General features: G+C 72.7%; 104 protein-coding genes and 2 pseudogenes (1 of these 106 running past the window's edge). 67 read left to right on the top strand and 39 right to left on the bottom strand.

Annotation, left to right across the window (positions count from 1 at the left end; translation table 11 throughout):
* Nucleotides 1-412: the 5' portion of a hypothetical protein gene (locus tag DEU31_RS00805; protein ID WP_133675077.1), read on the bottom strand. Its footprint begins 122 nt before the window's first position; the window shows 412 of its 534 coding nt (coding positions 1-412); its start codon is at nt 410-412; its stop codon lies off the left edge, out of view.
* A 144-nt stretch (nt 413-556) separates the two neighbouring features.
* On the opposite strand from DEU31_RS00805, the gene DEU31_RS00810 reads away from it, so the two are divergent.
* Together DEU31_RS00810 and DEU31_RS00815 are read left to right on the top strand one after the other, a co-directional pair.
* Nucleotides 557-817, top strand: a complete 261-nt coding sequence (locus DEU31_RS00810; RefSeq protein WP_133675079.1) for a hypothetical protein — start codon at nt 557-559, stop codon at nt 815-817.
* Nucleotides 810-2,135: a type IV secretory system conjugative DNA transfer family protein gene (locus DEU31_RS00815; RefSeq protein ID WP_166649337.1), complete on the top strand. Its 1,326-nt coding sequence runs from the start codon at nt 810-812 to the stop codon at nt 2,133-2,135. Before DEU31_RS00810 ends, DEU31_RS00815 begins: the two co-directional genes overlap by 8 nt.
* Before the next feature lie 56 nt (nt 2,136-2,191).
* On the opposite strand, the gene DEU31_RS00820 is transcribed toward DEU31_RS00815, so the two are convergent.
* The 6 genes from DEU31_RS00820 to DEU31_RS00845 all read right to left on the bottom strand — a co-directional run bounded on the left by DEU31_RS00820 (nt 2,192) and on the right by DEU31_RS00845 (nt 6,722).
* Nucleotides 2,192-2,665 (bottom strand): hypothetical protein, encoded by a 474-nt coding sequence (locus tag DEU31_RS00820; RefSeq protein ID WP_133675082.1) that lies wholly within the window; start codon nt 2,663-2,665, stop codon nt 2,192-2,194.
* A 5-nt stretch (nt 2,666-2,670) separates the two neighbouring features.
* Entirely contained in the window at nt 2,671-2,931 is a 261-nt protein-coding gene (locus tag DEU31_RS00825) for a hypothetical protein (RefSeq protein ID WP_133675084.1), read from the bottom strand.
* 11 nt (nt 2,932-2,942) lie between these two features.
* On the bottom strand, nt 2,943-4,823 hold the full coding sequence (locus DEU31_RS00830) for a relaxase/mobilization nuclease domain-containing protein (protein ID WP_133675086.1): 1,881 nt from the start codon (nt 4,821-4,823) through the stop codon (nt 2,943-2,945).
* The gene (gene mobC, locus DEU31_RS00835) at nt 4,810-5,289 is read right to left on the bottom strand and encodes a plasmid mobilization relaxosome protein MobC (RefSeq protein ID WP_133675088.1); all 480 of its coding nucleotides are present in this window, start codon (nt 5,287-5,289) and stop codon (nt 4,810-4,812) included. The genes DEU31_RS00830 and mobC overlap by 14 nt, the downstream gene beginning before the upstream one ends.
* A gap of 268 nt (nt 5,290-5,557) precedes the next feature.
* Nucleotides 5,558-5,893 (bottom strand): hypothetical protein, encoded by a 336-nt coding sequence (locus DEU31_RS00840; RefSeq protein ID WP_133675090.1) that lies wholly within the window; start codon nt 5,891-5,893, stop codon nt 5,558-5,560.
* Nucleotides 5,894-6,026: 133 nt separating this feature from the next.
* Complete coding sequence (locus tag DEU31_RS00845; RefSeq protein ID WP_133675092.1) at nt 6,027-6,722, bottom strand: hypothetical protein; 696 nt, start codon at nt 6,720-6,722, stop codon at nt 6,027-6,029.
* Nucleotides 6,723-6,858: 136 nt separating this feature from the next.
* Here DEU31_RS00845 and DEU31_RS00850 point away from each other — a divergent pair, with 136 nt between their 5' ends.
* The gene (locus DEU31_RS00850) at nt 6,859-7,131 is read left to right on the top strand and encodes a helix-turn-helix transcriptional regulator (RefSeq protein WP_069600038.1); all 273 of its coding nucleotides are present in this window, start codon (nt 6,859-6,861) and stop codon (nt 7,129-7,131) included.
* Nucleotides 7,132-7,139: 8 nt separating this feature from the next.
* Here DEU31_RS00850 and DEU31_RS00855 read toward each other — a convergent pair whose 3' ends face one another.
* The 8 genes and pseudogenes from DEU31_RS00855 to DEU31_RS00885 all read right to left on the bottom strand — a co-directional run bounded on the left by DEU31_RS00855 (nt 7,140) and on the right by DEU31_RS00885 (nt 14,863).
* On the bottom strand, nt 7,140-9,527 hold the full coding sequence (locus DEU31_RS00855) for an RNA helicase (RefSeq protein WP_133675094.1): 2,388 nt from the start codon (nt 9,525-9,527) through the stop codon (nt 7,140-7,142).
* Nucleotides 9,527-9,685, bottom strand: coding sequence for a hypothetical protein (locus DEU31_RS16660; protein ID WP_166649338.1), 159 nt, complete (start codon nt 9,683-9,685; stop codon nt 9,527-9,529). Before DEU31_RS16660 ends, DEU31_RS00855 begins: the two co-directional genes overlap by 1 nt.
* Complete coding sequence (locus DEU31_RS00860) at nt 9,682-9,969, bottom strand: helix-turn-helix domain-containing protein (RefSeq protein ID WP_133675096.1); 288 nt, start codon at nt 9,967-9,969, stop codon at nt 9,682-9,684. Before DEU31_RS00860 ends, DEU31_RS16660 begins: the two co-directional genes overlap by 4 nt.
* 533 nt (nt 9,970-10,502) lie before the next feature.
* Nucleotides 10,503-11,924 carry a recombinase family protein gene (locus tag DEU31_RS00865; RefSeq protein WP_133675098.1) on the bottom strand — a complete coding sequence of 474 codons (1,422 nt, stop codon included), beginning with the start codon at nt 11,922-11,924 and terminating at the stop codon, nt 10,503-10,505.
* 28 nt (nt 11,925-11,952) lie between these two features.
* Nucleotides 11,953-12,204, bottom strand: a pseudogene (locus tag DEU31_RS00870) (LLM class flavin-dependent oxidoreductase); the annotation flags it as partial.
* A gap of 289 nt (nt 12,205-12,493) precedes the next feature.
* Nucleotides 12,494-12,940 (bottom strand): glyoxalase/bleomycin resistance/extradiol dioxygenase family protein, encoded by a 447-nt coding sequence (locus DEU31_RS00875; protein ID WP_133675103.1) that lies wholly within the window; start codon nt 12,938-12,940, stop codon nt 12,494-12,496.
* Between the two features lie 241 nt (nt 12,941-13,181).
* Nucleotides 13,182-13,703, bottom strand: coding sequence for a ferritin (locus DEU31_RS00880; protein WP_010552129.1), 522 nt, complete (start codon nt 13,701-13,703; stop codon nt 13,182-13,184).
* A gap of 110 nt (nt 13,704-13,813) precedes the next feature.
* Entirely contained in the window at nt 13,814-14,863 is a 1,050-nt protein-coding gene (locus DEU31_RS00885) for a LacI family DNA-binding transcriptional regulator (protein WP_133675105.1), read from the bottom strand.
* Between the two features lie 568 nt (nt 14,864-15,431).
* On the opposite strand from DEU31_RS00885, the gene DEU31_RS00890 reads away from it, so the two are divergent.
* The 10 genes from DEU31_RS00890 (at nt 15,432) to DEU31_RS00935 (ending at nt 28,400) form a co-directional block, all read left to right on the top strand.
* Nucleotides 15,432-16,460: a sugar ABC transporter permease gene (locus DEU31_RS00890; protein ID WP_133675107.1), complete on the top strand. Its 1,029-nt coding sequence runs from the start codon at nt 15,432-15,434 to the stop codon at nt 16,458-16,460.
* Nucleotides 16,457-17,380, top strand: coding sequence for a carbohydrate ABC transporter permease (locus tag DEU31_RS00895; RefSeq protein WP_010552132.1), 924 nt, complete (start codon nt 16,457-16,459; stop codon nt 17,378-17,380). The genes DEU31_RS00890 and DEU31_RS00895 overlap by 4 nt, the downstream gene beginning before the upstream one ends.
* 168 nt (nt 17,381-17,548) lie before the next feature.
* Entirely contained in the window at nt 17,549-18,949 is a 1,401-nt protein-coding gene (locus DEU31_RS00900) for an ABC transporter substrate-binding protein (RefSeq protein ID WP_010552133.1), read from the top strand.
* Between the two features lie 186 nt (nt 18,950-19,135).
* Nucleotides 19,136-19,903 (top strand): glycerophosphodiester phosphodiesterase family protein, encoded by a 768-nt coding sequence (locus tag DEU31_RS00905; protein ID WP_133675109.1) that lies wholly within the window; start codon nt 19,136-19,138, stop codon nt 19,901-19,903.
* A gap of 222 nt (nt 19,904-20,125) precedes the next feature.
* Nucleotides 20,126-20,854 carry a glycerophosphodiester phosphodiesterase family protein gene (locus DEU31_RS00910; protein WP_126985796.1) on the top strand — a complete coding sequence of 243 codons (729 nt, stop codon included), beginning with the start codon at nt 20,126-20,128 and terminating at the stop codon, nt 20,852-20,854.
* A 178-nt stretch (nt 20,855-21,032) separates the two neighbouring features.
* Nucleotides 21,033-21,953 (top strand): NADP-dependent oxidoreductase, encoded by a 921-nt coding sequence (locus DEU31_RS00915; RefSeq protein WP_133675111.1) that lies wholly within the window; start codon nt 21,033-21,035, stop codon nt 21,951-21,953.
* 168 nt (nt 21,954-22,121) lie between these two features.
* Nucleotides 22,122-24,548 carry a beta-N-acetylglucosaminidase domain-containing protein gene (locus DEU31_RS00920; protein ID WP_133675113.1) on the top strand — a complete coding sequence of 809 codons (2,427 nt, stop codon included), beginning with the start codon at nt 22,122-22,124 and terminating at the stop codon, nt 24,546-24,548.
* Nucleotides 24,549-24,719: 171 nt separating this feature from the next.
* Nucleotides 24,720-25,283 carry an O-acetyl-ADP-ribose deacetylase gene (locus tag DEU31_RS00925; protein ID WP_133675115.1) on the top strand — a complete coding sequence of 188 codons (564 nt, stop codon included), beginning with the start codon at nt 24,720-24,722 and terminating at the stop codon, nt 25,281-25,283.
* A gap of 159 nt (nt 25,284-25,442) precedes the next feature.
* Nucleotides 25,443-26,786, top strand: coding sequence for an NADP-specific glutamate dehydrogenase (gene gdhA / locus DEU31_RS00930; protein ID WP_010552138.1), 1,344 nt, complete (start codon nt 25,443-25,445; stop codon nt 26,784-26,786).
* Nucleotides 26,787-26,960: 174 nt separating this feature from the next.
* Nucleotides 26,961-28,400: a hypothetical protein gene (locus DEU31_RS00935; protein WP_243733659.1), complete on the top strand. Its 1,440-nt coding sequence runs from the start codon at nt 26,961-26,963 to the stop codon at nt 28,398-28,400.
* Between the two features lie 261 nt (nt 28,401-28,661).
* On the opposite strand, the gene DEU31_RS00940 is transcribed toward DEU31_RS00935, so the two are convergent.
* A complete protein-coding gene (locus DEU31_RS00940; protein ID WP_133675117.1) occupies nt 28,662-29,276 on the bottom strand; it encodes a TIGR03086 family metal-binding protein in 615 nt (204 codons plus the stop codon).
* A gap of 203 nt (nt 29,277-29,479) precedes the next feature.
* Between DEU31_RS00940 and DEU31_RS00945 the strand changes: the two genes are divergently transcribed.
* Nucleotides 29,480-30,298 (top strand): helix-turn-helix domain-containing protein, encoded by an 819-nt coding sequence (locus DEU31_RS00945; RefSeq protein ID WP_010552141.1) that lies wholly within the window; start codon nt 29,480-29,482, stop codon nt 30,296-30,298.
* Between the two features lie 3 nt (nt 30,299-30,301).
* Here DEU31_RS00945 and DEU31_RS00950 read toward each other — a convergent pair whose 3' ends face one another.
* A complete protein-coding gene (locus tag DEU31_RS00950; RefSeq protein ID WP_347876450.1) occupies nt 30,302-31,222 on the bottom strand; it encodes a fructosamine kinase family protein in 921 nt (306 codons plus the stop codon).
* A complete protein-coding gene (locus DEU31_RS00955) occupies nt 31,161-32,312 on the bottom strand; it encodes an aminoglycoside phosphotransferase family protein (protein WP_133675119.1) in 1,152 nt (383 codons plus the stop codon). The genes DEU31_RS00950 and DEU31_RS00955 overlap by 62 nt, the downstream gene beginning before the upstream one ends.
* A 110-nt stretch (nt 32,313-32,422) precedes the next feature.
* Here DEU31_RS00955 and DEU31_RS00960 point away from each other — a divergent pair, with 110 nt between their 5' ends.
* Both DEU31_RS00960 and DEU31_RS16665 read left to right on the top strand, forming a co-directional pair.
* A complete protein-coding gene (locus DEU31_RS00960; protein ID WP_010552144.1) occupies nt 32,423-33,346 on the top strand; it encodes a sulfite exporter TauE/SafE family protein in 924 nt (307 codons plus the stop codon).
* Between the two features lie 94 nt (nt 33,347-33,440).
* Nucleotides 33,441-33,614 (top strand): hypothetical protein, encoded by a 174-nt coding sequence (locus DEU31_RS16665; RefSeq protein WP_157998677.1) that lies wholly within the window; start codon nt 33,441-33,443, stop codon nt 33,612-33,614.
* A gap of 134 nt (nt 33,615-33,748) precedes the next feature.
* Here the strand turns inward: DEU31_RS16665 and hutG are convergent, their stop codons facing one another.
* Nucleotides 33,749-34,792 (bottom strand): formimidoylglutamase, encoded by a 1,044-nt coding sequence (gene hutG / locus DEU31_RS00965; protein WP_133675121.1) that lies wholly within the window; start codon nt 34,790-34,792, stop codon nt 33,749-33,751.
* 220 nt (nt 34,793-35,012) lie between these two features.
* Between hutG and DEU31_RS00970 the strand changes: the two genes are divergently transcribed.
* The 8 genes from DEU31_RS00970 (at nt 35,013) to DEU31_RS01005 (ending at nt 44,943) form a co-directional block, all read left to right on the top strand.
* On the top strand, nt 35,013-35,891 hold the full coding sequence (locus DEU31_RS00970) for a formate/nitrite transporter family protein (RefSeq protein ID WP_133675123.1): 879 nt from the start codon (nt 35,013-35,015) through the stop codon (nt 35,889-35,891).
* A gap of 51 nt (nt 35,892-35,942) precedes the next feature.
* Nucleotides 35,943-36,743: an IclR family transcriptional regulator gene (locus tag DEU31_RS00975; RefSeq protein WP_010552147.1), complete on the top strand. Its 801-nt coding sequence runs from the start codon at nt 35,943-35,945 to the stop codon at nt 36,741-36,743.
* A 31-nt stretch (nt 36,744-36,774) separates the two neighbouring features.
* Nucleotides 36,775-37,653, top strand: coding sequence for an alpha/beta hydrolase (locus DEU31_RS00980; protein WP_133675125.1), 879 nt, complete (start codon nt 36,775-36,777; stop codon nt 37,651-37,653).
* A 119-nt stretch (nt 37,654-37,772) separates the two neighbouring features.
* Nucleotides 37,773-39,455, top strand: coding sequence for a urocanate hydratase (gene hutU, locus DEU31_RS00985; protein WP_133675127.1), 1,683 nt, complete (start codon nt 37,773-37,775; stop codon nt 39,453-39,455).
* A gap of 11 nt (nt 39,456-39,466) precedes the next feature.
* Nucleotides 39,467-40,744: an amidohydrolase family protein gene (locus tag DEU31_RS00990; RefSeq protein ID WP_133675129.1), complete on the top strand. Its 1,278-nt coding sequence runs from the start codon at nt 39,467-39,469 to the stop codon at nt 40,742-40,744.
* Between the two features lie 35 nt (nt 40,745-40,779).
* Nucleotides 40,780-42,321: a histidine ammonia-lyase gene (gene hutH / locus DEU31_RS00995; protein ID WP_133675131.1), complete on the top strand. Its 1,542-nt coding sequence runs from the start codon at nt 40,780-40,782 to the stop codon at nt 42,319-42,321.
* Between the two features lie 152 nt (nt 42,322-42,473).
* Nucleotides 42,474-43,460 carry a TerC family protein gene (locus DEU31_RS01000; protein ID WP_010552152.1) on the top strand — a complete coding sequence of 329 codons (987 nt, stop codon included), beginning with the start codon at nt 42,474-42,476 and terminating at the stop codon, nt 43,458-43,460.
* A gap of 244 nt (nt 43,461-43,704) precedes the next feature.
* A complete protein-coding gene (locus tag DEU31_RS01005; protein WP_133675133.1) occupies nt 43,705-44,943 on the top strand; it encodes a M4 family metallopeptidase in 1,239 nt (412 codons plus the stop codon).
* Nucleotides 44,944-45,304: 361 nt separating this feature from the next.
* Here DEU31_RS01005 and DEU31_RS01010 read toward each other — a convergent pair whose 3' ends face one another.
* The 3 genes from DEU31_RS01010 to DEU31_RS01020 form a co-directional block, all read right to left on the bottom strand.
* Entirely contained in the window at nt 45,305-46,087 is a 783-nt protein-coding gene (locus DEU31_RS01010; RefSeq protein ID WP_010552155.1) for an SDR family oxidoreductase, read from the bottom strand.
* Nucleotides 46,088-46,235: 148 nt separating this feature from the next.
* Nucleotides 46,236-46,808, bottom strand: coding sequence for an isochorismatase family protein (locus DEU31_RS01015; protein WP_133675135.1), 573 nt, complete (start codon nt 46,806-46,808; stop codon nt 46,236-46,238).
* Nucleotides 46,805-48,304 (bottom strand): cytosine permease, encoded by a 1,500-nt coding sequence (locus DEU31_RS01020; RefSeq protein ID WP_133675137.1) that lies wholly within the window; start codon nt 48,302-48,304, stop codon nt 46,805-46,807. Before DEU31_RS01020 ends, DEU31_RS01015 begins: the two co-directional genes overlap by 4 nt.
* A gap of 214 nt (nt 48,305-48,518) precedes the next feature.
* Between DEU31_RS01020 and DEU31_RS01025 the strand changes: the two genes are divergently transcribed.
* Nucleotides 48,519-49,574, top strand: coding sequence for an FUSC family protein (locus tag DEU31_RS01025; RefSeq protein WP_010552158.1), 1,056 nt, complete (start codon nt 48,519-48,521; stop codon nt 49,572-49,574).
* Between the two features lie 31 nt (nt 49,575-49,605).
* Here the strand turns inward: DEU31_RS01025 and DEU31_RS01030 are convergent, their stop codons facing one another.
* On the bottom strand, nt 49,606-50,496 hold the full coding sequence (locus DEU31_RS01030) for a hypothetical protein (protein WP_010552159.1): 891 nt from the start codon (nt 50,494-50,496) through the stop codon (nt 49,606-49,608).
* A gap of 103 nt (nt 50,497-50,599) precedes the next feature.
* Complete coding sequence (locus tag DEU31_RS01035) at nt 50,600-51,700, bottom strand: hypothetical protein (protein ID WP_010552160.1); 1,101 nt, start codon at nt 51,698-51,700, stop codon at nt 50,600-50,602.
* 217 nt (nt 51,701-51,917) lie between these two features.
* On the opposite strand from DEU31_RS01035, the gene DEU31_RS01040 reads away from it, so the two are divergent.
* The 5 genes from DEU31_RS01040 to DEU31_RS01060 all read left to right on the top strand — a co-directional run bounded on the left by DEU31_RS01040 (nt 51,918) and on the right by DEU31_RS01060 (nt 56,880).
* Entirely contained in the window at nt 51,918-52,439 is a 522-nt protein-coding gene (locus DEU31_RS01040) for a PH domain-containing protein (RefSeq protein ID WP_010552161.1), read from the top strand.
* 128 nt (nt 52,440-52,567) lie between these two features.
* Nucleotides 52,568-53,401: a methyltransferase domain-containing protein gene (locus DEU31_RS01045; RefSeq protein WP_010552162.1), complete on the top strand. Its 834-nt coding sequence runs from the start codon at nt 52,568-52,570 to the stop codon at nt 53,399-53,401.
* Nucleotides 53,402-53,468: 67 nt separating this feature from the next.
* Complete coding sequence (locus DEU31_RS01050; protein WP_133675138.1) at nt 53,469-53,954, top strand: DoxX family membrane protein; 486 nt, start codon at nt 53,469-53,471, stop codon at nt 53,952-53,954.
* 483 nt (nt 53,955-54,437) lie between these two features.
* Nucleotides 54,438-56,237: a carbohydrate-binding module family 20 domain-containing protein gene (locus tag DEU31_RS01055; RefSeq protein WP_133675140.1), complete on the top strand. Its 1,800-nt coding sequence runs from the start codon at nt 54,438-54,440 to the stop codon at nt 56,235-56,237.
* A 202-nt stretch (nt 56,238-56,439) separates the two neighbouring features.
* Nucleotides 56,440-56,880 carry a hypothetical protein gene (locus DEU31_RS01060; protein WP_010552165.1) on the top strand — a complete coding sequence of 147 codons (441 nt, stop codon included), beginning with the start codon at nt 56,440-56,442 and terminating at the stop codon, nt 56,878-56,880.
* A 221-nt stretch (nt 56,881-57,101) separates the two neighbouring features.
* On the opposite strand, the gene DEU31_RS16670 is transcribed toward DEU31_RS01060, so the two are convergent.
* On the bottom strand, nt 57,102-58,208 hold the full coding sequence (locus DEU31_RS16670) for a hypothetical protein (RefSeq protein WP_166649339.1): 1,107 nt from the start codon (nt 58,206-58,208) through the stop codon (nt 57,102-57,104).
* Nucleotides 58,209-58,673: 465 nt separating this feature from the next.
* On the opposite strand from DEU31_RS16670, the gene DEU31_RS01070 reads away from it, so the two are divergent.
* From DEU31_RS01070 to DEU31_RS01085, 4 genes are all read left to right on the top strand, one after another.
* Nucleotides 58,674-59,687, top strand: coding sequence for an ABC transporter substrate-binding protein (locus DEU31_RS01070; RefSeq protein WP_133675143.1), 1,014 nt, complete (start codon nt 58,674-58,676; stop codon nt 59,685-59,687).
* Nucleotides 59,688-59,843: 156 nt separating this feature from the next.
* The gene (locus tag DEU31_RS01075) at nt 59,844-60,845 is read left to right on the top strand and encodes an iron chelate uptake ABC transporter family permease subunit (protein WP_133675145.1); all 1,002 of its coding nucleotides are present in this window, start codon (nt 59,844-59,846) and stop codon (nt 60,843-60,845) included.
* Nucleotides 60,838-61,974, top strand: a complete 1,137-nt coding sequence (locus DEU31_RS01080) for an iron chelate uptake ABC transporter family permease subunit (RefSeq protein ID WP_082358582.1) — start codon at nt 60,838-60,840, stop codon at nt 61,972-61,974. The genes DEU31_RS01075 and DEU31_RS01080 overlap by 8 nt, the downstream gene beginning before the upstream one ends.
* On the top strand, nt 61,971-62,735 hold the full coding sequence (locus tag DEU31_RS01085; protein ID WP_133675147.1) for an ATP-binding cassette domain-containing protein: 765 nt from the start codon (nt 61,971-61,973) through the stop codon (nt 62,733-62,735). Before DEU31_RS01080 ends, DEU31_RS01085 begins: the two co-directional genes overlap by 4 nt.
* A gap of 323 nt (nt 62,736-63,058) precedes the next feature.
* Here DEU31_RS01085 and DEU31_RS01090 read toward each other — a convergent pair whose 3' ends face one another.
* Nucleotides 63,059-63,901 carry an aldo/keto reductase gene (locus DEU31_RS01090; RefSeq protein ID WP_133675148.1) on the bottom strand — a complete coding sequence of 281 codons (843 nt, stop codon included), beginning with the start codon at nt 63,899-63,901 and terminating at the stop codon, nt 63,059-63,061.
* A 244-nt stretch (nt 63,902-64,145) separates the two neighbouring features.
* Here DEU31_RS01090 and DEU31_RS01095 point away from each other — a divergent pair, with 244 nt between their 5' ends.
* The 15 genes from DEU31_RS01095 to DEU31_RS01165 all read left to right on the top strand — a co-directional run bounded on the left by DEU31_RS01095 (nt 64,146) and on the right by DEU31_RS01165 (nt 83,549).
* Complete coding sequence (locus DEU31_RS01095) at nt 64,146-65,867, top strand: LssY C-terminal domain-containing protein (RefSeq protein ID WP_133675150.1); 1,722 nt, start codon at nt 64,146-64,148, stop codon at nt 65,865-65,867.
* Between the two features lie 128 nt (nt 65,868-65,995).
* Nucleotides 65,996-67,468: an APC family permease gene (locus DEU31_RS01100; protein WP_133675152.1), complete on the top strand. Its 1,473-nt coding sequence runs from the start codon at nt 65,996-65,998 to the stop codon at nt 67,466-67,468.
* A 61-nt stretch (nt 67,469-67,529) separates the two neighbouring features.
* Entirely contained in the window at nt 67,530-67,943 is a 414-nt protein-coding gene (locus DEU31_RS01105; RefSeq protein WP_010552326.1) for a universal stress protein, read from the top strand.
* Nucleotides 67,944-68,207: 264 nt separating this feature from the next.
* Nucleotides 68,208-70,259 (top strand): PhoX family phosphatase, encoded by a 2,052-nt coding sequence (locus DEU31_RS01110; RefSeq protein WP_133675154.1) that lies wholly within the window; start codon nt 68,208-68,210, stop codon nt 70,257-70,259.
* A 467-nt stretch (nt 70,260-70,726) separates the two neighbouring features.
* A complete protein-coding gene (locus tag DEU31_RS01115) occupies nt 70,727-73,780 on the top strand; it encodes a DUF4040 family protein (protein WP_050815788.1) in 3,054 nt (1,017 codons plus the stop codon).
* Entirely contained in the window at nt 73,777-74,106 is a 330-nt protein-coding gene (locus DEU31_RS01120; protein WP_010552323.1) for a cation:proton antiporter subunit C, read from the top strand. The genes DEU31_RS01115 and DEU31_RS01120 overlap by 4 nt, the downstream gene beginning before the upstream one ends.
* Complete coding sequence (locus tag DEU31_RS01125; protein WP_010552322.1) at nt 74,106-75,644, top strand: proton-conducting transporter membrane subunit; 1,539 nt, start codon at nt 74,106-74,108, stop codon at nt 75,642-75,644. Before DEU31_RS01120 ends, DEU31_RS01125 begins: the two co-directional genes overlap by 1 nt.
* Nucleotides 75,644-76,162 (top strand): Na+/H+ antiporter subunit E, encoded by a 519-nt coding sequence (locus tag DEU31_RS01130; RefSeq protein ID WP_010552321.1) that lies wholly within the window; start codon nt 75,644-75,646, stop codon nt 76,160-76,162. Before DEU31_RS01125 ends, DEU31_RS01130 begins: the two co-directional genes overlap by 1 nt.
* A complete protein-coding gene (locus DEU31_RS01135; protein WP_010552320.1) occupies nt 76,159-76,419 on the top strand; it encodes a monovalent cation/H+ antiporter complex subunit F in 261 nt (86 codons plus the stop codon). Before DEU31_RS01130 ends, DEU31_RS01135 begins: the two co-directional genes overlap by 4 nt.
* Complete coding sequence (locus DEU31_RS01140; protein WP_010552319.1) at nt 76,416-76,811, top strand: monovalent cation/H(+) antiporter subunit G; 396 nt, start codon at nt 76,416-76,418, stop codon at nt 76,809-76,811. The genes DEU31_RS01135 and DEU31_RS01140 overlap by 4 nt, the downstream gene beginning before the upstream one ends.
* 101 nt (nt 76,812-76,912) lie before the next feature.
* Complete coding sequence (locus DEU31_RS01145) at nt 76,913-77,833, top strand: hypothetical protein (RefSeq protein WP_133675156.1); 921 nt, start codon at nt 76,913-76,915, stop codon at nt 77,831-77,833.
* On the top strand, nt 77,830-78,177 hold the full coding sequence (locus DEU31_RS01150) for a GntR family transcriptional regulator (RefSeq protein WP_010552317.1): 348 nt from the start codon (nt 77,830-77,832) through the stop codon (nt 78,175-78,177). Before DEU31_RS01145 ends, DEU31_RS01150 begins: the two co-directional genes overlap by 4 nt.
* Before the next feature lie 207 nt (nt 78,178-78,384).
* Entirely contained in the window at nt 78,385-80,673 is a 2,289-nt protein-coding gene (locus DEU31_RS01155; RefSeq protein WP_133675158.1) for a prolyl oligopeptidase family serine peptidase, read from the top strand.
* A 324-nt stretch (nt 80,674-80,997) separates the two neighbouring features.
* The gene (locus tag DEU31_RS01160) at nt 80,998-81,456 is read left to right on the top strand and encodes a hypothetical protein (protein ID WP_133675160.1); all 459 of its coding nucleotides are present in this window, start codon (nt 80,998-81,000) and stop codon (nt 81,454-81,456) included.
* A gap of 212 nt (nt 81,457-81,668) precedes the next feature.
* On the top strand, nt 81,669-83,549 hold the full coding sequence (locus DEU31_RS01165; RefSeq protein WP_133675162.1) for a serine hydrolase: 1,881 nt from the start codon (nt 81,669-81,671) through the stop codon (nt 83,547-83,549).
* 138 nt (nt 83,550-83,687) lie between these two features.
* On the opposite strand, the gene DEU31_RS01170 is transcribed toward DEU31_RS01165, so the two are convergent.
* On the bottom strand, nt 83,688-84,185 hold the full coding sequence (locus tag DEU31_RS01170; RefSeq protein WP_133675164.1) for a glutathione peroxidase: 498 nt from the start codon (nt 84,183-84,185) through the stop codon (nt 83,688-83,690).
* 189 nt (nt 84,186-84,374) lie between these two features.
* On the opposite strand from DEU31_RS01170, the gene DEU31_RS01175 reads away from it, so the two are divergent.
* Nucleotides 84,375-85,727 carry an HNH endonuclease signature motif containing protein gene (locus tag DEU31_RS01175; protein WP_243733661.1) on the top strand — a complete coding sequence of 451 codons (1,353 nt, stop codon included), beginning with the start codon at nt 84,375-84,377 and terminating at the stop codon, nt 85,725-85,727.
* Between the two features lie 319 nt (nt 85,728-86,046).
* On the opposite strand, the gene DEU31_RS01180 is transcribed toward DEU31_RS01175, so the two are convergent.
* Nucleotides 86,047-87,006: an aminoglycoside phosphotransferase family protein gene (locus DEU31_RS01180; protein WP_133675166.1), complete on the bottom strand. Its 960-nt coding sequence runs from the start codon at nt 87,004-87,006 to the stop codon at nt 86,047-86,049.
* Nucleotides 87,007-87,326: 320 nt separating this feature from the next.
* Here DEU31_RS01180 and DEU31_RS01185 point away from each other — a divergent pair, with 320 nt between their 5' ends.
* Complete coding sequence (locus DEU31_RS01185) at nt 87,327-88,064, top strand: glutamine amidotransferase (protein WP_010549138.1); 738 nt, start codon at nt 87,327-87,329, stop codon at nt 88,062-88,064.
* Between the two features lie 177 nt (nt 88,065-88,241).
* The gene (locus DEU31_RS01190; protein WP_133675168.1) at nt 88,242-89,126 is read left to right on the top strand and encodes a GH25 family lysozyme; all 885 of its coding nucleotides are present in this window, start codon (nt 88,242-88,244) and stop codon (nt 89,124-89,126) included.
* Between the two features lie 27 nt (nt 89,127-89,153).
* On the opposite strand, the gene DEU31_RS01195 is transcribed toward DEU31_RS01190, so the two are convergent.
* Together DEU31_RS01195 and DEU31_RS01200 are read right to left on the bottom strand one after the other, a co-directional pair.
* Entirely contained in the window at nt 89,154-89,618 is a 465-nt protein-coding gene (locus tag DEU31_RS01195; protein ID WP_133675170.1) for an SRPBCC domain-containing protein, read from the bottom strand.
* Nucleotides 89,619-89,787: 169 nt separating this feature from the next.
* On the bottom strand, nt 89,788-90,537 hold the full coding sequence (locus tag DEU31_RS01200) for a thioredoxin domain-containing protein (RefSeq protein ID WP_010549141.1): 750 nt from the start codon (nt 90,535-90,537) through the stop codon (nt 89,788-89,790).
* Between the two features lie 92 nt (nt 90,538-90,629).
* On the opposite strand from DEU31_RS01200, the gene DEU31_RS01205 reads away from it, so the two are divergent.
* On the top strand, nt 90,630-91,178 hold the full coding sequence (locus tag DEU31_RS01205; RefSeq protein ID WP_133675175.1) for an N-acetyltransferase: 549 nt from the start codon (nt 90,630-90,632) through the stop codon (nt 91,176-91,178).
* 82 nt (nt 91,179-91,260) lie between these two features.
* A complete protein-coding gene (locus DEU31_RS01210; RefSeq protein WP_133675177.1) occupies nt 91,261-92,022 on the top strand; it encodes an AAA family ATPase in 762 nt (253 codons plus the stop codon).
* Between the two features lie 84 nt (nt 92,023-92,106).
* Here the strand turns inward: DEU31_RS01210 and pdxH are convergent, their stop codons facing one another.
* The 3 genes from pdxH to DEU31_RS17240 form a co-directional block, all read right to left on the bottom strand.
* A complete protein-coding gene (gene pdxH / locus DEU31_RS01215; protein WP_010549144.1) occupies nt 92,107-92,796 on the bottom strand; it encodes a pyridoxamine 5'-phosphate oxidase in 690 nt (229 codons plus the stop codon).
* Nucleotides 92,797-92,906: 110 nt separating this feature from the next.
* Nucleotides 92,907-93,242: a hypothetical protein gene (locus tag DEU31_RS01220; protein ID WP_010549145.1), complete on the bottom strand. Its 336-nt coding sequence runs from the start codon at nt 93,240-93,242 to the stop codon at nt 92,907-92,909.
* A gap of 214 nt (nt 93,243-93,456) precedes the next feature.
* Nucleotides 93,457-93,582, bottom strand: a complete 126-nt coding sequence (locus DEU31_RS17240) for a hypothetical protein (RefSeq protein ID WP_275039368.1) — start codon at nt 93,580-93,582, stop codon at nt 93,457-93,459.
* Nucleotides 93,583-93,602: 20 nt separating this feature from the next.
* Here DEU31_RS17240 and DEU31_RS01225 point away from each other — a divergent pair.
* A pseudogene (locus DEU31_RS01225) lies at nt 93,603-94,370 on the top strand (mandelate racemase/muconate lactonizing enzyme family protein); the annotation flags it as partial.
* Between the two features lie 13 nt (nt 94,371-94,383).
* Here DEU31_RS01225 and DEU31_RS01230 read toward each other — a convergent pair.
* Together DEU31_RS01230 and DEU31_RS01235 are read right to left on the bottom strand one after the other, a co-directional pair.
* Complete coding sequence (locus DEU31_RS01230; RefSeq protein WP_133675179.1) at nt 94,384-95,106, bottom strand: hypothetical protein; 723 nt, start codon at nt 95,104-95,106, stop codon at nt 94,384-94,386.
* 235 nt (nt 95,107-95,341) lie between these two features.
* Nucleotides 95,342-95,890 carry a GNAT family N-acetyltransferase gene (locus DEU31_RS01235; RefSeq protein WP_010549148.1) on the bottom strand — a complete coding sequence of 183 codons (549 nt, stop codon included), beginning with the start codon at nt 95,888-95,890 and terminating at the stop codon, nt 95,342-95,344.
* Between the two features lie 239 nt (nt 95,891-96,129).
* On the opposite strand from DEU31_RS01235, the gene DEU31_RS01240 reads away from it, so the two are divergent.
* The 10 genes from DEU31_RS01240 to DEU31_RS01285 all read left to right on the top strand — a co-directional run bounded on the left by DEU31_RS01240 (nt 96,130) and on the right by DEU31_RS01285 (nt 107,337).
* Nucleotides 96,130-98,346: a glucose PTS transporter subunit IIA gene (locus DEU31_RS01240; RefSeq protein ID WP_133675181.1), complete on the top strand. Its 2,217-nt coding sequence runs from the start codon at nt 96,130-96,132 to the stop codon at nt 98,344-98,346.
* A gap of 111 nt (nt 98,347-98,457) precedes the next feature.
* Complete coding sequence (locus tag DEU31_RS01245; protein WP_239639316.1) at nt 98,458-99,336, top strand: PRD domain-containing protein; 879 nt, start codon at nt 98,458-98,460, stop codon at nt 99,334-99,336.
* 119 nt (nt 99,337-99,455) lie between these two features.
* The gene (locus DEU31_RS01250; protein ID WP_133675183.1) at nt 99,456-100,010 is read left to right on the top strand and encodes a DUF4242 domain-containing protein; all 555 of its coding nucleotides are present in this window, start codon (nt 99,456-99,458) and stop codon (nt 100,008-100,010) included.
* Nucleotides 100,010-101,146, top strand: a complete 1,137-nt coding sequence (locus tag DEU31_RS01255; RefSeq protein WP_133675185.1) for an acyl-CoA dehydrogenase family protein — start codon at nt 100,010-100,012, stop codon at nt 101,144-101,146. The genes DEU31_RS01250 and DEU31_RS01255 overlap by 1 nt, the downstream gene beginning before the upstream one ends.
* Nucleotides 101,143-101,856, top strand: a complete 714-nt coding sequence (locus DEU31_RS01260) for an ATP-binding cassette domain-containing protein (RefSeq protein ID WP_010549153.1) — start codon at nt 101,143-101,145, stop codon at nt 101,854-101,856. The genes DEU31_RS01255 and DEU31_RS01260 overlap by 4 nt, the downstream gene beginning before the upstream one ends.
* Nucleotides 101,853-103,091: an ABC transporter substrate-binding protein gene (locus DEU31_RS01265; protein ID WP_010549154.1), complete on the top strand. Its 1,239-nt coding sequence runs from the start codon at nt 101,853-101,855 to the stop codon at nt 103,089-103,091. Before DEU31_RS01260 ends, DEU31_RS01265 begins: the two co-directional genes overlap by 4 nt.
* Entirely contained in the window at nt 103,088-103,987 is a 900-nt protein-coding gene (locus DEU31_RS01270; protein ID WP_133675187.1) for an ABC transporter permease, read from the top strand. Before DEU31_RS01265 ends, DEU31_RS01270 begins: the two co-directional genes overlap by 4 nt.
* Nucleotides 103,988-104,169: 182 nt before the next feature.
* Complete coding sequence (locus tag DEU31_RS01275) at nt 104,170-105,387, top strand: acetyl-CoA C-acetyltransferase (RefSeq protein WP_133675189.1); 1,218 nt, start codon at nt 104,170-104,172, stop codon at nt 105,385-105,387.
* Nucleotides 105,387-106,751 carry an acyl-CoA dehydrogenase family protein gene (locus DEU31_RS01280; protein ID WP_133675191.1) on the top strand — a complete coding sequence of 455 codons (1,365 nt, stop codon included), beginning with the start codon at nt 105,387-105,389 and terminating at the stop codon, nt 106,749-106,751. Before DEU31_RS01275 ends, DEU31_RS01280 begins: the two co-directional genes overlap by 1 nt.
* A gap of 193 nt (nt 106,752-106,944) precedes the next feature.
* A complete protein-coding gene (locus tag DEU31_RS01285; protein WP_243733662.1) occupies nt 106,945-107,337 on the top strand; it encodes a hypothetical protein in 393 nt (130 codons plus the stop codon).
* A gap of 178 nt (nt 107,338-107,515) precedes the next feature.
* Here DEU31_RS01285 and DEU31_RS01290 read toward each other — a convergent pair whose 3' ends face one another.
* Nucleotides 107,516-108,265: a CDP-alcohol phosphatidyltransferase family protein gene (locus DEU31_RS01290; protein WP_083839969.1), complete on the bottom strand. Its 750-nt coding sequence runs from the start codon at nt 108,263-108,265 to the stop codon at nt 107,516-107,518.
* 170 nt (nt 108,266-108,435) lie between these two features.
* On the opposite strand from DEU31_RS01290, the gene DEU31_RS01295 reads away from it, so the two are divergent.
* Nucleotides 108,436-109,332 (top strand): hypothetical protein, encoded by an 897-nt coding sequence (locus DEU31_RS01295; RefSeq protein ID WP_010549160.1) that lies wholly within the window; start codon nt 108,436-108,438, stop codon nt 109,330-109,332.
* A 164-nt stretch (nt 109,333-109,496) separates the two neighbouring features.
* On the top strand, nt 109,497-109,880 hold the full coding sequence (locus DEU31_RS01300) for a hypothetical protein (protein ID WP_010549161.1): 384 nt from the start codon (nt 109,497-109,499) through the stop codon (nt 109,878-109,880).
* A 24-nt stretch (nt 109,881-109,904) separates the two neighbouring features.
* Here DEU31_RS01300 and DEU31_RS01305 read toward each other — a convergent pair whose 3' ends face one another.
* From DEU31_RS01305 to DEU31_RS01315, 3 genes are all read right to left on the bottom strand, one after another.
* Entirely contained in the window at nt 109,905-111,389 is a 1,485-nt protein-coding gene (locus tag DEU31_RS01305; protein WP_010549162.1) for a WXG100 family type VII secretion target, read from the bottom strand.
* Complete coding sequence (locus DEU31_RS01310) at nt 111,386-112,162, bottom strand: hypothetical protein (RefSeq protein WP_133675195.1); 777 nt, start codon at nt 112,160-112,162, stop codon at nt 111,386-111,388. Before DEU31_RS01310 ends, DEU31_RS01305 begins: the two co-directional genes overlap by 4 nt.
* A gap of 150 nt (nt 112,163-112,312) precedes the next feature.
* Nucleotides 112,313-112,597, bottom strand: a complete 285-nt coding sequence (locus tag DEU31_RS01315; protein ID WP_133675197.1) for an antibiotic biosynthesis monooxygenase — start codon at nt 112,595-112,597, stop codon at nt 112,313-112,315.
* Between the last annotated feature and the right edge of the window lie 137 nt (nt 112,598-112,734).

The raw sequence follows: 112,734 nt of genomic DNA on the forward strand, positions 1-112,734 counted from the left end.
ACTCCCACTCCTCGTGCTTCTCGTTGTAGACCCACTCACCGCGGGGCTCCCACAGAACGTTGGACATCGCCTCCTCCATCTCCTCGCGGGCCTCGTCCTCGCTGAGCGTCTCCTCTTCCTCAGCAGGCTCCTGGGCGCCCTCAGACGGCTCAGTGGCCGCCGAGGTCTGCTCGCCCCCGTCGCTGGGCTCCGTGGCCTGCTCAGAGGGCTCCTGGCCCTCCTTCGCGGCCGACTCGCCGTTGACGCACGCCTGCAGCGCGTCGATGTCCTGCGCCGGGAGGCAGTCGGCGATCTTGTCGCTCTCCACCATCCCGTTCGAGGTCACCATGCCGCCTGCGGTGAAGCCGGCCATGAAGATCGCCAGGAAGACCACCAGCCCGACGACCAGCTTGATCACGCTACCGATCCGCATCGCGTTCTCCTTTCTGTCGCTATCGCTCGATGGGGTATGTCTGGTACCCTACTGGGGAACCAGAGAAACCGCAACAGCTGAGGTCGGCTGGGCAGATGGGTACCCTAGTGGGGAACCAGAAGCACATCGACAAGGAGAGAGCACATGGCTATGAGCGCGAAGCAGTACGTCCCCCTCAGCGAGGACGAGCTGGCGACGATGCGGGCAGCGGCACGTGAGCACAAGATCGGGGCCGGCCTGTTCTTCAGAGCCCTGGCCATGCACGCCTACACGACCCTCACACCCGACGAGCTGAAGAAGGTCGTCGACGCGGAGAGGGAGGCCAGCAAGCAGCGGCTCTCGGACGGTGCCCGTGAGGCACGCAGTCACCGATGGACCGACAAGAAGGATGATGACGATGGCTAAGAAGACCAGCACCGACCACAGCCAGCAGACGCCCTACGGCGGCGTGATCGGCAAGAACGAGCAGGTGAGGACCGGGCCGCACCTGCTCGTCAGCGGCCCCACCGGCACGATGAAGACCACCGGTGTCCTCGCACCGGCAGCGATCCTGTGGAGGGGACCGCGCGTCATCGTCTCCTCCAAGACCGACTTCCTGGGATGGCTCGTCAAGAAGGGCGTCGCCAACCGCGGGCCGCTGTACGTCCTCGACCTGGCAGGCGAGCTGCACGACGACATCTCGTGGCTCAAGGGCCGGTCGTACACGCGGGTGACCGCTGATCCGACCGCGCTCATCGAGAACAGCGACGATGCCATCGCCATGGCGGACACGCTCATGAAGGTCGGTGCCCTGGGTGCCTCCGACCAGGCTGGCGGCGGAGGCGGGAACGACGCCTTCTGGCAGACGCTCGCCTCGGACTCCCTGGCTGCACTGCTCGAAGCCGGCAAGGCATCCGGCGAGGGCATCGGCTGGACTGTGAAGGCCCTGCGGACCCTGGAGCCGCCCGAAGACTCCGAGCCCGGCTCGGTGCCCTCCTTGGCGGAGGCGTACTCCCTTGTCGAGCAGACCAGCTTCCACGCCGAGGCGCTGCGGGCTCTGAAGGCCCAGGATCCGAAGATGCGGGACTCGGTCACCGCGACCATGAAGGCCGGCCTGGCCCCTTGGCTCCTGTCCACCGTGCGCGGTGACAGGCGAGCAGTGCCGTTCAAGCCCAGCATGCTCGAGGGGCCGGGCGAGCCGACCCTGGCGATCATCGCCCCGGCCGACGGCGTCGCGGCCGGCGCGGCCGCCGCGGCCATCGAGACGATCATCCGGCACTGGCGTCGCGGCATCGACCGCGGCCTCGACCGTGTCCTGCTGGCGATCGACGAGCTGGTCAACACGGCCCCGCTGCCGAAGCTGGCCACCTACATCACCGAGGCGCGCGGCCTCGGTGTCGCCGTCGTCGCCGCCGTCCAGTCGACCAACCAGATGAAGCTCCGGTGGGGTGCTGACGGCGCTGAGGTGCTCCGTGAGGTCTTCCCCGCCGTGCTCGTGCTCCCTGGCGCTCCCGAGCGCGACCTGCTCGAGGCTGCCGCCTGGCAGGACGGCGAGGAAGACGTGCAGCGTGAGTCCATCGACCACAACAACCGCAGGTCGATCTCGACCGAGCGCGTACAGCGCACGACGCCCACCAGCCTGCTGCCGACCGAGGTCGGCACCGCCCGCCTGATCATCGGCGGCAGGAAGGGGCATCTTGTTCAGCTGCCCGGCGTGTGGCTCTGGCCCGACAAGGCCGCCTGAGCCGACATGCAGAAACCCCCGTCACCGATGTGGTGACGGGGGTTTCTTCGTGGCCCTCAGAGGTCCCTGCCGCGGTCGGCATCCCGGCCCTGCCCCGGGGGCCTGGTCGCCTTGAAGCGCTCACGCGCCGCCTGACGGCGCTTCTCGCGCTCGGCGTCCTCACGGTCCTGGGAGGGCTCGTCGTCGCGCTCAGAGGCGTCCTGGCCCTGCTGAGCGGCGTCCCGCTCCTCGGCCTGGTCCCGGTCCTCCGCAGAGCCCCGGTCCGAGCCGGCCTGCTCGGCCTGAGCTGCCCGTGCCTGCTCCCGGCGCTCACGCTCAGCCGCCTCGCGCTCGGCCTGCTCGACTGCCTCACGGCGCATCTGGGCCTGGCGAGCACGGGCAGCCCGCAGCTCCTCCTGCGCCCGCTGGTACTCCTCGGTCGCGGTCACGTCCTCGCCGTAGCGCTGCTTGACCTGCTCCTCGGTGCCCTCGGCGAGCATCGTGCGGATCTGCTTGGTCTTGTCCCTGTCGATGGTCTGGCTGGTGGCCATGATGATCAACTCCTCTTCTTGCTGTTCCTGATCCTGCGCGCCTCGGCCTCATGACGAAGCGCCTCGTCCTCGAGCTGCTTGCCCAACGCCCGCAGCTTGTCGACCCGCTCCATCCGCTCGTCGTAGAACTGGCGGAAGGTCCCACCGCCGCCCGACCGGATCAAGTACGCACCTGCCTCGGCCTCGGCATCATCGGCCTCGTGCAGAACCTGACGGGCGCGATCGCGCATGTCGGCGATCTCGATCGGTCCCAGTGCCATGTCCATCACCCCCTCTCCTAGCCGCCCAGCCCGTAGCCACGGTCGTGGTCACGGGAGATCTCGGGCATCTGGTGCCTCTGCGCGTTCATGTCGAGCTTCTTCTGGCGCGACCGGGACACCAGGCCCCGCATGCGGGCATCGCGCTGGGCCTCGACCTGCTGGCGCATGGTGTCCGGCGTGACTGGCTCGAGCTGCGACTTCTCGAAGCGCTCCGGCAGCCAGAGCTTGTGCTGGTCGTTGTACTTCACGTCGGCGCGGAAGCCGAGCACATGCCCACCCTCGACCTCAGCCCGGTTGCTACCAGCCGCCCGCTCGATCTGAGCGAGCTTGTGCTCGGCGTAGGTCCGGAATCGGCTCGGGTGCTGAGCCGTCTTGCCCAGGCTGAGCACCTGGTGACCCGCGGCATCAGCAGTCCCTGCACGCAGCTGGATGTCGAGCTTCTGAGGATTCCGAGCGCTCTGCAGCGCGATCATCTCGAGCCCCGTCCTGTTGACCCCGAAGAGCCCGTCGAACTCGAACGCCTTCTTCGGAGCCGGCTTCTCCGCCTCGACCTTCTTCGGCTGCTCCGGTTCACGCGGCCGGGTGTACGCCCGCGGCTCCTGACGGGCCTCGGACGGCTCAGCAGCCTCATGGGCGGCAGGAGGTGCCACAACGGGCTCCTGAGCCGTCTGCGGGGCCTGCGCGGGCTCCGAGACGGTCGGGGCCGTCTCGTCGCGGTCACGGTCCTCGTCGGTCGTCGCCCGGCGCCGACGGCGTGGTGCGACCTCGAGGTCCTCGTCCTCGACCTGAGCCCCCTGCGCCGCGGGAGGCTCCGGCTCCGACAGCATGACGTCATCGAGCGCAGCCTCATGCGCCGGCGCGTCGGCCATGATTGCGTCCAGCCGGGACGCGACCGGGTCGACCGGCAACTCGCGCTCGGGCACCTTGGGGGCCTTGGCGCGCTGCTTCTCGGCCTCGATGTTGCGCTCGATCGCAGCCTCGATCGCGGTCTTCTCGAAGTCACGTCCGAGCTTCGAGGCCCGGCGCTTGTCCGACGTCGCGATGGGCATGTAGTCCGCCCCGTCGGGACCAAGACGGAGCATCGCATAGCTGACACCCTTGCCGCGTTCCTCGGCGTCCACACCGTTGGCCCGCGCCGCCCGAGCAAAGGACTCGAAGTCAGTGAAGTCGTCCTGCTCGAGCGTCGCGCTGATGCGGTCCTTGAGCACCGCCACGGAGAACGGCTCCGCACCTTCGCGCCCGTCGGCCTCCCACACCTTGTGCTTCTGCAGACCGCGCAGCTCTGACTTCTCGAGCTTCACGGCTGTCTTGGTGACACCGGGCTCCGGGTACTCGTTGACCTGCTCGTACCCAAGCTCCCGCAGCATGCCGTCATGGGTCTTCACCAGCTCGGCATGCTTGACGTGCGAGGAGTCGAACGAGCGTCCGGTCTGCCGGTCGATCGAGTCGATCACGAGGTGGTTGTGGATGCAGCCGGTCTTGCCGTCGATCTGCGTGTGGACCGTCGCGTAGCGAGACTCACCGGCCACCCGCTTGGCCAGCTCCCGGCCGAGGTCGTGCGCCTTCTCCCAGTCGTCCGTGTCCTCAGGGTTCAGTGCGCCCTCGCCGTCACGGGCGAAGCTCTGGATGACGTGGTAGGCGTGCACATACTCGCCCTCGAAGATCTGCTTGCCGTCCTTGTCGGTGACGACCCGCTGGCCGTCCTTAGCCCAGCGCTTGCGGTTGTCCCGCATCTGCTGATCGGCGTAGCGCGTGCTGCACCCGTTGATGCCGGACGCCGCGACGAAGCGGTCGTCCGTCTGCCCTTCCTTCTGCTGCCGGACGTAGCGATTGAGCCGCGACACATTGCGCGTCGGGCTCGCCATCACCACGGCCGCGACCCGCTCAGCCATCGTCATCACCAGACAGCCTGACCGCGTCCTCGATGCCGCTCAGACGCTCCTGCAGAGCGTCCAGCTGCGCACGCACCTCGCGGAGATCCGCCGGCACCTCACCCGTGGTGTGTGCGACCTTCGTCATCGCGTTGACGTTGTGCCCGATGCGACGCACCTGAGTGCGCGTCTCCTCGATCTCGTCGGTGAACCGGGCGAGCACCTCGTCGCTGACTGCACCGCCAGCCACGGGGCTCGTCGCGTTGTCACCTCGCGCTGCAGCGGAGAGTTTCGCGCACCCGTCTTCCACCGCGTTGCGCACGATGTCCGAAAGGGAGACCTTGCGGCCCGTCGCCCTGAGGGAGACCTCCTGGGCCTCGGTCACCATCTCGAGCTGCTTGTCCGTGAGCTTCACCTCGAACCGATTCGGGTACGTGCTCCGACGCCGACGCCGCTTCTTCGGCTGCGCCCCATCGTTGGTCGTCATCGCCATCACCCGTCCGCTCGGTTCTGCTATAGCACCCTGCCATCATACCCCATGATCGCTGCTATAACAGAACGGCGAGCAGTTTATCCGTACGGGACTATAACGCTGGCGCGTCATAGCCCGTACGGACTGCTCGCCCTCGCTGCGCTCGGGAACGGGGCTGCGCCCCGCCCCAGCTACGGCCTTCGGCCTGCGCTGGGGCCCCACCCTGCCAAGACAGACAACGGCCCCGATACCTGTTGGTATCGGGGCCGTCTCGGCCTTCGCACGTGCCTCAGGCATACGCCTCCGAGCGCTCGACGTCGGGCACCGAGGCGACACGGGCAGGAGCCTGCTCGGTGCTCTCCGTGCTGTCCTGCTGTGCCACCAGATCGACGAGCTTGCCGACGGCTTCGACGAGCTTCTCCGCCCGCTTGGTCTCATCCTTGTCGTTGCGGGTCTTCTTCACTTCGAGCAGCTCGTACAGCTCCTCGACCGCCTTGCAGCGTGCGAACGCAGCGTGCTCCTGAGCCTCGATCACCGCCTTGTCGTACTGCTCCTGCTCGGCCTGCAGCTGCGCCAGCTGAGCCGCCCTGCGCTGTGCACTCGTCATCGCCATGATGTCCACCATCCCTCATGTCTCGGGTTCTCTCGTCGTGCCTTCCAGTGTATGGAGCCGACCTCGTTATAGCCAGGGAAGGCCCTGCTTAGCACACAAAAACAGCCCCGCACCGATGCTGATGCGGGGCTGCCCTCGAGGATGCTCACTTGCTGTACTCGTACCCGCTGCCGTCCTCGTTGACCGCGACAAGTTCGTTCTCGCCCAGCAGACCGCCGTTGCGCTCCTCGGCCGTCAGCGACGCCTCGACGTACTCGTCGTAGCGCTCGAGGCCGGCCCACTTCTCGTCGTTGTCGGCGACGCCTGCGTAGAGGTTGATGAGCCCCATCGCAACGTCGTCGCTGTCACTGCCGGAGATGCTCTGAGCACTCGTTCCGGTCGAGTCGACGTAGCGCAGCAAGGCACCGTCCTCGGTCGTGTCCTCCGGCGACGCGGGGTCCTCGATGAGGGTGAGCTGCTCGCCGCCCACGATCTTGTCGAGCCACTCCTGAGCCTCGTCGTAACGAGTCTGCGGGAGCCACGCCGTGTCGGTCATGCCCTTGGCCTTGATGTCGGCCATGCCGAGCAGCTGGACCTCGACCTGCTCGCCGTCGGGCGAGGTCGCGGTGAACCGCACCGGGCTGATCGCCTCGCCTCCCGTGTACGTCTCAGCCCCCTCCTCGGCGTCGCCGCCGCTGTCGGAGACGGAGGACGACGCGGTCTGCTCCGACTGCCCCTCAGGGGCCGGAGGAGCCGCCTCGTCGCTGTCGGAGCCGCAGGCGCTCGTCAGCAGCAGGGCGGCGGCCACGACACCTCCCAGAGCAGCTCGACGGGTGGTCGTACGGGAAGCGGTCGTGCGCATGGTCATCTCCTCGATGAGGGTGGGGAGCCGGACACCCACCGTGCCGGCCAGGGACGATTTGTCACGACCCACATTACCTCGAATAGGCGCGTTTAGGTGACTGTGCAAAATAAGCGCCGGACGCAGGCTGGAGGGTATGCCTGCTCCCACTCCTGACCTCCGCGCCCTCGGCGTCGAGGTCGCCCACCAGCGCAAGGAGCGAGGCTGGTCCATCGACCGCCTCGCTGAGGCCACGGGCGTCCACCGCAAGACGATCATCGAGATCGAGGCCGGGCGCGTCGCCGCCAGGATCTCGACGCTGCATGGCATCGCACACGCGCTCGGCGTGCCCCTGCCAGACCTCGTCGCCCCGGTGTGCGCCAGGCACCCGAAGGCCGTCGGCCGCCCCACCCCGCTGGTCGAGAAGTAGGGCGGCCGTCACTTCAGCAGGAAGCCGTTGGCCCGCAGACGCTGCGCCTTCTCGTCGAGCGTCTTCCGTGCGGTCTCACGGCGCTTCTCGCGCTCGGCGTCCGAGAGCGCCGCGCAGGCGTCGGCGTGAGGCGTCGCCCAGTTGCGTACATCCGCGCCACACGTACACAGATCCCGTTCGCGCTCCTCCTCGAGGCGGCGCATCCTCGCCTGACGCTCGTGTTCGGCGCGCTCCTCGCGCTCGCGTTCGGCAGCCTCCTCAGTGGCCCTGCGCGCCCGCTCCTGCTCCTCTGCCGCGGCTGCCTCGACCGCCGCCTTCTGAGCCAGGTACGAGGCGATCTCGGTCTCGGGGATGCGGGCTACGACATCGGGGCTGCCCTCGAGCAGCATCGAGACGGCGAGGAACCGCGCCGCGGACTCGACGCCCCTCACGACCGCGACCGGCTCCATCTCGTGAGTCGTCGTAATCCGCCCCAGCTGCTCACCACTGCGACTCGTCACCGGCTCCACGCGACGGTCACCACCCATCCGAGGCCGCTGGACGCTTACGAGCATCTGCTCGCGGATCACCGGATAGTCGCGTCGACCGTCTCCGGTCAGCTCCACGTCGTCCGGGATGGACACCTCGACGACCCAGCCGATCCGGCGCAGGTACTCGTCGATGTCCACCGGCGCGTAGCGCCGCGCGCTATCGCGCTCATTGAGCGCCAGCACGTCGCTGGACCGGCGCGCCTTCATCGTGAGCCCGAGCGACGTCGCAGTCTCCGTGCTCGACATCATGATCACTCGCGGAGCCACCACCTGACGACTGCGCGTGTGGCGCTGGTACGGCTCCGTCGCCCGGTGATTATCGAGGTACCGCAGACCCTCGTCGTAGCCGGGGACCATCTCGTAGCGGGCGTCATCGTGATGAACGATCTCGGCGCCACCGACTGCCTCAAGCGCATTACGACCAGGCGGCTGCACGTAGCTGCAGACCATGCCGCCCAGTGCAGCGAGGCGCTGGTACTGCCGTTGTGTCTCGTCGACCAGCACCCCCTTGCCAGCTCCCTTTTCGCCGAGGATGAGCGCGGTCGACTTGCTCCACTCTTTGCCGAGCCCAGCCGCCGCAGAATCGCTCCGCTGGACCTGGTACTCGTGGTGGACTGCCTGCAGCCGAGGCAGGTCGTCCCAGAAAGCATCCACGTCGGCAGCCTTCGCCTCCTCCAGGGTCATCGTCCCGTCACCGACGAGACGGCGCAGTTTGCGCTTACGAGCACCGAGGCTCCTCGTGCCCTCGGCAGCGCTGCGACGAGTGGCCATGTGCGCGTCGAGCTCCTGACCGAAGGCGAAGTTGGCCATGACCCGACCCCGGCCGTACTGATACTTCCCGGGCTTGCCGTCCTGGTGCTTGTCGACGAGATACGACCGCTCCGTCTGGTAGACACCAGCGATCGCATCGGCCCGACGCGACTCATGGGGCAGGTACTCGCAGAGGTCGAAGAAGCTCTTCTCGGCCGCGCCACGGCCGCTGTGGCCCTCGCCGTCACCGACCGCCTCACGAGGCGTCTTCACGCGGGCCGACGGGACCTTGAGGGCATCGGAGACGGTGCGGATCGTCGACCGGGCGCTGTCAGTGACCCACAGGACCATATGGACGTGTGCGCCCTTGAGCCCGACGCACACGGTCTCCCCGGTACCCTCATCGACCTCGACGAGACGATCGGCGTCATGCCAGACATACGCCCACTTGTGCAGCCGCCCGTGCAGCTTCTCGAGGCCCTCGTCGATCTGCTCCTGCGTAAGCATGACCTCACCGGTCTTAGGGTGAGCGCGGTACTGCATCACCGAGAAGACGCGGGAGGTGCCCGACGCCCGCTTCTTCTGCTCCTGCGTCTCCTCGCCCTTGGCGCGATCGAAGAACGCGACCGCCTCGACGACCTCCTCCGGTGTTGACTCGATGACGACCGGCTCCACGTTATCGGAGCGATCTGCGCCAGGGACATCGAGCTGCGAGTAATCGACATCGTCGTCCGGCAGGCCCTGAGCAGCCTCAGGAGCGACGATCTCGCCCTCGAGCACCTCCTGGGCCTCGGTGTCGTCCTCGGCCGGCAGAGAGGCGTCCAGCGCCTCGTCGGAGCCGGCGGCCGACGGCCGGACGACGTCCTCTGCCGAATCGACTGAAACCTTTGCCGTTTCCGAAACGGCAGCGGGGGCACCCAAGGAAGCCCCCGCGCGCTCAGAGGGCTGTTCTCCCTGGTCAGCTGTGGTACCGACGGTCCCACCGGACTCGTCAGCGATGGTGTCCTTTGCCGTTTTGCCATTTTCTGCCAGAACTTTTCCTCGCGCGCGCGAGGGACTCTCGTCTCGATCAGGCTTCTCCGTGTCGCGGGGGCACATGGGGGTGGAGGCATCCATCACCGACCACCTCCCAGCACGCGCACCACGACGGCGCGCTGCTCCACGCTCAGCGGGGTCTGCGCCAGACGGGCACCGACCTCACGCCCGGCCGCCTCGGCGGCCTTGATGTCGTCCAGCCGCCTCTGGGCGGCCCTGTCGATCGTGGCGACGCTCATGCAGCATCACCGCCCAGCAGGGCGCTCAGACGGGCACGATGGGCCTCGTCGAGGTCATCGACGTGATCAGCGATCACGCTGATGGCGCTGTCGACCGGGCTGACGCCAGCAGCGTCGACGTGAGCGTCGAGGTCAGCCACGCGCAGCTTGATGCGATGACCGATACGGATGGCCGGGAGGCGACCCGCGCGGATGTGCCGGCGCAGCGTGGCCTCACTGGCATAACCCCGGGCAGCAGCCTCGGGGATCGAGATGATCGGGGGACTCTGGGTGAAAGCAGGCATGATGGCCCGCTCCTCTCTGTGAGGAACGAGCACCGTGTCGAGTTCGCTGGGGGCCTACCGGCCTGAGTCCCGCTAGAACCTGTTTCGGCGGTCCGCCCTAGTCAGCCGGCCTGCATCACGAGTCGCGGGGCGCTGACTGCCCTACCCGTGAAGGTGGATCTTCATCTGATCGAGCGGGCGGAAGTCCACATCTGTGGCACCGCTCCGGGAGTCCATTTCCGTGACACCTCTCGGGGTGCCACCGCTCGGGTGCACCGAGCTTGTTACTCGGTACCCCTACTCTACCAGCCGTGACCACCTGTGACCAGGTAAAACACCGCGCCCATTGGTCGCCCACCAGTGACCACCTACTGGCCACTGAGAGACCACTTGAGGTCCGCTGGGAGACCTCCTGCACGCCTGGTCACCCACAGGCCACTGAGAGACCACCAGAAGACCATCGAGCGGCCACCTGATGACCCGTGACCGACCACGAGGCCGCCTGGCCTCTCAGAGGCCACGGAGAGACCACCGGCTGCCCACTGGCGACCCACTCACGCCCGACGGCGCTCGATGACGATCAGCGACGGATCGAACCGCACATGGCCGCGCTGGATCGGCTTGATCGTCACCTCGACCAGCTCGGTGACGATGATCCGCTGCTCCTCGACGCTCAGCGCCTCCCAGAGCCTCTCGACCAGCTCGCGGCGGGCCTGGTCGTCCTCGACCCCGGCAGCGCGCTCAGCAAGCCTGCGGGCCTCCGAGGGGCTCGGCTCAGCCAGCTGCTCGTCGATGGCGGTGATCTCGACCTCGAGCTCCTTCATGGACGAGCGGATCATGTCCATCGAGACCGTCGTGTCCGTCAGCATCGGTGCGAGGTCATCGAGGCGGGCACGCAGCTCGCCACTCCGGGACAGCATCGCCTGACGGTCCATCTGCTCTGAACCCCCTTCGGGCTCGAGCATGTCCGTGACCTCCCGGCTCGCCAGCATCGTCTGCACCGTGGCGGCGACCATCGCGTCCACCGGCTCGCGCTGCCGGCTCACATGGAAGTTCTGCCCGCACCTGTAGTTCGGCACCCGGTGCTCGTTCTGGCCGGCGACCATCGCCGCCCCGCACCGACCGCACCGTGCGACCCCTGAGAGCAGGTAGCGCGGCTGATTGCCGCGACGATCGACCTTCGCCTTGTTGTCGCGCAGCTTGGCCGCTGAGCGGCGCCACAGTGCCTCGGGGACGATCGGCTGCCACTGATCACCCTCGGCGACCGGGAACAGCTCACCCGTGGCGTTGTACCTGATGAACCCCGCGTACAGCGAGTTGTTCAGCAGGTACCGGGCCGCGTAGGTCGACCACGGCCTGCCTCTCGAGGTGACGAACCCTTTCGCGTTCAGATCCTCGGCGATGCCGCGGATCGACTTGGGCCTGCTCGCGGTGAAGTCGGAGAACGCCCGTTGGATGGCCTCAGCCTGCTCCGGGATCTGCGCCCCGTCCTTCGTGTAGCCGAACGGCGTCCAGCCCGAGAGCACCGGCATCCCCTCAGCGCGACGGCGCTCGTTCGAGCGGATCGTCCGCTCCGCCTTGCGCCGGGCCTCGAAGCGGGCGATGGCCGCCAGCATCGTCCCCCTGAATTCGCCGTCGGCCGAGGAGAGGTCGATCTCGCCGTCGACCGTGACGACCTGCAGCCCATGGTCGATCAGCGTGTTCAGATCCTTGGTGCTGCGCAGGAGCCGGTCGATGTCGACGGCGACCACGATGTCGAACCGCCCGGCGTCGGCGCCCTTGAGCATCCTCGCCCAGTCCGTGCCTGCACCACGTGGCTTGGAGGCCGAGACGGAGGAGTCTTCGTACTCGGCGACGACCCGCCAGCCCCTCAGCTTGGCCAGGTCGCTGATCTTGCGGCGCTGGGTGTCGATGGCCCATCCGTCGCCCGTGCGGTCCTGGGAGATCCGCATGTACGCGGCTACGCGACTCGTCATGAATCCAATGTTACGGGTGAATGTTGGGATAACGCATGTCGATCACGCCCGTGCCCACCTCGACCCGCTGCGTGCGCGCGGCGACCGCGGACAGCAGCGGCATCGGTGCGGCGGACTGGCGGGCGTAGTGGTGGACGCGGAAGTAGGCGCCGTTCACGCCGAGTTCGTCGGCGCCGACGGAGATGTCGATCGCGTCGTGGAGCATCTGGCGGGCGGTAATCCCGCCCCGGGCGGGATTGCCGCCGTAGTGGCCGAAGCTGAGGAATCCGAAGGCACGCATGACCGCACCCTATCAACTAGTTGAAAACGGGATCAGCGGTGAGGGAAGGGTGCCGCCATGACCGCGAGCACCCCGAGAAGCCCCTCGTGCTGGCCGACGCGTCTGCTTGGCACGACCGGCTCCTCGCGCACGAGGGCCGTGGCGACGGCGAATGGCTCCTGCGCGCGCTGAGGCGGCACCGCGAGGTGCCGACACGCGTCGTGTTCGGCGCGCCCGCGGTGCGCCGCGACCGCCGTGCGGGCGCGACGCGCACTCGGCTCCGCATCGAGCTGTCGGCGACGACCTGCGGTCAGCTCTGCGTCGAGCTCCCGCCCACGACCAGCGCGAACATCACGCCGAGGCGGTCGACGACCTGGCCGTAGTGGTCGCCCCAGGGAGCGAGCTCGAAGGGCATCGCGACCTTCCCGCCGCCCTCGGCGATCCGCGCGAAGAGGTCCTTCGCCGACGCCACGTCCTCGAGCCCGATGAGGAAGGAGTAGACGTCCGAGCCCAGCGGCGGCAACTCGTCACCGGGCCCGCCGATCGCGTCGCCGCCCGAGACGGTGAAGAGGCCGCCGGTGAGCGTGCCGTGGGCGACCGCGCCGCGGGGCGGGGTGAAGGGGAAGCCCGAGAGATCCGGGATCTCGTCGTAGGTCATCATCTCCAGCTCGCCGCCGAACAGCTCCTGCCAGTGGGTGAGGACCTCCTGGCCGTTGCCGGGGAAGGCGACGTAGGGCGAGTTCTGCGGCTGCGGCATGGCGTGGCTCCCTGGTCGGCGGCGGGCGGCGTCCTCGCGGCCCGGGCGTCAGTCTTCCACGGCGCGCACCGTCCCGGAACACCCCCGGAGTCGGACCCGCCGGTCTCCGCACCGATGCGAAAGAGCCCCCTCGCCGACAGAAAGGGGACGCGAGCAGCACGCTGCGCAGAATATCTGCGCGGCATGCCGCTCGCGTCCCCTTTGTGCAGGGCCGGCCGGGAGGGTGCCCCCTGGCGGAGGCTCAGTCCTCGTCGGCCTCGGTGGACTCGGTGGGACGGGAGCCCAGCTCGGCGTCCAGGCGCAGCAGGCCGGAGCCGTCCTCGCCGATCAGCTTCACGCGGCCGATGATCTCGGAGACGGTGGCCTCCTCCTCGAGCTGCTCGTCGACGAACCAGTTCAGCAGCGGGCGGGCATCGTAGTCGCCCTCCTTGTCCGCGCTGCGGTAGAGCTCGCGGATCGACTCCGAGACCTTCTCCTCGTGGGCGAGGGCGGCCTCGAAGATCTCCAGCACCGAGAGGCCGGGCTTGACTCCGGGCTCGACGATCGTGCCGATCGCGGCGTGGTTCCCGCGGTCCGAGACGTGCTGGATGAACTTGTTGGCGTGGACGATCTCCTCGTCGGCCTGGTGGCGCAGCCACGCGGCGATGCCGGGGAGGTCCTGCTCATCGGCCTCGATGGCGAGCTGGCGGTAGGTGATCGAAGCGGCGAACTCCAGGGTGATCTGGTCCTGGAACTTCTTCTCGAGATCGTTGCTCATCTTCATGGGGACGACGGTAGTCCTCCGACCGGTCGTTGTCACCCCTGTGAGCCTTCCCTGACCTGCAGTGATGTGCTCCGGGCAGGCTTGCCTGACCCCGCGCGGCCGAGCGCGGCTCAGCTCCGCAGGTGAGCGGGCACGGGCCCGAGCGTGCGCCCGGGCACGAGCTCCCCCTCGACGAGCGTGTGCTGTGCCGGCTGCGGGGCGGCGGCGAGCGGGCCCTCGGGGTCCTCCTGCGCGTCGACGAGCAGCTCCTCCATCCGCTCGACCGCCCGGGCGGCCACCTCCTCGACGGGCAGGCGCACCGTCGCGAGCCCCACCAGGTCCAGGCCGTCGCCGAGTCCGTCGAAGCCGAGCGTGCTGACGTCCTCGGGGATGCGCACGCCGCGTGCGGCGGCGGCCCGCAGCAGATCGAGCGCGACGTAGTCCACGGGGCAGACGATGCAGCTCGCGCCCTCCTCCTTCGTGGTGTCCAGGGCGCGCACCACGCCCTGCTCCACCGGCAGCAGGTCGACGGGGAGGATGGAGATGCCGAGCTCCGCGCACCGCTCGACGAGGCTGCGGATCCGCAGGTCGAACACGCGCGAGTAGAGCAGCGGCGCGGTGAGCACGACGACGCGTCGGTGCCCGTGCGCGGAGATCTCGTCGGCGACGGCGCGGCCGTGGGCGCGCTCGTCGTAGCTGATGGACTCGATGCGGGGATGCTCGTTGGGGCGGCCGACGATCATCAGCGGCACCGACGTCACGGTCTCCACGAGGTCCTCGGCGGCGGTCACGCCGGTGCCGACGAACACCCCGGCGACACGCTGGCCGAGCAGGCGCCGCAGCCCGGCCACCTCGGCGGTGCCGTAGTCGTGGCGGGAGGCGGTCACGGAGATGAGGGTGCGCCCCGCCCGCTCGACCGCCCGGTTCGTCTCGGAGAGCAGATGCCCGTAGGCGGGGTTCGTGCCGTCGCGGATCAGCAGGCCGAGCTGACGGCCGTGGCGCATGGCGAGCCCGCTGGCGACGAGGTTGTGCACGTAGCCCAGGCGTGTGGCGGCCTCGTGCACGGCGATGAGGGTGTCGGGGGAGACCCGCTCCCCGTCGTTCTGGAAGACCCGCGAGACCGTGGAGCGCGAGACCCCGGCCGCACGGGCGACGTCCTCCATGGTGGGCTGGCGCGGCATGGCGGCTCCTCCCGTCCCGGATGCCTCGGGGTGCTGCACGAGCGCTCTGGTGCGCGTCGCGTCGGCGGCTGGTCCGGGGCAGGATAGCCCGGCCGGAAAGGCGCCGCGGACCGCCCAGGTGACCTGCAGGTGAAGACCGGGGGAGGGGGTCCGGAGCGCGTCCGGGCCGACGACGAACAGTCGGCACCGGGACGGTGAACTTCCGGTGGACGTGCGGCGGACCGACGGTGCCCAGGGGTGCTCGGAGACCGGCCCGGAAGGTCATGGGAGCGCTCCCACCTGCGAGGTCAGGCGCTGTTCACGGTCGGTTCACCGAGCTCGACGGCTCCTTGGCGGATCGTCCCGCGGCTTTCTACGGTGGCCTCGTCGAGAACGCCGGCGCCCGCCCCGCGGCCGCCCGGGTCCTCGATGTGCCCGCTCCCGGATCCCGATCCTGCGCAGCGGGCGAGGCGGACCCTCCGGTCCGCCGACGGCCGCCCGCCCCCGGGCAGGGCGCGTCCGTCGCGCAGCCCGTCGTCCCCCGACAGCCCCTCGGAGCTGTCCCGACCAGGAAGCTGGGAGCGCTCCCATGACTACCCCCGTCCGCACCCACGGCCCGGACCGCACGGCCCCCGCCGCTGCCGGTGCGCCGCCGAGCGAGTCGACCGTCGAGTCCGCGCCGGCCGGCGCGACCCCCGCCGCGCAGCGGCCCGCGCGTCGGCGCTCTCCCCAGCGTCGCCGCCGCGCCCGTCGCGACGCGCTGCTCTTCCTCGCGCTGATCGCCCCGAACTTCCTCGCGATCATCGTCTTCTCGTACTACCCGGCGCTGTACAACATCGGGCTGAGCTTCTTCGAGTGGGACTTCGTCGAGCCGGTCCCCGAGTGGGTGGGCGCGGCGAACTACGTCGATCTGTTCACCTCGGCGAGCTTCGGCCAGGTCCTGATGAACACGCTGATCTTCACCGGGGTCAGCGTGGTCGGCTCCCTCGTGCTCGGCCTGCTGCTGGGCAGCCTGCTGGCCACGAAGGTCCCGTTCACGGGCTTCGCGCAGACCATGGCGTTCGCGCCGCACATGCTGCCCGGCGCCGCCGTCGGCATCCTGTGGCTGTTCATGTTCGACCCGAACTACGGCCTCTCCCGCTGGGCGTTCTCGCTGTTCGGTGCGGACTCCCCGGCCTGGACCACGACCTCGGACTGGTCGCTGTGGTCGATCACCATCGCCTACACCTGGCAGCGCCTCGGCTTCGTCACGGTCATCTGCTACACGGCGATCCTCGACCTGCCGAAGGACCTCTACGAGGCCGCGGCCCTCGACGGCGCGCACGGCTGGAAGCTCTTCCGCCACCTGACCCTGCCGCTGCTGAGCCCGATCACGTTCTTCCTCTCGATCACGGGCATCATCTCCGCCGCGCAGGCCTTCGACATCATCTCGATCATGACGGGCGGCGGCCCCGGGACCTCCTCCAGCACGCTGAGCTGGATGGTCTACGAGCAGGCCTTCCAGAAGTTCGACATCGGCAGCGCCTCGGCCGCCGCGACCGTGCTGCTCGCGATCCTCCTGGTCATCACCTACGTGCAGGTCCGCTACGGCGAGAAGAAGGTGAACTACGACTCATGAGCACCCTGAGCTCCGCCCCCTCCGCCCAGCTCCCCGACGGGACGGCCGCCCCCGAGGGCACCTCCGTGCCCCGCAACACCGGGCGCCGCCGCGGCCCCCGCCGCCCGGCCTGGGCGACCGCGCTGCTGGTCCTCGGCGTCCTCGCCACGATCGCGGTGTTCCTGGTGCCGCTGTACTGGCTGTTCTCCTCGGCACTGAAGCCGCACCAGGACATCTACACCTGGCCCCTGCAGTGGATCCCCACCGAGCTGACGTTCTCGAACTTCGTCGGCGCCTGGGAGGCCGCCGCGTTCGATCGTTTCTTCCTGAACTCGATCATCACCACCGGCGTCGGCACCGTGCTCGAGATCGTGCTCGCGATCCTGTGCGCCTACGCCTTCGTGTTCGTCGAGTTCCGGTTCAAGAAGGTCGTGTTCGGCCTGATCGTCGCCTCGCTGATGCTGCCGGGCCACGTGACGCTGATCGTCAACTACATCACCGTGGCGAACCTCGGCTGGCTGAACACCTACGCCGGGATCATCCTGCCCGGCATCGCCAGCGCCTTCGCGATGTTCCTGATCTACCAGTACATGCGCACGATCGACAAGGACATCCTGCAGGCCGCGGAGATCGACGGCGCCGGCCACATCCGCCGCATGCTCACCATCGTGGTGCCGCTGTCGAGCCCCATGATCCTCACCGCCACCCTGATCGTCATGGTCGGGAAGTGGAACGAGTACGTGTGGCCGCTGATCGTCACCTCGACCGAGGACATGCGCACCCTCCCCATCGGGCTGCTGTTCCTGCGCAGCCAGGAGGGCTACAGCAACTGGGGCGTGATCATGGCCGGCGCCGTGTTCGTCTCCCTGCCGATGCTGATCCTCTTCTTCCTCGCCCAGAAGCGCATCATCGGCGGCCTCGCCGCCGGCGCCATGAAGTGAGGCCGACGGGACGAGCTCCGCTCCGTCCCGACCGTCCCGGGCCCGAGCGCCCCCCGAACCCGCCGGACCGGGCGCACGAGCGCTCGGCCCCGGTCCCGCACGACCCGACGACCCCGCCCGACCGCACCGGAGCCCTCCGGTCCGGCCCGTCTCCAAGGAGCGATGCACATGTCCCGCAGCCCCCTGAACCTCTCCCGCCGCACCATGATGGCGGCTCTCGGCCTGGGTGCCGGCGCCGCCGGCCTCGCCGCCTGCGGCGCCCCGAACGGCGGGGGCGGCGGCAGCGCCGACGGCTCCGTCCGTGACGGCTTCTCGCAGGCCGACCTCACCGTCCCCTCCGAGTACGAGGGCCGCACCCCGATCCTGTTCTGGGCGCCCTTCACCGGGGTGAACTACGAGGTCCTCGCCAAGCAGTTCGCGGCCTTCAACGAGTCCCAGGACGAGATCGTCGCGATCGCCGAGTCCGTCGGCGGCTATGCCGACCTCAACCAGAAGTTCACCGCAGCCCTTCAGGCCCGCACGGTCCCGGACATCGTCTGCTTCCCCGAGATGCAGTGGCTCCAGTTCTACAACTCCGACGCGCTCGCACCGCTGGACAGCTATTTCGACGACGAGTGGAGCCTCGACGTCTACATCGACAACTACGTCGCCGAGGGCAAGGCCGCCGGCGAGACCTTCGTGGTGCCCTTCGCCCGCTCCACCCCGCTCTTCTACTACAACAAGACCCGCTACATCGAGGCGGGCCTGCCCGAGGAGGGCCCCGAGACCTGGGAGGACCTCGCCGAGTTCGCGCCCGAGCTGGCGAAGATCGAGGTCGAGGGACGTCCGCTGGCCGCGCTCGCCGTGGGCGCGGACGACGCCTGGCACGCGCAGGCCGACATCTGGGGATTCGGCGGGGCGAACGCGAACGAGGACTTCGCGGTCACGATCAACGAGGACGCGGGCGTGGAGTGGCTGGAGTGGCAGCGCAAGTTCATCCACGAGGACAAGTTCGGCTACATGGCGCAGGCCGCGGGCACCGACTTCGCCTCCGGCATCACCGCCGGGATGCGCGGCTCGACCGCCGGGCTGACCGGCACCACCGCCGCCACCGAGGGCGTCTTCGAGGTGGGCACCGCGTTCATGCTCTCCAAGGAGGGCCAGGAGAAGCAGGTCCCGACCGGCGGCTCCGGCCTCTCGATCGTGCGCAGCGACTCCCAGGACCGCCAGGACGCCTGCGCGGAGCTGTTCCGCTTCCTCGCCCAGCCGGAGAAGTCCGCCGAGTGGCACGCAGGCACCGGCTACGTCCCGATCGTGAAGGCCGCGGCCGACACCCAGGCGGTCAAGGACCTCGTCGCGGAGAACCCGAACTACGGCGTCGCGCTCGCCCAGCTCGAGAACGCCCGCACCGCGGACTACACCAACTGGGATCAGGGCTCCGTCACCGAGATCGGCGCCGCGCAGGCGCAGGTCTACGGCGACGGCGCCGATCCGAAGAAGGTGCTCGACGCGCTCGCGGCCACCCTCCAGGAGACCCTCGACGACAACCGCGAGGACTACGAGGCCGTGGAGTTCGAGGGCTGGAACTGAGCCTCCTGCCCTGAGCGGGTCCCGGTCGCCGCGGCGACCGGGACCCGCCGTCCCCGGGGGCGAGCCGTGGCGGCCCGCCCCGGGGCCACCCGGCCCGCACGACCCGTCGGCCCACCCGGCCGCCTGCACGCGACGGCCCCCGGCCGCTCGCCCTGCCGACCATCCCACCCAGGAGAACCACCCCTCATGACCCCCACGCAGCCCGCCCTCGTCGGACACCGGGGCGCCGCCGCCCTCGACCCCGAGAACACCGTGCGCTCCTTCCGGCGCGGCGTCGCCGAGGGCTCGACGCTGCTCGAGTGCGACGTCCATCTCAGCGCCGACGGCCTGGACGTGATCCTCCACGACGCGACCCTGGACCGCACTGCGCAGGCCGACTCCCCGCTGCGCACCGGCGCGGTCGCCGACCTGACCCGCGCCCAGCTGGACCGGGTGCTGGTGGGGGAGGGCGAGCACATCCCGACCCTCGCCCAGGTGCTCGAGGCGGCCGTGCGCGAGGACGGCACCCGGGCGCCGCTGCTGGTGGAGATCAAGGCGCCGGGCGCCGTGGAGCGGGTGCTCGAGATCCTCGCCGAGGAGTTCGGCGACGGCGGCGCGGAGGCCTGGGCGGATCCGTCGGCCGCCCCGGCCGTGCTGCTCTCCTTCCACCAGGAGCCGCTGCAGCACGCGCAGCAGGTCGCGCCGTGGATCCCGCGGATGCTGACCACCACCGCGACGAGCCCCGAGTGGTGGCAGGCATGCCGAGACCTCGGGGTCGTCCACGCCGGCGTGCGGATCGCCGACGCCCGCCAGGCCGACGTCGAGCGCGCGGCCGAGCTCGGCGCCGCCCTGAACCTGTGGACCGCACGCACCGAGGAGGAGCTCGAGCGGGCCCTCGAGCTCGGCTGCGACACCCTCACCGTCGACGACCCGGTCTGGGCGGCGTCGCTGATGGAGCGCCACGCCCTGGTCTGAGCGTGTGAGGGACGGGGCGATGGACGGGGGAGCCCCTGGCCGCCGCTCGGCCGGTCCCGCACCTGTGTCGAGCACGGGGCGAAGGCGTGACCCGCGGCATGCTGGGGGTCGGGACGGGAGGGCCTCGTCCCGAGCGCCCCGCCGCGCCGGGCGACCGGACCGCCCCCGACCCGCACGAGCTCGCCCCCCGATCACTGCACGCCCGACCGCTCAAGGAGCACCATGACCCCGAAGCGCCCCGCCCGCCCCGCGATCGTCGGCCACCGCGGCGCCAGCGCGCACGCCCCCGAGAACACGCTCGCCGCGTTCCGCCGCGCGATCGAGGACGGCGCCCAGCTGCTCGAGTGCGACGTCCATCTCAGCGCAGACGACGAGGTGGTCGTGATGCACGACGAGACCATCGACCGCACTGCCGCGGCGGACTCGCCCCGGCGCAGCGGCGCCATCGGCGAGCTGACCCGTGCCGAGCTCGACACGGTGCTGCTCGAGGACGGTGAGAAGGTCCCCTCGCTCGCCGAGCTGCTGGAGACGACCACCGTGCCCCTGTTCATCGAGGTCAAGGTCGCCGGTGCCGGCGAGGCCGTCGCCGGGCAGCTCGCCGCGCTCCCGGAGGACTCCCCGGCGAAGGTCTCCACCGTCATCTCCTTCCACGCCGAGGCGCTCGAGGCGATCCGTCGCGGCAGCCCTGGCACGCCGGTCTCGTATCTCGTCGAGCAGATCACCGCGCAGACGATCCGGACAGCGAAGGACCTCGGCGCCGCGGGGATCGGCCCGGCGATCGACGGGCTCGCCCTCCGCGCCGCCCGCGCCGTGCACGAGGCCGGTCTGCGCCTGAACCCGTGGACCGTGAACACCGCGGCCCAGCTCGAGGTGGCCCTCGCCTGCGGCGTCGACACGATCACCACCGACGACCCGGCCTGGGTGCAGCGCGAGCTCGACGTGCGGAGCTGACGTCCGGGGCGCCTCCTGTGCCGCCCCGGCCTCGCTGCCTGAGGCATCGCCCTGCCCGGCTCCGCCAGCCTGGTGGAGCTCCTGCGGCCGGCGGAGGTCGTGATCGCGCGCGCGAGGAGCCCGCAGCCGCGCGCGTCCCACGGGAATGCGGGGAGAGCGCCGCGCGTTGCACACCCTCATGAAGGCCATCACCTACAGCAGCTACGGGGGCCCCGAGGTCCTCACCCTCTCCGAGCTCGAGGACCCGAAGGTCGGCCCTGGCGAGATCCTCGTCGACGTGCGCGCCGCGGGAGTGAACCCCGTGGACTGGAAGGTCCTCTCCGGCGGCCTCGATCCGCTGATGACCACCATCTTCCCCGTGATCCCCGGCTGGGACGTCGCGGGCGTCGTCGCGGCGGTGGGCCTGGACGTCCCGGAGTTCTCCGTCGGCGACGCGGTCATGGCCTACGCCCGCAAGGACTGGGTCCAGGCCGGCTCCTTCGCCGAGAAGATGACGGTCCCGGTGCGCGCCGCCGCTCGCAAGCCCGACTCCCTCTCCTTCGCCCAGGCCGCGGCGCTGCCGCTCGCCGGGCTCACCGCCCACCAGTCCCTCCACCGCCTCGGCCTCGAGAGCGGGCAGACCGTGCTGGTCCACGGCGCGAACGGCGGCGTCGGCTCCTTCGCCGTGCAGATCGCGGCGGCGGCCGGTGCCCGCGTGATCGGCACCGCCTCGGAGCGCAACCATGAGCGGCTGCGCGGGCTCGGCGCCGAGCCCGTCGAGTACGGGGAGGGGCTCGTCGGGCGGGTCCGGGAGCACGCCCCGGAGGGCGTCGACCTCGTCGTCGACTACGTCGGCGGGGTGCTCGAGCAGACCCTCGCCGTGCTCAAGGACGGCGGGCGCCACGCCTCGATCGCCGACGGCTCCGTCGTCGGCTCCGGCGGCGAGTACCTGTGGGTGCGGCCCGACGCCGCGGACCTCGCCGCGCTCGGCGAGCTCGCCGAGGCCGGAGACCTCCGCATCGACGTCGAACGCGCCTTCCCCCTCGCCGAGGCGGCCGACGCCTTCCGCGCGAGCATGGAGGGGCACGCTCGCGGGAAGATCGTCCTGACCGTCGGCTGACGCCGCGGCGCGCCCGTCGATCGCCGGGTCGGACCCGCTGACGCCGCCGCACCCGCTTGATACGGTGTCGTCGCCCTGTGGGGCGCCTCACATCGCAGTGCCCGTCGGCGCCCCGCGCATCCCCACACCGCCACGCCCGCCGCGTGCGCGGATCGGAAGGCTCTCGCTGTGAATCGTTCTGCGGACGTTCCTCCTCCCACCCCCGCCCGCGCCGCCACCCCGTCGCTGCGCCACCTCTCCCGCCGCTCCGCGCTCGGCCTCGGCCTCGCCGCCGGCGGTGCGGCCCTTCTGCCGCTGGGTGCCGCGCACGCCGAGGGCGGCACCCGCGACGCCGTCCCCGCCCTCCACCCCGCCCCGCAGTCCCTCACCGGCTCCGGGAAGCTGCTGCCCCTGACCCGGCGCGTGCAGCTGCAGGCGGGCGACGGCGTCGACGAGCGGGCCCGCGAACTCCTGGTCGAGGTGCTCGAGGCGGCCGGCTGCGCCGTCGAGACGCTCCCCGCGGACGCCGACCCCGCCGCCGGCGGCACCCGTGTCCACCTCGGGACCCCCGAGGAGACACCGAGCCTCACCCCGGTGCTCGAGGTGCTCGGCGTCGGGGGCCCCGAGGACCTCGCCGCCGACGGCTACGTGCTCGCCGCCGGCCGCGACCGCGGCACCGTCCTCGCCCTCGCCGGGCGCGACGCCCGCGGCACCTTCTACGCCGTCCAGACCCTGCGCCGCCTCCTCGCCGGCCGCTCCCTGGTCCCCGAGGTCACGGTGCGCGACGAGCCGCTGATGGAGATCCGCGGCGCGATCGAGGGCTTCTACGGCATCCCCTGGTCCCATCAGGCCCGGCAGGACCTCTTCGCCTTCTCCGGTGAGCACAAGCTCAACACCTACATCTACACGCCCAAGGACGACCTGTTGCTGCGCTCGAAGTGGCGCGAGCTCTACGCGGGGGAGGACCTCGAGAAGCTCGCCGAGCTGGTCGAGACCGCGAACGCCCACCACGTCGACTTCACCTACGCCCTCTCGCCCGGCAACGACATCGTCTACGGCTCCGACGCCGACTTCGAGGCGACTGTGGCGAAGTTCGAGCAGCTGCGCGAACTGGGCGTGACCAGCTTCTACATCGCACTGGACGACATCCCGTGGGAGCTCGGCGAGGAGGACGCCGCACAGTTCGACTCCCTGCCCGCGGCGCAGGTCCACTACCTGAACCGGGTCCAGGAGGAGTACGTGCGGGCGCACGACCTGTCCCCGCTGCAGACCGTGCCCACCGGGTACACCGGCTCCGGACCCACCGACTACAAGACCGCCTTCGGCACCGGCCTGGACCCGGAGGTGCGCGTGCAGTGGACCGGCGAGGGCGTGTTCTCCCCCTCGATCACCGAGGAGTCCGTGGTCAAGGCCGTCGAGTCGTACCACACCGAGCACCTCTACATCTGGGACAACTTCCCGGTCAACGACGGCCGCCGCGAGCGACTCTTCCTCAACCCCCTCGAGGGCCGCGCCCCGACCCTCCACGAGCACCTCGCCGGCTTCACCGCGAACCCGATGATCCAGCCCTACGCCTCCCTGATCTCGCTCGGGAACTACGCCGACTACTGCTGGAACCCGCCCGTCTACGACGCGGCCGAGTCCTGGGACGCGGTCGTCGACGAGCTCGCCGGTCGCCAGGAACAGACCCGCTCCGACCTGCGCATCCTCGCGGACCTCCACCAGAACTGGCCCTACCGCTCGGGCTCCCCGCTCGCCCCCGCGCTCGAGGCAGACCTCGAGGCGTACTGGGAGGCCGACGCCGACGGCGGGGCCGAGGGCACGGCGCTCGTCGACCGCCTGACCCGGATCGCAGGGCTCGAGAGCTCCCTCGCCGACATGGCCTCAGACGGCTTCTACCAGGACACGCTCCCCTGGATCGTCGCGGGCGCCCAGTGGGCCGAGGGCCTCCTCGCCCAGCACGAGATGATGGCCGCGCTCCATGCCGGCGAGCACGAGGCCGCCTCCGAGGCGGCGGCCCGTGCGGTCGAGAAGTTCGCGCTCGCCGGACGCGCCACCGTCCCCGACCAGCGCGAGGGCGGCGTCTACCGGGAGGACCAGATCGTCCCCGTCGTCGCCGCCGGACTGTTCGAGACCTTCGCCTCCCGCGCCTGGGAGGTGCTGCGCGCGGTCCTGCCCGAGGACCCGTCGCTGCCCTTCCGCGGCCTGCCCGCCACTGCCACCACGACCCTCGGCACCTACCGCGACCACGCACCCGAGCGCATGGCCGACGGCGACCTCTCGACCTTCTTCTGGTCCGACGGCGCGCCCGAGGTCGGCGACGAGATCCGCATCGACCTCGAGGAGAGCCACGCGATCACCTTCGCGCGCATCCAGATGGCGCGCAGCGACGACACGGCCGGCGACCAGATCCAGCACGGCGTGCTCGAGCTGTCGGCCGACGGGGCCAGCTGGACCGAGGTGGCGAGCGCCGATGGTTCCCCGCTGCTGGAGGTCACGCTCGACGCCCCCGTCGCGACCCGGGTCGCGCGCCTGCGCGTGACCGCGAAGAACGAGGGCGGGAAGTGGGTGCAGGTGCGGGAATTCGCCCTGGGCGAGGAGCCGCCGAAGGCCTGAGCGTCCCGCCCGACGGCGCACGCCCGTCGGCCCGCCGGGTCTCCCGGCCGGGCCGACGGACCGCGCGATCACCCTCTGGGCCCTGGAGTCTCGCCTGCCGAGCCCTCGGTGGGCGAGACTCGGGGCGAGGGCGTCGGCACCGCCGAGCCCGACGTGCTGAGGAGGAGCACCATGACGACCGCCGAAGGACCCCCGCTGATCACCCTGCGACGCGGCGACATCACCCAGGTGGACGACGTCGACGCGATCGTCAACGCCGCGAACTCCACCCTGCTCGGCGGCGGCGGGGTCGACGGCGCGATCCACCGCGCCGCCGGCCCCGGCCTGCTCGCCGACTGCCGCACCCTGGGCGGCTGCGAGACCGGAGACGCGAAGCTCACCGGCGGGCACGACCTGCCCGTCCCGCACGTCCTGCACACCGTCGGCCCCGTCTGGTCCGCCCACGCCGACGAGGCCGGTCGGGCCCGCCGCGACGCCGAGCTCGCCTCCTGCTACCGACGCTGCCTCGAGGTCGCGCACGAGCACGATCTGCACCGCCTCGCCTTCCCCTCGATCTCGACCGGCGCCTACCGCTTCCCCCTCGACCGCGCCGCGCGCATCGCGATCGCGAGCCTGCGCGAGAGCGCGGCGCGGCTCGGCGGGCGCTGGGAGCTGCGCCTGGTGCTCTTCGACGACGAGACCCTCGCCGCCTACGAGAAGGCTCTTAAGGGTCGTCGCGACGACGCTCGGCTGTGACCCCCGTCTCGCTGGTGCATGGCGAGACAGGCACGTGCATGTTCACTCACTGAACGTCCCGTGACCGCCCGACTCCGTACGCGTACGCTGGCCCCGCTCCGCCCTCCCGACCCCGAGGGCCCCGCGATATCGGGCCCCCGGGCCCCTGAAAGGACTGCGATGCTCGACTCGACGCTCCAGGACACCTTCGACCGCGTGCTCCGCCGCAACCCCGGCGAGCCCGAGTTCCACCAGGCCGTCCGGGAGGTGTTCGAGTCTCTCGAGGTCGTCCAGTCCCGGCACCCGGAGTACCAGGACCACGGGATCCTCATGCGCCTGTGCGAGCCCGAGCGCCAGATCATCTTCCGCGTCCCGTGGGTGGACGACGAGGGGACCGTGCAGGTCAACCGCGGCTTCCGCGTCGAGTACAACTCCGCGCTCGGCCCGTACAAGGGCGGTCTGCGGTTCCATCCGAGCGTCAACCTCGGCATCGTGAAGTTCCTCGGCTTCGAGCAGATCTTCAAGAACTCCCTGACCGGCCTGCCCATCGGCGGCGGCAAGGGCGGCTCCGACTTCGACCCGCACGGCCGCAGCGACGGCGAGGTCATGCGCTTCTGCCAGTCCTTCATGACCGAGCTGCACCGCCACATGGGCGAGTACACCGACGTCCCCGCCGGCGACATCGGCGTGGGCGCCCGCGAGATCGGCTACCTCTTCGGCCAGTACAAGCGCCTGACCAACCGGTACGAGGCCGGCGTGCTCACCGGCAAGGGCCTGGACTGGGGCGGCTCGCTCGTGCGCAAGGAGGCCACCGGCTACGGCGCGGCCATCTTCGCCGACGAGATGCTCAAGGCCCGCGGCAAGTCCTTCGAGGGCCGCCGCGTCGCCGTCTCCGGCTCCGGCAACGTCGCGCTCTACGCGATCGAGAAGTCCCGCCAGCTCGGCGGCACCCCGATCACCGCCTCGGACTCCTCCGGCTACGTCGTCGACGAGAACGGCATCGACCTCGACCTGCTCCAGCAGATCAAGGAGGTCGAGCGCGGCCGCATCCACGAGTACGCCGAGCGCCGCGGCGAGGGCGCCCGCTTCGTCAAGGGCGGCAGCGTCTGGGACGTCCCGGCCGACATCGCGATCCCGTCCGCGACGCAGAACGAGCTCGGCGCCGGCGACGCCCGCACCCTGGTCAAGAACGGCGTGCTCGCCGTGTCCGAGGGCGCGAACATGCCCTGCACCCCCGAGGCCGTGGCCGTGTTCCGCGAGGCCGAGGTCGCCTACGGGCCCGGCAAGGCCGCGAACGCCGGCGGCGTCGCGACCAGCGCGCTCGAGATGCAGCAGAACGCGAGCCGTGATGCGTGGAGCTTCGAGCACACCGAGGAGCGCCTCACGCAGATCATGAGGAACATCCACACCACCTGCCTCGAGACCGCCGAGGACATGGGCCGCCCCGGCGACTACGTGCTCGGCGCGAACGTCGCCGGCTTCCGCAAGGTGGCCGACGCGATGATCGCCTTCGGTGTCATCTGAGCCGAGCCCGCTCCGGCCACGACGCCCGTCCCGCATCCCGCGGGGCGGGCGTCGTCGTGCGGGGGCCTCCCGGCTCCATGCAGCACTCGATACTGTCGGCCCCTCACGACTGTCGTGATTCAGGTCACCGCTCCCCAATTGCGAAAGATTCTCATTCGCTGGTAGCTTCCTGGCATGCACCTGATGAGAAACATTGTCATGAAGCGGCGTGCCGTCGCGCTCCTCGGCGCGGGCGTGCTCGCGCTCTCCGCCTGCGGCTCCGGCGCCGACGGCGGAGCCTCCGACGGCGGGGGCGAGGAGGCCGGGGCCGCCGAGTCCCCGTCCTCGGACCGCACCGAGGTCGGCGCGCTCAGCCCCCGTATCGTCCTCGCCCACGAGGGCGGTGTCGTCACCCTCGACTCGGCCGACGGCTCCGTGCTGAACGAGACCCCCGTCGAGGGGTACGTGCGGCTGAACCCGGCCGGCGACGGCCGCCACGTCGCGGTCAGCGCCTCCGACGCCGTGACCATGTACGACACCGGCCTGCTCGCCCAGGGCCACGGCGACCACTTCCACTACTACGTCCAGGACCCGGCGCTCACCGACCTCTCCCTCGAGGCCCCGATGCCCGGCCACGTCGTCCCCCACGGCGACCGCACCGCGATCTTCGCCGACGGCACCGGCGACATCACCCTGATCGACCCGACCGCCCTCGGCGACGGCCAGCTCGACGTGCTCGAGGAGACCGCGACCGAGGACCCGCACCACGGCGTCGCCGTGCCGCTGTCCGACGGCGGGCTGCTCACCACCCAGGGCACCGAGGACGCGCGCAGCACCGTCCAGGTCCTCGACGCCGACGGGCAGGTCGTCGCCGAGACCGACGACTGCCCCGGCGTGCACGGCGAGGCCGCCGCGCAGCCCACCGAGTCCGGCGACGTCATCTCGCTGGGCTGCGAGAACGGCTCGGTGATCTACCGCGACGGCGAGTTCCACAAGGTCGCGATCGACGGCGACTACCAGCGCTCCGGCAACCAGAAGGGCCACGAGGACTCCCCGATCGTGCTCGCGGACCACAAGGTCGAGGCAGAGCCCGCCGGCGGCATCGAGCGCCCCACCGAGATCGCGCTGATCGACACCCGAGACGCGACCCAGCAGATCGTCGACCTCGGCTCCCCGTACTGGTTCCGCAGCCTCGACCGCGGCCCCGACGGCGAGGCGCTCGTGCTCACCTACGACGGTGAGCTGAACATCCTGGACCCCGACAGCGGCGAGATCCTCCACGAGGTCCCGGTGACCGGTGAGTGGGAGGAGGGCGAGAACTGGCAGGAGGCCGGCCCGATGCTCTCGGTCGCCGACGGCACCGCCTTCGTCGTCGACCCCGAGGCGAAGAAGCTCAGCATGGTCGACGTCGCCAGCGGCGAGGTCTACCGCGAGCTCGACCTGCCCGTCGTTCCGCACGAGATCCAGGTGACCACCGGCACCGCCTCCGGCGAGTACGAGGTCTCCCCGGGCGCGAGCGAGTCGGAGGGCGAGGAGGGCCACGAGGGCCACGACCACGCCGACGAGGACGGCCACGACCACGGCGCCAGCGATGCCGGCGGCGCCGAGGACGACCACGAGGGCCACGACCACTGAGCCCACGCCGCTGAACAGCGACCACGGGGCCGGGGCCGCCCCCGGACCATCATCGAGACGTGGCCCTGTGCGGGAATGACGACTCATTCCGACACAGGGCCACGTCTCGATCGCGTCGGTGCACGCCTCCCGAATGCGTCGGCGCCCTTCACCGACGCCGAGTGGTGCATGTGGACCGCTATGTGCAGGTCATGGCAGTCCACATGCACCACTCGGCGTGAGTGCAGACGTGGCGGCCGGGGCCGGCGGAGGGGGTGTGCCTCAGCCGCGGCGGCCGGTCCTCGCGAGCACCCGGGTCTGGGCATCGGCCCCGCCGGGCACGTCCACGGGCGCGCCGAAGATGCCGGGGGCGTAGGCATGCTCGCCCCAGCCGTCCACCGCGGCGTCGACCAGCGCGAGCTCGGCCTCGGTGAGGCGGGCGTCGCGGCCCTGTGACCTGGCCAGGTCCCAGCGATGGACGATCAGGTCGAAGCCGTAGAAGTCCAGCAGCACGTCACCGACGGTCGTCGGACCGAAGGCCCCGCCGTGGGGGCGGGAGGCCGCGGCGGGGTCGGCCAGGAGCGCCTCGACCACGTCGAGGTGCGCGGCCCAGCGCGCGGCCGGGTCCGCAACCGCCTCGCCGGTCTCCCCTGCAGGGTTCTCGTCCGCAGGGCTCTCTTCGGCGGGGCGCTCGTCGGCGATGAGGCCGACGCCCACCAGGAACTCCCGCTCGGTGTCGATGACGTGGATGAGCACGTCACGAGCGGTCCAGCCCTCGCAGGGGCTCGGCGCGTCCCAGTCGGCGACCGCCTCCACCTCCGCGGTGAACGGCGCGGACCGCTCGCGCCAGCGGGTCGCGGCGTCGGGGCCGGCGGCGGGTCGTGCAGTGGTGCTCATGTCTCCTCCTTCGTCGCCGTCCCGGACGTCCCGGGCGGGCGAGGTCGACGCTACGGAGCACCCGTCGGGCGGTCTTGTGGATTCCCGACACCGCCGCCGACGGGCCGGATCCGAGGCGAAGGGTCGGCGGTCCCGACGCCGGTGACTCGTGTCCGCGGGGTCGTCACCGGGGCGGCACCGCCGGACACGGCTACTGTGCGGCCATGGCCTCACGCGCGTCGGACGACATCGAGCGGGCGCATCTGCGCGACCCGGCCGACCGCAGCTTCACCATCCACCGCCGGCTCCCGCCCGCCTCGCTGCGCCCCTGGCTGCGCCGCTACTGGATCCCGGTCTGGGACGTGCCGGAGGGGGAGCGGGCCGAGCAGCGGGTGCTGCAGTTCCCCGTCTGCCTCATGATCACGACCCCCGCCTACTCGCGATTCGTCGGCCCGAATCCCGGGCTCTCCACCACGGTGCTCGAGGGCTGCTCCTGGGGCTTCGGCGTCATGTTCGCCCCGGCCGCGGGCGCCGTGCTGCACGGGGGAGGGCTCCGCGAGCTCGCCGGCGGCCATCGCGAGCTCGAAGGGGTCGCGGCGCTCGCCGGCCTCACGGCGCCGCTGCGGGAGCTGATGGCGCAGGGGCCCGACGAGGACGAGGTCCATGCGGCGTGCTGCGCGCTCGTGGAGGAGCGCATCGCCGGTCTCGGTCCACCCCGGGAGGAGGACCTCCTGATCGACGCGATCGTCGAGGAGGTCGAGAACGACCCGGCGCTGTGCGAGGTCGGGCAGCTGTGCAGCCGCTTCGGGCTCGGGGAGCGTGCGCTGCAGCGGCTCACCGGCAGGCGGCTCGGCCTCACGCCCGCGTGGCTGATCCGGCGGCGGCGGCTGCACGAGGCGGCCGACGGGCTGCGCGGCGACGAGGACCTCGCCGCGCTCGCGGCACGGCTCGGCTATGCCGACCAGTCCCACTTCACCCACGACGTCCGCACCGCGACGGGGTCGACGCCCGGAGAGCTCGCCCGGCGGTGGCGCGAGGGGTGAGGCTCAGAAGCCCAGCTCGTCCGCCCGCGCGATGATCGCCTCGGCGGTGGAGATCGTCTGGTCCACGTACGCCTCGCCGAAGAGGTGCACGTGGGCGAGCAGGCCGAAGAAGAGGTGCGCGGGCAGGTCCTGCTCCCAGTCGCCGGGCAGCGGGTGCTCCTCGGTGTAGCCCTCGAAGATCTCCTCGAGGTGCGGGGCGTCGAAGAGGGAGAGCATCGCGAGGTCCTCGAGGCGGTGGCCGCCGTGCGCGGAGGGGTCGATGAGGGTCACCCCGTCGGCCGTCCACATCAGGTTCCCGGACCACAGGTCGCCGTGCACGCGGCTCGGCTCCTCCGTGCCCTGGCCGCTGATGCCGTCGTAGGCGCCGTCGGCGATCACGTCGATCGCCTCGTCGACGGTGTCGTGCCCGTCGGCGCCGAGGGTGCGGGTGACCTTGTCGGCCAGGGGGCGCAGCCGCTCCTCGGCCCAGTACACCGCGAACTCCTCCTCGACGCGGGTCGAGACGGGGAAGGGGTTCTCGAGCGGGCCGAAGAAGGCGGGGTCGGCGGGGGACCAGCCGAAGCCGGGTGCGCCGGCGTCGTGCAGGCGTGCGAGGCGTCGGCCGAACTCGCGGGCCGCCTCGGGGGTCGGGACGACGGGCTCCAGGCGTGCCAGGCGCAGCGAGTCCGGCTCCTCCTCGAGCACCTCGACCACGGGGACGGCACCGGGCTCGGCGAGCCAGCGCAGGCCCGCGGCCTCGGCCGCGATGTGCCCCTTGGGGGCGTTCGATGCGTTCTTCACGAAGTCGCTCATGGGCCCACCGTAAACAGAGGGTGACCGGATCGCGCCACTGTGCAGGTGGGCGATGTGGTGGGGAGGACAGTCAGCCGTCCAGGCCGAGCTCCGCGGCGAGGGTGCCCCGCAGCACCGGCAGCACCTGACGATGGGAGGCGCGGGTCGCGGCGCGCGAGGCGACGTGGACGAGCATCGCGGTGCGCTCGTAGGCGGTCCATGCCCGCATCCGCTCGCGCAGCGCGCCGACGTCGGCGATCCCCGCGGGCACCTCGCCGAGCTCGCCGCGCGCCCGCACGTACTCGTCGACGAAGGCCGCGACCTGCTCCTCCCCGAGCGGGACGTACCAGGGCCCGCCGTGCACGGGACCGCCGATGATCGCGAGATCGCGGGCGGGGTCGTCGCCCTGCGCCCACTCGTAGTCGATGTACTGCACGCGCGGCAGGCCGGTCGACGGGTCGATGCCGTCCCACAGGATGTTCGTCGAGCACAGGTCGCCGTGGCAGAGCGCGAAGCCGTCCAGCTGCGCGATCAGGTCCTCGATGCCGGCGACCCGGGCGAGCGCCGCCTCGAGGAAGGGCTCGAGCCCGTGCTCGGCGAGCAGCGCGCCGTGCCGGGCGCGCCAGGACTCGACCTCGGCCTCCACCTCGGGCAGCAGCGCCTGGGGGCCGACGGGGACCGCCGCCCACGGGTCCTCCCCGAAGCTCACCGGTCCGCGGCCCGGGGCGGGCACGGCGTGGAGGCGGGCGAGGAGCCGGGCATGGGAGCGCAGGTGCGCGCCCGTCCAGGCCTCGGGCGCTGCGGCCACGCCCGGGATCTCGGTGGTGACGACGCAGGGGTGGCCGAGCGGGCTGGTCGCGGCGTCGTCGTGCACGGCGATCGGATCGGGGCCGGCCTCCGGCGCGATCAGGGTCAGCGCCGCGATCTCGTGGCCCAGGTCCTGGTGCAGCTCCTCGGGGGCGACATGCGCGATCCGCACGATGACCGGCGCGTTCTCCTGCGGGGTCACGCGCCAGGCGGCGAAGCGCTCGCCCACCCCGGCCAGCGACACCCGCGCCTGGCCCGAGAGGGAGGGCGGCAGGGCAGACTTGTGCAGGCCGGGCAGGCGCAGGGGAGTGGCGTCGTCCTCGCCGAGCGGGAGCACGAGCGCGCCGCGCCGCCACGCCTCCACGATCCGCTCGCCCATCGCGGGCGAGGCGGGGTCCAGCGGCGCCGGGGTGCCGGTGCGCGGATCCGGGATCATGTCCGCTCCTCTCCGAGGGGTGGTGCGAGTCTATCGCCGCAGGCCCGCGCCCTGCCCCTCCCCGCGGATACGATGAGCTGGCCCGCGCCCCCGCCCGAAGGAGACCCCCGATGGAGCTCGTCCTGCTCGCGATCGGCGTCGGCCTCGGGGTCGGGATCGTGGTCGGGGCGCTCGGTGCGGGCGGGGGGATCCTCGCGGTGCCGGTGCTGGTGTTCCTGCTGGGCATGCCGCCGCATGCCGCGACCGCCTCGAGCCTCGTGATCGTGCTGATCACGGCGCTGGCGAGCCTGCCCCATCATGCACGGCAGCGGAACGTGGAGTGGCGGGCGGGGCTCGTGTTCGCGGGGGTGTCGGTGGTCGGCGCCGTCCTCGGCTCGCGGCTGTCCGCCCTGGTCCCTCCCGATGTGCTGCTGACCCTGTTCGGGGTCATGCTCGCCGTCGTCGCCGCGGCGATGCTGCGCCGCGGTCTGCGCACCCGTCGGACGGAGGACGCGGAGGCCGCCGCGCTCGGCACCGCCCCGCTCGCCGACGGGGACGCCCCCATCGCCTCCCACGACGACCCGGTGCTGGACCAGCCCGGCCCCGACACGGTCGAGACGGCCGACGGGCTGCAGCACCATCACGGCGAGCCCGACCTGCCGTTCGCCCCGGCCGCGCCGCCCTCCCCGCGGCTGGGATCCGTGATCGCCGCCGCCTCGCTCACCGGCTTCCTCACCGGCTTCTTCGGCGTGGGCGGCGGGTTCATCGTCGTGCCCATGCTGGTGATCGCGCTGGGGCTCGCGATGCGTCGCGCCTCCGGCACGAGCCTGTTGGTCATGATCATCGCGACCGCCACCAGCCTCCTCGCCCGCCTCGGCACCGACGTGCAGGTCGACTGGGCGACCACGCTGGTCTTCGCGGCCGGCTCCGCCGTCGGCGGCGTGATCGGCGGGCCGCTGTCGGCGAAGGCGCGCCCCTCGACGCTGACCCTGCTGTTCGCGGCGCTGCTCGCGGGCGTCGCCGCGGTGACGCTGGTCGAGACGCTGCTGCTCTGAGGCCGCGCCGGCGGTGCCGCTGCGCCGCCGCGACGTCCCTGCACCGCCGGCCCTCGCGCCCCTTCCCACCGACCCCGCCACGAGAGGACCCTCCATGACGAGCCCCGCCCGCCGTGCTGCGCACCGGCACGAGGACGAGATCGGCCACGTGCTCGCGATCCACCACGACCGGCCGGGCCCCCGCACGGTGATCGGCTTCGCCGTGGCATGGGTCCGACGCGGCCTGGGGTCCTTGTCCGACCTTCGACGGAGTCCGGTGGTCGACTGATGGCGTGTGGCGTACCGCTACGCCTATATAGGCGTACTGGTACGCCCTGCGCCAGCGCTCGACCTTGAGCAGGCAGCAGGCAGCAGGCAGCAGGCAGCAGGCAGCAGGGGAGCAGGCAGCAGGAGCGGGGAGGATCAGGCGCCCGCGCCGGTCACCGTGCGCACCGCGTCGTCGATGAGCCGCGCGGCGGCACGGGCGGTGCGGGAGTCGATGTCGAGGGACGGGTTCAGCTCCACCACGTCCAGCAGCGCCAGCTTCCCGGAGCCCGCCGCGGTGCGGACGGCCGCGGCGATCAGCGGCAGCGGCACCCCGTGCGCGGCCGGCGCCGAGACGCCCGGCGCGACCGCGGCCGGGAGCACGTCCAGGTCGATCGTCAGGTAGAGGACGTCGAGCTCCGCGGCGAACTGCTCCACGAAGCGGGTGATCCCCTCGGCGCCGGCGGCGAGGCACTGCTCGTCGGTCCACCAGGTGACGCCCAGCCCTCGCGCCTTCTCGAACAGCGCGCCGGTGTTCGAGGGTTCCGCGATCCCGAGCACCGCATAGCGCAGCTCGCGGCCCGCGGCGTGCTCCGCCTCGGCCATCTGCGCGAAGGGCGTGCCGGAGGTGGGGCGCGGCTCGCTGCGCAGGTCGAAGTGCGCATCGAGGTTCAGCACGCCCCAGCGCTGACCGGCCCGCGGGCCGAAGCCGGAGCCCATCAGCCCCAGGTACGAGGACCAGGCGGTCTCGTGCCCGCCGCCGAGCACCACGGTCAGGCGTGATCCGGCCCGGTCCAGGCCGTGCGCGGTCAGCGCCGCGGCCGCGGCCTGCCCCGCCTCGAGGTCCTCGCCGACGGTCTCCGCATCGCCCAGGTCGTGCAGCTGGACCTCGCCGTGCGCGAGCGGCCCGTGCAGGGCGAGCGGGGCGAGCGCGCGGCGCAGGGCCGCGGGACCGTCGGCCGCGCCGACGCGACCGCGGTTGCGCCGCACCCCCTCGTCGGAGCGGAATCCGAGCAGCGCGACGTGGTCCGCGGCCGGGTCCGGGACGGCGGCACCTGCCTCCGCGACCTCTCCCGACGGGCCGTCGCCGTCGGCCTCTCCGCGGCGCACGACCTGCACCGCCTGGTGCCAGCGGGCGTGCTCAGGGCCGTCGCCGTCGTGCCGTCCGGTCCACGCGGAGGCAGGGGTGGAAGAGGTCGTCATCGAAGGCTCCTCGTCGGCTCTCCAAGGGGGTAGGTTCCTCCCATCATGGCACCGTGGGCCCGCCGCCGATCCGGCGCGGGAACCACGGGCGTCCGGCGCACCGGACGCTGCGGCCCTGACGGCGAGAGGCGGTGTCCGGGCAGGTCGAAGCCGGATCCGCGCACGTGGGACGATCGAGAACCGCACGACGAGACCGGCACCCGCACGACGAGGAGTCACGATGGCACGCAGCGACCGTCCGGGCCAGACCGAGGAACGCCGACGTCTCGGCGCGAGCGACCACGCGGTCGAGGACGCCCTGGTCCAGGAGTTCGAGAACACCGTCACCGAGGGCGCGAACCGGCTCAACCGCACCTGGCGAGCGCTGGTGGTCACGGGGCTCTTCGGCGGGATCGACGTGGGGCTCGGTCTGCTGGCGATGCTCGCGGTGATGGACGCGACCGGCTCGAAGCTGCTGGGCGGGCTCGCCTTCGGCGTCGGCCTGTACGCGCTGCGGCTGGCGCACTCGGAGCTGTTCACCGAGGAGTTCCTGGTCCCGATCAACGCCATCGTGGCCGGGCACGGCACCTGGTGGCAGCTGCTGCGGCTGTGGAGCGTGACGCTGGTGACCAACCTCGCCGGCGGCTGGGCGCTGGCCTGGCTGGTCGTCGCGGCGTTCCCGCACTTCGAGGACGTGCTGCTGGAGTCGACCGCGCAGTACATGGAGCCCGGCCTCACACTCGAGACGGCCTCCCTCGCGATCCTGGCCGGCTTCACGATCACGCTGGTGACGAGGATGAGCCAGGGCTCCAGCGAGGGCATCGCGACCCTCGCGAACTCGCTCATCTCCGGGCTGCTGGTGGTGGGGCTGGGCATGTTCCACGGCGCGCTGAGCTCCGCGGTGATCTTCGCGGCCATGCACGCCGGCGCCGAGACCACCTACCTCCAGTGGCTGGTCTGGTGCGCGTGGGTGATCCCGCTGAACATGGTCGGCGGCCTGGTGATCCTCACCCTGCCCCGGCTCGTGCGCACCTGGGAGCTGGTGCGGGCCGAGCGGGAGGCGCAGAGCCTGCGGTCCGCCGGCGGGGAGGACGGGGCAGAGCCGGCGCCGACGCGCTGAGGGCCGGCCCGTCCCGCTGCGCCTCGGGGGCGTCGGTGGCATGCTTCGGCCATGGCCACCCCGAAAGTCCCGGCGGCCGACGCGACGCTGCGTCTGCTGACCTTCCTCGCCTCGCGCCGCGCCCCCGTCGCCGCCGCGCGCATCGCCGAGGAGCTGGACCTGCCGCGCTCCCGCACCTACGACCTGCTGGCGACCCTCGTCGAGCACGGCTACGTCCTGCACCTGGACCAGGAGCGGCTGTACGGGCTGGGGCCGGCGGCTCACGAGCTCTCCGGGGCCTATCTGCGTCAGGAGCCGCTGGCTCGGATCGGTCGCCGCGTGGTCGAGGCGATGGTCGACGAGGTGGGGGAGAGCGGGCATCTCGCAGTGCTGCATGGGCGTGACGTGCTCTACGTGGTCGAGGAGCGCGCCCGGAACCGGCCGAGCCTCGTCACCGACGTCGGCGTGCGGATCCCCGCCCATCTCACGGCGAGCGGCCGCGCGATCCTCGCTCACCTGCCCGCCCCGCAGCTGCGAGCCCTCTACGGCACCGCCGCCGACTTCGCCGCCCGCACCGACGCACCCGGCCCCGCCACTCCGAAGGAGCTGAGGGAGCTGCTGACGGCCGTGCGCGCAGAGGGGATCGCGAGCGAGTCCGGCGAGGTCAGCGACGAGATGGGCTCGGTCGCCGCCGTGGTGCGCGATCACGCCGGCTGGCCCGCCGCCGCCGTGGCGCTGACCTTCGTCGAGGCTCGCGTCGGCCCCGCCGAGCGCAAGCGCCTCGCCACCTCCGTGCGCCGCGGCGCGGAGGAGATCACACGGCGACTCGGCGGGCGGGCGGAGACGGCGGGGACGTCCCCGACCGGAAGGTGACCGGGCGCCCGCCGGGCCGTAGCGTGCGGGCATGGACTTCGTGACGATGAGCGACGGCGCCCGCCTGGCGACCTGGACCGACCCAGGGCCTGCCGACGCCCCTGCGGTGATCCTGCTCCACGGCGGCCCGGGGCTCTGGGACTACCTCGCCCCGCTCGCCGGACTGCTGGCGGGCCACGCGACCGTGCACCGCTACGACCAGCGGCGCTGCGGGCACTCGACGGGTCCCGACGGGAGCGGCGGGGCACCAGGAGCCCCCGTCGACCCGCCCGCCGACCTCACCATCGCGCGCTTCGTCGAGGACATCGAGGAGCTGCGCCGTGCCTTCGGGCACGAGCGGGTCGCCCTCGTCGGCCACTCCTTCGGGGCGACCCTCGCCCTCGCGCACGCCGGCACCCACCCCGATCGGGTGACGGCGCTCGGGTACGTGGACGGGGTGGGAGTGGGCGACTGGCGCACCCCGTACCGCGCCGAGCGGGCGCGCCGCCTCGCGCCCTGGGCGGAGCGCTTCGCCGCCCTGGACGGACGGCAGCGCACCGCCGACGAGGAGGTGGAGTGGCGTCGCCTGAGCTGGGCGACCGACTACGCCGATCCCCGATCCGGCTACGACCTCGCCGAACCGATGGCGACCTCTCCGCACGCGATCGCCCACCAGGTCAATCGTGCGCTGATGCGCTTCGACGACATGGACCAGATCACCTGGGCGACCGCGGTCCGCTGCCCGATCACGTTCCTCCACGGCATGCAGGACCCCCGCCCCGTCGGTCCCGTGGTCTCGCTGGCCGCCCATGCCCGAGCTCCCCGCAAGAGGGTCGCCCCCGAGGCAGGGCACCTGCCGTGGGTCGAGCAGCCCGAGCGGGTCCGGGAGATCCTCGCGGAGATCGTGGCCACCGCGAGCGCGCGGAGCTGACGAGCGGCTCTGGGCGTCCGGTATTCCGGACATCACTCCGGTCCCGCCTCTCGACCCGACCCTGTGGCGGTGGTGTCCTGTGGGGAACCCCGAGACACCACTCGACGAAGGAGCCGACGATGTCCCTCCCCGGAGCCCGTCCCGTCCGCGCCGACCGCGGCACCGACCTCACCGCCAGGTCCTGGCAGACCGAGGCGCCGCTGCGCATGCTCATGAACAACCTCGACCCGGAGGTCGCCGAGCGGCCCGACGACCTCGTCGTCTACGGCGGCACCGGCCGCGCCGCCCGCTCCTGGGAGGCCTTCGACGCGATCGTCGACACCCTCAAGGACCTCGAGGACGACGAGACCCTGCTGGTCCAGTCCGGCAAGCCCGTCGGCGTGCTGCGCACGAACGAGTGGGCGCCGCGCGTGCTGCTGGCGAACTCCAACCTCGTCGGCAACTGGGCGGCCTGGCCCGAGTTCCGCCGGCTCGAGGCCGAGGGCCTGATGATGTACGGCCAGATGACCGCCGGGTCCTGGATCTACATCGCGACCCAGGGCATCCTCCAGGGCACCTTCGAGACCTTCGCGGCCGTCGCACAGAAGCGCTTCGGCGGCACCCTGGCCGGCACCATCACCCTCACCGGCGGCTGCGGCGGCATGGGCGGCGCGCAGCCGCTGGCCGTCACCCTCAACGACGGCGTCTGCCTGATCGTGGACGTGGACCGCACGCGCCTCGAGCGCCGCGTCGCCAAGCGCTACTGCCACGAGATCGCCGACGACCTCGACGACGCGATCGCCCGCGCGAATGCGGCGAAAGCCGAGAAGCGGGGCCTGTCCATCGGCATCGTCGGCAACGCGGCCGAGGTCTTCCCCGCCCTGCTCGAGCGCCACCGGGCCGGTGACCTGCAGATCGACGTGGTCACCGACCAGACCTCCGCCCACGACCCGCTGAGCTACCTGCCCACCGAGGTCGCCGTCGAGGACTGGCAGCGCGAGGCCGCGGCCGACGAGGAGGGCTTCACCAAGAAGGCCCGCGAGGCGATGGCCCGCCAGGTCCAGGCCATGGTCGAGTTCCAGGACGAGGGCGCCGAGGTGTTCGACTACGGCAACTCGATCCGCGACGAGGCCCGCCACGCCGGCTACGACCGCGCCTTCGAGTTCCCCGGCTTCGTCCCCGCCTACATCCGGCCGCTGTTCTGCGAGGGCCTCGGCCCGTTCCGCTGGGTGGCGCTGTCCGGCGACCCCGAGGACATCGAGGTCACCGACGCGGCGCTGAAGGAGCTGTTCCCCGAGAACGAGCACCTGCACCGCTGGCTCGACGCCGCCGACGAGTTCGTCGAGTTCGAGGGCCTGCCCGCCCGCATCTGCTGGCTCGGCTACGGCGAGCGGCACAAGGCCGGGATGCTCTTCAACGACCTCGTGCGCGACGGGAAGGTCAAGGCCCCGATCGTCATCGGCCGCGACCACCTCGACTCCGGCTCCGTCGCCTCCCCCTACCGGGAGACCGAGTCGATGCTCGACGGCTCCGACGCGATCGCCGACTGGCCGCTGCTGAACGCCCTGACCGCCACCAGCTCCGGCGCGACCTGGGTCTCGATCCACCACGGCGGCGGCGTCGGCATCGGCCGCTCGATCCACGCCGGCCAGGTCGGCGTCGCCGACGGCACCGAGCTCGCTCGTAAGAAGCTCGAGCGCCTGCTCACCAACGACCCCGCCATGGGCGTGATCCGCCACGTCGACGCCGGCTACTCCCGCGCCGACCAGGTCGCCCACGAGCGCGGGGTCCGCATCCCGATGACCCCGGTGCGCCGGGACTGAGGAGGCACGCCATGACCTCGACCCTGCTCACCGGCATCTCCGAGCTCTGGACCCTCGACCCCGCCCTCGACGACCCCGCCCGCCCCGGGCAGGTCACCGAGGAGCAGGTGCTGCGCGAGGCCGCCCTCGTGATCGAGGACGACCGCGTGGCCTGGACCGGCCCCGCCCCGCAGGCCCCGTCGGCCGACGAGCGCGAGGACCTCGGCGGTCGGGCCGTGCTGCCCGGCTGGGTCGACTCCCACTCCCACCTCGTCTTCGACGGCGACCGCGCCGCCGAGTTCGAGGCCCGGATGGCCGGGCAGGCCTACGCCGCAGGCGGCATCGGCGTGACCACCTCGGCGACCCGGGAGGCGTCCGACGAGCGCCTGCGCGACCTCGTCCGGGCCCGGCTCGCGGAGGCCGCCGCCGGCGGCACCACCACGATGGAGACCAAGACCGGCTACGGCCTCACCGTCGCCGACGAGGCCCGGGCCGCGCGCCTCCTCGCCGCCCTCGCGGCCGACGGGGAGCTCGACGAGGTCACCTTCCTCGGCGCGCACCTCGTCCCCTCCGAGTACGACGGCCAGGACGGCCGACCCGGGGCGGAGGAGTACGTCGATCTCGTCGCGGGGGAGATGCTCGAGGCGGTCGCGGAGCACGTGCGCTGGATCGACGTGTTCTGCGAGGAGGGCGCCTTCGACCCCGCCCGGTCCGAGCGGGTGCTGCGCGCCGGCGCCGCGGCCGGCCTGGGCCTCCGCGTCCACGGCAATCAGCTGGGCCGCAGCGGCGGCGTCGCGCTCGCCGCCGCGCTCGGCGCCGCGAGCGTCGACCATCTCAACCACCTCGCGCCGGAGGACGTCGAGGCGCTCGCCGCGACCGCCTCCCGGCCCACGGCCGACGGGGGCGCCCCCGGCCTCCTCGCCGTGGACGCCGGGCCGACGGTCGCGACCGTGCTGCCCGCCTGCGACCTCTCCACCCGCGCCCCGCTCGCCCCGGTCCGGGAGCTGCTCGACGCCGGCGCCGCCCTCGCGATCGCCTCGAACTGCAACCCCGGCACCAGCTACACGAGCGCGATGAGCTTCTGCGTCGCGACCGCCGTGCTGCAGATGCACCTCTCCCTTGCCGAGGCCGTGCGCGCCGCGACCCGCGGCGGGGCCCTCGCCCTGCGCCGCAGCGACGTCGGCCATCTCGGGACCGGCGCCCGCGCCGACCTGCACGTGCTCGACGCCCCTGCCGCGATCCACCTCGCCTACCGCCCCGGCATGCCGCTGACCCATCAGGTGCGCCGTCGCGGGGTGCGGATCGCCTGACCCGCCGCCACGTCCCGTCACCGAAAGGACACCCCATGACCGACACCGTCCCCCTCTCCGCCGAGGGGATCACCGCCGCCGACGTGCTCGCCGTCGCCCGCCGAGGGGCCCGCGTCCAGCTCGACCCCGCCGCCCGCGAGCAGGTCGCCTCCGTCCGCGCCCACATCGACGCGCTCGCCGCGGGCGAGACCCCCGTCTACGGCGTCTCCACCGGCTTCGGGGCGCTGGCCGACACGTCCATCCCGCCCTCGATGCGCCACGCCCTGCAGCGCTCCCTGATCCGCTCCCACGCCGCCGGCGCCGGCCCCGAGGTCGAGACCGAGGTGGTGCGCGCCCTGATGCTGCTGCGCGCCCGCACCCTCGCCTCCGGCCGCACCGGCGTGCGCCCCGTCGTCGTCGAGACGATGCTCGCGCTGCTGAACGCCCGCATCACCCCGATCGTCCACGAGTACGGCTCCCTCGGCTGCTCCGGCGACCTCGCCCCGCTCTCCCACTGCGCGATCGTGCTGATGGGGGAGGGGCGCGCCCGCGACCGCGACGGCGTGGAGCGGCCTGTGCCCGAGCTGCTCGCCGAGGCGGGGATCGAGCCAGTGCTGCTCGAGGAGAAGGAGGGCCTGGCCCTCATCAACGGCACGGACGGCATGCTCGGCATGCTCCTGATGGCCCTGGCCGACCTCGACGAGCTGGTGCGCACCGCCGACGTCACCACGGCGCTGTCCGTGCAAGCCCTGCGCGGCCGCGACACCGTCTTCCGCCCCGAGCTGCACGCCCCGCTGCGCCCCCATCCCGGCCAGGAGGCGTCGGCCGCGAACATCCTCGCCCTGCTCGAGGGCTCCGGGATCATCGCCGACGTCGCCGCCGAGGGATCCCGTGTCCAGGATGCCTACTCGCTGCGCTGCGCCCCGCAGGTCGCCGGCGGCGTGCGGGACACGATCGTGCACGCCCGCACCGTCGCCGAGCGCGAGCTCGCCTCCGCGATCGACAACCCCGTCGTGCTCGAGGACGGCACCGTCACCTCCAACGGGAACTTCCACGGCGCCCCCGTCGCCTACGTGCTCGACTTCCTCGCCGTCGTCTCCGCGGACCTCGCCTCGATCGCGGAGCGCCGCACCGACCGGATGCTCGACAAGTCCCGCTCCCACGGCCTGCCGCCCTTCCTCGCCGACGACCCCGGCGTGGACTCCGGCTTCATGATCGCCCAGTACACCCAGGCCGGCCTCGTCTCCGAGATGAAGCGTCTCGCGGTGCCGGCGAGCGTGGACTCGATCCCCTCCTCCGCCATGCAGGAGGACCACGTCTCGATGGGCTGGCACGCCGCCCGCAAGCTCCGCACCAGTGTCGAGAACCTCCGCCGGGTCCTCGCGATCGAGCTGCTCACCGCCGCCCGCGCGATCGACCTGCGGGCGCCGCTGAGCCCGTCGGCCGGCAGCGCCGCCGCGATCGCGGTGCTGCGGGAGAGCGTCGAGGGGCCCGGCCCGGACCGCTTCCTCGCCCCCGACATCGCCGAGGCGGAGGCGCGTCTGGCCGACGGGACGCTGCTCGCCGCGGTGGAGGGCGTCGTCGGCGACCTGCGATGACGATCTTCACCCCGGCCGGAGCGGTCGCAGCAGGCGGGGGAGCGGTAGCCTGAGGCACGCCGTCCGGCCCCCATGGGAGCCGGGAGCGGCCGCCCTGACCCCGTCCGCCGCCCGGAGCCTCCTCGACTCCGGCGCCCCCTGAAAGAAGTCCCATGGGAGAACTGCACCTCGGCTTCGAGATCGTCGCCCTGGTCGTGCTCTGCGTGATCCTGCTCGCCGACCTCCTGCTCGTGATCAAGCGCCCCCACCTGCCCTCGATGAAGGAGTGCGCAGGCTGGATCGGCTTCTACGTCGGCCTCGCGCTCGTCTTCGCGGTGGTGCTCTTCTTCGTGGGCGGCGCCAAGCCGTCCTCGGAGTTCCTCACGGGCTGGCTGCTCGAGTACTCGCTGAGCATCGACAACCTCTTCGTCTTCATCCTGATCATGGCGAAGTTCGGGGTGCCGCGGAAGTACCAGCAGGAAGCGCTGATGGTGGGCATCATCATCGCGCTCATCGCGCGCGGCCTGTTCATCCTCGCGGGCTCCGTGATCATCGAGCACTTCGTCGGCGTCTTCTACATCTTCGGCCTGTTCCTGCTGTACACGGCCTGGAAGCAGGCCTTCGGCGACGAGGACGACGACGCGGAGTCGCCGATCATGCGCCTGGTGCGCCGGGTCATCCCGGTCTCCGAGGAGTACGACGGCAACAAGATCCGCACCGTCGTGGACGGCAAGAAGATGTTCACCCCGATGCTGCTGGTGTTCATCACCCTCGGCATCACCGACGTCATGTTCGCGCTGGACTCGATCCCCGCGATCTTCGGCGTGACCCGCAACCCGTTCCTGGTGTTCACCGCGAACATCTTCGCGCTGATGGGCCTGCGCCAGCTGTACTTCCTGCTCGGCGGCATGCTGGACCGCCTGGCCTACCTGCACTACGGCATCGCCGCGATCCTCGGCTTCATCGGCGTGAAGCTGCTGATCCACGCGATCCACGAGGCGCCGCTGGGCTTCATCCCCGGCTTCGACACCCTCGCGAAGATCCCCGAGGTGCCGATCTGGGTCTCGCTGAGCTTCATCGTGGTCGCGATGGGCGTGGCGATCATCGCCTCGCTCGTGGCCGCCCGGAAGAAGGAGGGCGAGGAGATCACCCCGAAGTGATCCCGCCGGGGCGGCTCGCGCCCCGTGCCGCCGTCTGGCGGGCACTGCTCAGGCACCGCCCGAGCACCGCTCCGGCACTGCGCCCCCGAGGTCCCGCACCTCGGGGGCGCTTCCCTTCGTCGGGGAGCGGGGCGAGGATGGGGGCATGAGCCCGGCCCCGCAGGACCCTCTCCCGCCCCTGCCTCGGCAGGGGGCGGGGCGCCCCCTGCCGCGGTCGGCGGTATGCGTCCCGGTCCCGCGGCCCGTGCACGGGATCGTCCCCCCGCACCTGCTGCGCAGGATCGCCGACGGGCCGACGGGGCAGAGCGCGGACGCGGCGCGACGGACCCTCGCCCTCGGCGCCCGCACGACCGCGACCAGGGAGGTGCGGGCCGCTCGGACCGGACGGACGGACGCCCCGACGGGCACCCGGCCGCAGTCCTCGCCGGACGCTCCGAGCACCTCGGCGGGCCTGCTGCCGCCGCACATCGCGCAGCGGCTCCCTCGCCCGGACCCCGCCGCCCGCCCGGCGGTGCCGGACGGACGCGCGGCCGCGGCGGGGACGACGCCGTCGACCGCTCCCGGAGCGGCGACGTCGGCCGTGCCGGAGGCGGGGCTCGGCCCGCGCCGCAGCATCCACGACGCCGCGGGCGGCACCGCGCTGCCCGGCCAGCTCGTGCGCGCCGAGGGCGCGGACCCGACAGGCGATCCGGCGGCCGACGAGGCCTATGACGGGCTCGGCGCGACCTGGGAGCTGTACGCGCGGGCGTTCGGCCGCGACTCGCTCGACGGCGCGGGGATGGAGCTGGTGGCGAGCGTCCACTACGGCCAGGACTTCGCCAACGCCTACTGGGACGGCGAGCAGATGGTCTTCGGCGACGGCGACGGGGTCTACTTCACCTCGTTCACCGGCGCGGTGGACGTGATCGGCCACGAGCTCACCCACGGCGTCGTCCAGCACACGGCGGGCCTGATCTACCTCGCCCAGCCCGGGGCGCTGCACGAGTCGATCGCGGACTGCTTCGGCGCGATGACCGCACAGCACCAGCGGGGCCAGAGAGCCGAGGAGGCGGACTGGCTGATCGGCGCGGGCCTGTTCACCGACGCCGTGCAGGGGGTGGCGCTGCGTTCGATGAAGGCGCCCGGCACCGCCTACGACGACCCGGTGCTCGGGAAGGACCCGCAGCCGGACTCGATGGCGCACTACGCCGACCTCCCGCACGACGCCGAGAACGACAACGGCGGGGTGCACATCAACTCCGGCATCCCCAACCGGGCGTTCTACCTGGCCGCGACCGGGATCGGCGGGCGCACCGAGGACGGGGCGGGTCTGCTCTGGTACGACGCACTCACCCGCGGCGGCCTGCCCCGGGACGCGGACTTCGCGACCTTCGCCGCCGCGACGCTCGCCGCCGCCGAGGCCCGCCACGGCGCGGACTCGGCCGAGCGCGCGGCCGTCGCGGAGGCGTGGCGCACGGTCGGCGTGCTCGAGGGGGAGGCATGAGGGACGAGGGACGCGCCGCGGGCCGGATCGTGCCGGTGACCGAGGTGCCGGCGGGGGACGACGCCTGCTGGCTCGGGCAGCTGTGCCCGGAGTGCGGGGCCGTGCCGGAGGGGGCGGGGGCGCAGGACGCGACGGTGCCCTGCTGGCGCTGCGGGGCGCTGCGGGGCGGTGCGGGGGCGGAGCGAGCAGGGCGGGGGCGGCGCCGCGGCTCGATGAGCGCAGCGACCCTCGAGCGCTGCGCCCCTCGAGTGCTGCGACCCTCGAGCGCTGCGCCCCTCGAGTGCTGCGACCCTCGAGCGCTGCGACGCCGCGGCCGCACCCTTCTGCTGTCGGCGCCCGCCGATCCCCTCGCCGGCGGCGGTCAGACCGCGGGCGTCGCGAAGCCCCCGTTGGACAGCAGCAGCTGACCGCGGATCCACCCGCCCTGCGGGGACAGCAGGAAGCGCACCAGGTCCGCGACGGTGCCCGGCGCGCCGAGCTCCCCGCCGGGCGTCTGCGCCGCGCCGGCGGCGCGGATCTCGTCGTCCATCCAGCCGGTGTCGATCGGGCCGGGATTGATCACGTTGGTGCGGATCCCGCGGTCGGCGAGCTCGTGGGTGCCGGCCAGCACCAGGCGGTCCAGCGCCCCCTTCGTCGCCCCGTAGGGCAGGTTGTGGGCGGTGTGGTCGCTGGTCAGGGCGATCACCGCGCCACCAGGGGAGTCGAGGCCGACGGGGACCTGCTCGGCGAAGGCGCGGAGCAGCAGCCAGCTCGCCCGCACGTTGACCGCGTAGTGCCGGTCGAAGCTCTCCACCGTCGTGTCCAGGATCGAGGAGTCCACCGACTCGCAGTGGCTCATCACCAGTGCGCCGAGCGGGCCGAGCGCCTCACGGGCGTCGTGGACGAGACGCTCCGGGACGGCGGGATCGGCGAGGTCGCCGGGCAGCAGCACGACCCGCCGGCCCAGGCCGCGCAGCTCCTCGGCCAGCAGCTCGACGTCGGCGTCCTCGCCGAGCACGCGCCGGTCGTACTCGCCGTGGAAGGAGAGCGCGAGGTCGCAGCCATCCTCGGCGAGGCCGCGCGCGATCGCGGCGCCGATCCCGCGACGTCGGCCGACGCCGGTGAGCAGGGCGGTGCGGGGAAGGGCGGGGGCGCGGCGGTGCATGAGCGCAGACTACGGAGGCGGGGCTCGCCATGGCCAGCGGTTTCCCTGTCCCGGTCTCGGCGCGTGCGCCTCGGGGTGCCACGCCGCCGGGCGGGTCACGGCGTGAGGGCGGTGCCGCTGCGTGGCGAGTCGGTCGCGGGGCCGGCGATCAGCCCGGCTCCCCGGAGACCGCGAGGACCTCGGCGGTGCTCGCGAGCGTGACCTGCGGTCCGAACAGGCTCATCGTGTGCAGGGCCGCCGCCCCGTTCGCCTCGTCCGAGGCGGCGCAGGCGTCGGTCACCACCGTCAGACGGGCGCCCGCGTCGGCGGCGGCGAGCACGGTCGCGATCACGCAGCAGTCGGTCGAGACCCCGGCGATCAGAAGCGGCGCCGCCGTCGCGGCCTCGCCGAGGCTCGCGCGCAGCTGCGGCCCCCACTTGCCGAAGGTCGGCTCGTCGATCGTGGGATGGGCGGTGAGCTCCGCCGCGCCGTCGACCAGGTCGTAGAGCGGATCGGTCGCGGGGACGTCCGCGAAGGGCCAGGCCCGGAAGTACTCGCCCCAGGAGGTGGTGCGGTCCGCCGTCGGCAGCCAGCGGCTGACCAGCGTGCGCTCGGGACCGACGTGCGCGGCGAGCTCGCGGATCCGCTCCCAGGCCTCGTCCCAGAACGGGGAGGCCCAGCCCGAGCCGGGATCGGCGAAGATCCGCTGCGGGTCGACGATCAGCAGGTGGGGTGCGCTCATGCCGTCCGCTCCTGCGCGCGGATCCGGCTGCGGCGCGCGAACCAGGTGACGGCGAAGCCGAACACCAGGGCGAACAGCACGCCGACGTTCGCGTAGGCCCAGTTCCCGTCCCAGTAGGCGCCGGCCGGATCCTCCACGAAGGTGCCCAGGCCCAGCGGCTCGAGCAGGTAGCCCTGCCAGTTGTTCCACGGGGCGTCCTCCGCAAAGGAGTTCACCACCAGGCCCCAGCCGATCACGGAGGCGACGACCATGGTGCCCACGGAGATCCAGTCGATCGAGCCGTAGCGGCCCTTCGGATCGAACAGCGCCTGCTCGTCGTAGTCGGCGCGGCGGGAGAGCACGTCGGCGATGAGGATCCCGGCCCAGGCCGCGATCGGGACGCCGAGGGTGATCAGGAAGCTCTGGAAGGGACCGATGAAGTTCTGCGCGAAGAACGCCACCCAGATCGTGCCGGCCGTGAGGATCACGCCGTCGACCGCGGCGGCGGCCGGGCGGGGGATCCTGATGCCGAGGCTGATCAGGGTCAGGCCCGAGGAGTAGATGCCGAGCACCGCGCCGGAGACCAGGGTCAGCACCGCGACGATCCAGAAGGGCACCAGCGCCCACAGCGGCAGGATCGTGATCAGCGCGCCGATCGGGTCGGACTCGATCGCCGTGTTCAGCGCGGGGTCGGAGCCGGCCAGCAGCAGCCCGAAGATCACCAGCACCACCGGGGCGGCCGCGCCGCCGATCGTGTTCCACAGGATGATGGACCCGTCGGACGCCGAGCGCTTCTGGTAGCGGGACCAGTCCGCGGAGATGTTGATCCAGCCCAGGCCGAAGCCGGTCATCACCATCACCAGCGCCCCGATCATCGCCTGCGGCGGGCCCGACGGGGCCGACATCACCGCGGCGAGGTCGATGTGGGGGATCGTGAGGATCATGAAGACGATCGTCATCGCGCCGGTCGCCCAGGTCAGGATCGACTGCAGCTTCATGATCGTGTGATAGCCGAGCACGGAGGCGCCGACGATCAGGGCCGCGATCGCGAGCGCCGCGATGACGGTGACGGCGCTGCCCGCCCCGATCCCGAGGATCTCGAAGACCGTGGCCGTGGCGAGCACCGCGGAGATCGCCAGCGAGGTCTCCCAGCCGATCGAGGTCAGCCACGAGATGATGCCCGGCACCTTCTGGCCGTGCACGCCGAAGGCGGCGCGCGAGAGCACCATCGTCGGCGCGGAGCCGCGCTTGCCCGCGATCGCGACCAGCCCGCACAGTGCGAAGCTGAGGACGATGCCGATGACCGCGACGATCGTCGCCTGCCAGAAGCTGATCCCGAAGCCGAGCAGGTAGGAGCCGTAGCTCATCCCGAACACGGACACGTTCGCGGCGAACCAGGGCCAGAACAGGTCGCGCGGCCGGGCGGTGCGCTCCGACTCGGTGATGATCTCGATGCCCGTGGTCTCGACGAGCGGCGCGGTGCGGGCGCCCTCGGGCGCGGCGGGGGAGGTGGACATGGGCAGAGTCTCCCACGTCACAGCTCCGCGGGATGTTCGCGACCTCATGGCGGCCGACGCCGGGCGGCGCTAGCCTGACCGCGACCTCCCCTGCCCCGGCCCGCGCGCTCCGTCGCCGCCCGCCCTGGCGGGCCCCTGTTCGACGACGACCCCGGTCGTGCCTCCTCCCCGTGCGTCCCGACCGCGGTCGCGCCCCTCTCCTGGAAGGAGTCGCGTGCCCCGGACCGCGTCCCCCCTCGCGCGAGTGCGCGGACTGCTCACGATCGCCCCCGCCCGCGTCGACCACATCCCCGCGTTCCGCATCGCGGTGGGCCTCGCGATCCCGATGGCGGTGCTGCTGCTCACCGACCGGATCGAGTTCGCGATGTACGTCGGCTTCGGGGCGTTCACCGGCATCTACTCCCGCTACGAGCCGACCCGGGCGCGCTTCCGCCGCCAGCTGCTGGCCGGCGCCATGCTCACCGTCTGCGTGACGATCGGCGCGGCCGTCGCCCAGCTGGCGCCGAAGATGCCCGAGGCGCTCTCCTCCTGGATCGTGATCGTCGTCGGCGCGCTGGTCGCCGGGGGCTCGGCGATCCTCGTGACCTCGCGCGGGCTGAAGCCGGGCGGGGCGATCTTCCCCGTCTTCGCGACCGCGGCGGTCGCCTCCGCACCGTCGGTCGCCCCGTTCTGGACGGCAGGGCTGATCGCGGCCTCCGTCGTCGCCCTGTGCGTGCTGCTGGGACTGCTGGGGCACTGGGCGGGGGAGCGCCATCCGGACGTGGTGCTCGGCCGCGACCACGAGGACGTCACCCGCGCCGAGCTCGGCGCCGAGTTCACCCGCTACTTCGTCGCCGCGCTGGTCGCGGGCGCGATCGGCCTCGCCTCCGGACTGCCCTTCCCGTACTGGGCCCAGGTGGCGGCCGTCGCGCCGTTGGCCTCGCCGGGCCACGGGGCACGGATCGAGAAGGGCGTCCATCGCCTCGTCGGCACGATCCTCGGGGTGGTCGTGACCGCGTTCCTGCTGTCCTTCCCGGTCGAGCCCTGGCAGCTGGTGGTGTGGGTGGTGCTGCTGCAGTTCCTCGCCGAGATGTTCATCCTGCGCAACTACTCGATCGCGCTGCTGTTCATCACCCCGCTCGCGCTGCTGATGGTGCAGCTGGGCCATCCCCAGCCCGCCGGCCCGATGCTCGAGGCACGCGTGCTGGAGACGGCGATCGGCGTCGTCGTCGGCCTCGCGCTGGTGCTCGGCCGCTACGCGCGGGAGCGGCGCCGCACGCTCGTCGCCTGAGTCGGCCGACGGCCCGCGCGCCGTCCGGACCTCAGGCGCCGGGGCCGCCCGTCCCCTCGTCGCCCGACGGCTCCTCCTCCGGCGACCGCGGCACGAGCAGGTCGATCGCGGAGCGCAGGCTCTCGGGGGAGACGTCGGAGACCTGCACCTGGTCCTGCGGGGACCGCTGCGGTCCCACCGCGCCGTCGTCGATCACCCGCACCCGGTCGGAGGTCGCGACGACGGTGGCCTGCCGCCCCTCGCCCTCGGCGACGGAGGTGATGACCGACAGCGCACGGGCGTCCGCCGCCTCCGGGCCGGTGACGGCCTCGGCGCGGGTGGTGGTCGTCGGCTCGCCGTCCTCGCCGGCGACGCCGAACGGGTCGGTGAACTTCCGGATCCGCTCGGCGACCTCGTCGACCTCCGGGACGCTGAAGTGGTGGAACCCGTCGACGGTGACGTACTCCTCGAGCACCCCGCGGCGGGGGAACAGGTAGTGCGCGAGCGTTGTCGAGCCGCCGTTCAGCGCCCGTGTCGTGGTGATCATCCCCTCCGGGATGCGGCGCAGGGTCACGACCCCGGCGAGCCGACGATCGAGCTGGACGGGGCGGGCGGAGGGGTCCCCGGAGCCGGAGACGAGCTCCCCCTCCTCCTCGACGCTCTCGCCGCCGGGCCGCACCAAGCCCCGCGCGGTGAGCGAGCGGAGGGCCGAGGCGGAGGCGGAGTCGGCGTCCACCTGGTCCTGGTCGAGATACGGGCTGCCCAGCAGCGCGAGCGCCGAGGCGCCGTCCAGGCCCCTCAGCTCCTCGTCGGTGAGGGTGATCAGCACCTCCGGCTCCGTCCCGGCACCGGCGAGCACCTCCATCGCCCCGAGCATGTCGCGCTGGGTGATCATGGGCTCGGTCGAGGAGGACTGCTGCGAGGCCTGCGGGGTGTCGCTCATGCGGGGTCGGCTCCCTGGGAGGCGAGGGCCCGCCGTCGCGGCGGGGCCCGGATCGGTCACGGGTCGGGGTCAGCGTCTCATGGGCGCGGCGGGCGCGGCGGCGTCACCAGGGCAGGGCGTCCGCGAGGCCGTCGACCGCACCGGAGATGCCGTCGCCGACGGAGTCCACGACGTTCCCGACGCCCTCCGAGACCGCCCCGGCGGTGTCGCCGACGAAGTCCGTGGTGGCGTTCCAGGCGTCGGAGGCGGTCGAGGAGATCGCGGGCCAGTTGTCGTAGACCATCTTGCCCACGTCCGCGAGCGCCGCCCCGCCGGAGATGACCGCCCCGGCGGCCACGAGGGGTCCTCCGACGATCGCCCCGACGCCCGTCGCGGACATCGCGCCGCCGGCGAGCATCAGCCCGCCGCCGAGCGCGCTCGCCCCGCCCGTGACCGCGCTGAAGGTGTCCCCGTTCTTGATGCCGTCGATCATCTGCCAGCCGCCGGTGACCACGTCGATGCCCGGCAGCGCCTTGCCCACGAAGGGGGCGACGTCGTCGAGGAAGGGGGCGACCTTCGAGAGCTTCCCGGCGGCGTCGTCCACCCAGCCGAAGAAGTTCTTGTTCCCCAGCCCTGTCGGGACGTTGAACGGCAGCTCGCCGATCATCTTCTTGACCAGGCCGCTGTACTCGGTGCCCGCGCTGAACGCCGACTCGGTGATGTCCTTGCCGTACTTCCAGGTCCCGGCGGCGAGCTGGAAGATGTCCTCGGCCCCGCCGATGAAGTCCGTCGAGCGGTCGATGATCCGGGCGAGGTCCCAGACCTTCTTGGCCCGGGTGAACGCGGTCTGGAGCGTGTTGAAGACGCCGAGGCCGTCGTTGAGCCCGCCCAGCAGCGAGTCCCACCAGGAGCCGCCGTCCTTCCCGCCGCCGGAGCCGCCGCCCCCGTCGGACCCCGCGCCGGAGGCCTCGTCCTGCTCCTCGGCATGCTGCTCGAGGTCCGTGCCGCGGCGGGAGATCAGCTCCCCGACCTGGTCGAACAGCGGGGACGTGCTCGAGGACCAGCGCTCGCGGAAGGCGTCGGCGTCCGGGCCGCGCCATGCGCTCTCGTCCATGACGACCGGCTGCAGCAGGTCGCGCAGCTCACCGATCGCCGTCGCCCGCTGGACGAGCAGCGCGGAGTGGTCGCGCAGCTGATCGGTGTCGGCGCCGTAGAAGCCGCTCATGCTGTTCCCCCGGAGAATGATCGGTCCCTCTGGATCCGGTGCCGCCGGCACGACGAGCGGGCCGGGCACTGACGTCAGGGTAGGGGCGATCCAGGACGGCGGCCATGGGGAGTACTCCCCATCGAGCGCAGCCGGTCACGGCGTCGGCACCGCCGACGGCCCGGCACGAGGCCCGGGCCGCAGCGCGGACCCGGCGGCTGACCGTAGGCTCGTGGGCATGGGGACGAGACGAGACAGGCTGCGCGAGGCGGCCGCCCTCCAGGAGCAGATCCGTGAGCAGCACGGCGAGGACGCCGACACGGTGATGGCGCAGCTGCTCGCGGGGCGGGCCGGGGCCGGTCGCGCGGAGTCCACGTACCGCCGAGCGATGGCGCGGAACCAGGGCCTGCGCTTCCGGGCGTCGGACCTGAACCTTCCCCAGCAGGTGCTCGACCCCGAGGAGACCGTGTTCGAGGTCGCCGTCGGGGCCCAGCGCTCGGACACCTTCCCGCTGCTGATCGTCACCGACAGGCGGGTCCTGCACGTCATGGACCGTCTGCGCGGCTGGACCGTGCTCGAGGAGGCCCCGGCCGCGGCGATCACCGGGGCCGAGCTCGAGGAGCGCCTGCTCTCCGGCCGGCTCCGCGTCCATGTGCGCGAGGGCAGGGGCCTGACCATGAAGGTCGCCGAACGGAACCGCAGCCAGGAGGTCGTCGACCTCCTGCAGCATCTGGCCGCCGGGGGCGCACCCCCGGGCTGAACCGCAGGCGACCCGTCCTCTCCGCTTCGCGCCGTCGGGGCTGCAAGCTCCCCCGGTCCTGCGCACCGGCCCCGTCCGCTCCGCGACCGCAGCGGGACCGGCCGCGGCGCCGGGCGTAGCGTCGGGCCATGAGCGACGGACCCCCCGAGAGCGCCCGACAGCCCGGCCCCTACACCCACGGCTACGGCGCGGCGGTGCTCGGCAGCCACCGCGCCCGCACCGCCGAGAACTCGGCCGCGCACCTCCTGCCCCACCTGCGACCCGGGCAGCGGCTGCTGGACGTGGGCAGCGGCGCGGGCACCATCACCGCGGACCTCGCCCGGATCGTCGGCCCGGGGAACGTCACCGCGCTCGAGGTCGCCGAGGAGTCTGCGGCGCTGACCCGCGCGGAGCTCGCGGCACAGGGGCTGGACGAGGTGACGGTCGTGGTCGGCGACGCCCAGGCGTTGGACCTCCCCGACGACGCCTTCGACGTGGTCCACGCCCACCAGGTGCTCCAGCACCTCCCGCGGCCTGTCGACGCGCTGCGCGAGGCGCGCCGCGTGACCCGTCCGGGCGGCCTCGTCGCCGTGCGGGACAGCGACTACGAGGGCTTCCGCTGGTTCCCCGAGGATGCGCGGCTGGACCGCTGGCTCACGCTCTACCTCGCCGCCGCCCGAGCCAACGGCGGCACGCCCGACGCCGGCCGGCGCCTGCTCGCCTGGGCCCACGAGGCGGGCTTCACCGACGTCACCCCCGGGGCGTCGACCTGGTTGCACGCCACCGAGGAGTCCCGCGCGGCCTGGGGCGCGACCTGGTCCGGCCGCATCACCTCCGACCCGCTCGCGGGGCAGCTCGAGCACGAGGGGCTCGCCGACGCCGCCGTGCGTGAGGACGTGGCCCGCGCCTTCCGCGACTGGGCGGCACACCCCGACGCCTGGTTCGTGCTGCTGCACGGGGAGATCCTCGCCGTCTCGCCGTGAGCGCACCCGCGGCCACGGGAGCGGCCTACCCTGGTCCCGACCACTGTCACTTCGGGAGGATCCCCTGATGAACCTCAGCTCCGCCATCCTGCGCGCCGTCCCCGGCGCGTTCATCCTCAACTCCGGCATCGGCAAGCTCGGCATGGACGAGCAGACCGCCGCGCATCTCCAGGCGATGGCCGTCAACGGCATCCCCGCGGTCGAGACGCTCTCCCCGAAGCAGTTCGGGCGGCTCGTCGCGTTCGGCGAGATCGCCGTGGGCTCCTCCCTGCTGCTGCCCTTCGTGCCCACCAAGGTCGCGGGCCTCGCGCTCGCCGGGTTCTCCGGCTCGATGCTCTCGATGTACTTCCGCACCCCGGAGATGACCGAGGCCGATGGCGTGCGTCCCTCGCAGTCCGGGACCCCGCTGGCCAAGGATTCCTGGATGGCGGCGATCGCCCTCGCCCTGATCATCGGCACCGGCAGCGGCTCCCGCGAGGCGAAGAGGGCCGCCAAGCAGGCCGAGAAGCGCGCCGTGAAGCTCGAGCGCGCCCTCGAGAAGCAGGCCGACTGACCCCCGCCCCGGCCGGGCCCCCGCCCCGCGCCGGCCGGGCCCCCGCCCCGCACCCGCCGGTTGTGCCCGCTGTGCTTCCGTTCCTGGAAGCACAGCGGGCACAACGTTGACATGGCGAGGGCGCGGGAGAGCGTGAGGTGAGGTGAGGTGAGGTGAGGTGAGGTGAGGTGAGGTGAGGTGAGGGGAGGTGGAGGGGGATGCTCTGCGGTCGACCCGACGCGGAGGTCCTCCGGAACCCGGAGTGCAAGATCTTGCATCGCGGTGGCGTCAGATGTCCGCCGTCGCCGGATTCTTGCCCAAGCTTCTGACCTGCATGAACAATCGGAAATCGGGCAGGTTTGACGGAACCCCTCGACGGCACGAGCCGAGCTCGCTACTCTCCTTTGCAAGCGTACGCGTTCCTTCGCAAGTTCTTGCATCCCCGATCCGGCTATGACGCCGGGGGTCGGCCCCAGTGGTCGGCCCATCCCCAGGAGAGAACCCATGCAGCACGCCCCCATCGGCACAGCGGCCCCGCGCCCGCTGATCCGCCTCGCCGCAGCCCTCGCCCTTGCGCTCCTCCTCGCCGTCGCCAGCTCCCCGGCCACCTCCCCACCCGCACAGGGCTCGCCCCCCGTGCCCAGCGGCGGTGCCACCTCGGAGAACGGTCGTGGCGACGCCATCCTCAACCTCTTCCAGTGGACCTGGGACTCCGTGGCCGCGGAGTGCACGAGCACCATCGGCCCCGCGGGCTTCGGCTACGTCCAGGTCTCCCCGCCGCAGGAGACGATCCAGGGCACGGCCTGGTGGACCTCCTACCAGCCCGTGAGCTACAAGATCGAGGGCAAGCTCGGCACCCGCGCCGAGTTCGCCGCCATGGTCGAGACCTGCAACGCCGCCGGCGTCGAGGTCATCGCCGACGCCGTCATCAACCACACCACCGGGGCCGACGGCGGCTCCGGCACCGGCACCGCCGGAACCCCCTACGGCATCGACTACTTCCCCGGCATCTACGGTGCCGCCGACTTCAACGACTGCCGCACGAACATCAGCAACTACCAGGATCGGTTCCAGGTGCAGAACTGCCGCCTGGTGTCCCTGCAGGACCTCCGCACCGGCTCCGATTACGTGCAGAACACCCTTGCCGGATATATGAACGACCTGCTCTCGCTCGGCGTCGCCGGCTTCCGCATCGACGCCGCGAAGCACATCCCCGCGAGCGACCTGGCGGCGATCAAGGCGAAGCTCAGCGACCCGAACGCCTACTGGGTGCAGGAGGTCATCGGCGCGGCCGGCGAGCCGATCCAGGAGTCCGAGTACACGGGCACCGGTGACGTGCACGAGTTCGACTACGCCCGCCAGCTGAAGTCCGACTTCGACGGCTCGATCGCGAACCTGCAGCACATCTCGAACGGCAAGCTCCCCTCCGCCCAGGCCGGGGTGTTCGTCGACAACCACGACACCGAGCGCAACGGCGAGACCATGAACGAGACCTGGGGTGCGAAGTACGTCCTGGCCAACACGTTCATGCTCGCCTACCCCTACGGGTCCCCCTCGGTGTACTCCGGCTACACCTTCACCGACAAGGATGCGGGCGCCCCCGGCGCCACCGCGACCTCCGTGCCCGACGCGAACTGCGACTCCGACGCGTGGACCTGCACCCAGCGCTGGACCGAGATCCAGGGCATGGTCGGCTTCCACAACACCGTCGCCGGCACCGCGCTGACGAACTGGTGGGACGACGGCGGCAACCAAATCGCGTTCGGCCGCGGCGACAAGGGATTCGTGGCCATCAACAACACCGGCTCCGCGACCACCCGCACCTACAGCAGCTCGCTGCCTGCGGGCACGTACTGCGACGTGGTCGCCGCGAGCGACTGCTCCGAGACGATCACCGTCGCGGCCGACGGCACCTTCTCGGCGTCCCTCCCCGCCTACGGGGCGCTCGCCCTGCACGTGGAGAAGACCTCCGGCGGCACCACGCCGGATCCCGACTCGGGCACCGAGCCTGTCGCCGGGAAGGTCTCCGTGAGCGTGCACGCGAGCACGGTCTGGGGCCAGGAGGTGCGGATTGTCGGCTCGGTGCCGGAGCTGGGCGGCTGGCAGCCCGCCTCCGGCGTCGCCCTGGACCCCTCGGGCTACCCGAGCTGGACGGGCGGCGTGGACCTGCCGGCCGGCACGAGCTTCGAGTACAAGTACGTGAAGGTCGACGGCACGGGCGCGGTCGTCTGGGAGTCCGGTGCGAACCGCACGGCGACCGTCGGCGCCGACGGGACGCTCGCGCTCACCGACACCTGGAGGTAGGCCGCCGCCGCTGAGGTAGGCCCCACCCTGAGATGGCCGCAGGGTAGCGGCGTCTGAGAGAGCATGTTCGCCGCACCGTGCTCCCTCAGGCGCCGCGGAGCGCTGTCGTGGGCCGGTGGGGGCGCGCCGCGGGTCGACAGACGACCCCGTCGGCCCTACGATCTGATTGAAACAGCAACGACTTTCCTCCGAGGAGGCCCCCATGGCACTCAGCACCGCGATCCTCCGCGCCGTCCCCGGCGCATTCATCCTCAACTCCGGCATCGGCAAGCTCGGCATGGACGCCGGCACCGCTGAGCACATGCGCGGCATGGCCGCCCAGGGCGTGCCGGTGCTCGGCAAGCTCACCCCCGAGCAGTTCGCGAAGTTCCTCAGCTACGGCGAGATCGCCGTGGGCACCTCGCTGCTGCTGCCCTTCGTCCCCTCGAAGGTCGCGGGCCTCGCGCTCGCCGGCTTCTCCGGCTCGCTGGTCTCGATGTACCTGCGCACCCCCGGCATGACCGAGGAGGACGGCGTGCGCCCCACCCAGGAGGGCACCGCCGTCGCGAAGGACACCTGGCTGCTCGCGATCGCCGCGGCGCTGATCGTCTCCGGCGGCAGCGCCGCCACGAAGGCGAAGAAGGCCAAGGCCGACCAGGCCTGAGCCCCGGCCCGACGGCCGGCCAACCCCGTTGGCCGCTCCTCGGCCCGGCCGACGCGCCGACCCCGCCCGCCCGCGCCTGATCAGGCGCGGGCGCGGGCGTCCTCGGGCCGACGCTCGAGACCGCACCGCTCGCCCTCGTCGCCGCCGAGCTCGAGCAGCGCGAGTCCCTCCTCGCCCCCGCGTCGACCGCGCCGGCCGAGAAGCCCCCGGGGCGGACCCGCTCAGAGGACCGTGAGTCCCTCGACCATCCACTCGAGGTCTCTGACCTGCTGGTCGTGCCCGAGCGCCGCACCGCCGTCGAAAGCCGCCGGACCGTTCGGGGTGTCCACCACGATCACCACGCGGCGCCAGGAATCGGTCGAGTGGAGCAGGGCCAGATCGGAGATCACCACGTCGGCGGAGACGATCCAGGCGTCGTGCCCGTCGACCGTGGTGGCCTCTTCGTGGTAGTTCCGCAGCATGGCCGGATCGCCGTAGAGCTCCTCGCCCTGCTCGGGCTCGAGTGCGCACAGGAAGATCGCGCGCGCGGCCTCCTCGGCGCCGGGATAGCCGCCCTCCTCCTCGGGGAACTCGACCTTCCCGACGCCCGCGAGCGTGTACCAGCCCGCCTCCACGGGCTGGTCGGCGTGGTGCTGGTCGGTGACGTAGGCGCTCTGCGAGCCCCAGCCGGTGCCGACCTCCCAGCCCTCCTGCTGCGGGAACGCGAGGCCGCCGCCGCGCACCTCGCCCTCGACCTGCTCGGTCACGGCCCCGTCCCCCTGCATGGTGCAGGCGGTGCCCGAGGCCTCGGCCTCGGTCGCGGGCTCCTGGTCTGTCGGTGCCGGGCCGCCCGAGCCTCCGTCCGACGCGCCCCCGTCGTCGGACGGGCCCGTCTCGTCCGTGGGGCTCGACGCGCTGGGGGTCGGATCGTCGGCGGGCTCCTCCCCGCCGCCGCTCAGCACGGTCTGCGAGAGCACCAGCGTGATCACGGCGAGGATCACCACCAGGCACCCGCCCCCGCCCAGCAGCGCGAGCAGCGGGCCGCGGCCGCCGCCCGATCCGCCGGGAGAGTCGGGGCCGGCAGGGCTTCCGGGATCCTCTCCGCCGAGCCCGCCCGTCCTGCCGGAGCCTCCCGAGGGGCTGCCGGAGAAGTCCGGGAGGGAGGCGCCCCCGACGCCGCCGGTCGCGCCGTACCCGCCGGGGCTCTGCCCGTCGGGGCGCTGTGCGTCGGCGCCGTATCCGTCGGAGCCCTGCGCTCCGGGCCCATGTCCGCCGGTACCGCTCTGCTCGCCGCCGGGCGCGGAGAAGTCCGGCAGCTGCGGCCCCGGACCGCCCCTGTGGTCGTTCATCGCTCGTCCCCTCGTCCCCGGCCGCCGTCCCCCGGCGACCGGGGCCACCCTAGCGGGCCGGCCGCTCCGGCCCCGAGCCCCTGACGGCTCCTGTTTCCTGCCGGGCGTTGCATCCACCGGCGCTCATCCCGCAGCCGACCCCGCGTACTGCCCCCGACGCACGCGCAGCGCCAGTGGATGCAACGAGGCCGCGATCTCCGCGGCCCGCCGCCCGACGACGCCCGTCCCTCGCGTCCACACGCCTGCAGGCGACGACGGCACGGACCTGTCGTCCGCCCGTCCGCCGTCGTTCGGCCGACGGACGAAAGTCCCCGCAGGTCAGCGCTTGTAATGACGATCACAGGTCCGCCAGGTGAATAAAGCAAGCAAGGAGTGGCATAAACCGCGCAGGTGAGGCTAGCCTCAGCCACGGTGCGGCTCGGTTTCCCGCCGCGCCTCCGGACCCCGTCGAGAGAAAGACTTCCCATGACCTCCTTCACCCGCCGCAGCCTCGGCGCCCTCTCCGCCGCCGGCGTCGTCGGCCTGGCCCTCACCGCCTGCGGCGGTTCCGGAGAGGATGACGCGACGGGCGCCGGTGCCTCCGACGCGGGCGGCGCCGAGGCCGGCACCGTCGAGGTCGAGGACAACAACGGCCCGCAGACCGTGCAGACCCCGCCGTCCTCCGTGGTCGCGACCGACAACCGCACCTTCGAGACCCTCGCCGACTGGGGCGTCACCCTCACCGCCGCGGCGCGCACCCTGATGCCCTCGACGAACCCGCTCAAGGAGGACGAGTCGATCATCGATCTCGGCAGCCACCGCGAGCCCGACCTCGAGGCCGTCGTCGCCGCCGAGCCGACCCTGATCATCAACGGCCAGCGCTTCGCCGATTACCACGACGACTTCGTGAAGTACGCGCCGGACGCGACGATCCTCGAGCTCGACCCGCGGGACGACCAGCCCTTCGCCGACGAGCTCAAGCGCCAGGTCTCCGTGCTCGGCGAGATCTTCGAGAAGCAGACCGAGGCCGAGGCCCTCGGCACCGACCTCGACGCCGCGATGGAGCGCGTCAAGGCCGCCTACGACGGCTCCTCCACCGTCATGGCCGTGAACACCTCCGGCGGCGAGATCGGCTACATCGCTCCCGGCCAGGGGCGAACGCTGGGCTGGACCTTCGAGGCGCTCGGCCTGGTGCCCGCACTCGAGGTCGAGGGTGCCAGCGACGACCACGAGGGCGACGACATCTCCGTCGAGGCGATCGCCGACTCGGACCCCGCCTGGATCCTCGTGATGGACCGCGACGCGGCCGTCTCCGCCGACGACCCCGAGTACACGCCCGCCAACGAGCTGCTGGACTCCTCCGAGGCGCTCGCCGGCGTGACCGCCGTGGCCGAGGGCAACATCGTCTACATGCCCGCGGACACCTACACCAACGAGGGCATCCAGACCTACACGGAGTTCTTCAACACCTTCGCCGACGCGCTCGAGGGCAAGGCCTGAGCCACGTCCATCACCGCTGACCGCCGCACGGCGGGCAGGGCCTGCGCGCCCCGCCCGCCGTGCGTCGCGTCGTCGCAGCACCCGTCGGCCCCGTGCGGCGCGCCGGTTCCGACGATCGTGCGCCGACGCGACCACCGCCCCTTCCAGGAGTCCTGAATGACCGCCCCCCAGCTCACCTCCGAGGCGCCCCCGCCCCGCATCCGCGGCCGCGAGCGCCTCGTCGACGGCAAGCTCCTGATCGGCATCGGCGCGGTCGCGCTGCTGCTGGTCGTCTCCCTGTTCACCGGCGTCTACGACGTGCTCGGCGCCGAGGGCGGCGGCGAGATGTTCGCCATCACCCGCATCCCCCGCACCATCGCGCTGGTCCTCGCGGGCGCTGCGATGTCGATGTCGGGCCTGATCATGCAGCTGATGACGCAGAACCGCTTCGTCGAGCCGTCCACCACCGGCACCACCGAGTGGGCGGGGCTCGGCCTGATCCTGGTGATGGTGCTGGTCCCGTCGGCGGGGCTGCTGACGAAGATGGGCGTGGCGATCGTCTTCTCCTTCGTCGGCACGATGGTGTTCTTCCTGTTCCTGCGCCGGGTCACGCTGCGCAGCTCCCTGATCGTGCCGATCATCGGGATCATGCTCGGGGCCGTCGTCGGCTCCGTCTCCACCTTCGTCGCCCTCCAGTTCGACGCGCTGCAGAACCTCGGGGTCTGGTTCGCCGGCTCCTTCACCTCCGTGCTGCGCGGCAGCTACGAGGTGCTGTGGATCGTGCTCGCCGTGGGCGTGGCCGTGTTCGTCGTCGCCGACCGCCTGACCGTCGCGGGCCTCGGCGAGGACATCGCCACCAACGTCGGCGTGAACTACCGCCGCGTGGTGCTGCTGGGCACGGGCCTGGTCGCGATCGCGACCGGAGTGGTCACCGTCGTGGTCGGGAACCTGCCCTTCCTGGGCCTGATCGTCCCGAACGTGGTCTCGATGATCCGCGGCGACGACCTGCGCTCGAACCTGCCCTGGGTGTGCCTGCTCGGCATCGCGATCGTCACGATCTGCGACCTGATCGGCCGCTCCATCATCATGCCCTTCGAGGTGCCGGTCTCCCTGATCCTCGGGATCGTGGGAGCGGCCGTGTTCATCGCCCTCCTGCTGAGGCAGCGCCGACATGGCTGAGCGCACGACGACCCACGACGGGCGCCGCCTCGAGGCGGTCGCCGACGAGGCCGCCCCCGTCGAGCTCTCCACCGCCCCGGCCGACGCCGCAGGCGAGCTCGGCGTGCTCTCCGCCCCGCGGCGCGTGCGCGCCCGCTCCGGCGCCTTCCCCGACGCCGCCTCCCAGCGCCGCTACTGGATCGTGCTGGCCGTCCTCGTGGTCCTGGCCGCGGGTGCCGCCCTCGGGCTGCTCGCGATCGGGAACCCCATGCCGGTGGGCTCGCGCGGCTTCTGGCTGATCGCCGAGATGCGCGTGACCTCCCTGGTGGTGATGGCCGTGGTCGCGATCTGCCAGGCGGTAGCCACGATCACCTTCCAGACCGTCACCAACAACCGCATCATCACCCCCTCGATCATGGGCTTCGAGTCGCTGTACACCGTCATCCAGACGGCCGCGGTGTACACGCTCGGCGTGGCCGGCGTCGTCGCCCTGCAGGGGCCGGGCCAGTTCCTCGCGCAGGTCGCGGCGATGGTGGGCCTCTCGGTGCTGCTGTACGGCTGGCTGCTGCGCGGCCGCTACGCGAACATCCAGGTCATGCTCCTGGTGGGCATCATCATGGGCGGCGGGCTCGGCGCGGTCTCGACCTTCATGCAGCGCCTGCTCTCGCCCAGCGAGTTCGACGTGCTCAGCGCCCGGCTGTTCGGCTCGGTGACCAATGCGAGCGCCGAGTACCTGCCCTTCGCGATCCCGCTGGTGATCGTGGCGACGACGCTGATCTGGCTCAACGCCCGCACGCTGAACGTCATCGCGATGGGCCGGGACGTGTGCATCAACGTGGGCGTGGACCACGGCCGCCAGACCATCTACTCCCTCGTCCTGGTCTCGGTGCTGATGGCGGTCTCGACCGCGCTCGTCGGCCCCATGACCTTCTTCGGCTTCCTCGTCGCGACGCTGACCTACCAGCTCGCCGGGACCCACGACCACCGCCGCCTGCTGCCCCTCGGGGCGCTCACCGGCTTCGTGGTCCTCGCCGGCGCCTACTTCGTGATGAACCACGTGTTCTACGCGCAGGGCGTCGTCTCCATCATCATCGAGCTCGTCGGCGGGACCGTGTTCCTCGTCGTCATCATGCGGAAGGGGCGCCTGTGATCACCATCGACAGGGTGCGGAAGGAGTACCGGTCCGCGACCGGGACGGTGCAGATCGGGCCGGTCACCACCGACATCCCCTCGGGCGGGGTGACGGCGCTGGTGGGCCCCAACGGCGCCGGCAAGTCGACGCTGCTGACCATGGTGGGTCGACTGCTGGGCATCGACGAGGGCCAGATCGAGGTGGCGGGCTACGACATCGCCTCCACCGCCTCGAAGGACCTCGCCAAGATCCTCTCGGTGCTGCGCCAGGAGAACCACTTCATCACCCGGCTCACGGTGCGCCAGCTGGTCGGCTTCGGCCGATTCCCCTACTCCAAGGGGCGCCTGACCCGGCTCGACGAGCAGAAGATCTCCGAGGCGATCGACTTCCTGAACCTCGACGACCTCGAGGACCGCTATCTCGACCAGCTCTCCGGCGGGCAGCGCCAGCGCGCGTACGTGGCGATGGTCCTGGCCCAGGACACCGAGTACGTGCTGCTGGACGAGCCGCTGAACAACCTCGACATGCGCCACAGCGTCCAGATGATGGGGCGCCTGCGCGATGCCGCCCGCGAGCTGGGCCGCACGGTCGTGGTGGTGCTGCACGACATCAACTTCGCCGCCCACTACGCCGACCACATCATCGCGATGAAGGAGGGCGCGGTCGTCGAGGCCGGGCCCGTCGCGCGGATCATGGACGGCGAGGTGCTCACCCGCGTCTTCGACACCCCGGTGCAGGTGGTCGAGGGGCCGACGGGCCCGCTCGCCGTCTACTACTGAGCCCGGCGGCGGCGGACCGGCCGGGCCCGGACCCCGCGAGACACCGCACAGCGGGACCGGGCGCACCGCCCTCGCGCCCAGCACCGAGTGGCAGATATCGACCGCTGTCCCTGAGTCATACCGGTCGATACCTGCCACTCGATGTGTGTGGGGAGGCGGCTGCGCCGCCTGCCCATGAGAACCGGCGCCGAGTGATGCATCCGGGCCGCCATGACGGCTTCACAGCGGTCCAGATGCAGCACTCGGTCGGCGGCGGGGCGCCCGGCCGCCGGAGCACCTCGGCAGCGGGGCGCTCGGGCGGCGGTTCGCCTGCCCTCAGCGGGTCACTTGGTGGCGGGGTCCGTCCCGCCGCGGCCGTCCTCGCGGTCCAGCGCGTCGATCGCGGCGACCTCGTCGGCCGTGAGCTCCAGCTCCGCCGCGGCGAGGTTCTCCACGATCCGCGAGGGCGTGACGGACTTCGGGATCGTCACGATGCCGTGCGCGAGATGCCAGGCGAGGACCACCTGGGCGGGGGTGGCGCCGTGGGCCTCGGCGATCGCGGTGACGGCCGGGTTCTCGAGCAGGTCGGACTTGCCCTGGCCCAGCGGCCCCCACGCCTCGGTGAGGATGCCGTGCTCGGCGTGGATCGCGCGCAGCTCCCGCTGCTGGAAGTAGGGGTGCAGCTCGATCTGGTGGATCGCGGGGACCACGCCGGTGGCCTCGATGACCTCGGCGAGCTGCTGCGCCGGGAAGTTCGAGACGCCGATGGCGCGGACCAGGCCGCGCTCCTGCAGGGCGATCAGGGCCTTCCACGCCTCGACGTGCTGCCCCTGCGAGGGCACCGCCCAGTGGATGAGGTAGAGGTCCACGTAGTCCAGGCCGAGCCGTTCGAGGGAGGCCTCGCAGGCGGCGATCGCGTCGTCGAAGGCGTGGGCGTCGTCCCACAGCTTCGTGGTCACGAACAGCTCCTCGCGCGGGATCCCAGACTCGGCGATCGCCCGGCCGACGCCCTCCTCGTTGCCGTAGATCTTCGCGGTGTCGATGTGGCGGTAGCCGGCGGCGAGGGCCTGGGCGGTCACGTCGGCGGCGATGTCCGGGTCGACCTTGAACACGCCGTAGCCGAGCTGGGGGATCGAGGCGGCGCCGCGGATCTCGAGCGTCGGGACGGCGGGGTGGGATGCAGTCATGGAGGGTCCTCTCCTCGGGGTCGCGCCCAGCCTACGGGGCGGCGGGCGGCACCACCCGGCGAGCCGCGGTCAGTGCGACTCGGTGGGCGGCCGCGCGGCGTCGACGGACATCGAGTGGTGCGGAGTCGGACGTCCTGGGCCGCCCGGCCAGCCCGCGACCGGAGACCGACGAACCGGCCCGCGGCCCTCCCAGCCCGTCCCTCTACGATGGCGGCATGACGTCGCCGAGCACGGGACGCCGGAGGTGACCCCGGCGCGGTCCGCCCGACTGGTGCCGCTGGGCCGTCCGGTGCCCGCGGAGCCGCCGGGCTACGACCACTCCCGCGGGCACACCCCGCGCGGCCGACGTTTCGAGCTCTACGCGCTGCTGGACAACCTCTTCATCGCCGCGGGCGTGGTCGTCGCGATCTGGCTCGCGCTGCTGTACCTGGTCGAGGGCTTCTCGCTGACGCCGGTGCGGCTGCTGTATCTGCTGGGCTTCTGGATCCTGCTCACCTACATCACGCTGCCGCGACTGCACCAGCTGATGACCTGGATCTACCTGCCGGACTACTTCTTCGGCCGCACCCGCACCACCGAGGGCGTGCTCTCGGACCCGATCAACATCGCCCTGGACGGCCCCGAGCGGGACCTCCACGTGGCGATGCGGCGGGCCGGCTGGGTGCTGGCGGAGGAGCGGACACTCTCCTCGGCCTGGTCGATGGTGCGCTCGACGCTGCTGCGACGCTCCTACCCGTCGGCCCCCGTCTCGGACCTGTACCTGATGGGGCGACGCCACGACTTCACCTATCAGCAGGAGGTCGGCGGCACCACGGACAAGCGCCATCACGTGCGCTTCTGGCGGATGCCGCCCGACTTCGTGCTGCCGGGCGGGTACCGCTCGGACTGGCTCGCGGCGGGCACCTACGATCGTGCCGTCGGCTTCTCCTTCTTCACCCTGCAGATCACCCACCGCATCGACGAGAACATCGACGTCGAGCGGGACTACCTCGTGGACACGGTCCGCTTCGCGGATCCGGAGGTGGAGGTCGAGGTCATCGAGGAGTTCTCCACCTCGTACCACGACCGCAACGGGCAGGGCGACCGGTTCCGCACCGACGGCGACCTGCCGGTCATCGACGTGACCGGCGCGGCCTCCCGCTCCGACGGGGCGAGCGCGATCATGCTGCCGCGCCATCGTCCCACCGGCAGCTCGGTGATGAAGTCCCGCGCCCGCGCGGCGACGCAGACTGCGCTGAGCGCGACCCGCTTCGGCGGGCGCCGCACCGAGGTGGCCGACGAGCTGACCGCGCAGTGGCACGGCACGGTCGGGGACTTCCACGAGGTGCTCGCCCGCGCCGCGGACCACCACCTCCCGCCGCCCTCGGTGATCTTCACCGGCTTCCTCGCGCTGCTGCAGGCGGCGATCGTGGCGATCCAGTGGTTCACGCTCGGCTCCGGTGTCGACCTCACCGAGCGCTTCCCCGACGCGTCGCTGATCCTGCCCGAGCAGGGCACGATCTGGGGCGCCACCGCGTTCGCCGTCGCGCTGCTGCTGCTCCAGATCGGGGTGCTGCGCCGCAGCCGCTGGGCCCGGATCGCGCTGATGGCGCTGTTCACGGCCGACGCCTTCGCCCGCCTGGCCGTGGCGACCTCGATGACCGGGGACGTCGCCCACTCGCTGCTGGTGGGCGCCGGCGCCTCCGCGCTCGGCGTGATGGCGATCAGCTCCGACGCCTCCCGCCAGTGGGTTCAGACCCTGCGCCTGGACCCCCGCGAGCGCACCGCGGAGGAGGACGACGACGGGGCGGTCGAGGGCGGGGAGGAGCGCGCGGCCGACGGCCGCGGCGACGGGACGATCGAGGGCGGGGGAGGGCCCGCGGCCGCCGGGTCCACGGACGGCACGGCCGACGACACGGCCGACGACAGGGACGACGATCCCGGCCGGGGCGCCGAGGAGGGACGGGCGACGGCGCCGACGCTGTGAGGGCAGTCACCGCGGGGTAGAGTGCGTGCACCGCCGTCCGGTCGACCGTTCCGCGTCGGGCGCCATGACGCGCCCCGCACAGGCTTCGGCGACGGCTCCTGTCCCTGTCTTCCCCGGGAGGAATCCCCATGAGCGAGTCCCACGAGACCGCCCCGGCGAACGCCGGCGACCCCGGCGCCGTCGGCCCCGATCACGGCGCCGACCAGCCCGAGCTCAAGAAGGCGATCACGCCCAAGCTCCTGCTGCTGTTCATCGTCGGCGACATCCTCGGCACCGGCGTCTACTCGCTGACCGGCAAGGTCGCCGGCGAGGTCGGCGGCGCCGGCTGGCTGCCGATCCTCATCGCCTTCGCCGTCGCGATGGTCTCGGCCCTGTCCTACGTCGAGATGGTCACGAAGTACCCGCAGGCCGCGGGCGCCGCCCTCTACGTCCACAAGGCCTTCGGCATCCACTTCCTGACCTTCATGGTCACCTTCGCGGTGCTCTCCTCAGGCATCACCTCGGCCTCCACCAGCGCGATCTTCCTCTCGGAGAACGTGCTGAAGGCCTTCTCGCTCGAGGAGCCGCTCGGCGACTCCGCCGGAGCCGTCGCCACCACCATCGCGCTGGTGTTCCTGGCCCTGGTGGCCCTGATCAACCTGCGCGGAGTCTCCGAGTCGGTCAAGGCGAACGTGGTCCTGACCTGCATCGAGCTGACCGGCCTGGCGCTCGTGATCGTCGTCGGCTTCTTCGCCGTCGGCCAGGGCAAGGCGGACCTCTCGCGCGTGGTCCTCTTCGAGACCCAGGACGACAAGAGCATCTTCATGGCCGTGATCGGCGCGACCGCGCTCGCGTTCTTCTCGATGGTCGGCTTCGAGGACTCGGTGAACATGGCCGAGGAGACCGTCGACCCGGTCAAGAACTTCCCCCGCGCCCTCATCGCGGGCCTGTCGGTCACGGGCGTGATCTACGTGCTGATCTCGATCCTCGCCGTCGCGGTGGTCCCGATCGGCCAGCTCACCGAGTCGACCACCCCGCTGCTCGAGGTGGTCAAGGAGGGCGCCCCGGCGATCCCGATCGACACGATCTTCGCGTTCATCTCGATCTTCGCGGTCGCGAACACGGTGCTGATCAACATGATGATGGCCTCTCGTCTGCTCTACGGCATGGCGAAGCAGGGCGTGCTGCCGGGCTTCCTGCGCGGCGTGCTGCAGAAGCAGCGCACCCCGTGGGCCGGCATCGCCTTCTCCACCGTGCTGGCCTTCGCGCTGGTGCTCTCGGTGCGCTTCGTGCTCGCCGAGGAGACCATCTCGGCGCTCGGCGGCACCACCGCCCTGCTGCTGCTGGCGGTCTTCGGCCTGGTGAACATCTCGGTGCTGGTGCTGCGCAAGGACAAGGTGGACGTGCGCCACTTCCGCACCCCGACGGTGCTGCCGATCATCGGTGCGATCACGTCCTTCGCGCTGGTCTCGCCGATCGCGCAGCCGCGGGAGAACTACGTGATCGGCGGCGGCCTGCTGGTGGTCGGGCTCCTGCTGTACGTGATCACCTGGTTCTACAACAGCGCGGTGAGAGCCCGCCGCACCCGCTTCCGCCACCCCGACGACCTCGGCAAGGACTGACCCCGCCGTCGGCCTGCCGTCCCGCCCCGTTCCCTGAGACCCGCACCCCGAGGGAGAACCCATGTCGAAGATCCTGCTGGCCTACGTCCCCAGCGCCACCAGCGAGGCCGCGTTCGACTTCGCGGTCGAGGAGGCCGAGCGCCGCGACGCCTCGCTGCTCGTGCTCGCCTCCGAGCGCGCCCCCGACCCGCGCAAGGCGCGCGGCGTCACGGACCAGCGCCCCCTGCAGGAGCGTCTGGAGGAGACCGGCCTCGGCTTCGAGCTGCGCACGGTCCCCAAGCGCGACGATCCGGCCGACGACATCCTCGACGCCGTCGAGCACGACGACGTCGACCTCGTGATCCTCGGCATCCGCAAGCGCACCCCGATCGGGAAGATCCTGCTGGGCTCGACCTCGCAGCGGGTCGCGATCGAGTCGCCCGTGCCGGTGGTGATGGTCAAGCCCGAGGGCTTCGTCGCGCCGGCGAGGTTCTGAGGAGACCCTGAGCGGGGCCCGTCGGCCCTGCGCCTCGCCCGGGAGACGGCGGCGGTGCCCCGCGCGGCACCGCCGCTGTCGTGCGTCCGGGGCAGCCGCGCCGCGGCCGTCCGATTCCTCCGGTCTCGGTGGATTCCCTTCGCCCGGTGTTCATCTGCCCGTTCCCCGCATGCCGGGAGCGACTCACCTTCGTGACGCACCGTCATCTGGTCCTGCGCATCGCGATGCGCGGGGAGACGAGTACACCAGCGAAGGACGTCATCCATGGCCCTGATCGACCTGCCCCTGCTCATGAAGGACGCGGTGCGCGGCAAGCGCTCCGCGGTGACCTGCCAGCTCAAGTGCGCCAGCCAGTGCGCCTTCGGCCAGTGCAACCACTCGGACAACCCGACCTTCCGCGACATCGCCTCCGGCGCGCTGTCCCGTCGTGCGGTGATCGGCGGCTCCACCGCAGCGCTCGCGATCGGCCTGGCCGGTACACAGGGCGCGCTCGCCGACCCCGGCAACGGGAAGGGCAAGGGCCAGGGCAACGGCAAGGGCGGCGCCGGCCACCGTCCCCCGAACGGCACCAAGCTCACCTTCACGCCGATCGAGCCGGTCGACGCGGCCGTCGACGAGTTCACCGTGCCCCGGGGCTTCGCCTGGCACCCGATCATCCGCTGGGGCGACCCGCTGTTCGACGACGCGCCCGAGTTCGACTGGAACGCCCAGAGCGCCGAGGCGCAGAAGCGCCAGTTCGGCTACAACAACGACTACACCGAGATCCAGGAGATCCCGGGCAGCGCCGGCAAGCGCGCCGTGATGTTCGTGAACCACGAGTACACCAACGAGAACATCATGCTGCCGGCCGACACCGACGCCGAGGAGGCGATCGAGATCGGCCGCGCCGCCCACGGCCTCACCGTCGTGGAGCTCGAGCGCAAGAACAAGAACTTCCCCTACCGGTACGTGCAGGGCGCGGAGCTGAACCGTCGCATCCTGCTGGACGACGAGTTCGCGCTGACCGGCCCCGCCGCCGGCTCCGACCTGGTCAGGACCGTCGAGGACCCCGAGGGCCGCACGGTCCTGGGCACCCTCGGCAACTGCGCCGGCGGCCTCACCCCGTGGGGCACCCTCGTCTCCGGCGAGGAGAACTTCCACGGCTACTTCCGCTCCGCCGGCACCTCCGACGCGGAGAAGCGCTACGGTCTGCGCGATGCCGCCACCGCTCGGGGCTGGGAGAACGCCCACGACCGCTACGACGCCCGCAACGAGGGCTACGAGAACGAGGTCAACCGCTTCGGCTACATCGTCGAGGTCGACCCCTTCGACCCCACCTCCACCCCGCGCAAGCACACCTCGCTGGGCCGCTTCAAGCACGAGGGCGCGAACATCATCATCGCCGAGGACGGCCGCGCGGTCGCCTACTCCGGCGACGACGAGAAGTTCGACTACCTGTACAAGTTCGTCTCCCGCGACCGTTACGTCGAGGGCGACCGCGAGCACAACATGACCCTGCTGGAGAACGGCGACCTCTACGTCGCGAGGTTCACCGGCAACTCGCCCGCCGCCGAGATCGACGGCTCCGGCGAGGTCCCCTCCGACGGCGCCTTCGACGGCACCGGCGAGTGGCTGCCGCTCGTGGTCGACGGCGAGTCCCGGGTCCCCGGCTTCACCGTCGAGGAGGTCCTCGTGCACACCCGCCTCGCGGCGGACGCCGTCGGCCCCACCAAGATGGACCGCTGCGAGGACGTCGAGCCCTCGCTGCACAGCCGCCGCGTCTACGTGGCCTGCACGAACAACTCCGGCCGCGGCACCGAGGGCAAGGCCGCGGCCGACGAGGCCAACCCCCGCTCCCAGAACCGCGACGGCCACGTCGTGGAGATCGACGAGCAGGGCGACCAGACGTCCACCGCCTTCGCGTGGAACCTGCTGCTGGTGGCCGGCGACCCCGCACAGGGCGATCAGACCTACTTCTCCGGCTTCCCGGTCGAGAAGGTCTCCCCGATCTCCTGCCCGGACAACCTCGCCTTCGACTCGGTGGGCAACCTCTGGATCTCCACCGACGGCGCCCCCTCCGGCATCGGCTACAACGACGGCCTGTTCCGCGTCACCCTGGAGGGCGAGGCCCGCGGCCGCGTCGAGCAGTTCCTCTCCGTCCCGATCGACGGCGAGACCTGCGGCCCGATCATCCGCGACGAGGACCGCTCGGCCTTCGTCTCCGTGCAGCACCCGGGCGAGGACGGCGAGTTCGGCGCCCAGCGCTCCTACTTCCCGGACTACGACGGCCAGGGCCCGAAGCCCACGGTCGTGCAGGTGCTGCCCCAGCGCGGCTGACCCCGTGCTGATCTGGCCCTGATCTCGCACTGATCTGCCGCTGATCCGGTGCTCCGCCGGGGCGGGGTCGGCGTCGCTGCGACGTCGGCCCCGCACCACGCCTGAACGGCCCCGCGCGCCCCGCGAGAACCCTCGCGTCGTGCGGGGCCCTCGTGGTGCCCGCGTGCGCTCGGGAACGGCGGCCGGCGGGGCCGCACCGGATCCGACGGCCCGCGCCCTGCCCGACAGCCCCGCGCCCGGCCCGTCGGCCGCCCTACCCCGCGGCCTCGCTGTGAGCCTGCTCACCGGATTCCGTCCTCGCCCGCGGCGCGCGGCCGGGGCGGAGACGAGTTTCTCTCGCACGCGCGCGCGAGGAGCCCGCCCGGCCGGAGAGGTGGCGGCGCGTTGGAGCCCTCAGTCCGCTTCGCTAGACTCCCCGCCATGACCCGCCGTGACGCCGCCGCCCACGCACGTTCGGGGTGCTGACGGTGTCAGTGCTGTGGACCCTGCTGCTCCTCGCCGCGACCGTCGCCGTCACCCCGGTGCTGGACCGGCTGATGGGCCGCGCGGCCTGCTGGGTTCTCGCCGCCCTCTACCTGGCCGCCGCCGCGGCGCTGCTGCCCGCCGCCGCCGCCGTGATGGCGGGCGGGGCCGGTGACCCGGCCACCACCTTCGCCGTCCCGTGGGCGCCGCAGTGGGGCGTGGAGCTCGCGCTGCGGGCCGACGGGATCGGCATCGTCTTCTCGATGATCGCGCTGGTGATCGGCGCGGTGGTGCTCGCCTACTCGGCGCGATACCTCCCAGTGGGCCGCAATCTCAGCTTCTCCCTGGTGATGGCGCTGTTCACCCTGTCGATGGTGACCCTGGTGCTCGCCGACGACCTGGTGCTGCTGTTCATCGCCTGGGAGCTCACCTCGATCGCGTCGTTCCTGCTGATCGCCCGCTCGGGCGCGGCTGGGCAGGCCGCCTCGATGCGCACCCTGCTGATCACCTTCCTGGGTGGCCTGGCCCTGCTCAGCGCCGTCACGCTGATGGTGCTGCGCCTGGGCACCACCTCCCTCAGCGAGGTGCTGGCCGACGGGATCTGGCAGCAGGACCCGGCGTTCACCACGCTGGTCGCCCTCTTGGTCGCGGTCGCGGCGTGCACGAAGTCCGCCCAGTTCCCGTTCCACGTGTGGCTGCCGGATGCGATGGCCGCGATCACGCCGGTCTCCGCCTACCTGCACGCCGCCGCCGTGGTGAAGGCCGGCATCTTCCTGCTGCTGCGCTTCAGCCCCGCCTTCCACGACGTGCCCGCCTGGAACGTGCTGCTGATCGTGGCGGGCCTGATCACCGCGTTCGTGGGTGGGTTCCTGGCCCTGCAGCAGGGCGATCTGAAGAAGCTGATGGCCTATTCGACGGTGAGCCAGCTGGGCCTGATCGTCGCCCTCATCGGCGTGGGCACCGAGTACGCGATCCTCGCCGCCGTGCTGCACACCATCGCGCACGCCCTGTTCAAGTCCGGGCTGTTCATGATGGTGGGCGTGGTGGACCACGCCGTGCACACCCGCGAGCTGCGGCGCATGCCGGCGCTGTGGCGCACGATGCCCGGCTCCTTCGCGGTGACCGTGCTGGGCTGCATGTCGATGGCGGGCCTGCCGCCGATGCTCGGCTTCGTCTCCAAGGAGTCGCTGCTCACCGGCGCGCTCGAGACCGGCGGCCCTGCCTGGGCTCCCTGGGCGGTGGCGCTCGGCATCGCCGGCGCCAGCGTGCTGACTTTCGCCTACTGCGCGAAGATCGTGCTGGGCGCCTTCGTGGACGGTCGTGACGAGGAGCTCCTGGCCCGCGTGGACGGGGAGCGGGCGCCGTCGGCCCCCGGCGCGCATGACGCCACCGGCGCGCTGGTGCGCGCCGAGGACGCCCACGCCCCCGGCCTGCTGTTCCTGGGCCCGGCCGCGCTGCCGATCCTGGTGGGCCTGCCGCTCGCGCTGGTGGTGGGGGTGCTGGACACCCCCGTCGGCCGCGCGATGGACGCCGCCCTGGGCGGCGAGTTCCACCCCCACCTGGCCTTCTGGCACGGGATCACCCCGGAGCTGGGCCTCACCGCCGCCATCATCGCGCTGGGCACCCTGATCGCGCTGGCGCGGGAGCGGGTGCTGCCCGCCCTGGAGGCGCGGCCCTTCCCCGTGGACGGCGCCCGCGTGCTCACGGCGGTGGACCGCCTTGCCGAGCGCGTCGCGGCGGTGCTGGTGCGCCCCATCGCCTCCGACGACCCGATGCGCCACCTGGGCGCGATCCTGCTGGCCTTCGCCGCGGTGGTGCTGGGCTCCCTCGCTGTGCTGTGGGGGGACCTCGCGCCGCTGCAGCAGGGCATGAACCGCGGCATCGACGTGATCCTGCTGGTGCTGGTCACCGTCGCCGTGATCGTGGTGTGCACGCGGCGGGACCGGCTGGGTGCGGCGGTGGCGCTCTCCGCGGTGGGCATCCTCGCCACCGTGCAGATCCTGGCGCTGGGCGCCCCGGACGTCGCCCTCACCCAGCTGCTGGTGGAGTCGCTGACGATCATCGTGATCATGCTGGTGCTGCAGCGGCTCCCGCAGCGCTTCGAGGCCCCGGAGCGGGACGGCGCCCCGCGCCGCTCCCGCCGGCTGGGCGCGCTGCTGGTCGCGGTCCCGGTGGGTCTGGCCGCCGGCGCCGGCGTGTTCGCGTTCATGGGCCGGCGCGGCCGCAGCGAGGTCGCCGAGTACTACATCGACAATGCCGAGGAGATCACCGGCGGCCACAACATCGTCAATGTGATCCTGGTGGAGTTCCGTGCGCTGGACACGCTCGGCGAGCTCTCCGTGCTGGGCATGGCGGGCGTGGCGATCGTGGCCGTGCTCTCCAGCGTGCGTCACATGTTCATCGACCCCGCCCGCGCCGACGAGCAGGTCGAGGCCCCGCACCTGCGCGAGGAGGGCACCTCCGCGCACCGGGCCATCTCCTCGGCCTGGGGCAACGCCGCCGCGCTGCAGCTGATGGTGCGCGTGGTGGGCCCGGTCCTCGCGCTGCTGTCGCTGATGCTGTTCCTGCGCGGCCACAACGCCCCCGGCGGCGGCTTCATCGCCGCCCTGGTGGGCTCCGCGATCGTGGCGCTGCTGTACCTGTCCACCTCGCGGGACCGCCAGATCGGCCCGCCGCGCCTGCCGCTGCTGCTGATCGGCGGGGGCGTGCTGGTGGCGCTCGGCTCCGGCGTGCTGGGCTTCCTCCACGAGGGCTTCCTCGAGCCGCTGCACGGCTACCTGCTGGGCCAGCACGTCTCCACCTCGATGATCTTCGACCTGGGCGTGTACCTGGCGGTGCTGGGCCTGGTGATGGTGGCCGTGAACCTGCTGGGGGCCGGCGCCACCACGGGTGAGAAGTCCGGCGAGGGCACCCGTGAGCGCACCGACGAGGCGGTGGAGGGCGAGCTTCCCGGCCCGCTGGACACCACCCGCGGCGAGCCCGCGCGCCGCCGACGCGTCGGGGTGGGCACCGCGCACCTGACCGCCGGAACGAAGCCGAGGGAGGCCGGACGCCGATGATCCTCGCCCTGACCGTGGCCGTGCTCGTGACCGGCGGTGTGTACCTGCTGCTGCAGCGCAGCATGGTGCGCGCCGTGTTCGGGATGACCCTGATCAGCCACGCCGCGAACTTCGCCCTGCTGGCCACCGGCGTGCCCGGCTGGCGGGCCGAGCCGCTCACCGACCTCTCCTCCCGCGCCGAGATGGCCGATCCGCTGCCCCAGGCGTTCGTGCTCACCGCGATCGTGATCACGATGGCGGTCACGATCTTCATGCTCACCCTCGCGGTGATCGGCCGGGACGACGACATGACCGCCTATCCCGACACCGGGGAGACCCACGACTGATGATCCCCGCCGTGAACCCCGCCCTGCTGCCGCTGTTCGTGGTGGTGCCCCTGCTGGGCGCCGCCGCGCTGGTGGTGGTGCGTCGCCGCCCCGTGGAGGTCGCGGTGATGCTGGGCGCCCCGCTGCTGGTGGCGCTCGGCGCGCTGTGGCTGCTGGCCTTCCACCGCACCGTGCCGGTGCTCTCCCACGCCGTCGGCGGCTTCTCCGACGTGCTGGCGATCCCCTTCGTCTCCGACACCCTCAGCGCCGTGATGCTGCTGGTGACGGCGCTGTCCACGCTCGCCGCCAGCGTATTCCTCGTGCTCACGGGGGAGGCGCGGTACCGTTTCGTGCCGCCGCTGGTGCTGCTGCTGAGCGCCGGCGTGAACGGCGCGCTGCTCACCGGCGACCTGTTCAACCTGTTCGTGTGGGTGGAGGTGATGCTGATGCCCTCCTACGCGCTGATCGCGCTGACGGGCACCTGGCGTCGCCTCGGCATCGGCCGACTGTTCGTGCTGGTCAACCTGCTCACCTCGACGGTGCTGCTGATCGGTGTGGGTTTCGTGTACGGCACCGCCGGCACGGTGAACCTCGCCGCGCTGGCCGGTGCCGGCGGCGAGGACCAGGTCACCGCCGCGGCCCTGGTCGTCGTGCTGCTGGCCCTGGCCGTCAAGGGCGGCATGGTGCCGGTGCATTCCTGGCTTCCGCGCGCCTACCCCGCGACGTCGGCCGGGATCATGGCGCTGTTCTCCGCCCTGCACACCAAGGTGGCGCTGTACGCGATCTACCGCATCGTCGCGGTCGCCTTCGGCGACGAGCTCCCGTTCCTCACCGTGTTCGCAGTGCTGGTGCTGGCCACGATCCTGGTGGGAGCGTTCTCCACCGCCGCGGCCACCCGGGTGCGCACCGCGATGGGCCATCAGATGGTCACCGGCGTGGGCCACATCCTGCTGGGCCTGGTGCTGCTCACCCAGCTCTCGGTGACCGCGGGCATCCTCTACCTGGTCCACCACGTGATCTCGATGTCCTCCCTGCTGCTCACCACCGGCGCGCTCGAGCACACCTACGGCTCGGGCCGCCTGGACCGCCTCAGCGGCCTGGCCCGGCGTGAGCCGTGGGTGATGGCCGTGATGGCGCTGGGCATGTTCAGCCTGGTGGGCCTGCCGCCCACCTCCGGCCTGTGGGGCAAGGTGGGCCTGCTGCAGGCCTCCTCCCAGCAGATCACCGGCGGGGACGCCGTGCTGGGCTGGGCGGCGCTGTGTGCGGTGGTGGTCGCCTCCGTGGGCTCGCTGCTGGGCCTGCAGCGGGTGTGGCGCAGATTGGCCTGGGGTGAGGACATGATCACCTACCGGCCGGACGATCCGACCACGGGCCGCGGCGAGGAGCAGCCGCTGCCCGACGAGGTGCGGGTGCCGCGGCGGCTGCTGGCCCCGGGCGCGGCCATGATCGCGCTGTCGATGGCGCTGTTCGCGGGGATCGGCGTCGTGCTGCCCAGCATCGACGTGGCCGCCACGGACCTGCTGGATGTCGAGGCCTACGTCGAGGCGGTGATCGGCTGATGCGCGCCTGGTACACGTTCACCTACGTGCTGTGGATTCTCGGCGAGATCGTGAAGGGCTCCTTCGCGGTGGCCGCCGGGGTGTACAGCCCGCGCACCCGCAGCTCGCCCGCGATCGTGGAGTACCCGCTGCGGGCCACCACGGACCTGGAGATCATCGCGATGGCCTCCTCGATCACGATCACCCCGGGCACGCTGGTGGTGGGCACCGCCCACGGCACCCTCGAGGAGGGCCCGAGCCTGTTCGTGCACGTGCTGTTCGCCGCGTCGCGCGAGCAGGTGGTCGAGGACCTGCGCGAGATGGAGCAGCGCCTGCTGCGCGCCTCCCGCGGGCCGGGCGGGGCCGAGGCGGCGCTGCTCCCGCGCCGGTCGCGCAGTGCGGTCGACGAGCGCTTCGCGGACGGGCGCGCCGTGCGTCGGATCCGCGCCGCGGGCCACCGCACGGGTCCCGGCGGGCACGCCGGGCCGGGCGGGTCCTCGCACGAGCAGTCCCGCGAGCAGGAGGAGGACGAGCGATGACCATCATCCTGTGGACCGCCGTGGTGCTGCTGGGCGCCGCGATCCTGGTGGGCCTCTTCCGGGTGGCCACCGCCCCGGATCCGGCGAGCCGCGCCGTGGTGGGCGATCTGGTGTTCTTCTCCGGCATCGGGGTGCTGGTGCTGATCGGCCTGGTGAACTCCTCCGCCGCGGCGGTGGACGCCGCGCTGATCGCGTCCGTGCTGGGGATCCTCGCCACCGTGGCCCTGGCCCGCATCCTCACGAAGGGGCGCCGATGAACCCCGTGCTCGACCTCGCCCTCACCGTGCTGATCGGCGTGCTGCTGATCGGCGGCGCGTTCTGGATGCTCACCGCCGCGCTGTCGATGTTCCACGCCCGTGATTCGTTCAGCCGCATCAACGTGCTCTCCCCGGCCACCGGCCTGGGTCTGCCGATGATCGTGATCGGCGCCTTCCTGCAGCACACCCGCACCAGCGGGCTGGACCCCGTCGTGCTGGTGAAGACGCTGCTCACCGTGCTGGCGCTGATCATCGTCTCCTCCATCGCCTCGAACGTGCTGGCGCGCGCCGCCTACCTCTCCGGCTCGCCCGTGGACCCGCGCACCGCCCCGCAGGACCTCGCCCGGGCGCCGGGCGAGGGGGAGCAGGAGCCGCACAGCGAGGAGCGCTGAGCGAGCAGGCTGCAGGGGCAACGGCCTGGGCGATGCCCCCAGGTGTACCACGAGACTGATACGGTGTGTGTCAACTAGCTGGTACACCGTGGAGGTTCGTCATGGCCTGGACGCTGCTGGGGATGCTGCTCTGGAAGCCCCTGGCCGGGATCGTGCTCGGTGCGCTCGCGTGGGCGGTGCGCCGTCGCGGGCTCCCTGCGCTGGAGGCAGGTCGTGCCGTGACGGCGGCGGTGGCCGGAGGGGCCGTGGTGCTCCTGGCGGCGTACTCCGTGCTCGGGGCGATGCCGCTGTGGGTCGAGGCGCCCCGCGAGCTCTGGTCGGCCGTCTTCGGGGCCCGCTACGCGCTGCCGCTGGTGCTCGGGCTGGTGGCCCTGGTCGCGCTGGGCGCCGCCCGCCCGCATCGCGCGCCGTCCACAGGGGCATCCCTCGCGCCGCGGACCTGGCGCACCTTCCTCGACGCCCGCTGGCTCGCCGCTCTCGTCATCGCCCTCGTGCTCGTGCTCGTGCCCACGCTCGCCGCGGGCATGGCCTCCCGGCCGGACGAGGACGGCGAGTACACCCGTTACGTGGTCGACGTCGGCTCGGGCACGCTCGGCACGGGCATCTACGGATGGCATCACTCCGCCCTCCCGCCGGTGCTGCTGGTGCCGCTGGGCGCGGCCACCTGGTGGGCCCTGTCCGGGATCGCGCGCCCGCCGCTGGCCGAGGCGGAGCCTGCCGACGCGGCGAACCGCCGGCTGCGCAGCGCGAACGTCGCGCGGGTCGCGCTCGGAGGGCTGCTGCTGCATCTGGGAACGATCGTGGGATCCCTGGCGAACACCTCGCGACTCTCCGGCACCTTCTCCGGCGGTGACCGAGGGTGGTTCTCGATCAGCACGCCGTTCGCCGCCCTCTCGGGCACACTCGACGTGCTCTCGGCGGTGGCCGCGTGCGTGGGCTGTGCGCTGTGGGTGTTCACGGCCCTGACCGCCGTGCCCGCGCCGTCCCCCTCCCGCCCGCGTCGCAGTGCGGTCCCGTCGTGATCCTCAGCGTGACCCCGGAGGGCGGGAGCCCCGCGCGGCAGATCCACGATCAGATCAGCGGCCTGATCACCACGGGTCGGCTGGGCCGGGGCGAGCGCCTGCCCTCGGTCCGGCAGCTCGCCGCCGACCTCGCCGTCGCCCCTGGAACCGTGGCGAAGGCCTACCGCTCGCTGGAGGCGGACGGCCTCCTGGTGACCCGGGTGGGCTCGGGCACTCGGGTCAGCGACGAGGCGGCCCCGGTCTCCTCGGCCGTCGCGCAGGCGGCGCGCCATCTGGCGACCGCCGCGCGCGACGAGGGCCTCTCGCTCGAGGACGCGCTGCGGGTGCTGCGCAGTACGTGGTGAGGAAGACGCGGAGCCATGTCCTGCCGCCTCGGCAGGACAGGGCCCGCTCCGGCGACGTGCAGAGAATCGACCGGCGGAGGATGGGCCCATGACCGTCGCGCCCGACCCCGTCAGCTCTCCGCGGGAGGGACGAGTCCATGATCCGGCCGCTGGATCCGGACGCACGACTCGACCTCCCGGGACCGCTCGCCTGCATAGGCTGGACGCATGGTGACGACTCTCCCGTACGGCTCCTGGCCCTCGCCCCTGACCGCCGACCTTCTCGCGACCGGCGGCACCCGCCTGGGCTCGCCGCGCCTCGTCGGCCGGGAGGTGTGGTGGTCCGAGGGCATCGCGACCGAAGGCGGCCGCCAGGCGATCGTCCGCACCGCGGGTCCCGTCGCGCTCCCGCCGGCCGAGGGCGCCGAGGGATCGGCCGCTGCGACCGACCGGGCCGACGGCGTCACCGCCGCCGACGCGGGCCCCGCCCCCGGGGTCGCCTCCGCCGCCGACGACTCGCAGCCGCCCGCCACGTCCGTGCCGGCCGACCGCGTCACCGTCCTGCCCGCCCCCTTCAATGCCCGTTCGCGCGTGCACGAGTACGGAGGAGCGAGCTGGACCGTGGTCCCCGCGCCGGGCCCGGACGGCCAGCCGCCGCTGGTCGTCTTCGTGAACTTCGCCGACCAGCGCGCCTACGCGCTGCGCGAGGGCGAGCGGCCCCGCCCGCTCACCCCCGTCGGCCCCGAGGTCGAGTCCGCGCACGGACCCTCGCTGCGCTGGGCGGACCCCACCGTCGTCACCCTCGCGGACGGCACGACCGAGGTGTGGTGGGTGTGCGAGGACCACACAGGCGGCGAGGAGGGTCCTCGCCCCGACGTCGACGGCGCCCCGCACATCGAGCGCAGCATCGTCGCCGTGCCGCTGGACGGCTCCGCCGCGGAGGATCCCGCCGCCCTGCGCCGCATCACCCCCGCCTCCCGCTTCGTCGCCCACCCGCGCCTCAGCCCCGACGGCACGCACCTGGCCTGGATCAGCTGGGAGCACCCGCAGATGCCCTGGGACGGCACCGAGCTGCACGTCGCACCGCTGCTCGGCGGCAGCGCCGGGGAGGGCGAGATCATCGCCGGCGGCACCGACGTCTCGGTGCTCCAGCCCGAATGGCTCGACGACGAGCGCCTCCTGTACCTCTCCGACGTGACCGGCTGGTGGAACCCCTGGACGTGGTCGTCGGCCGACGGCGCCCGTCAGGTCCTCGAGCGCGAGGAGGAGTTCGCCGGGCCCATGTGGGCGCTCGGCACCACCTGGTACCAGGTGCTCGACGCCGACCGGGCCCTCGTCCAGCATGGCCGAGCCGCGACCTCGCTGTCCGTGCTGCGGATCAGCACCGGCGAGCTCGCCCCGCTGGACTGCCCGCTCACCGAGGTCGGCGGCATGCAGCGCCGCGAGGACGGGCTGCTCGTCCTCGCCGGCGCCTCGCCGACGGCGTTCGGCGCGATCCACCTCGCCGAGCTGCGGCTCGAGGAAGAGATCGCGCAGGCCGATCCGTCGGCCGACCCGTCCGACGCCGCGCCCGCGGCCGCCTCGACCGGCGGTGCTCCGGCGGCCGGACGAGCTCCGTCGGCCGCGCCGTCCCTCTCCCCGCTCACCCTGCTGCGCTCCTCCCGCGACGACGCCCCCGACCCCGGTCTCCTGCCGGAGGCGGAGAGCATCGAGGTGCCGCTGGCGGACGGCGGAGTGGTCCACACGATCGTGCACCGTCCTCGTCAGGAAGGCCTCGCCGGGCGCGAGGGCGAGCTGCCGCCGTTCATCGCGCAGGTCCACGGCGGTCCCACCGCGCACGTCCCGCCGGTGCTCTCGCTGCCCGTCGCCTACTACACCTCCCGAGGGCTCGGCGTGGTGGTCGTGAACTACGGCGGCTCCAGCGGCTACGGCCGTGCCTACCGCGACCGGCTCAAGGGCCAGTGGGGCGTGGTCGACGTCGCCGACACCGTCGCGGTGATGGAGCACCTGGTCGCCGAGGGGATCGCCGACGGGGAGCGGCTCGCGATCGAGGGCGGCAGCGCCGGCGGCTGGACCACGCTGGCGTGCCTGACCCGCACGGACGCCTTCGCGGCCGGGGTCTCCAGCTTCGGCGTCGCCGAGCTCAAGCAGTTCCGCCTGGACACCCACGACTTCGAGTCCCGCTACATCGACGGGCTCGTCGGCCCCTATCCCGAGCGGCGGGACCTGTACGTCGAGCGCGCCCCGCTCAGCCACGTCGACGAGCTCGAGGTGCCGGTGCTGCTGCTGCAGGGCGACGAGGACCGGATCGTCCCGCCCAGCCAGTCCGAGGCCTTCCGCGACGCGCTTGCCGCCAAGGGCATCCCGCACGCGTATCTGCTGTTCGAGGGCGAGCAGCACGGCTTCCGGAAGGCGGAGACGATCGTGAGGGCGATCGAGTCGTCGCTGTCCTTCTACGGGCAGGTGCTGGGCTTCAGCCCCGCCTGCGTGCCCGTGCTCGCGCTGGAGAGGAACTGAGGGTTCGGTGACCGCGAACCGGGGGCGGGGGAGACGATGACGGATCCGAGCACGAGCGGCGACGGGCACCAGGCCTACGAGCCGGGAGCTCCCCCGCCAGGGCCGGGAGCGTCGGGCGCCCAGGGGCCGGGACCGGGCTGGCCGGGGCCGGTCGGCCCGGAAGCCCAAGGCCACCGGGCCTACGGGCCGGGAGCGGGCGGGTGGAGTCCGGGCGGTCCTGCACCGGTGCCTCCGCCCGGCAGCGAGTCGTGGCCGCCGCGCGGACCGGTCCCGCCCGCGCTGTCCGAACCTCCGGTCCGCACGGCGTACGCCCTGATCGCGGTGATGGCCGTGATGGTGCTCAGCGGCCTCGTGCGCCTGCTCCTGGAGCTGCTCATGGCGGGTCGGCCCCTCCAGACGTGGACCGGGCTGCTGGCCGACCCCGGCGGTCGGGCCACGTTCGGGGCCGTCGTTGCACTTCTGGCGCTCGGGAGCCTGGCCCTCTGGGTCGCGGCGCTGGTGCTGTCGATCGTCGTGATCGTGCATGCCCGTCGCGGGAGCCGGCTCTGGATCGGCGGGGTGCTCGCCATCGCCCCGGTCCTGCTCGGTCTGCTCTTCGGCATCGACGTCTCCGGTGACCTGGACCGATTCCCCGACGGCGTCGTGCTCGTCGCCCGAATCCTCGAGATCCTCGGGGACCTGGTGGTGGCGGGGCTGAGGGCGGCTTCGATCGTCCTGCTGGCGCTCGGCCTGCGCGAGGTGCGGGCGGCCCAGCGGGGGAGCGGCCCCGTCGGCGGTCGCTGACCTGCGGAGCCGACGACGAGCCCGCGCCCCCGCACCCGGCGTGTGACGGTTGCCACACGACAGGGCTGGGGATAGGTTGGTCGGCGGCGCGCGAGGCTCCCGACCAGGGGGAGCGGAGCCTGCGTGCCTCCCGGTCCGAGCAGCGGAGACGGACGTGCGGCGTCATCGAGGACGCCCCCGGCCGCGCGACGGACCCGATGCGAAGGAGCCCCATGGACCAGCCCGGCACCGACCAGAACGGCACCGATCAGCCCCGCACCGATCAGCCCGGCATCACCCGTCGCGTCGGCCTCACCGCCGGGGCGCTCGCCGCCTGCACCGGAGCCGTCGGCCTCACCACCGCCGCCCACGCCATGGGCGATCCCGCGCCGCGCAAGGAGCGCCCCGAGAAGCAGGCCGCCGCCTCCGCTCCCGGATGGCGGCCCGGCGGACCCCACCCCCACCCCTGGAACCGGCGCGGCTCCTCGAAGACGCTCGAGGAGGTCGAGCCCGCCGACGTCGGCCTGGACGCCGACGTGCTCGCCCAGCTGCCCGGCATCCTCCGCGCCGGCCTCGACAACGACCCGCCCCGCTTCTCCGGCGCCACGCTCCTGGTCGCCTCGCAGCGCGGCATCGCCTACGAGCACGCCGACGGGTACGCGCTGCGCTGGCAGGACGCGAGCACCGAGCTGCCCGAGGCGGAGCGGATCCCGACGCGCACCGACACGATCTACGACCTCGCCTCGATCTCGAAGATCTTCACCGCCACCGCCGTCATGCAGCACGTCGAGGCGGGGCTGCTGTCGCTCGAGGACCGCGTCGCCGACCACCTCCCGCGCTTCGCCGAGAACGGGAAGGGCGAGGTCACGGTCCAGCACCTGCTCACCCATGTCGGCGGACTGCCCGCCTTCATCAACCTCTACTCCGCCTTCCCGGACATCCCCTCGCGGATCGACGCGGTGCTCACCGTCGCGCCGAGCACCCCGCCCGGCACGAAGTACGTCTACTCCGACCTGGGCCTGATCACGCTCGGGCTCATCGTCGAGAAGCTCTCCGGGACGAGCCTCGACGCGTACGTGCGCGAGCACATCACCGGCCCGCTCGGGATGGACGAGACGATGTACAACCCGCCTGCGGAGCTGAAGGACCGCATCGCCGCGACCGAGTACGTGGAGTACTACGGCAGGCTCGTCCACGGGCACGTCCACGACGAGAACGCCTACTCCCTCGGCGGCGTCGCCGGGCATGCCGGGGTGTTCTCCACCGCCCGCGACCTCGCCGTGTTCGCGCAGATGTTCCTGCACGGCGGGATCTACGGCGGGGCGCGCATCCTCCAGCCCGACACCGTCGAGTCGATGTTCACCGACCGCATCGCCGAGATCACCGGGGTGGGCGGCGCGCGGCGCGGCCTCGGCCCGGAGCTCGAGGCCTGGTTCTACCACGCAGGCCTGACCAGCCCGTACAGCGGCGTGCACACCGGTTTCACCGGCACCTCGCTGGTCATCGACCCGCTCACGGAGACGGTCGTGGTGCTGCTGACGAACTCGGTGCACCCCACCCGCGAGTGGTCCACCACCTCGGTCACCCGTCGCGAGGTCTCCACCTGCGTGGCCCATGCGCTCGGGGTCGTCCCCGAGAGCGTGCGGTCAGGCTGGCGCGCCGGGGACCGTGACGCCGCCACGGCGACCCTGGAGATCTCCGCGGACCTGCCCGGCCGCGAGCCGGTGCTCGAGGCGGAGCTGTTCGCGCACCTCGAGACCGCCTACGACCTGCTGGTCCTCGAGGTCTCGGCCGACGGGGGAGAGAGCTGGACGCCCCTGCCGGGCCGCCTCACCGCCCGCCACCAGGAGCCGGTCGAGATCCCCGACGGGACGATCACCGGCTGGGGCCGGCGCGTGGCGTGGACGGGGACGTTCCCGCTGGTGGATGCGTCGGGTCCGCTTTCGGGCGAGGTGCAGGTGCGGCTCGCCCTGACCACCGACGGCTCCACACGCGGCCTCGGCGCCTGGGTGGGGCGGCTGCGGGTCCTGGACCGGAGACAGGTGCTCGTGGACACCGATCGGCCCGGGGACCGGGACGCCGTCGTCGCCGACGGGTGGTCGCTGCCCGGGTGAGCCCGGCGGCGCCGGGCCGACGGCCTCGGGGCGAGGCCGTCGGGTCCGCGCCCGAGGTCGTCACGCACTGAGTCGTCGCGCCCGGAGCCGTGGCGCCCGGAGCCCTCGGGGTCGGCACCCCGGCCGGCCGTCGGCCGCTCAGGCGCCGAGCGCGGCTTCGATGTCGTCGGCGATCTCGTCGGGGGTGGTCTGCGGCGACCAGCGACGCAGCACCTGCCCGTCGCGGTCCAGCAGGAACTTGCCGAAGTTCCACTCGATGTCGCCGGCGGGGATCTTCAGCCCGCCCTCGAGCTCGTGCTCGGCGGTCAGCCACTGGTACAGCGGGTGCGCGCCCTCGCCGTTGACCTCGATCTTCGAGAACATCGGGAAGGTGACGCCGTAGTTGACCTGGCAGAACTCGGAGATCTCGTCGTCGGTGCCGGGCTCCTGGTTGTTGAACTGGTCGCAGGGGAAGCCCAGCACGGTGAGCCCGCGGTCGGCGAAGCGCTCGTGGAGGGCCTGCAGCCCCTCGTACTGCGGGGTGAGCCCGCACTTGCTGGCGGTGTTGACCACGAGCACGACCGAGCCGAGATGCTCGCCGAGGTCCTGCTCGGTGCCGGAGAGGGTGGTGGCGGTGAAGTCTGCGAGAGTCGTCATGCCTCCATTGTGGGACCCGGGGCTGGGCGGTGGGCGAGGCCGGCGTCGCCTGGGCGCTGGACCGTTGCTCCACTCCTCACCCCGCTCTCGTCTGCGCCCCTACCGCCGACCGTTCCTCCACACCGCCTCTCCGTCCCCATCTCCGGCCCCTGCCTGGCCCTCCGGCACCGGCGCCGGAAGTATGGAGGCATGACGAGCGCACCGTGGTTCCCGGGCTCCTCGGGGGAGGACGCCCCCGAGGAGATCCTCGCCGCGCTGCGCCGCACGGACCCCGTCGGCCTCGCCCAACACCTCGGTGACCTGGCATTCCTCCTCCAGGGGCTCGCCGGCGACCCCGCCGATCTGTTCACGACCGAGGGCCGTCCCCGCCGCGAGTTCTCCGACCTGCTCGGCGCGATCCAGGCCTCCCGCGGGGCGCTCGACTCCCTCGAGGCCCGCGCCGTGGTCGCCCTGCAGGAGACGACGCGACGCGAGCGCTGGGAGCAGGCGCGCGACGACGCCGCCCACGAGGATGCCGCCACCCCCTCGCGCAGCCGCGTCGAGAAGGCGGCCGACGGCTCCACCGTCACCGACATCTCCCTGATCACCCGCCGCTCCCCGCACATGGCCGGCCGCACCCTCGCCTCCGCCCGGCGTCTCGTCGCGACCCTCCCGCGGATCATGTCCGCGCTGGCCGCGGGGCAGATCGCCGGGGATGCCGCCTACGCCGTCGCCGATGCCTCCGCCGTGCTGGAGCCGGACCTCGCCCGCGAGGTCGATCGGATCCTCGGCGAGCGGCTCCCCGAGCTCGACGGCGCGGGCACCCGCAGGTGGCGGGACGCGGTCGCGGCCGTCGCCGGGGAGCTCGACCCGGAGGGTGCGGCGCTGCGCCACCGCCGGGCGCGCAGGGACCGCCACGTCACGATGACCCCCGGCCAGCACGGGATGGCGACCCTCACGGCGCGGCTCTCCGCTCTCGACGCCCAGCAGATCCACCGCCGCCTCAGCCGCGAGGCGGAGCGCCGACGCGCCGCCGGGGACCGCAGCGGCCACTCCGCCGTGATGGCGGACGTCCTGGTCGACACGGTGCTCCGCCCCGGCGAGGGGGCGCCGCCGCCCGTCACGCTCGAGGTCGGCGTGATCATCACCGACCGCGCCCTGTTCCGTCCCGATGCGGGCGACGTCGCCCATCTCGAGGGCTACGGCGCCGTGCCGGCCGAGGCGGTGCGCGAGCAGCTCCTGGCCTGCACGACCCCGCCCGCTGAGGGGGAGCGCGATCCCTTCGGCCCCGACGGCGAAGAGGTGCGGGCGACGCTGCGACGCCTCTACGCCCACCCCACGGCCGACGAGCTCATCGCGATGGACTCCGCCTCGCGGCCCTTCCCGCCCGCGATGCGACGCTTCCTCAGTCGGCGCGACACCACCTGCCGCGGACCGTTCTGCAATGCGCAGATCCGCCAGTACGACCACATCGTCCCCGTCTCCCGCGGAGGCCCCACCAGCCTCAACAACGGACAGGGGCTCTGCGCCCACTGCAATAAGAAGGAGCAGCTCGCCGCCTAAGTCGAACGGGTCGAGAGCCCCGCCCTGCCCGGGCACCGGGTGCGCTGGACCGGACACTCCGGCGCAGTGCGGGAGACCGGGCCGACGCCGCTGCGGGGGCCATCGGGCCGGAGCGGATCCTCGGGACGAGGCGGGGCGTCGGGCCAGGGCGCAGCATCGGACAGGGGTGCGGCGTCAGGACGAGCCGATGAGCCGGGAGGCGGGTCCGACGACGGCCCGAGCGGTGAGCAGCGGCGGCTCTAGAGCGTCACTCGACCCCTTCAGCAGCAAGAACCCTGGAGCGTCACTCGACCCCGCGGGCCGCAGGGACCCTGGAGCGTCACTCGACGCCGTCGGCCGCGAGGCGGAGCGCCGCCGATGCGGCGTCACCGAACTCCCCGGCCTCCTGCACGCAGCGGGCCAGCAGCCACCGTCGGGTCCGCCGACGATCCAGCCCCGCGAGGTCAGCCATCCGATCGGCGAACGCCCCCGGATCCGCGACCAGGCGCTCCCCGTCGTTGAGCATGTGCTGCAGCACGTCGTAGTGCGGATCGCCGATGTACGGCTTCGGATCGATCATCAGCCACCGCTCCGGCCCGTCATGGGTGAGGATGTTGCCCGGGTTCAGGTCCGTGACCAGCAGGATCTGCTCCCCGTCCCAGTCCCGGGGCAGCGCGCGGAACAGACCGAGGCCGTGCTCGACGAGCCCCGACGGCAGCAGCGACGGGACGGCCTCGGCGTGCCGCCGGGCGGCGCTGTCGGCCCACCACGCGCACATGTCGGCGAGCGGCCGGAACGAGGACGGGGCGGGGGCGGTGGAGTCGGCGACCGGATCGTCGTCCCCACCGAGCAGCTCGTCGACCGGGACACGGAGCCGACGCAGCACCGCCGCGGCCACCTCGTCCCGCTCGGGCCAGGTCAGGCAGCGCGCGAGCGGCACCCCGGGCCGCACGTGCTCCATCAGCAGAGCCGCCGTGTCACCCCGCCGCTCGCTGCGCAGCAGCTGCGCCGCCCCGAGCCCCTGCCACGCCCGCATCCCTGCCGCCTCGTCGCGGGACTCCTCATGCGCCCACGCCACCTTCAGCACCCGCTCGTCCCCGTCGGCGGTGCGCACGGGCGCGACCCAGGCGCTCGAACCGCCCGGTCGGAACGGCGGCAGCGCCCTGAGCTCCCACCGCTCCAGCACGTCGTCGACCAGCGCGGGAAGGCGGGCGAGCCACGCGCGCAGCGCCGGGTCCTGCGCCGCCCGAAGCCCTTCCGGGAGCGGATGTCCCGCGACCAGCGCAGCCGGTGAGCTCACGAGGAGAGCACCCGCTCGGCGCACAGCACGGCGGGCCGTTCGACGGCCGCGGGAGGCGGCGCGAGGACAAGAGCAGGGGAAGCGGTCACGGGATCTCCTCGATGAGCGTCGTCGACGCCGCGCAGACTACGGGAGAGGCCGGCCCGGCCGGCGGGACCGCGGTGCGCGCCGACAGGACCGCAGCGCGCAGACAGGACCGCAGCGCGCCGACGCGCCGCGGCACGGCCCGGCGGCACGTCCGCGGAGCCGTCGATCACCGGCGATGCAGGAGCCTGCACGGACGGCCGGGAGCACCGCGCACCAGTGGATACGATGCGCTGGTGAAACCGTTCGTGCAGATCGCCACCCGTCCCGAGGACGACGTCGCCGCCACCGAGCGCGCCGCCGTGCTCGACTTCACCGGCCTCCAGGAGCAGGACCTGCTCTGGGCGCGCCTGGACCGCGACCCCTTCCCTGACCTCGCGATGGACGACATCTCCGGCATCATCCTGTGCGGCAGCCCCTTCACCGTCTCCGACCCCGTCGACTCCAAGAGCGAGGCGCAGCTGCGGGCCGAGGCGGAGATCGACCGCGTCCTCGACCAGGTCATCGCCCACGACGTCCCCTTCCTCGGCGCCTGCTACGGCATCGGCACCCTCGGCAGCCACCAGGGCGCCCTCATCGACCGCGCCCACGGCGAGCCGCTCGGCGCCGTCGAGGTCACCCTCACCGAGGCCGGTCGCGAGGACCCGCTGGTCCGCGCCGCGCAGCTGGAGGACACCTTCCTCGGGCTCGTCGGCCACAAGGAGGCCGTGCACACGCTGCCCCCGCACGCGACCGCGCTCGCGAGCGGACGCACCGCACCGGTGCAGATGTTCCGCGTCGGGACCAGGCAGTACGCGACCCAGTTCCATCCCGAGCTGGATGTCCCCTCGATCATCGAGCGGGCCCGCGCCTATCGCGACCACGGCTACTTCTCGCCGGACGAGATGGAGGAGATCTTCACCGAGCTGCGGCACGTCGAGGCCGATCAGCCGCCGCGGCTCCTGCGCGCCTTCGCGGAGTTGTTCGCGCGCTGACCCGACTCGCGCGCTGTGCCGGCTCCCGTGCCGACCCGACTCGCACACTGACCCGACTCGCATACTGACCCGGCTCGCCCGCTGACCCCGCCGCGAGCCGGGAAGCGTTGTCCTTCCTCCGCTCCCGCCCGGCACGTCTCCCGCGACGGCCTGGCCTGCTCCGGTAGCGTCCGGTGCGTGCCACGATTCACGCCTGAGCAGGTCCGCCGACGTCAGATCGTCGCGGGCTCCCTCGCGCTGCTGCTCGTGCTGGTCATCGGCGGATGCTCCGTCTCGGTGATCCGCGGCCTCGGCGGGGGCGGGCAGGAGGCGGCCAAGAGCGATCCGGCGCCCTTCACCGCGGACGACGCGGCGATGGAGGTCACGGCGACCTCGGCCGACGCCGCCGCGCTCGAGAACCTGCCCGCGGAGACGACGCTCGCGCCCGACGAGGTGATGGGCATCGACGTCTCCGCCCACCAGGAGGAGATCGACTGGGCGGCGGTCGCCTCCGACGGGTACGGCTTCGCGTACATCAAGGCGACCGAGGGCGCGGGCTTCGTCGACTCCCGCTTCCAGGAGAACTGGGACGGCGCGCAGGCGGCCGGGGTCGTCCCCGGCGCCTACCACTACTTCACGCTCTGCTCCTCCGGCGCGGACCAGGCAGAGGACTTCCTCGCCGCGGCCCCGCCCGACGACTCGGCGCTCCCGCCCGCTCTCGACCTCGAGTTCGACGGTGCCTGCGAGGAGCGGCCCGGCGCGGTCGACGCGCAGGCCGAGGTTGACGCGTTCACGGCGATCGTCGAGAAGGCCTGGGGCCGTCGTCTGCTGATCTACTCCTCCTCGGAGTGGCGCGACCACTACGGCCTGCCGGTCACGGACTCACGCCCCGACTGGCTGTTCTCCGCGAGCAGCCGCCCCATGCAGGGCGACTGGGCCGTGTGGCAGCTGCGCTTCGACGGGACGGTCACCGGCATCTCCGGCGGCGTGGACATCGACGTGGCCCGCATCGAGGTGCTGCGCGAGCACGCCGAGATCCCCGACGGCGAGGGCGCGATCGGCCACGAGGTCGACGAGGGCTGACCGCGACGAGGGCTGACTGCCGGGCTCTCAGCCCTGCAGGTCGAGGCGGCCTCCGGCGAGCTCGCGGCCGTGGGCGGCGACGACGTCGTCCAGGACGAGGTTCCAGTGGTCCAGCAGGCCCTGTCGCTCGGCGGCGCCGAGCAGGCGCTCCTGATGGATCTCGAGGATCGTGGCCCGGCCGAGGGACTCCGGGGCCTCCTGGAGCGTCACCTGGAACACCGTCTCGTGGTCCAGGGTGTCGGGGGTCCAGCGCAGGCGGACGCGTCGGCCGACATGGCAGCCGATAACCCGGCCGTGGACCCGGCCCCCGCGACGCACCGGGGCACCGACCATCTGGGGGACGGACTCGAGGCCCAGCCACTGCGGGAGCCACTCGGCGAGCAGTCGCTGCCAGATCTCGGAGGTCGGGGCGGGAAGGGTGCGTCGGACGTCGAGCTCCCACCCGGCGTCGTGGGTGAGGCCGACGGGGGAGTGCCAGGTCTCGGTCTGCATGCTTCCACGGTAGGACCGGCCCCGGGGAGAACCCAGGGCTGGAGATGGACTGTCCTCAGGTGTTCGCCCGGGCGTCGCCGGGGGGACACCGAACGAGGTGCGGGGAGTGACCGGGGGCATCTCCGGCCGTGCTCGCGCGCTCCCGAGCGGTCGGTCGGGCGCGCGGTGCTCAGGCCGCCTCGACTGCCTTCCGCACGGACCCCGAGCTCGTGAGGTCGCCGCTGAACTGCTCGCCGTCGATGAGCACGGCCGGCGTGCCCGGGACGGCCTGCTGGGCCTCCGGCTCGACGACCTGCTCCAGCCAGGGCAGGTAGGTGCCCTCGGCCTGGCAGTCAGAGATGTCGACCGACGTGGCCTCCCCGACGATGCCGATGAGCTCCTCATCGGGAAGTCCTGCGGAGCCGGGCTGCTGCGCGAAGAGCGCGGCCGACGCCGGATACCAGTTCGCCGGGTCCTCCGCGGCGGCGCAGAGCGCGGCATTGGCGGCGCGGCCCGAGTAGCCGGTGGGGGAGGAGGTCGCATCGAGCATCGGGCGGGGGTGCGCCCGCAGCGTGATCTCCCCGGCCTCGGCCATCTCCTGCAGGTCAGGTCCCTGGGTCGCCTCGAAGGTCTGGCAGTGCGGGCACAGGAAGTCCAGGTAGACGTCGACCACGGGCCCGTCGTCGCTGGTGCTGAGCTCGAGATAGGGCTGGTCGGCCGACGCCCCGGGCGGTGCCACGACCTCGCCGGAGCCGGTCGAGCTCTCCGCGCCCTCCGCCGAGCCTTCCTCGGTGGCGGTGCCGGTGCCGGGATCCGAGCCCTCGCGCAGGATCAGGTAGCCGGCGACACCGCCGATCACCAGCACCAGGACGAGGCCCAGGCACGCGACTCCGCCGATGATGCCGAGCACGAGCGGGGTGCGGGAGCGCGGCTGGGACATGGAGGACCTCGCAGGGATCGGGGGAGGGAGGGGCGTGCACGAGGGTAGCGGTCCTCGGGAAGGATGTCCGGACGACGGTGCATGCTGGCACCATGAGCTCTCACGACTCCGCCCGGGCGCCGGATGTCCCTGCCGCATGGCGCACCCGCGCGGAGCGGCACGACGATGCCGCCGCGCTGCGCGACCTGCTCGTCGCCGGCTTCCCCACCCCCGAGGAGGCGGATCTCGTCGAGGCGCTCCGCGCCGACGGGGAGGCCTGGATCGAGGGACTCTCCTGGATCGCGCACGCCGACGGGGACCCGCGACCGGTCGCGCAGGCGCTCCTGACCAGGGCGCACGTCGGCGGGGAGCCCGTGCTCGCGCTCGCCCCCTGCGCGACGCTGCCCGCGCAGCAGCGACGCGGCGCGGGCTCGGCCGCGATCCGCGCCGCGCTCGCTGCGGCGCGCGAGCAGGGCGAGAACCTCGTCGTGGTGCTGGGCCATGCCGAGTACTACCCCCGCTTCGGCTTCACCCCCGCCTCCGGATTCGGGGTCACCGCCCCGTTCGACGTGCCCGACGAGGCCTTCCTCGCCCTCGCCCTGGACCCCGAACGTCCGACGCCGCGCGGGCAGATCGTCTACCCGCCCGCCTTCGGCGTGTGATGGACGGCCCCGCGGGAGCGGCCTGGCCGGCCGAGCCGAAGGATAGTGCCACGGACAGCAGAGCGGAGGCGAGCAGCAGCTGATGGACGGCCTCTTCGGCGACGACTTCGACGAGCCCGGGCCCCCGCGCACGCCCTTCGACACCCCGGCCCTGCCGGTGCGGGAGCTGCGCGAGCACCCCCTCGCCCCCGCGGATGCGGCGTGGCCGGCGACCCTCGCCCCGATCCGCCAGGTGCTCCGCGACGGCCTCGCACTCGGACCGATCACGGTGCTGACCGGCGACAACGGCGCCGGGAAGTCCACCCTCGTGGAGGCGCTCGCCGGCGCGTTCGGGCTGAACCCCGAGGGCGGCGGGACCGGCGCGATGCATGCGACTCGTCGGACCGAGTCGCCGCTGGTCGAGCATCTCCAGCTCGTGCGCGGCGCCGGCGCCCCGCGCTCGGGCTTCTTCCTGCGCGCCGAGACGATGCACTCCCTGTTCACGTACTACGAGGAGATCGGCGTCGGCGGGATGATGCACGAGCGCAGCCATGGCGAGTCCTTCCTCGCGCTCGTCGAGGAGCGCTCGAGGATCCGCGGGCTGTGGCTGCTGGACGAGCCCGAGTCGGCGCTGTCCCTCAGCGGATGCCTCGCCCTGCTCGACCTGCTGCAGGGCATCGCCGACACCGGCTCGCAGATCGTGCTGTCCACCCACTCACCGGTCCTCGCCGCGCTGCCCGACGCCGACCTGTACGAGCTGGGGGAGTGGGGGCTGCGCCGGGCCGACTACGACGACCTCGACCTGGTCCGCACCTGGCGCAGCTTCCTCGAGGCCCCGGAGCGGTTCCTGCGCCCTCCGGGGTGAGCGGGCGATGCGCGCGACGGCATCGCGCGGCGGCGCCCGCGGCACCGACATCGCGTGCTGCCGTGCCGGCGTCGGGTCCCGGTCTCAGGGCTGCAGGCGGTGCCGCGTCCAGTCGCCGGCGCCCGCGTCGTCGGCCGACCTCTCGTAGACGATCCGGTCGTGGACCCGGTGCGCCCGGCCCTGCCAGAACTCGATCCGCTCCGGACGGATCCGCAGCCCGCCCCAGAACTCCGGACGCGGCACGTCGCCCCCGTCGAAACGCGCTTCGACCTCGGCGTACTGCTCCTCCAGGGTGTCGCGCGAGTCGATCTCCCGGGACTGGTGCGAGGCCCAGGCCCCGAGCTGGGAGCCGCGCGGACGCGTGGCCCAGTAGGCGTCGGACTCGGCCGCGGAGACCTCCTCGACCGCTCCCTCGATCCGCACCTGTCGCTGCAGCGGGTACCAGGGCATGAGCAGAGCGGCCCGCGGCGTCGCCCGCAGCTCGCGGGCCTTGTCCGAGCCGAGGTTCGTATAGACCACCGCGCCGTGCGCGTCGAGCCCCTTCAGCAGCACGGTCCGCGAGCGCGGCCGGGGTGCGCCGTCGGCGTCGAGCGCGACGGTGGAGAGCACCACGGCGGTCGGATCGGTGATGTCGCCGTGGGAGTCGCGGCGGGCGAAGGCGTCCTGCAGCCAGGCGTCGCACAGGGCGAGCGGGTCCGCGGGGGCGGCGTCCGCGAGGGAGCCGGCGAGGTAGTCGAGGCGTTCGCCGGCGAGACGGTCCGAGGCGCTGGTCATGGCACTGATCGTAGGCCGTCGCACGGCGCGGCGCGCGCGTGTCCCGCCCTCCCCGCGCCGACCAACGCGTCGGGACGCACGGGGAGCTGAGGGCGACGTCGACGGCCGGCTCAGGCGGCCGCGAGGTGCTGGCCTCCGCCGCGGACCTGGCGCGGGGTCCCGTCGCCGCCCAGCAGGCGGGACCACAGGCCCCGACGCGGGGCGCGGTGAGCAGGGGCCCGGCGCGGAGCGGCGGCGGAGCCGTCGGCCGAATCGGGCGTCGTGGCGAGCAGGGCCGGGAGGCCCAGCGTGCTCGGGTCGAGACCCTGGGCGGCGGCGAGCGCCCGGCGCTCGCGCACGGCGTGCAGCGCATCGACGTCGCCCCAGGCGCTGGGGAGGGGTCGGTAGGCGATGAGGTGGTCGGAGGTGGCTCGGGTGCGGCTGGTGGCGATGGTCGCGTTCTTCATGCCTCTACGATCCGTCGACGGGTGCGTCGGGCGCGTCCGCCCGGGCGGACGTCGCCGTCCACCCGCGGGAGGATCTTCGAGCGGGCGCGGTCCGACCCGCGGCGCGGGGGCGAGGCCCCGGCGGATGGGGGCGAGGTCGGAGGGGCGGACCGCGGCGCGGAGGTGGAGTCCCGGCGGGTGGGAGGAGCAGCACCCGGGGCGCGGGATCGCCGGTTCAGGCCGGCGCCGGCGCGGACTCCTCGATGCGGTCCCGCGCGGCGCGCAGCGCGGCGAGGATCTCCGCCTCGTGCGCGGGGGAGTGGCGGGGGAGCGGCACCGAGCAGCTGATCGCGTCGATCACCTCGCGGTCGTAGCGCAGCGCTCAAGGCCAAGCGCGCCGACCTCCCGCTTGCGAAGCTGATCGGCGCCCACCGCGACTCCGTGCGCACCTACAACACCTCCGGCGGCTTCCTCTCCGCCCCGCTCGAGGAGGTGCGCGAGAACGCCGCGCGCTCCCTCGAGGCCGGGATCGGCGGGATCAAGATCAAGGTGGGCCACCCCGATGCCGCCGTGGACCGCGCGCGCGTCGAGGCCGTGCGCGAGACCATCGGCGAGGACACCCCGCTGATGGTCGACGCGAACCAGCAGTGGGACCGCCCCGCCGCCCTGCGCATGGGACGCTGGCTCGAGCAGTTCGACCTGGTCTGGATCGAGGAGCCGCTGGACGCCTACGACGTCGAGGGCCACCGGCAGCTCGCCGACGCCCTCGACACCCCGATCGCGACCGGGGAGATGCTCGCCTCCGTCGCCGAGCACGTGCGACTCATCGACGCCCGGGCCTGCGACATCATCCAGCCCGATGCGCCCCGCGTCGGCGGGATCACCCAGTTCCTGCGGCTCGCGACCCTCGCCGACCACACCGGCCTGCAGCTCGCCCCGCACTTCGCGATGGAGATCCACCTCCACCTCGCCGCCGCCTACCCGCGCGAGCCGTGGGTCGAGCACTTCGACTGGCTGGACCCGCTGTTCGAGGAGCGACTCGAGACGCGGGAGGGCCGGATGCTGGTCCCGGACCGCCCGGGGCTCGGCATCACGCTGTCCGAGCGCTGCCGTGCCCTGACCGCGGACTCGGTCCTGCTCGGGGGCTGAGGGCGCGGCCCCTTCAGGCCGCGGGGATGTCGAAGTCGTAGCGGAACTCCGGCAGGGTGCGGTCCTCGCCGATCACTTCGGTGGCGGGCCGGATGTACGCCGCGGAGTAGGACTCCTGGCGCTGCCCCCAGGTCGCGAAGGCCATCCAGATCGGGCCGGTCGCGCCGTCGGAGCGGGCGGGCAGCTCGAGCGGCGTGAGCCCCTCGGCGGAGATCTCGTCGCTCAGGCCGCTGTTCGCGCGCTGCACCTCGCCGTGGTCGTCGATGACGAACTCGTTGGTCGACAGCGCACCTCCCCATTCGCCGGTGGGCGTGAACTCGATCTGCAGCCAGAACACCTCGCAGCCGTCCGCGATGCGGTCCGCGGCGGACTCGGAGGGCATGTCCCGCTTGACCGAGATGATCCGGAGCTCGTCGCCGAGCTCGGGGTCGGTGAAGGTGACGCCGATCTGCGCCTCGGCCCCCTCGGCGCCGGCGGCGGATCCCTCGGACTCCTCGTCCTGGTCGACCTCCTCGACCTCCTCCTCGGACTCGACCTCCTCCTCCGGCTCCTCGGACTGCTCCTCCTGGTCGCCGTCGGATTCCTGGTCCTGGTCCCGCTCGTCGTCCGAGGGGTCCTCCTCGTCCTTCCGGTCTCGCTCGGCGGGCGGCTCCTGGTCGATCAGGCCGCAGCCTGCCAGGGCGAAGAGGCCGAGGCCGCCCAGGGCGGCGCGTCGGGTGAGAAGCGTGCTGGTCATGATGTCCCCCTCGGACGAGCGGACCGGCCCCCTGCCGGTCGACGACGTGCTCCGACGCTACGACGGATCGTCGAGGGCGGCGATGGGGAGGACTGCACGGGGAGGACTGCATGGGGAGGACTGCATGGGGAGGACTGCCCAGGGGGAACTGCCCGGGACTGCCCAGGGGGAACTGCCCGGGACGGGCCGGGCGGCAGGACCTCCCGGCGGGGCCTGTCCCCGGGGCCGCGCCGGCTCAGCGCACCATGCGGAGGTCCGGGAGTTCGGGCCACTGCTCGTCGACGCGCCGGACCCCGTCGGGCGCGAAGCCGAGCTTCTCGTAGAACCGCTGCGCGCGGGCGTTGTCCTCGGCGACCCACAGGCTCGCCGGCTCCTCACCGATCAGCGCTGTGACCAGGGCGCGCGCCATGCCGGTGCCGTGCCACTCCGGCAGCACGTACAGCACCGACAGCTCCCGCTCCCGCGCCGGCTCCGCCTCGCTCGGCGCCCAGGAGGCGGCGAGGCCGACCGGGACCCCGTCCCCGTCGCGCCCGACCCGGAACGACCCCTCGTCGGCCTCCGGAGTGCCCGGGGTCAGCCACCGGGTCCAGTGCTCGAGGCGCCGCGCGATCGCGGGCTCGCCGAACCACTCCTCGCCCGAGAGGGCGTGCCCGTAGGCGACCTCCCAGCCGCGCACGTGCACCCGGGCGAGGCCCGGTGCGTCGGCGGGGGCGGGCACGTCGATCGTGAACGCGGGTCGCGCTGACCGGGCGTCGGGGTGGGAATCGGTGCGGGGCGCTGACATGCTCGCGAGGGTAGTCCCGTCCCGCCCCTTGCGCTTCCCGTGGATCCTGCTAAGGTCCTCGTCGAACCTCAGCGTTCACCGGATTGTCATCCCCCGTCCCGGCGGGGGAGCAAGACCTGGGACCGTGCCGCGCGCCATGACGCACCCGGCAGGGCCCCGGGTCTTTTTTGTTGCCCGCACCCAGGTCCGCGCCCGACGCCGAGCCCGGACCACTCCACGAAAGGGGGCGAGGACGCCGCATGAGCAGCTCCTCCCCAGGGACCACCGCCCAGACCGCCGAGGACATCCTCCGCGGCGTCGGCGGCCCCGAGAACATCGAGAGCCTCACCCACTGCGCGACCCGGCTGCGCTTCCAGCTGCACGACGGGGCGAAGGTGGACCGCGAGGCGCTGGACGCCCTGCCGGAGGTCATGGGCACGGTCCCGCAGTCCGGCGACCGCTTCCAGGTCGTCATCGGCGGCGCCGTCGCCGGGGTCCACTCCCAGATCATGGCCCTGCCCTCGATGGCCGCCGGCGGCAGCCCCCGCCCGCAGACCGACGCCGAGGTCAAGGCCGCGATCCGCTCCAAGGCGCGCGGGAAGTGGTCCTGGCTCGACAGCTTCTTCGAGTACCTCTCCGACTCCTTCCGCCCCCTCATGGGCGTGCTGCTCGGCGCCTCGCTGATCATCGCGATCGCCTCCGTGCTCGACGCGGTCGGGATGATCGACTTCCGCGCCGAGGACAAGTCCGCGACCTGGGTGTTCGTCGACGCGATGTGGCGCTCGGTGCTGTACTTCCTGCCGATCATGGTCGCCTTCAACGCGGCGCGGAAGCTGCAGATCGACGGCTGGGTCGGAGCGGCCGTGATGGCGGCCGTGATGACCCCGGACTACATGGGCCTGCTGGACGGCACCGCCCCCGGCGTCACCTGCACCACCAACGAGCTGCTCGGCACCCAGCAGTGCGTCGCGACCGTGTTCGGCCTGCCCATGCAGCTGAACGACTACGGCGGCCAGGTGTTCGTGCCGCTGCTGATGGTGGCGCTGCTCGCCCTGGTCTACAAGGGGCTGCAGAAGGTCTTCCCCGCCAACGTGCAGCTGGTCTTCGTGCCCTTCCTCGCGATGCTGGTGATGATCCCGGTGACCGCGTTCCTCATCGGCCCGCTCGGCATCTGGGCCGGCAACGGGCTCGGCGCGGGCCTGGCCTGGCTGAACGGCAACGCGCCGCTCGTCTTCGCGATCCTCATCCCGCTGCTGTACCCGTTCCTCGTGCCGCTGGGCCTGCACTGGCCGCTGAACGCGCTCATGCTGCAGAACATCAACGCCCTCGGCTACGACTTCATCCAGGGGCCCATGGGCGCATGGAACTTCGCCTGCTTCGGCGCGACCGCCGGCGTGCTGCTGCTGGCGATCCGCCACCGCGAGACCGAGATGCGCCAGACCGCCACCGGCGCGCTCGCCGCGGGCCTGTTCGGCGGCATCTCCGAGCCGTCCCTGTACGGCATTCACCTGCGCTTCAAGCGGATCTACCCACGCATGCTCGTGGGCTGCCTCGCCGGCGGCCTGGTGGTGGGCCTGCTGGGCGGGGTGAACACCTCCGTGTTCGCCTTCACCTCGCTGCTGACGATCCCCGTGTTCGACCCGATGCTCACCTACGTCATCGCGATCGCGGTCGCCTTCGTGCTCGCGATGGTGCTCGTGTTCCTCTCCGACTACCGCACCCCCGAGCAGCGCGCCGAGGCGAACGCCGCCCGTGACGCCGCCGAGGCCGCCGCGGCACCCGCCGAATCCGCGCGCGCTTCCGCCGCTGACGCCGCCGACGCCGCGGGGGCCGAGCGTGAGCTCGCGACCGTCGGCGCCCCCGCGGGTGCCGCTGCGGCCGCCGGGTCCGCGGGTCCCGTCGCCGGTCCGTCGGCCGGCGGTGCTTCCGCGGCCGACGGCACAGCCTCGACGGGCGGATCCGCGACCCCGGCCGACGGGTCCGCCGCGTCGGATGCCGCCCCGGCCGCCGGCTCCTCCGCGGGCGCCGTCGTGATCGGCGCGCCGGTCGCGGGCCGGCTCGTCGGCCTCGACGAGGTCTCCGACTCCGTCTTCGCCTCCCGCGCGCTCGGCGAGGGCGTGGGCATCATCCCGGCCGACGGGCGGATCCTCGCCCCGGCCGACGGGCTGCTCGCCACCGTCGCCCCGACCGGCCACGCCTTCGGGCTCCTGGCCGACGGCGGCGCCGAGGTGCTCGTCCACGTCGGCATCGACACCGTGACCATGCAGGGCGAGGGCTTCGACGTCCGCGTCGAGCAGGGGCAGAAGGTCGCCGCCGGCGACCTGCTCGCCGTCGTCGACCTCGAGGCGATCCGCGCCGCGGGCTTCGACCCGATCACGCTGGTGACTGTCCCGAACACGGCGACCTTCGCCGCGGTCGAGCCCGCCCCCGCGGGCGAGGTCGCCGTCGGGGACGCCGTGCTCACCGCCCGGCGCTGAGCCGGAGGGCCGGTGCGCGTACCCTCCCAGCAGAGGGTGCGCGCACCGGCGACGGTCCGCCGCGGCGGGCCCCCTCGAGGACGAGGAGCGCCAGGTGAGTGCGCCAGGAGAGTGCGACAGGAGGGTGCGGAGCCGATGCGCGTGCTGCGGGTCCTGAACAACAACGTGGTGCTCTCGCGCGACGACGCCGATCGCGGCGTCATCCTCACCGGGCGCGGCATCGGCTTCCGCGCCCAGGTGGGCCAGGAGGTCGACCCCGCGAAGATCGTGCAGGTCTTCGTCCCCGCCGACGGCCGCGACCCCGACCACCTCGCCGAGGCGTTCGCGATGATCGACCAGGAGGTGCTGCGCGCCGTCGTCATCGCACTGCGCGAGGCCGGGATCGAGGACGGCGAATCGGACCGCCCCACCCTCGCCATCGCCGTCGCGGACCACGTCTCCGGCGCCCTCGACCGGCTGCGCCGCGGCATCGAGATCGAGTACCCGCTGCGCGTGGAGGTCCAGACCCTCTACCCCGAGGAGTACGACCGCGCCCGCCGCCTCCTGGACGAGGTGAACCGCCTGGTCGACCCGCTCCTGCCGGAGCACGAGGCGACCGCGCTCGCCCTCCACCTCGTCAACGCCGGGTTCTCCACCGGCGACCTCTCCTTCACGTACACCATGACCGGCGTGATCCAGCAGATGCTCGCGATCGTGGGGGAGCGCTACGGGCTGGAGCTGGACCGCCACTCGATGGCCGCCGCCCGCTTCATCACCCACGTGCGCTACATGTTCGTGCGCATCCAGCAGCACCGACAGCTGGCCGGAGAGCAGTCCCTCATCAGCCGCACCATCCGCCAGGCCTATCCGGAAGAGACTCGCACCGCCGAGCAGCTCGCCGTGATCGTGCAGCTGCGGATGGGGGAGGGGCTCTCCGAGGACGAGGTCTCCTATCTCGCGCTGCACGTGGCGCGGATGACGACGGAGGCGGAGGCCGCCGGCCCCTCTTGAGCCGGTCCGTCCGTGGACGCGGGGGCGACAGGGCACCGCACTCTGTGCCATTCTGATGGCCACCATAAGCAATGCTTCGGCCCGTCATGGCGTCGGAGCGGACGACGAAAGGTGCCCCCATGTCGCTGTTCCTGCTCGAGATCGCCCCCTCCTCCGCCACCCGCGAAGGCAGCCAGGCTGTGCTCGACGCCCTCCTCGGCGCCGCTGACGGAGAGGCCGCCGAGATCATCGAGTCGCAGGTCGCCGCCGACCACTCGCGCCTGTTCACCGTGGTCGAGGCCGGCTCCGCGGAGGCCGCGGCCGCCGTCGGCGAGGCGGTGCGCGAGGTCGCCGAGGAGGTCCAGGGCCCCGACGAGGTGCGCCTGGTCGGCGCCGAGCTCGAGGAGATCAAGGCCCTGCGCCGCGGCGCCGGCTACCTCGTGGAGTGGGACATCCCCGCTGAGATCACCATGGACCAGTACCTCGCCCGCAAGAAAGCGAACGCCCCGAAGTACGCCGAGGTCCCCGAGACCAGCTTCCTGCGCACCTACGTGCGCGAGGACACCGCGAAGTGCCTGTGCTTCTACGACGCGCCCGACGAGGACGCCGTCGTGCGCGCCCGCGAGGCGGTCTCCACTCCGATCGACCGCATCTGGGCGCTCGGCGCGATCGAGCTCGACACCACGGGCGCCTGATGACCGCCGCCTCCGTCCGCACCGCCGTGCCCGCGGACGGCACGGACCGCGCCGGCCGCGACGGCACGGAACCCCTCGGCCGCGACGGGCTGGGCCTCGCCGCGCTGCCCGCGGCGGCGGAGCCCGTGCTCGCCCGCGTCGCCGAGAGCGCCGCGGCGGTCGACCGGGCCGAGGCGGACCTCTGGGAGGGGCCGGCCGCGCTCGGGGAGCTCGACCTCCTGACCGCGCCGCTTCCGCTGGCGGCGGAGCTCACCCACGCGCTCGCGCGCCGCTGCACCGCGACCGCCTTCGCGCTGTGGGGCCACCGCTCGTCGATCGAGTACCACGAGGCGACCGGCGCCCCGCTGCCGGAGGGCGCGGAGAGCGGGGCCGTCGCCCTCGCCTCCGGCATGGCCCCCGCCTTCAAGGAGGAGGCCGGGCTGGGCGAGATCCCGCTGCTCGCGACCGACTCCCCGGACGGCGGGCTCGTCGTCTCCGGCGTGCTGCCCTGGTGCTCGAACCTCCGTCCGGGCGGCTGGGTCGTCACCCCCGTCCGCTTCGAGGACGGCCGACGCGCGGTCGTCCGCCACCGGCGCGACTCCGACGGGGTGCGGGTCAAGGAGCTCACCGGCCTCACCGCACTGGACGCCACCGCCTCCGGCGTGCTGCTCCTGGACGAGGTGCGCATCCCTGCACAGGACGTCCTCACCCGCGATCTGCCCGCCTTCCGCGACGACGTCCGCGCCACGTTCCTGCAGCTCCAGACCGCCATGTGCCTCGGCCTCGCCGGGGCGGCCCTGGATGCGGCCGAGGCGGGGGCCGACGACGTGGCCCGCGAGGTCCTCGCCGAGGAGCTCTCCGCGGCGGCCGAGGACTGGCAGCACCTGCGCGGAGCACTCGCCGCGGGCGTGCGCGCGGCCTCCGCGGTGCGGCCGGCCGAGCTGGTGCGGGTGCGGCTCGAGGCCGCGCTGCTCACCGGCCGCGCCACCCGGCTCGAGCAGAAGATCGTCGGCGGTCGCGGCTACGCGCTCGCCTCCGACACCTCGCGCCGCGCCCGCGAGGCGGCGTTCCTGCCCGTCCAGTCACCGACCGAGACGCACCTGCGCCATCTGCTGGCCCGCGCCGGCGTCCCGGTCCCGACGGACGGGCACGCATGAGCAGCCTCGCGCTCCACGGGGTCACCCACCGCTATCCCGGCGGCGCCGGCCCCGTGCTGCAGGACCTGGACCTCGAGGTCGCCGAGCACGAGACCCTGTGCGTGCTCGGCGCCTCCGGGGCGGGGAAGTCGACCCTGGTGCGGCTGCTGGCCGACCTCGACCAGCCGCAGTCCGGACGCATCGACCGCGGCGCGGATCCGCGCCTGCCCGCCCTGGTCCCGCAGTCCCCGGACCTCTTCCCCTGGCTCACCGTCGCCGAGAACATCGCCCTCGGCGGCCGCTACGCCGCCAACGCCGGCCGGTTCCGCCCCGAGCGGGTCCCCGAATTGCTGGACGACCTCGGCATCGCCGAGCTCGCAGGCGCCCTGCCGTCCGAACTCTCCGGCGGGCAGGCCCAGCGCGTCGCCCTCGGCCGGGCGCTCGCCGTCGACCCCGCGGTGGTGCTGCTCGACGAGCCCTTCTCCGCCCTGGACCCCGCGATCCGCGCCGACCTGCAGACCTGGCTGCGCGACGTGCTCACCCGCGTGCGGATCTCGGCGGTGCTGGTCACCCACGACGTCGACGAGGCGCTCGTGGTCGCCGACCGCATCGTCTACCTCGACGGGCCCCGCGGGATCACCGCCGACTGGACCCCGCGGAAAGACGGCACCACCCGCGAGGAGGTGCTCGCCCACTACCGGCGCGGCGCCGTCGTCGAGGCGGGCGCGTGACCCCTCGGCGCTCCTCGCGCACGCCGTCGGGCGCGCGGGGTCCGAGCCGACGCGCCGTCCTCGGCGGCGGAGGAGCGCTCGCGCTGTCCGGCCTCGCCGGCGCCGGGCTCGGCCTCGCCGCCCGCGGCGAGGTCCCGGGGCCCCGCGGCGGGCAGGCCGGGAGCGGGTCGGGCGGCACGGGGCGGGACGGGACGGCCCCGCAGCGACCGCTGCGGATCGCCTACCTCCCCATCACCGACGCCGCCCCGCTGCTCATCGCCCACTCCCGCGGCCTCTTCGCCGAGGCCGGGGTCGAGGTGGCCGAGCCGGTGCGGCTGCGCTCCTGGGCCACGATGGGCGAGGCACTGCTGGCCGGGAGCGTCGACCTGGTCCACCTGCTGTTCCCGATGGCGCTGCAGATGCGTCTGGACCTCGGTGCCGACATCACCGTGCTCGGCGCGAACCACGTCGACGGCTCCGCCCTCACCCTCGGCCGGGACGTGCCCGAGCTCGGAGCGCTCGCCGGCTCCACCCTCGCCGTGCCCGGATGGTTCTCGATCCACAACGTCATCGTCCAGCAGATGCTGCGCGCCGAGGGGCTCACCCCCGTCGTGCGACGCACCGCCTCTCGCGACCGTGGCGAGGTCACCCTGGTGCCGATGGCGCCGTCGGACATGATTCCGGCGCTGGACGCCGGCTCGATCAGCGGCTACACCGTCGCCGACCCGTTCAACGCGATGGGCGAGACGACGGGAGCCGGCACCATCGGCCGCTTCCTCGGCGACGTGTGGCGCTCCCATCCCTGCTGCGTCACCGTCGCCTCCGGGACGCTCCTGCGCCGCTCGCCCGAGCAGATCGCCGGCGTCGCCGAGGCTCTCGTGAGGGCCCAGATCGCCTGCCGAGAGGATCGCGAGGGCGTCGCCGCCGAGCTCGCCGGGACGTACCTCCCCCAGCCCCTGCCCGCGATCGCCGCCGCGATGCACCGCGAAGGCGCCGGACACGCGCACGTCGCCCACCCCGACTGGCACGGCGAGACCATCGACTTCACCCCCGTGCTCAGGCCCGGCTTCACCGCGCAGCTCGTCCGCGAGATGCGCTCCACCGTGCTCGACGCCCCGCTCGGCGCGCTCGCCGAGATCGACCCCGCCGACGCCCACGACCTCGTCGTCGACGACACGGCCCTGCGCGAGGCCGCTCGCCGGATCGACCCCGGCTCCCTCGTCGGCCTCGACCAGCCCGAGGAGATCGCCCCATGAGCCTCGCCCCCACTGATCTCGACCCCGACGACCCCGGCCGGCCCGCGCCTCGGGACGGCGCGACCGCCGAGGCCCGTCCCCGGGATCCCGCGGGGCGCGGGGCCGACGGGGCGTCGCGGCGCCCCGGCCGTCGACGCGGCGTGCGTGCGGAGCGCGGTCCGGCCCTGGCCTGGGGCGCGCTCGGCGTCCTCGCCGTGGGGCTCGCGTGGTGGGCCCTCACCGCCGTCGGCGGGGCGGGCAGTCCCATGCTCGCGGCGCTGGACCCCCTGGGGGTGCCCGCCGCACTCGCCTCCCTGCTCTCCACCGGCGTGCTCGTCCAGGACCTCGTCACCAGCACGCTCCGTCTGCTGCTCGGCATGGGGATCGCCGCCGCCGTCGGCATCCCCGCCGGGGTGCTGATCGGCCTGCATCGGCCGACCCGCTGGGCGAGCGCGCTGCCCGTCCAGTTCGTGCGCATGATCTCCCCGCTGTCCTGGGCGCCGGTGGCCGTGGCGCTGCTGGGGGTCGGCTCGGCGTCGGTGGTCTTCCTCGTCGCGGCCGCGGCGATCTGGCCGATCCTGCTGGGCACCGCGGCGGCGGTCGCCGCGATCGATCCGCGCTACGTCGCCGTCGCCCACACCCTCGGCGCGAACCGGCGCGAGATGCTGCGCACGGTGCTCGTCCCCTCGGTGCGGCCGGCCGTGCTGCAGTCGATCCGGCTCGCCCTCGGCATCGCCTGGGTGGTGCTGGTGCCTGCCGAGATGCTGGGCGTGACCAGCGGGCTCGGCTACGAGATCCTCAACGCCCGCGACCGCCTCGCCTACGACGAGATGCTCGTGGTGATCCTCGTGATCGGCATGCTCGGCGCCGCGATCGACCTGCTCGCGCGCCTTCTCCTCACCCCGCGCCGGGGATGATCCGGGCGGCGACCCGGGGGCGCCGAGAAAGGGTCCGCTTCCCACCAGGTACCTGCAACCCGTAGTATCACTAACGCCGCCGTCCGGAGCCGACGTCGGCCGCAGGTCCCGCGGGCGCGGATCCCTGCGGCCGCACTGCGACTCCGGGCCGCCCGAAGACACCGCCGTCCCAGGAGGAACCCGTGCCCGAAGCCGTCATCGTCGCCGCCACCCGCTCACCCATCGGGCGCGCCCGCAAGGGCTCGCTGAAGGACGTCCGGCCCGACGATCTCGCCGCGCAGACCATCCGCGCCGCCCTCGACCAGGTCCCGCAGCTCGACCCCGCCACCATCGACGACCTGCAGCTGGGATGCGCGATCCCCGAGGGCTACCAGGGCGGGAACCTCGCCCGCACCGTCGCCGTGAAGCTCGGCCTGGACACCGTGCCCGGCGCGACCGTCACCCGCTTCTGCGCCTCCTCCATCCAGACCACCCGCGCCGCCTTCCACGCGATCGCCTCCGGCGAGGCGCGTGCCGTGATCTCCGCCGGCGTCGAGTCGATCTCGCTGAGCACCGGCAAGCTCATGGAGGAGGACGCCCGCGACCCGCAGTTCAAGGCCGCGTGGGAGCGCACCGACAAGCGCGCCTCCCGCGAGATCCCCGCCCCCTGGCACGATCCGCGCGAGGACGGCGAGCTGCCCGACGCGTACATCCAGATGGGCCAGACCGCCGAGAACGTCGCCGAGCTGCGCGGTGTGACCCGTCAGGCGCAGGACGAGTTCGCCGTCGCCTCCCAGAACCGGGCCGAGGCCGCGCAGGCCTCCGGCTTCTTCGCCCGCGAGATCACCCCGATCGCCCTCCCCGACGGCACCGTCGTCGACACCGACGACTCCCCGCGCGCCGGCGTCACCTACGAGGCCGTCGCCGGTCTCGACCCCGTCTTCCGTCCTGAGGGGACCGTCACCGCCGGCAACTGCTGCCCCCTGAACGACGGCGCCGCGGCGCTCGTGCTGATGGAAGCAACGTATGCGAAAGAGCTGGGCATCACCCCGCTCGCCCGCGTCGTCGCCACCGGCGTCTCCGGGCTCAGCCCCGAGATCATGGGCCTCGGTCCCGTCGAGGCGACGAAGAAGGCCCTCGACCTCGCCGGCCTCACCATCGAGGACATCGACCTCGTCGAGCTGAACGAGGCCTTCGCCGCCCAGGTGCTCCCCTCCGCGGAGGACCTCGGCATCGACCACGACAAGCTCAACGTCCACGGCGGGGCGATCGCGCTCGGCCACCCCTGGGGCTCCACCGGCGCCCGACTCACCACCACGCTCCTGAACGGCCTCGCCGAGCGCGATGGCCGCTACGGCCTCGCCACCCTCTGCGTCGGCGGCGGCCAGGGCATGGCCCTCATCGTCGAGAGGATCAAGTGATGACCAGCAACGACACCCGCACCACCACCGACACCAGCAGCTGGGACGCCCCAGCGCCCGGCCACATCTCCCTCGGCGGCAACCCCGGCACCGACGAGAACCGCGACCGCGTCGAGTCGGTGGTCACCGACCGCGCCGTCGTCTCCGCGCCCGACGCGTCGGCCGCCACCCCCGAGACGCTCCTGCCCGCGACCGCGGACCACTTCGCGCTCTTCCAGGACGTCGAGGGCGAGGACCTGAGGGCCTGGGCCGATGCCCGCTCGCTCGCCGACGAGGTCCTGCCGCGGATCAACGACTGGTGGGACCGCGGCGAGTACCCGATCGAGCTCGTCGCCCGCCTCGGCGAGCTCGACCTGCTCACCGACGGCCTGGACGTGCCCGGCCATCGCACCCTCTCCCCGCTCGCGACGGGCCTGGTGAACATGGAGCTCTCCCGCCTCGACGGCAGCGTCGGCACCATGGTCGGTGTGCAGGGCGGGCTCGCGCTGCGCTCGATCATGCTGCTGGGCTCCGAGGAGCAGAAGCAGCGCTGGGGCGACTCCCTCGCCACCGGCGCCGAGCACGCCGCCTTCGCCCTCACCGAGCCCGACCACGGCTCCGACTCCGTCTCGCTCGAGACCGTCGCCCGCCGCGAGGGTGACGAGTGGGTGCTGACGGGCGAGAAGCGCTGGATCGGCAACGGCGCCGGCTGCCACCTCTCGGTGGTGTGGGCGCGGATTGATGACGCAGCGGATCCCGCCCTTCACGGCCAGGTCAGCGGGTTCCTCGTGGACCAGTCCCTGCCCGGCTACGAGGCCGAGGTGATCCGCGGCAAGGTCGCGCTGCGCGCCATCCACCAGGCCCACATCACGCTGAAGGACGTGCGGGTGGGGCTCGACCAGCGGCTGCCCGGGGCGCGGAGCTTCAAGGACACCTCCAGGGTCCTCTTCGCGACCCGCGCCGGAGTGGCCTGGGGCGCGCTCGGCCACGCGATCGCCTGCTACGAGGCCGCGCTCGAGCACGCCACCACTCGCATCCAGTTCGGGCGCCCGCTCGCCAAGGCCCAGCACGTCCAGGTGCGGCTCTCGGACATGCTGCAGACCCTCACCTCGATGCAGCTGTACTGCCGCCGCCTCGCCGACCTCGAGGCGGCCGGGACCATCCGGCCCGAGCAGGCCTCGCTCGCCAAGGTGCACAACACCCGCGCCGCCCGCGAGATCGCCTCGAACGCCCGCGACCTCCTCGGCGGCTCCGGGATCCTGCTCGAGAACCGCGTGATCCGCCACCGCAGCGACATCGAGGCGCTGCACACCTACGAGGGGACCGACACGATGCAGTCGCTCATCGTGGGTCGCTCGATCACCGGGACCAGCGCGTTCGCGTGAGCGGCCTGTTCGAGACAGGTCGGTAGGATGCGGCGGCGGAGCGGGGGCTCCGCCGCCGCTCGTGCGCTCAGGGGAGGGGAGCCCGGTCATGGCCTCGCAGGTCCGTCCCGTCTCGATCCGCCGCCCTCGGAGGGGACTCCGGCCGTCCAGACGCGGTGCGCTCGCTCTGGCGGCCCTCGTCGCCGGAGCGTCGGTGACCGGTTGTGGGATCGGACGTCCGGAAGCGTACGGCGAGCTCGAGCTGACCTCGGGCTCCACGATCGACGACGCGATCGGTCCTCTGTGGGAGGGCGGCGGTGAGCGCGCTCTCGCCGACGTGGTCGATGTCGAGTTCGACGAGCTGATGGTGTTCCCGGAGACCACCCCCGCCGGGCGCGTCAACGAGGCCGCCGGCGCGACGCTGCTGAACGGCAAGTACTACCAGTCCTCCACGCAGCTGTTCCTCTTCCGCGCGGGCGGCGTCGGCGTCCTCGCCGCGATGGTCTCCTCCGACGTGTTCGCGCACGAGGTGCAGAACGCGACCTTCGGCCCCGAGGTGCGGATCGTCGCGCCCGGAGGGAAGCGACTGATCACCCTCGAGGGCTGAGGCCGCGTCCCGGCAGGAGCACCGTCGCCGGCGCGCCGGAGACAGGCGGTTTCGTCAGCGGGCCGGAACTGCTCCAGCGCTGCCAGCGGCGCGTACAGCAGCGTCGGCAGGCCCAGGCGGCCGAGGCCGTCGGGGGCGAACAGGGGGATGCCGAAGGAGAGGTGGACCCGCCGCCCCCTCAGCGGGGGGCCATCCGCTGCGCACGCTCGAGGCGGATGACGTCCCGTCCGAAGGAGACCACGAGCAGGGCCAGGGCGAGGGCGACCACCGCGGCCGCCGCCGGGACGGGGACGGCGGGGACCAGTGCGATCAGCAGCGCCACCCCCTGACCGCCGCCGACGAGCCGCCGGAACTGGCTGAAGGCCAGCGGCTGCCGCAACGCAGGCCGCACCCACGAGGCTGCCACGAAGGCAAAGCGCATCAGCCCGATCGCGAGCGCCCACGGTCCCACCACCGTCGCGGCGAGCACCGACAGCACCATCACCAGCGCCGCGTCGGCCTCCATGTCGATCCGGGCGCCGATCGGACTGGCGCTCCCGGTGCGCCGTGCGACAAGACCGTCCAGGGCGTCCGTGGCCAGGGTCGTCGCGATCAGCGCGGCCAGCTGCCACGACCGTGCGGCCAGCTCCCCTCCGAGGACCAGTACGGTCGCCGCCGCGAGCGCACCCGCCCCGAGATGGCGGAGCAGGGTCAGGGCGTCCGCCGCCGTCACCGCACCAGGGGCTCGCGGATGCAGCGTCGAGGCCGCCACGGGCCACGTCGCGAGAGCGACCAGCACCGCTCCGAGGGCGAGGAGCCTCGAGGCGGGAGCGGCGAGCAGCACCACGAGCACGCCGGAGAGCAGCTGCCCGCCGGCGAGCACCGCGAGGACCGTCCCCACCCGGCGGAGCCTCCCGGGAGGGTCCGGGACGGGCGATGTCGCGGCCATGTCGGCGAGCGTAGCGGGACGCCTCACGCGGCCCCCTGGTCCCCACGGTCACGAGTCGGTGACGAGAGAGCGGGAATCGCCGCGCGACCTGCTACATTCCGTTCACCGCTGCCGCACGGGCCACCGGAAGCGCGGGCTCCTGGTCCCTTCTGCACCCCTGGCGGTCACCGATGTCCGACGGCTCCTCGCCTCAGCCCCTGCCTGCCCTCGCCCCCGACGGCGCGGCAGACCCTGCTCCTGCTCCGTGGGCGCTGCTCGCGCCCGCGCTGCGTGATGACCCGCAGGCCGATACCGCGCATGCCGACACCGCGCAGTCCGACACCGCGCAGTCCGACACTGTGCAGGCCGAGCCTGCGCAGGTGGACACGTGGTCCGACCCCTCGCTGCTCCCGCCCCCGTCGGCGCCGCCGGAGCGTGCCCGGAGCAGCGCGCTGCCGATCGTCGCGATCGTGCTGTCCTCGCTGGCGCTCGCCGTGTCGGGCCTCGTGCTCGCGCTGCTCCTCGTCCTCGGCGGGCTGTTCTACTACTACGGCGGTGCGCCGTACGAGCTGAGTGATCCCGTCGGCGGGTATTCGAGCGTGTACACGCCGGGCAGGGTCACCGATGCCTCCGGTGCGGTCGTCACGGACGTCGGCACCTACGACCGGCCCGCCGTGCTCGGGGAGCACACCCTGTCCTGGCCGACGGTGAGCGGCGGGGTCGTCGAGGTGACCGTCACCGATGTGGACTGGGATGCGGACGCCGCCGTCGCCGCCGACCCCGCGAACCCCCCGCCCGACCCGAGCGCGGGATACGTGCTGGCCACGGTCGACGTCGCGTACACGGGTCCCGGCGGCACGGTCCCGACCGAGGACCTCTACCTCTGCCTCGAGTCGATGTCCTGGGTCAGCTGCCACATGGACCTCGACGTCGCGACCGCCGCCCCGCTCCGGGACATCGGCGCGCTCACCGACGGTGACCGGGCGACCGCGATCGTCGCCCTCGAGCTGGCCGAGGGTGAGCGGGGCTCTGCCCTGTTCTCCATCGAGACGATCGACGGCGAGCCGCTGTACCTCGCGGAGCGCTGAGTGCGCAGGACGCCGGGGCCCGGAGCTCAGCGGGCGGACCGGGGAGACGCGACGACGGTGAGGGAGCAGGCAGGATCTGCGATGCTGGAGCAATCGCAGCGGTGGGATCAGGAGAGGCGGAGCGGATGCGGAGGCGAGTGCTGATGGCCGGAGGACTTGCGGGCATGATCGCCGCGCTGGCGGGCTGCGGGCGTCTGCTGCCGTCGCGCACGGACTCGTTGAACGACCCGGTGGAGGAGTTCGAGCACGTGACCTCCTCCGAGATGGAGACCAGCGGCGGCGGGACCATGCGCACCAGCCTGCGCGGAGACATCCGCTTCGACGTGGACGAGGAGCAGCTCCTGGACGCCCTGGATCCGGTCTGGCGGAGCGTCGTGGAGTACATCTTCGAGAAGGACGAGGGCTTCGGGTCACGGACCGTCCTGGTCACGGCGCACGGCGCGGACGGTTCGACGGTGGAGCCCCGCGAGCTCCTCGGCAGCGAGGTCGCCGACCAGTTCGGTTCCCTCAGCTTCATCCACTTCTTCGAGCACTACGGACTGGCCTGAGCGCCCTCGCACGGGCGGCGCCGGTCAGATCCGGCGCGCGTCGATGACCACGTCGTCCACGAGCACGACGTCCTCCCCGATGTACTGGCCGTCCATGCGGTCGGCCTTGCCCGCGAGCGCGGGATGGTCCCCGTGCTCGCGCAGGGTGCCGTAGTACCCGGAAGTCTCCGAGTAGACGGACGGGTCGTGCGCGTCGCGGTGCACCGAATCGTGCGCATTGTGGGCCGCGTCCTGCTGCGGGAAGTCCGGGTTCTCGTGCGGAGTCTGCATGTGCACGTCCTGCACGTTCTCCGCCGGATTGCCGCCGGGATGTCGGAAGGAGCGCCCCTCGAGGTCCAGCGTGGGGACGAAATCACCGTCGGTCCCCTCGTTCTGGACATGCTGCACGTTGAGCACATCGGTGGAGCTCTGGGCCGGGGTGTAGGTCTGCACCGGGGAGCCGACGGACAGGATGTCGGTGACGTTGTAGGTGCCCGCTGCGCCGGTGGTGGAGTTGAACGCGGGATCGTCGGACAGCTGCGCGGCGACCAGACCGCCCTGGGAGTGCGCCACGAAGGCGACGTCCGAGCCCGGGGGGATCCCGGCCTCCTCCATAGCGGCCGTCACGGCGTTCGCCCCGGCATTCTCCCGTCCCGCCATCGCGTAGATGTTGTTGGCCCAGCCGAAGGGCTGGCCCTGCCCGTTCCATCCCTCGAGGGTTCCCGGGAGACCGCCCTCCTCCGACCACAGATCCGCGCCCTGGGTCGGTGGCACGTGCACGATGTACCGCTCGGTGCCGTCGGCGCCCTGGAGGGTCTGGATGCGGATCTGTGCGGAATCCAGATGGTCGTACCCCTCTCCCGGCGGGACCGTCCGGATGTCGCGGCGAGTCTCGTCGTTGTCGAAGATGAGATCGGCCAGGTCCTGCGGGGCCTCGCTGTCCTGCACGTGGCGGGGCTCCTCGCCGAGCTCGATCTCGGAGCGCTCGTCGAGGATCTCGATGTCCCCGTCGGGCAGGCCGTCGAAGAGGTCGCCGAGCGGTCCGGGCAGGCCCTTGAGGACGTCGCGGCCGCCCTCGAAGACGCCCTCGGTCCATTCAGCGAGGTCGACGACGCCGCCCGCGATCATCTCCGCCCAGGGGGTGTCGGGGAGCAGCCGCTGGAGCCCTTCGGGCAGTCCGCGGATCTCCTCGTCGAGCCGGTCCAGGAAGTCGGTGACGTTCTCGGGCAGCAGGCTCTCGGGGTCGCCGCCGCCGTCGCCGCCGGGCTCCGAGGCCGCATCCTGCTGGTCGGCCTCCGCCTCGAGATCGAATCCGAGCCCCTGGAGGCGCTCGCACAGCGAGCTGACCTGCGGACCGACCTGACCGGCCCATTCCTGGACGAAGCTCTCACGGTCCGGGCCCACCCAGTCGACGCCCTGCACGAACGCGTCGAGCTCGGCATGGATCTCGTCGACCCGCTGAGATCCTGTGCGCAGCCGCTCGGCGTGGCCGCGCGCCTGCTCCGGGGCCATCCCCTGGAAGCCGCTCATGCCGCACCTCCGGCCGGCGAGTGCGCCCGGGCGATCCTCGCGCCCTCCTGCAGCAGGGGGATCACGGTGCCGAAGAAGTCCCCGTCCTCGACCGGGTGCACCCCGGCGAGGGGCCCCGCCGGCCCGTCGGCGCTGTAGAGTCTCTGCTCCCCGCTGGTCCACCGGCGCAGGAGGGTCACGCTCTCCTCCGGAGCGGGCGGGATGAGGTGGATCGCGAGGCTCGCGCGATCACCCGTGCTGGTCAGCGCATCGCGCAGGTCGGGATCGAGATCCGGGAGCGCAGCGATGGCGCTGTCGGCGGTGTCGCCGTGCTCGACGGCGCTGCGGATCTGCTCGACCTGTGCCCTGCTCAACTGCAGACGCGTGGCCTTCGAGCGAGTGGTCATGGACGCCGGGGCCGCCAGGCGGGATCCCGGAGGGGCCATCGACACGACGATCTCCGGGAGCGCCTCCGCGTCCACCGGCGACCAGCCGGCCGCTCCGTCGCCCCGCCGGGCGCAGACGACGGCGCCCTCGGCATCGACGGAGATCTGCAGCTCGATGCGCGTACCGTCGGCAGGGGTCACGCTGACCGCGGTCACGCACGGTGCGGTCAGGGCGCGCCGGATGAGCGTCTCGTGCTCGGGATCGTGCTCGGCCGCACCGGGGGACGGGTCATCGGGGACGGTGATCATGGTCCGCCACAGCGGATTGAGGTCCGCACCGGCGTCCCGTGCCCGTGCGGCGGCATCGCGCACGAGTGTGCTGTCCAGTGCAGCGGTGAACGCCGCCATCTGCTTCCCTCCGAGGCTCGTGTTCCGTGCTTCCGAAGACTAGAGACCCGGAGGTAAGGAGGCCATGGGGAGTTCTCCCCGCCCCCGCGTCGGCCGAGCGAGGCGGGAGGGTGGAGAGGCAGGGGCGGAACGGCGGGCCGAGCGCCCGAGTCACTCCAGGTCGACGACCTCGAACTCGAGCATCCCCTCGGCCCGGGAGACCGTGGTCGACGGATCCCGGGCCTCGCGCTGGTCGGCCCAGGCCCGGAAGCTCTCCTCGTCCGCCCAGCGGGTCAGGACGAAGTAGCGCTCCTCGCCCGCGACCGGGCGCAGCAGCTCGAAGCCCTCGAAGCCGGGCGCCCCGTCCACGGAGTGCTTCCGGGCGGCGAAGCGCTTCTCGAGCTCGGCCGCCTGTCCGGCGGGGACGGCGAGACGGTTGATCTTCACGACGGTCACAGGGTCCTCCTGGTGGTCGGGGCGTGGGGCGGGCGGTGCGGCCGCCCGATGCGGCCAGTATCGGTGTGCCGTGCGCCGCCGCGCGGGACAGAGGGGGTGGGGCGGCGGCAGGCGATCGTGGTAGGGCGGCGTCCGGG

This window comes from Brachybacterium sp. AG952 (assembly GCF_004362645.1).
In the GTDB taxonomy this organism is placed as follows: Bacteria; Actinomycetota; Actinomycetes; order Actinomycetales; family Dermabacteraceae; genus Brachybacterium; species Brachybacterium conglomeratum.

Bases quoted from the DNA above. Each gene is read 5' to 3' on its own strand.
- DEU31_RS00980 (WP_133675125.1), top strand. From the start codon at position 36,775: ATGGACTTCGTGACGATGAGCGACGGCGCCCGCCTGGCGACCTGGACC.
- DEU31_RS01020 (WP_133675137.1), bottom strand. From the start codon at position 48,304: ATGTCCACCTCCCCCGCCGCGCCCGAGGGCGCCCGCACCGCGCCGCTC.
- DEU31_RS01070 (WP_133675143.1), top strand. From the start codon at position 58,674: ATGACCTCCTTCACCCGCCGCAGCCTCGGCGCCCTCTCCGCCGCCGGC.
- DEU31_RS00850 (WP_069600038.1), top strand. From the start codon at position 6,859: ATGCCTGCTCCCACTCCTGACCTCCGCGCCCTCGGCGTCGAGGTCGCC.
- hutH (WP_133675131.1), top strand. From the start codon at position 40,780: ATGACCGACACCGTCCCCCTCTCCGCCGAGGGGATCACCGCCGCCGAC.
- DEU31_RS16660 (WP_166649338.1), bottom strand. From the start codon at position 9,685: ATGAGCGTCGCCACGATCGACAGGGCCGCCCAGAGGCGGCTGGACGAC.
- DEU31_RS01050 (WP_133675138.1), top strand. From the start codon at position 53,469: ATGAACCTCAGCTCCGCCATCCTGCGCGCCGTCCCCGGCGCGTTCATC.
- DEU31_RS01055 (WP_133675140.1), top strand. From the start codon at position 54,438: ATGCAGCACGCCCCCATCGGCACAGCGGCCCCGCGCCCGCTGATCCGC.
- DEU31_RS16670 (WP_166649339.1), bottom strand. From the start codon at position 58,208: ATGAACGACCACAGGGGCGGTCCGGGGCCGCAGCTGCCGGACTTCTCC.
- DEU31_RS00955 (WP_133675119.1), bottom strand. From the start codon at position 32,312: ATGATCCCGGATCCGCGCACCGGCACCCCGGCGCCGCTGGACCCCGCC.
- DEU31_RS00975 (WP_010552147.1), top strand. From the start codon at position 35,943: ATGGCCACCCCGAAAGTCCCGGCGGCCGACGCGACGCTGCGTCTGCTG.
- DEU31_RS01075 (WP_133675145.1), top strand. From the start codon at position 59,844: ATGACCGCCCCCCAGCTCACCTCCGAGGCGCCCCCGCCCCGCATCCGC.
- DEU31_RS01195 (WP_133675170.1), bottom strand. From the start codon at position 89,618: ATGCAGACCGAGACCTGGCACTCCCCCGTCGGCCTCACCCACGACGCC.
- hutG (WP_133675121.1), bottom strand. From the start codon at position 34,792: ATGACGACCTCTTCCACCCCTGCCTCCGCGTGGACCGGACGGCACGAC.
- DEU31_RS00855 (WP_133675094.1), bottom strand. From the start codon at position 9,527: ATGGATGCCTCCACCCCCATGTGCCCCCGCGACACGGAGAAGCCTGAT.
- DEU31_RS01040 (WP_010552161.1), top strand. From the start codon at position 51,918: ATGGGGACGAGACGAGACAGGCTGCGCGAGGCGGCCGCCCTCCAGGAG.
- DEU31_RS00890 (WP_133675107.1), top strand. From the start codon at position 15,432: ATGACTACCCCCGTCCGCACCCACGGCCCGGACCGCACGGCCCCCGCC.
- DEU31_RS01135 (WP_010552320.1), top strand. From the start codon at position 76,159: ATGACCATCATCCTGTGGACCGCCGTGGTGCTGCTGGGCGCCGCGATC.
- DEU31_RS01100 (WP_133675152.1), top strand. From the start codon at position 65,996: ATGAGCGAGTCCCACGAGACCGCCCCGGCGAACGCCGGCGACCCCGGC.
- DEU31_RS00925 (WP_133675115.1), top strand. From the start codon at position 24,720: ATGACGACCGCCGAAGGACCCCCGCTGATCACCCTGCGACGCGGCGAC.
- DEU31_RS01170 (WP_133675164.1), bottom strand. From the start codon at position 84,185: ATGACGACTCTCGCAGACTTCACCGCCACCACCCTCTCCGGCACCGAG.
- DEU31_RS00990 (WP_133675129.1), top strand. From the start codon at position 39,467: ATGACCTCGACCCTGCTCACCGGCATCTCCGAGCTCTGGACCCTCGAC.
- DEU31_RS01120 (WP_010552323.1), top strand. From the start codon at position 73,777: ATGATCCTCGCCCTGACCGTGGCCGTGCTCGTGACCGGCGGTGTGTAC.
- DEU31_RS01035 (WP_010552160.1), bottom strand. From the start codon at position 51,700: ATGAGCGGCTTCTACGGCGCCGACACCGATCAGCTGCGCGACCACTCC.
- DEU31_RS01200 (WP_010549141.1), bottom strand. From the start codon at position 90,537: ATGTCCCAGCCGCGCTCCCGCACCCCGCTCGTGCTCGGCATCATCGGC.
- DEU31_RS01165 (WP_133675162.1), top strand. From the start codon at position 81,669: ATGGACCAGCCCGGCACCGACCAGAACGGCACCGATCAGCCCCGCACC.
- DEU31_RS01010 (WP_010552155.1), bottom strand. From the start codon at position 46,087: ATGCACCGCCGCGCCCCCGCCCTTCCCCGCACCGCCCTGCTCACCGGC.
- pdxH (WP_010549144.1), bottom strand. From the start codon at position 92,796: ATGACCAGCGCCTCGGACCGTCTCGCCGGCGAACGCCTCGACTACCTC.
- DEU31_RS01060 (WP_010552165.1), top strand. From the start codon at position 56,440: ATGGCACTCAGCACCGCGATCCTCCGCGCCGTCCCCGGCGCATTCATC.
- DEU31_RS00960 (WP_010552144.1), top strand. From the start codon at position 32,423: ATGGAGCTCGTCCTGCTCGCGATCGGCGTCGGCCTCGGGGTCGGGATC.
- DEU31_RS01090 (WP_133675148.1), bottom strand. From the start codon at position 63,901: ATGACTGCATCCCACCCCGCCGTCCCGACGCTCGAGATCCGCGGCGCC.
- DEU31_RS00915 (WP_133675111.1), top strand. From the start codon at position 21,033: ATGAAGGCCATCACCTACAGCAGCTACGGGGGCCCCGAGGTCCTCACC.
- DEU31_RS00815 (WP_166649337.1), top strand. From the start codon at position 810: ATGGCTAAGAAGACCAGCACCGACCACAGCCAGCAGACGCCCTACGGC.
- DEU31_RS01260 (WP_010549153.1), top strand. From the start codon at position 101,143: ATGAGCAGCCTCGCGCTCCACGGGGTCACCCACCGCTATCCCGGCGGC.
- DEU31_RS00910 (WP_126985796.1), top strand. From the start codon at position 20,126: ATGACCCCGAAGCGCCCCGCCCGCCCCGCGATCGTCGGCCACCGCGGC.
- DEU31_RS01155 (WP_133675158.1), top strand. From the start codon at position 78,385: ATGGTGACGACTCTCCCGTACGGCTCCTGGCCCTCGCCCCTGACCGCC.
- mobC (WP_133675088.1), bottom strand. From the start codon at position 5,289: ATGGCGATGACGACCAACGATGGGGCGCAGCCGAAGAAGCGGCGTCGG.
- DEU31_RS00810 (WP_133675079.1), top strand. From the start codon at position 557: ATGGCTATGAGCGCGAAGCAGTACGTCCCCCTCAGCGAGGACGAGCTG.
- DEU31_RS00895 (WP_010552132.1), top strand. From the start codon at position 16,457: ATGAGCACCCTGAGCTCCGCCCCCTCCGCCCAGCTCCCCGACGGGACG.
- DEU31_RS01000 (WP_010552152.1), top strand. From the start codon at position 42,474: ATGGGAGAACTGCACCTCGGCTTCGAGATCGTCGCCCTGGTCGTGCTC.
- DEU31_RS01175 (WP_243733661.1), top strand. From the start codon at position 84,375: ATGACGAGCGCACCGTGGTTCCCGGGCTCCTCGGGGGAGGACGCCCCC.
- DEU31_RS01240 (WP_133675181.1), top strand. From the start codon at position 96,130: ATGAGCAGCTCCTCCCCAGGGACCACCGCCCAGACCGCCGAGGACATC.
- DEU31_RS01125 (WP_010552322.1), top strand. From the start codon at position 74,106: ATGATCCCCGCCGTGAACCCCGCCCTGCTGCCGCTGTTCGTGGTGGTG.
- DEU31_RS01280 (WP_133675191.1), top strand. From the start codon at position 105,387: ATGACCAGCAACGACACCCGCACCACCACCGACACCAGCAGCTGGGAC.
- DEU31_RS01080 (WP_082358582.1), top strand. From the start codon at position 60,838: ATGGCTGAGCGCACGACGACCCACGACGGGCGCCGCCTCGAGGCGGTC.
- DEU31_RS00900 (WP_010552133.1), top strand. From the start codon at position 17,549: ATGTCCCGCAGCCCCCTGAACCTCTCCCGCCGCACCATGATGGCGGCT.
- DEU31_RS01235 (WP_010549148.1), bottom strand. From the start codon at position 95,890: ATGTCAGCGCCCCGCACCGATTCCCACCCCGACGCCCGGTCAGCGCGA.
- DEU31_RS01015 (WP_133675135.1), bottom strand. From the start codon at position 46,808: ATGAGCGCACCCCACCTGCTGATCGTCGACCCGCAGCGGATCTTCGCC.
- DEU31_RS00830 (WP_133675086.1), bottom strand. From the start codon at position 4,823: ATGACGATGGCTGAGCGGGTCGCGGCCGTGGTGATGGCGAGCCCGACG.
- DEU31_RS00885 (WP_133675105.1), bottom strand. From the start codon at position 14,863: ATGCCGCGCCAGCCCACCATGGAGGACGTCGCCCGTGCGGCCGGGGTC.
- DEU31_RS01140 (WP_010552319.1), top strand. From the start codon at position 76,416: ATGAACCCCGTGCTCGACCTCGCCCTCACCGTGCTGATCGGCGTGCTG.
- DEU31_RS01250 (WP_133675183.1), top strand. From the start codon at position 99,456: ATGTCGCTGTTCCTGCTCGAGATCGCCCCCTCCTCCGCCACCCGCGAA.
- DEU31_RS01295 (WP_010549160.1), top strand. From the start codon at position 108,436: ATGTCCGACGGCTCCTCGCCTCAGCCCCTGCCTGCCCTCGCCCCCGAC.
- DEU31_RS01130 (WP_010552321.1), top strand. From the start codon at position 75,644: ATGCGCGCCTGGTACACGTTCACCTACGTGCTGTGGATTCTCGGCGAG.
- DEU31_RS00845 (WP_133675092.1), bottom strand. From the start codon at position 6,722: ATGCGCACGACCGCTTCCCGTACGACCACCCGTCGAGCTGCTCTGGGA.
- DEU31_RS01045 (WP_010552162.1), top strand. From the start codon at position 52,568: ATGAGCGACGGACCCCCCGAGAGCGCCCGACAGCCCGGCCCCTACACC.
- DEU31_RS01290 (WP_083839969.1), bottom strand. From the start codon at position 108,265: ATGGCCGCGACATCGCCCGTCCCGGACCCTCCCGGGAGGCTCCGCCGG.
- DEU31_RS01270 (WP_133675187.1), top strand. From the start codon at position 103,088: ATGAGCCTCGCCCCCACTGATCTCGACCCCGACGACCCCGGCCGGCCC.
- DEU31_RS01255 (WP_133675185.1), top strand. From the start codon at position 100,010: ATGACCGCCGCCTCCGTCCGCACCGCCGTGCCCGCGGACGGCACGGAC.
- DEU31_RS01220 (WP_010549145.1), bottom strand. From the start codon at position 93,242: ATGAAGAACGCGACCATCGCCACCAGCCGCACCCGAGCCACCTCCGAC.
- DEU31_RS01210 (WP_133675177.1), top strand. From the start codon at position 91,261: ATGGACGGCCTCTTCGGCGACGACTTCGACGAGCCCGGGCCCCCGCGC.
- DEU31_RS16665 (WP_157998677.1), top strand. From the start codon at position 33,441: ATGACGAGCCCCGCCCGCCGTGCTGCGCACCGGCACGAGGACGAGATC.
- gdhA (WP_010552138.1), top strand. From the start codon at position 25,443: ATGCTCGACTCGACGCTCCAGGACACCTTCGACCGCGTGCTCCGCCGC.
- DEU31_RS00825 (WP_133675084.1), bottom strand. From the start codon at position 2,931: ATGGACATGGCACTGGGACCGATCGAGATCGCCGACATGCGCGATCGC.
- DEU31_RS00840 (WP_133675090.1), bottom strand. From the start codon at position 5,893: ATGGTGGACATCATGGCGATGACGAGTGCACAGCGCAGGGCGGCTCAG.
- DEU31_RS00860 (WP_133675096.1), bottom strand. From the start codon at position 9,969: ATGCCTGCTTTCACCCAGAGTCCCCCGATCATCTCGATCCCCGAGGCT.
- DEU31_RS01030 (WP_010552159.1), bottom strand. From the start codon at position 50,496: ATGAGCGACACCCCGCAGGCCTCGCAGCAGTCCTCCTCGACCGAGCCC.
- DEU31_RS01145 (WP_133675156.1), top strand. From the start codon at position 76,913: ATGGCCTGGACGCTGCTGGGGATGCTGCTCTGGAAGCCCCTGGCCGGG.
- DEU31_RS01300 (WP_010549161.1), top strand. From the start codon at position 109,497: ATGATCGCCGCGCTGGCGGGCTGCGGGCGTCTGCTGCCGTCGCGCACG.
- DEU31_RS01110 (WP_133675154.1), top strand. From the start codon at position 68,208: ATGGCCCTGATCGACCTGCCCCTGCTCATGAAGGACGCGGTGCGCGGC.
- DEU31_RS00880 (WP_010552129.1), bottom strand. From the start codon at position 13,703: ATGAAGATGAGCAACGATCTCGAGAAGAAGTTCCAGGACCAGATCACC.
- DEU31_RS01205 (WP_133675175.1), top strand. From the start codon at position 90,630: ATGAGCTCTCACGACTCCGCCCGGGCGCCGGATGTCCCTGCCGCATGG.
- DEU31_RS00935 (WP_243733659.1), top strand. From the start codon at position 26,961: ATGCACCTGATGAGAAACATTGTCATGAAGCGGCGTGCCGTCGCGCTC.
- DEU31_RS01105 (WP_010552326.1), top strand. From the start codon at position 67,530: ATGTCGAAGATCCTGCTGGCCTACGTCCCCAGCGCCACCAGCGAGGCC.
- DEU31_RS00865 (WP_133675098.1), bottom strand. From the start codon at position 11,924: ATGACGAGTCGCGTAGCCGCGTACATGCGGATCTCCCAGGACCGCACG.
- DEU31_RS00875 (WP_133675103.1), bottom strand. From the start codon at position 12,940: ATGCCGCAGCCGCAGAACTCGCCCTACGTCGCCTTCCCCGGCAACGGC.
- DEU31_RS01160 (WP_133675160.1), top strand. From the start codon at position 80,998: ATGGCCGTGATGGTGCTCAGCGGCCTCGTGCGCCTGCTCCTGGAGCTG.
- DEU31_RS00820 (WP_133675082.1), bottom strand. From the start codon at position 2,665: ATGGCCACCAGCCAGACCATCGACAGGGACAAGACCAAGCAGATCCGC.
- DEU31_RS00945 (WP_010552141.1), top strand. From the start codon at position 29,480: ATGGCCTCACGCGCGTCGGACGACATCGAGCGGGCGCATCTGCGCGAC.
- DEU31_RS00905 (WP_133675109.1), top strand. From the start codon at position 19,136: ATGACCCCCACGCAGCCCGCCCTCGTCGGACACCGGGGCGCCGCCGCC.
- DEU31_RS01305 (WP_010549162.1), bottom strand. From the start codon at position 111,389: ATGAGCGGCTTCCAGGGGATGGCCCCGGAGCAGGCGCGCGGCCACGCC.
- DEU31_RS00970 (WP_133675123.1), top strand. From the start codon at position 35,013: ATGGCACGCAGCGACCGTCCGGGCCAGACCGAGGAACGCCGACGTCTC.
- DEU31_RS00940 (WP_133675117.1), bottom strand. From the start codon at position 29,276: ATGAGCACCACTGCACGACCCGCCGCCGGCCCCGACGCCGCGACCCGC.
- DEU31_RS01230 (WP_133675179.1), bottom strand. From the start codon at position 95,106: ATGACCAGCACGCTTCTCACCCGACGCGCCGCCCTGGGCGGCCTCGGC.
- hutU (WP_133675127.1), top strand. From the start codon at position 37,773: ATGTCCCTCCCCGGAGCCCGTCCCGTCCGCGCCGACCGCGGCACCGAC.
- DEU31_RS01310 (WP_133675195.1), bottom strand. From the start codon at position 112,162: ATGGCGGCGTTCACCGCTGCACTGGACAGCACACTCGTGCGCGATGCC.